Annotated in this window: 103 protein-coding genes; 68 read left to right on the top strand and 35 right to left on the bottom strand. The window is 43.6% G+C overall.

All coding sequences use genetic code 11. The annotated features are described in order from the left end of the window. Window positions 1-148 precede the first annotated feature (148 nt). From ANME2D_RS02065 to ANME2D_RS02045, 5 genes are all read right to left on the bottom strand, one after another. Window positions 149-1189: a 60S ribosomal export protein NMD3 gene (locus tag ANME2D_RS02065; RefSeq protein WP_048088742.1), complete on the bottom strand. Its 1041-nt coding sequence runs from the start codon at window positions 1187-1189 to the stop codon at window positions 149-151. Next, complete coding sequence (locus tag ANME2D_RS02060; RefSeq protein ID WP_048088740.1) at window positions 1167-2126, bottom strand: NAD-dependent epimerase/dehydratase family protein; 960 nt, start codon at window positions 2124-2126, stop codon at window positions 1167-1169. Before ANME2D_RS02060 ends, ANME2D_RS02065 begins: the two co-directional genes overlap by 23 nt. Window positions 2127-2163: 37 nt before the next feature. Further along, on the bottom strand, window positions 2164-2700 hold the full coding sequence (locus ANME2D_RS02055) for a DUF531 domain-containing protein (RefSeq protein WP_048088737.1): 537 nt from the start codon (window positions 2698-2700) through the stop codon (window positions 2164-2166). A 45-nt stretch (window positions 2701-2745) separates the two neighbouring features. Beyond that, the gene (gene speA / locus ANME2D_RS02050) at window positions 2746-4632 is read right to left on the bottom strand and encodes a biosynthetic arginine decarboxylase (RefSeq protein WP_048088736.1); all 1887 of its coding nucleotides are present in this window, start codon (window positions 4630-4632) and stop codon (window positions 2746-2748) included. A gap of 121 nt (window positions 4633-4753) precedes the next feature. Beyond that, a complete protein-coding gene (locus ANME2D_RS02045) occupies window positions 4754-5338 on the bottom strand; it encodes a hypothetical protein (protein WP_048088734.1) in 585 nt (194 codons plus the stop codon). Between the two features lie 113 nt (window positions 5339-5451). On the opposite strand from ANME2D_RS02045, the gene ANME2D_RS02040 reads away from it, so the two are divergent. From ANME2D_RS02040 to ANME2D_RS16665, 7 genes are all read left to right on the top strand, one after another. Further along, window positions 5452-5976, top strand: a complete 525-nt coding sequence (locus tag ANME2D_RS02040) for a hypothetical protein (protein WP_048088732.1) — start codon at window positions 5452-5454, stop codon at window positions 5974-5976. Beyond that, window positions 5966-6976 carry an NAD(P)/FAD-dependent oxidoreductase gene (locus tag ANME2D_RS02035; RefSeq protein ID WP_048088729.1) on the top strand — a complete coding sequence of 337 codons (1011 nt, stop codon included), beginning with the start codon at window positions 5966-5968 and terminating at the stop codon, window positions 6974-6976. Before ANME2D_RS02040 ends, ANME2D_RS02035 begins: the two co-directional genes overlap by 11 nt. Before the next feature lie 8 nt (window positions 6977-6984). Further along, on the top strand, window positions 6985-7800 hold the full coding sequence (gene artA, locus ANME2D_RS02030) for an archaeosortase A (RefSeq protein ID WP_048088727.1): 816 nt from the start codon (window positions 6985-6987) through the stop codon (window positions 7798-7800). Then, the gene (locus ANME2D_RS02025; protein ID WP_048088725.1) at window positions 7790-8422 is read left to right on the top strand and encodes a phosphatidylserine decarboxylase; all 633 of its coding nucleotides are present in this window, start codon (window positions 7790-7792) and stop codon (window positions 8420-8422) included. Before artA ends, ANME2D_RS02025 begins: the two co-directional genes overlap by 11 nt. Before the next feature lie 2 nt (window positions 8423-8424). Then, entirely contained in the window at window positions 8425-9168 is a 744-nt protein-coding gene (pssA, locus tag ANME2D_RS02020) for a CDP-diacylglycerol--serine O-phosphatidyltransferase (protein WP_048088723.1), read from the top strand. Beyond that, window positions 9131-9487 carry a dihydroneopterin aldolase family protein gene (locus ANME2D_RS02015; protein ID WP_048088721.1) on the top strand — a complete coding sequence of 119 codons (357 nt, stop codon included), beginning with the start codon at window positions 9131-9133 and terminating at the stop codon, window positions 9485-9487. Before pssA ends, ANME2D_RS02015 begins: the two co-directional genes overlap by 38 nt. 137 nt (window positions 9488-9624) lie before the next feature. Further along, window positions 9625-10314 (top strand): response regulator, encoded by a 690-nt coding sequence (locus tag ANME2D_RS16665; RefSeq protein WP_052368516.1) that lies wholly within the window; start codon window positions 9625-9627, stop codon window positions 10312-10314. Here the strand turns inward: ANME2D_RS16665 and ANME2D_RS02005 are convergent. The 3 genes from ANME2D_RS02005 to hemB form a co-directional block, all read right to left on the bottom strand. After that, window positions 10289-11398 (bottom strand): DUF2254 family protein, encoded by a 1110-nt coding sequence (locus tag ANME2D_RS02005; protein WP_157833901.1) that lies wholly within the window; start codon window positions 11396-11398, stop codon window positions 10289-10291. The two genes, ANME2D_RS16665 and ANME2D_RS02005, sit on opposite strands and share 26 nt — an antisense overlap. Before the next feature lie 252 nt (window positions 11399-11650). After that, window positions 11651-12094, bottom strand: a complete 444-nt coding sequence (locus ANME2D_RS02000; RefSeq protein ID WP_048088717.1) for a DUF2227 family putative metal-binding protein — start codon at window positions 12092-12094, stop codon at window positions 11651-11653. Between the two features lie 13 nt (window positions 12095-12107). Next, complete coding sequence (gene hemB / locus ANME2D_RS01995; RefSeq protein WP_048088715.1) at window positions 12108-13076, bottom strand: porphobilinogen synthase; 969 nt, start codon at window positions 13074-13076, stop codon at window positions 12108-12110. A gap of 105 nt (window positions 13077-13181) precedes the next feature. Here hemB and ANME2D_RS01990 point away from each other — a divergent pair, with 105 nt between their 5' ends. Genes ANME2D_RS01990 through ANME2D_RS16660 form a run of 4 tightly spaced genes read left to right on the top strand, consistent with a single transcriptional unit; the run spans window position 13182 to window position 17319 of the window. Then, window positions 13182-14168, top strand: a complete 987-nt coding sequence (locus ANME2D_RS01990; RefSeq protein ID WP_048088713.1) for a hypothetical protein — start codon at window positions 13182-13184, stop codon at window positions 14166-14168. A 24-nt stretch (window positions 14169-14192) separates the two neighbouring features. Continuing rightward, entirely contained in the window at window positions 14193-16016 is a 1824-nt protein-coding gene (locus tag ANME2D_RS01985) for an aldehyde ferredoxin oxidoreductase family protein (RefSeq protein WP_048088711.1), read from the top strand. A 46-nt stretch (window positions 16017-16062) separates the two neighbouring features. Then, the gene (locus ANME2D_RS01980) at window positions 16063-16329 is read left to right on the top strand and encodes a ubiquitin-like small modifier protein 1 (protein WP_048088709.1); all 267 of its coding nucleotides are present in this window, start codon (window positions 16063-16065) and stop codon (window positions 16327-16329) included. 3 nt (window positions 16330-16332) lie between these two features. Beyond that, window positions 16333-17319, top strand: coding sequence for a Coenzyme F420 hydrogenase/dehydrogenase, beta subunit C-terminal domain (locus ANME2D_RS16660; RefSeq protein WP_052368515.1), 987 nt, complete (start codon window positions 16333-16335; stop codon window positions 17317-17319). 23 nt (window positions 17320-17342) lie between these two features. On the opposite strand, the gene ANME2D_RS01970 is transcribed toward ANME2D_RS16660, so the two are convergent. After that, window positions 17343-17666, bottom strand: a complete 324-nt coding sequence (locus ANME2D_RS01970) for a hypothetical protein (RefSeq protein ID WP_048088707.1) — start codon at window positions 17664-17666, stop codon at window positions 17343-17345. Window positions 17667-17743: 77 nt separating this feature from the next. Beyond that, window positions 17744-17938 carry an AbrB/MazE/SpoVT family DNA-binding domain-containing protein gene (locus tag ANME2D_RS01965; RefSeq protein WP_048088706.1) on the bottom strand — a complete coding sequence of 65 codons (195 nt, stop codon included), beginning with the start codon at window positions 17936-17938 and terminating at the stop codon, window positions 17744-17746. Between the two features lie 173 nt (window positions 17939-18111). Here ANME2D_RS01965 and ANME2D_RS01960 point away from each other — a divergent pair, with 173 nt between their 5' ends. After that, a complete protein-coding gene (locus tag ANME2D_RS01960; RefSeq protein WP_048088704.1) occupies window positions 18112-18396 on the top strand; it encodes a hypothetical protein in 285 nt (94 codons plus the stop codon). Window positions 18397-18604: 208 nt separating this feature from the next. Next, window positions 18605-19873, top strand: a complete 1269-nt coding sequence (locus tag ANME2D_RS01955; RefSeq protein ID WP_048088702.1) for a Clp1/GlmU family protein — start codon at window positions 18605-18607, stop codon at window positions 19871-19873. Between the two features lie 3 nt (window positions 19874-19876). Here ANME2D_RS01955 and ANME2D_RS01950 read toward each other — a convergent pair whose 3' ends face one another. Beyond that, window positions 19877-23452, bottom strand: coding sequence for a peptidase associated/transthyretin-like domain-containing protein (locus ANME2D_RS01950; protein ID WP_048088700.1), 3576 nt, complete (start codon window positions 23450-23452; stop codon window positions 19877-19879). Between the two features lie 382 nt (window positions 23453-23834). Here ANME2D_RS01950 and ANME2D_RS01945 point away from each other — a divergent pair, with 382 nt between their 5' ends. Next, window positions 23835-24725 (top strand): cupredoxin domain-containing protein, encoded by an 891-nt coding sequence (locus ANME2D_RS01945; protein WP_048088698.1) that lies wholly within the window; start codon window positions 23835-23837, stop codon window positions 24723-24725. A gap of 51 nt (window positions 24726-24776) precedes the next feature. On the opposite strand, the gene ANME2D_RS01940 is transcribed toward ANME2D_RS01945, so the two are convergent. The 5 genes from ANME2D_RS01940 to moaA are packed head-to-tail and all read right to left on the bottom strand — an operon-like array spanning window position 24777 to window position 28997. After that, a complete protein-coding gene (locus ANME2D_RS01940) occupies window positions 24777-25064 on the bottom strand; it encodes a hypothetical protein (protein WP_048088696.1) in 288 nt (95 codons plus the stop codon). A gap of 2 nt (window positions 25065-25066) precedes the next feature. Continuing rightward, on the bottom strand, window positions 25067-26257 hold the full coding sequence (gene coaBC / locus ANME2D_RS01935; protein WP_048088695.1) for a bifunctional phosphopantothenoylcysteine decarboxylase/phosphopantothenate--cysteine ligase CoaBC: 1191 nt from the start codon (window positions 26255-26257) through the stop codon (window positions 25067-25069). A 21-nt stretch (window positions 26258-26278) separates the two neighbouring features. Continuing rightward, entirely contained in the window at window positions 26279-26851 is a 573-nt protein-coding gene (locus tag ANME2D_RS01930) for an FmdE family protein (RefSeq protein ID WP_052368514.1), read from the bottom strand. 8 nt (window positions 26852-26859) lie between these two features. Next, window positions 26860-28047 (bottom strand): molybdopterin molybdotransferase MoeA, encoded by a 1188-nt coding sequence (locus ANME2D_RS01925; protein WP_052368513.1) that lies wholly within the window; start codon window positions 28045-28047, stop codon window positions 26860-26862. After that, window positions 28044-28997: a GTP 3',8-cyclase MoaA gene (moaA, locus tag ANME2D_RS01920; protein WP_394295686.1), complete on the bottom strand. Its 954-nt coding sequence runs from the start codon at window positions 28995-28997 to the stop codon at window positions 28044-28046. The genes ANME2D_RS01925 and moaA overlap by 4 nt, the downstream gene beginning before the upstream one ends. A 199-nt stretch (window positions 28998-29196) precedes the next feature. On the opposite strand from moaA, the gene ANME2D_RS01915 reads away from it, so the two are divergent. From ANME2D_RS01915 to ANME2D_RS01830, 18 genes are all read left to right on the top strand, one after another. Then, window positions 29197-31656, top strand: coding sequence for a molybdopterin-containing oxidoreductase family protein (locus tag ANME2D_RS01915; protein ID WP_048088693.1), 2460 nt, complete (start codon window positions 29197-29199; stop codon window positions 31654-31656). Between the two features lie 8 nt (window positions 31657-31664). After that, entirely contained in the window at window positions 31665-32324 is a 660-nt protein-coding gene (gene dsrO, locus ANME2D_RS01910; protein ID WP_048088691.1) for a sulfate reduction electron transfer complex DsrMKJOP subunit DsrO, read from the top strand. A gap of 10 nt (window positions 32325-32334) precedes the next feature. After that, window positions 32335-33507, top strand: coding sequence for an NrfD/PsrC family molybdoenzyme membrane anchor subunit (gene nrfD, locus ANME2D_RS01905; RefSeq protein WP_048088689.1), 1173 nt, complete (start codon window positions 32335-32337; stop codon window positions 33505-33507). Between the two features lie 5 nt (window positions 33508-33512). Further along, window positions 33513-34055 carry a TorD/DmsD family molecular chaperone gene (locus ANME2D_RS01900; protein WP_052368512.1) on the top strand — a complete coding sequence of 181 codons (543 nt, stop codon included), beginning with the start codon at window positions 33513-33515 and terminating at the stop codon, window positions 34053-34055. 91 nt (window positions 34056-34146) lie between these two features. After that, window positions 34147-35061: a substrate-binding domain-containing protein gene (locus tag ANME2D_RS01895; protein ID WP_048088687.1), complete on the top strand. Its 915-nt coding sequence runs from the start codon at window positions 34147-34149 to the stop codon at window positions 35059-35061. Beyond that, window positions 35051-36442, top strand: a complete 1392-nt coding sequence (locus ANME2D_RS16655; RefSeq protein ID WP_052368511.1) for an ATP-binding protein — start codon at window positions 35051-35053, stop codon at window positions 36440-36442. Before ANME2D_RS01895 ends, ANME2D_RS16655 begins: the two co-directional genes overlap by 11 nt. Then, window positions 36420-37067, top strand: a complete 648-nt coding sequence (locus tag ANME2D_RS01885; protein ID WP_157833899.1) for a response regulator — start codon at window positions 36420-36422, stop codon at window positions 37065-37067. The genes ANME2D_RS16655 and ANME2D_RS01885 overlap by 23 nt, the downstream gene beginning before the upstream one ends. A 44-nt stretch (window positions 37068-37111) precedes the next feature. Then, window positions 37112-38044, top strand: a complete 933-nt coding sequence (locus ANME2D_RS01880) for a substrate-binding domain-containing protein (RefSeq protein ID WP_048088683.1) — start codon at window positions 37112-37114, stop codon at window positions 38042-38044. Next, a complete protein-coding gene (locus ANME2D_RS01875; protein ID WP_048088681.1) occupies window positions 38022-39782 on the top strand; it encodes a HAMP domain-containing histidine kinase in 1761 nt (586 codons plus the stop codon). The genes ANME2D_RS01880 and ANME2D_RS01875 overlap by 23 nt, the downstream gene beginning before the upstream one ends. Before the next feature lie 4 nt (window positions 39783-39786). Further along, a complete protein-coding gene (locus ANME2D_RS01870) occupies window positions 39787-40422 on the top strand; it encodes a response regulator (RefSeq protein ID WP_048088679.1) in 636 nt (211 codons plus the stop codon). Window positions 40423-40573: 151 nt separating this feature from the next. Next, window positions 40574-43126, top strand: a complete 2553-nt coding sequence (locus ANME2D_RS01865) for a molybdopterin-dependent oxidoreductase (protein ID WP_048088677.1) — start codon at window positions 40574-40576, stop codon at window positions 43124-43126. Between the two features lie 9 nt (window positions 43127-43135). Continuing rightward, window positions 43136-43789 carry a sulfate reduction electron transfer complex DsrMKJOP subunit DsrO gene (gene dsrO / locus ANME2D_RS01860; RefSeq protein ID WP_048088675.1) on the top strand — a complete coding sequence of 218 codons (654 nt, stop codon included), beginning with the start codon at window positions 43136-43138 and terminating at the stop codon, window positions 43787-43789. A gap of 11 nt (window positions 43790-43800) precedes the next feature. Then, window positions 43801-44973: an NrfD/PsrC family molybdoenzyme membrane anchor subunit gene (gene nrfD / locus ANME2D_RS01855; protein WP_048088673.1), complete on the top strand. Its 1173-nt coding sequence runs from the start codon at window positions 43801-43803 to the stop codon at window positions 44971-44973. A gap of 6 nt (window positions 44974-44979) precedes the next feature. Next, the gene (locus tag ANME2D_RS01850; RefSeq protein ID WP_052368510.1) at window positions 44980-45558 is read left to right on the top strand and encodes a TorD/DmsD family molecular chaperone; all 579 of its coding nucleotides are present in this window, start codon (window positions 44980-44982) and stop codon (window positions 45556-45558) included. A 71-nt stretch (window positions 45559-45629) separates the two neighbouring features. Next, window positions 45630-46400, top strand: a complete 771-nt coding sequence (locus tag ANME2D_RS01845; protein WP_048088671.1) for a hypothetical protein — start codon at window positions 45630-45632, stop codon at window positions 46398-46400. Window positions 46401-46542: 142 nt separating this feature from the next. After that, window positions 46543-47451 (top strand): aspartate carbamoyltransferase, encoded by a 909-nt coding sequence (gene pyrB / locus ANME2D_RS01840; protein WP_048088669.1) that lies wholly within the window; start codon window positions 46543-46545, stop codon window positions 47449-47451. Beyond that, complete coding sequence (pyrI, locus tag ANME2D_RS01835) at window positions 47448-47909, top strand: aspartate carbamoyltransferase regulatory subunit (protein WP_048088667.1); 462 nt, start codon at window positions 47448-47450, stop codon at window positions 47907-47909. Before pyrB ends, pyrI begins: the two co-directional genes overlap by 4 nt. Window positions 47910-47956: 47 nt before the next feature. Next, on the top strand, window positions 47957-49717 hold the full coding sequence (locus tag ANME2D_RS01830; protein WP_320408796.1) for an ATP-dependent DNA ligase: 1761 nt from the start codon (window positions 47957-47959) through the stop codon (window positions 49715-49717). Between the two features lie 107 nt (window positions 49718-49824). Here ANME2D_RS01830 and ANME2D_RS01825 read toward each other — a convergent pair whose 3' ends face one another. Continuing rightward, window positions 49825-50121 carry a hypothetical protein gene (locus ANME2D_RS01825; protein WP_048088663.1) on the bottom strand — a complete coding sequence of 99 codons (297 nt, stop codon included), beginning with the start codon at window positions 50119-50121 and terminating at the stop codon, window positions 49825-49827. Window positions 50122-50539: 418 nt separating this feature from the next. Here ANME2D_RS01825 and ANME2D_RS01820 point away from each other — a divergent pair, with 418 nt between their 5' ends. Then, window positions 50540-51694 (top strand): DEAD/DEAH box helicase, encoded by a 1155-nt coding sequence (locus tag ANME2D_RS01820; RefSeq protein ID WP_052368547.1) that lies wholly within the window; start codon window positions 50540-50542, stop codon window positions 51692-51694. A 48-nt stretch (window positions 51695-51742) separates the two neighbouring features. Here ANME2D_RS01820 and hepT read toward each other — a convergent pair whose 3' ends face one another. From hepT to ANME2D_RS01790, 6 genes are all read right to left on the bottom strand, one after another. Beyond that, window positions 51743-52159 carry a type VII toxin-antitoxin system HepT family RNase toxin gene (hepT, locus tag ANME2D_RS01815; protein ID WP_048088659.1) on the bottom strand — a complete coding sequence of 139 codons (417 nt, stop codon included), beginning with the start codon at window positions 52157-52159 and terminating at the stop codon, window positions 51743-51745. Continuing rightward, window positions 52156-52572, bottom strand: a complete 417-nt coding sequence (gene mntA, locus ANME2D_RS01810) for a type VII toxin-antitoxin system MntA family adenylyltransferase antitoxin (protein ID WP_048089239.1) — start codon at window positions 52570-52572, stop codon at window positions 52156-52158. Before mntA ends, hepT begins: the two co-directional genes overlap by 4 nt. Window positions 52573-52804: 232 nt before the next feature. Beyond that, entirely contained in the window at window positions 52805-53011 is a 207-nt protein-coding gene (locus tag ANME2D_RS01805; protein WP_048088657.1) for a hypothetical protein, read from the bottom strand. Window positions 53012-53593: 582 nt separating this feature from the next. Then, entirely contained in the window at window positions 53594-53797 is a 204-nt protein-coding gene (locus tag ANME2D_RS01800; protein WP_048088654.1) for a hypothetical protein, read from the bottom strand. Between the two features lie 89 nt (window positions 53798-53886). Further along, entirely contained in the window at window positions 53887-54138 is a 252-nt protein-coding gene (locus ANME2D_RS01795; protein WP_198527329.1) for a hypothetical protein, read from the bottom strand. A gap of 8 nt (window positions 54139-54146) precedes the next feature. Then, the gene (locus ANME2D_RS01790; protein ID WP_048088650.1) at window positions 54147-55499 is read right to left on the bottom strand and encodes an outer membrane protein assembly factor BamD; all 1353 of its coding nucleotides are present in this window, start codon (window positions 55497-55499) and stop codon (window positions 54147-54149) included. 200 nt (window positions 55500-55699) lie between these two features. Here ANME2D_RS01790 and ANME2D_RS01785 point away from each other — a divergent pair, with 200 nt between their 5' ends. After that, window positions 55700-56449 (top strand): helix-turn-helix transcriptional regulator, encoded by a 750-nt coding sequence (locus ANME2D_RS01785; RefSeq protein WP_048088648.1) that lies wholly within the window; start codon window positions 55700-55702, stop codon window positions 56447-56449. Here ANME2D_RS01785 and ANME2D_RS01780 read toward each other — a convergent pair. The 3 genes from ANME2D_RS01780 to ANME2D_RS01770 all read right to left on the bottom strand — a co-directional run bounded on the left by ANME2D_RS01780 (window position 56430) and on the right by ANME2D_RS01770 (window position 59219). Continuing rightward, a complete protein-coding gene (locus ANME2D_RS01780) occupies window positions 56430-57458 on the bottom strand; it encodes a TRM11 family SAM-dependent methyltransferase (RefSeq protein WP_048088646.1) in 1029 nt (342 codons plus the stop codon). The two genes, ANME2D_RS01785 and ANME2D_RS01780, sit on opposite strands and share 20 nt — an antisense overlap. A 9-nt stretch (window positions 57459-57467) precedes the next feature. Continuing rightward, complete coding sequence (truA, locus tag ANME2D_RS01775) at window positions 57468-58277, bottom strand: tRNA pseudouridine(38-40) synthase TruA (RefSeq protein WP_048088644.1); 810 nt, start codon at window positions 58275-58277, stop codon at window positions 57468-57470. Window positions 58278-58343: 66 nt separating this feature from the next. Continuing rightward, a complete protein-coding gene (locus tag ANME2D_RS01770; RefSeq protein ID WP_081810081.1) occupies window positions 58344-59219 on the bottom strand; it encodes a PHP-associated domain-containing protein in 876 nt (291 codons plus the stop codon). A 356-nt stretch (window positions 59220-59575) separates the two neighbouring features. On the opposite strand from ANME2D_RS01770, the gene ANME2D_RS01765 reads away from it, so the two are divergent. From ANME2D_RS01765 to secY, 24 genes are read left to right on the top strand one after another with little or no spacing between them, the layout of a single operon-like run. Next, on the top strand, window positions 59576-60583 hold the full coding sequence (locus ANME2D_RS01765; protein ID WP_048088642.1) for a 50S ribosomal protein L3: 1008 nt from the start codon (window positions 59576-59578) through the stop codon (window positions 60581-60583). A gap of 5 nt (window positions 60584-60588) precedes the next feature. After that, window positions 60589-61341: a 50S ribosomal protein L4 gene (gene rpl4p, locus ANME2D_RS01760; protein WP_048088640.1), complete on the top strand. Its 753-nt coding sequence runs from the start codon at window positions 60589-60591 to the stop codon at window positions 61339-61341. Beyond that, window positions 61338-61583: a 50S ribosomal protein L23 gene (locus ANME2D_RS01755; protein WP_048088638.1), complete on the top strand. Its 246-nt coding sequence runs from the start codon at window positions 61338-61340 to the stop codon at window positions 61581-61583. Before rpl4p ends, ANME2D_RS01755 begins: the two co-directional genes overlap by 4 nt. 9 nt (window positions 61584-61592) lie before the next feature. Next, window positions 61593-62303, top strand: a complete 711-nt coding sequence (locus ANME2D_RS01750) for a 50S ribosomal protein L2 (RefSeq protein ID WP_048088636.1) — start codon at window positions 61593-61595, stop codon at window positions 62301-62303. A gap of 7 nt (window positions 62304-62310) precedes the next feature. Beyond that, window positions 62311-62724 (top strand): 30S ribosomal protein S19, encoded by a 414-nt coding sequence (locus ANME2D_RS01745; protein ID WP_048088634.1) that lies wholly within the window; start codon window positions 62311-62313, stop codon window positions 62722-62724. A gap of 5 nt (window positions 62725-62729) precedes the next feature. Beyond that, window positions 62730-63176 (top strand): 50S ribosomal protein L22, encoded by a 447-nt coding sequence (locus ANME2D_RS01740; protein WP_048088633.1) that lies wholly within the window; start codon window positions 62730-62732, stop codon window positions 63174-63176. Next, complete coding sequence (locus ANME2D_RS01735) at window positions 63176-64060, top strand: 30S ribosomal protein S3 (RefSeq protein WP_048088629.1); 885 nt, start codon at window positions 63176-63178, stop codon at window positions 64058-64060. The genes ANME2D_RS01740 and ANME2D_RS01735 overlap by 1 nt, the downstream gene beginning before the upstream one ends. Next, entirely contained in the window at window positions 64060-64257 is a 198-nt protein-coding gene (rpmC, locus tag ANME2D_RS01730; protein WP_048088626.1) for a 50S ribosomal protein L29, read from the top strand. Before ANME2D_RS01735 ends, rpmC begins: the two co-directional genes overlap by 1 nt. 2 nt (window positions 64258-64259) lie before the next feature. After that, window positions 64260-64571 (top strand): ribonuclease P protein component 1, encoded by a 312-nt coding sequence (rnp1, locus tag ANME2D_RS01725; protein ID WP_048088624.1) that lies wholly within the window; start codon window positions 64260-64262, stop codon window positions 64569-64571. A gap of 14 nt (window positions 64572-64585) precedes the next feature. Continuing rightward, complete coding sequence (locus ANME2D_RS01720) at window positions 64586-64909, top strand: 30S ribosomal protein S17 (protein WP_048088618.1); 324 nt, start codon at window positions 64586-64588, stop codon at window positions 64907-64909. A gap of 34 nt (window positions 64910-64943) precedes the next feature. After that, window positions 64944-65342, top strand: a complete 399-nt coding sequence (locus tag ANME2D_RS01715) for a 50S ribosomal protein L14 (RefSeq protein WP_048088617.1) — start codon at window positions 64944-64946, stop codon at window positions 65340-65342. 7 nt (window positions 65343-65349) lie between these two features. Beyond that, entirely contained in the window at window positions 65350-65691 is a 342-nt protein-coding gene (rplX, locus tag ANME2D_RS01710) for a 50S ribosomal protein L24 (RefSeq protein WP_048088615.1), read from the top strand. Beyond that, window positions 65692-66384 carry a 30S ribosomal protein S4e gene (locus tag ANME2D_RS01705; protein WP_048088613.1) on the top strand — a complete coding sequence of 231 codons (693 nt, stop codon included), beginning with the start codon at window positions 65692-65694 and terminating at the stop codon, window positions 66382-66384. A 9-nt stretch (window positions 66385-66393) separates the two neighbouring features. Next, window positions 66394-66891, top strand: coding sequence for a 50S ribosomal protein L5 (locus ANME2D_RS01700; protein WP_081810114.1), 498 nt, complete (start codon window positions 66394-66396; stop codon window positions 66889-66891). Further along, on the top strand, window positions 66891-67043 hold the full coding sequence (locus ANME2D_RS01695; RefSeq protein WP_048088610.1) for a 30S ribosomal protein S14: 153 nt from the start codon (window positions 66891-66893) through the stop codon (window positions 67041-67043). Before ANME2D_RS01700 ends, ANME2D_RS01695 begins: the two co-directional genes overlap by 1 nt. Window positions 67044-67052: 9 nt before the next feature. After that, the gene (locus tag ANME2D_RS01690) at window positions 67053-67442 is read left to right on the top strand and encodes a 30S ribosomal protein S8 (RefSeq protein ID WP_048088608.1); all 390 of its coding nucleotides are present in this window, start codon (window positions 67053-67055) and stop codon (window positions 67440-67442) included. 9 nt (window positions 67443-67451) lie between these two features. Continuing rightward, window positions 67452-67982, top strand: coding sequence for a 50S ribosomal protein L6 (locus tag ANME2D_RS01685; protein WP_048088607.1), 531 nt, complete (start codon window positions 67452-67454; stop codon window positions 67980-67982). A 5-nt stretch (window positions 67983-67987) separates the two neighbouring features. Continuing rightward, window positions 67988-68437: a 50S ribosomal protein L32e gene (locus ANME2D_RS01680; protein WP_081810080.1), complete on the top strand. Its 450-nt coding sequence runs from the start codon at window positions 67988-67990 to the stop codon at window positions 68435-68437. A 4-nt stretch (window positions 68438-68441) separates the two neighbouring features. Next, window positions 68442-68894, top strand: coding sequence for a 50S ribosomal protein L19e (locus ANME2D_RS01675; RefSeq protein ID WP_048088606.1), 453 nt, complete (start codon window positions 68442-68444; stop codon window positions 68892-68894). Window positions 68895-68896: 2 nt separating this feature from the next. After that, a complete protein-coding gene (locus ANME2D_RS01670) occupies window positions 68897-69415 on the top strand; it encodes a 50S ribosomal protein L18 (RefSeq protein WP_048088605.1) in 519 nt (172 codons plus the stop codon). Window positions 69416-69420: 5 nt separating this feature from the next. Continuing rightward, window positions 69421-70044: a 30S ribosomal protein S5 gene (locus ANME2D_RS01665; protein WP_048088603.1), complete on the top strand. Its 624-nt coding sequence runs from the start codon at window positions 69421-69423 to the stop codon at window positions 70042-70044. Further along, complete coding sequence (locus ANME2D_RS01660) at window positions 70045-70506, top strand: 50S ribosomal protein L30 (protein WP_048088601.1); 462 nt, start codon at window positions 70045-70047, stop codon at window positions 70504-70506. Window positions 70507-70511: 5 nt separating this feature from the next. Further along, the gene (locus tag ANME2D_RS01655; protein WP_048088600.1) at window positions 70512-70967 is read left to right on the top strand and encodes an uL15m family ribosomal protein; all 456 of its coding nucleotides are present in this window, start codon (window positions 70512-70514) and stop codon (window positions 70965-70967) included. 5 nt (window positions 70968-70972) lie between these two features. Then, window positions 70973-72460 carry a preprotein translocase subunit SecY gene (gene secY, locus ANME2D_RS01650; protein WP_048088594.1) on the top strand — a complete coding sequence of 496 codons (1488 nt, stop codon included), beginning with the start codon at window positions 70973-70975 and terminating at the stop codon, window positions 72458-72460. 94 nt (window positions 72461-72554) lie between these two features. On the opposite strand, the gene ANME2D_RS01645 is transcribed toward secY, so the two are convergent. Then, window positions 72555-73133: a DUF447 domain-containing protein gene (locus ANME2D_RS01645; RefSeq protein ID WP_052368509.1), complete on the bottom strand. Its 579-nt coding sequence runs from the start codon at window positions 73131-73133 to the stop codon at window positions 72555-72557. Further along, window positions 73130-74023 carry a triphosphoribosyl-dephospho-CoA synthase gene (locus ANME2D_RS01640; RefSeq protein WP_048088590.1) on the bottom strand — a complete coding sequence of 298 codons (894 nt, stop codon included), beginning with the start codon at window positions 74021-74023 and terminating at the stop codon, window positions 73130-73132. The genes ANME2D_RS01645 and ANME2D_RS01640 overlap by 4 nt, the downstream gene beginning before the upstream one ends. 75 nt (window positions 74024-74098) lie before the next feature. Between ANME2D_RS01640 and ANME2D_RS17770 the strand changes: the two genes are divergently transcribed. From ANME2D_RS17770 to ANME2D_RS01620, 5 genes are all read left to right on the top strand, one after another. Beyond that, window positions 74099-74236, top strand: coding sequence for a hypothetical protein (locus ANME2D_RS17770; RefSeq protein ID WP_157833897.1), 138 nt, complete (start codon window positions 74099-74101; stop codon window positions 74234-74236). Window positions 74237-74391: 155 nt separating this feature from the next. After that, the gene (locus tag ANME2D_RS01635) at window positions 74392-74625 is read left to right on the top strand and encodes a hypothetical protein (protein ID WP_048088588.1); all 234 of its coding nucleotides are present in this window, start codon (window positions 74392-74394) and stop codon (window positions 74623-74625) included. Between the two features lie 133 nt (window positions 74626-74758). Continuing rightward, entirely contained in the window at window positions 74759-75574 is an 816-nt protein-coding gene (gene aroE, locus ANME2D_RS01630) for a shikimate dehydrogenase (RefSeq protein ID WP_048088584.1), read from the top strand. After that, window positions 75571-76872 carry a prephenate dehydrogenase gene (locus ANME2D_RS01625; RefSeq protein WP_048088583.1) on the top strand — a complete coding sequence of 434 codons (1302 nt, stop codon included), beginning with the start codon at window positions 75571-75573 and terminating at the stop codon, window positions 76870-76872. The genes aroE and ANME2D_RS01625 overlap by 4 nt, the downstream gene beginning before the upstream one ends. Window positions 76873-76884: 12 nt before the next feature. Then, on the top strand, window positions 76885-77154 hold the full coding sequence (locus ANME2D_RS01620; RefSeq protein WP_048088582.1) for a hypothetical protein: 270 nt from the start codon (window positions 76885-76887) through the stop codon (window positions 77152-77154). 28 nt (window positions 77155-77182) lie between these two features. On the opposite strand, the gene ANME2D_RS01615 is transcribed toward ANME2D_RS01620, so the two are convergent. The 4 genes from ANME2D_RS01615 to albA all read right to left on the bottom strand — a co-directional run bounded on the left by ANME2D_RS01615 (window position 77183) and on the right by albA (window position 80527). Further along, window positions 77183-78322 carry a deoxyhypusine synthase family protein gene (locus tag ANME2D_RS01615; protein WP_081810079.1) on the bottom strand — a complete coding sequence of 380 codons (1140 nt, stop codon included), beginning with the start codon at window positions 78320-78322 and terminating at the stop codon, window positions 77183-77185. Between the two features lie 91 nt (window positions 78323-78413). Next, complete coding sequence (locus ANME2D_RS01610; RefSeq protein ID WP_052368508.1) at window positions 78414-79166, bottom strand: formate dehydrogenase subunit gamma; 753 nt, start codon at window positions 79164-79166, stop codon at window positions 78414-78416. 4 nt (window positions 79167-79170) lie between these two features. After that, window positions 79171-80076, bottom strand: coding sequence for an ammonia-forming cytochrome c nitrite reductase subunit c552 (locus ANME2D_RS01605; RefSeq protein ID WP_157833896.1), 906 nt, complete (start codon window positions 80074-80076; stop codon window positions 79171-79173). Between the two features lie 181 nt (window positions 80077-80257). Further along, window positions 80258-80527 carry a DNA-binding protein Alba gene (gene albA, locus ANME2D_RS01600; protein ID WP_048088578.1) on the bottom strand — a complete coding sequence of 90 codons (270 nt, stop codon included), beginning with the start codon at window positions 80525-80527 and terminating at the stop codon, window positions 80258-80260. Window positions 80528-80668: 141 nt separating this feature from the next. Here albA and cyaB point away from each other — a divergent pair, with 141 nt between their 5' ends. From cyaB to gatD, 5 genes are all read left to right on the top strand, one after another. After that, window positions 80669-81223, top strand: coding sequence for a class IV adenylate cyclase (cyaB, locus tag ANME2D_RS01595; protein WP_048088576.1), 555 nt, complete (start codon window positions 80669-80671; stop codon window positions 81221-81223). Window positions 81224-81264: 41 nt separating this feature from the next. Next, a complete protein-coding gene (locus ANME2D_RS01590; protein WP_048088574.1) occupies window positions 81265-84087 on the top strand; it encodes a DEAD/DEAH box helicase in 2823 nt (940 codons plus the stop codon). Between the two features lie 130 nt (window positions 84088-84217). Then, window positions 84218-85711, top strand: a complete 1494-nt coding sequence (locus ANME2D_RS01585) for a PsbP-related protein (RefSeq protein WP_048088571.1) — start codon at window positions 84218-84220, stop codon at window positions 85709-85711. 61 nt (window positions 85712-85772) lie between these two features. Then, window positions 85773-86567, top strand: a complete 795-nt coding sequence (locus ANME2D_RS01580) for a S16 family serine protease (RefSeq protein ID WP_048088570.1) — start codon at window positions 85773-85775, stop codon at window positions 86565-86567. A 69-nt stretch (window positions 86568-86636) separates the two neighbouring features. After that, complete coding sequence (gene gatD, locus ANME2D_RS01575) at window positions 86637-87881, top strand: Glu-tRNA(Gln) amidotransferase subunit GatD (protein WP_048088568.1); 1245 nt, start codon at window positions 86637-86639, stop codon at window positions 87879-87881. 191 nt (window positions 87882-88072) lie between these two features. On the opposite strand, the gene moaC is transcribed toward gatD, so the two are convergent. The 3 genes from moaC to ANME2D_RS01565 are packed head-to-tail and all read right to left on the bottom strand — an operon-like array spanning window position 88073 to window position 90151. Next, a complete protein-coding gene (moaC, locus tag ANME2D_RS01570; RefSeq protein WP_048088567.1) occupies window positions 88073-88531 on the bottom strand; it encodes a cyclic pyranopterin monophosphate synthase MoaC in 459 nt (152 codons plus the stop codon). 2 nt (window positions 88532-88533) lie between these two features. Beyond that, window positions 88534-88704 (bottom strand): hypothetical protein, encoded by a 171-nt coding sequence (locus ANME2D_RS18360; RefSeq protein ID WP_198527328.1) that lies wholly within the window; start codon window positions 88702-88704, stop codon window positions 88534-88536. Further along, window positions 88685-90151, bottom strand: a complete 1467-nt coding sequence (locus tag ANME2D_RS01565; protein WP_048088566.1) for a bifunctional ADP-dependent NAD(P)H-hydrate dehydratase/NAD(P)H-hydrate epimerase — start codon at window positions 90149-90151, stop codon at window positions 88685-88687. Before ANME2D_RS01565 ends, ANME2D_RS18360 begins: the two co-directional genes overlap by 20 nt. Between the last annotated feature and the right edge of the window lie 415 nt (window positions 90152-90566).

Genomic DNA, 90566 nt, shown 5'->3' with positions numbered 1-90566 from the left:
AATACTCCCCTATTCTAATCTAACTCTGGGGTTCTTCTATTTATCGGATAGGCTCTAAATCCTATCTCTTCCTAACCAGTAAGCTGAGAACTGCGGGTTTATCCTTGGACTTTAAAGGCCACATTTGATACAGGGCATGCGAACACAGTCACGGAAGAACATAGATCCCCTTCGCCGTTTTTATGATCTTTATCTCATCTCCTGGCTTTGCACTCAGGAACTCAGGTCTTTTAACAGTAACAGTCTCATAGGTATCAGGGTCGAGTACCTGGATAATCCTCTTTTCATCTGCTACCAGAACAGCAGAGACTGCATCCTGCATCCTGCCCAGTTTTTTAACATTCGCAAGGCTATCATACTTCTCAATAAACCTTTTTCCTGTATCAAGGTCAATACCGCTTACATACTTTCCACTGCTATGTACCTCAATTACAGTATCGTCTACATTTATAATGTCCCCGCCAACAAACTCAGGAAGCCGCAGAGCAAACGTGATTCGATAAAGATCCTCGCCATCCTTCTGTCCTACAAGTTTTGGCGATTCTGTGAACCTGCCGCCAAACCTATCGATTATGGCCCTGCATATCTGTCTTCCAAGCTTTATCAGTCCCACGTATATATCGATACCTTCCCTGAGCTCTGCTGTTTTTGCAATAAAAGCAAGCCTGTCCCCCCTCTCCTGCGCGCGTGCGGCCACGTCCTCAGCTATCATGATGCACTCTTTCTGTTCCTCTTGCGCTGGAAACCGCTTATCTGCCCTGATCTGGATAATACCTTCAAAATAACCGCCCGCAATCCTGCTGCATACATCACAGGTCTCCCAGCTTATCCTGATCTCAGTATCCTGAGAAGCGTCGATCTCTACACCTTCTATCCTTGCCTTTGCCTCAATATGCACCTTGTATCTGGAATAATCAAGCTTATTCGGCGTTAATGTCAGCTCAAGATCAGTTGCATCTCTATTTATCTTCAGGTTATCCTTTACACTATCAAGAATGGTCTCAACCTCATCCTCTCCGGATGACCACTTCCCTCTCTTGAAAACAGAACCGCAGGTGGGGCATATCCTTAAGTGGATAACAGCAGGGCATTCAAGCAGTTTTTTGCCTCCGATAAAGCACTGCCTGCATACCTTACCGTAAAGGATGTCAACATCCCTGCCGCATTTAGGACAGAATATACCGGTCATTACTCAATAAACTCCTGGCAGTATCACACACGCTGTTCCTGGAATTATAGGAAGGCTTCCATCCAAGCGCCTGCAACTTATCAATTGAGAGCATCATCCTGGGGACATCCCCCTTCCAGCCACGGGCTCCACCTGTATAATTGAATTTAACATCTTTTAAGCCCATCTCTTCAACCACTATCTCACCGATCTCTCTTGCGCTTATAGTATCATTTGAGCCGATATTGAATATGTTTGCCATATCGCTGCTGTTCCCTACTGCGAACAGGATCGAATCCACACAATCAGATACATGGAGATATGATTTGCTCTGCTTTCCATCCCCCAGTATCTCAAGTGCACCTGGATCATTCCTGAGTTTGTTTATGAAATCCACTATTATTCCATGGGTTCCCCGATCACCCACGATATTAGCAAAGCGGAAGATCCATGAATTCATATCAAAAGTATGGCAGTATGAGGTTATGAGGGCTTCGCAGGCCAGTTTTGATGCGCCGTATAAGGATATGGGAACCAGAGGGCCGTAATTCTCGGGTGTGGGGATGAGCGCAGCTTCACCGTATACAGTGGATGTGGATGTAAAGACGATGTTCTTCAGTCTGTTGATACGCATTGCCTCAAGCACGTTGTATGTGGCAATCACATTCTGCTCAAGATGGATATTAGTATCTTCAGCACCCAGGCGGACATCAGGATTGGCTGCTATATGGAATATCATATCAGCATCTTTTACTGCTTTTTTAAGGTTCTCAGGTTCCAGAAGATCAAGCTTAATAAACTTAAAATTACTATTCCCGATATGGGCTCCAAGGAACTCCATCCTGCCTGAGCTTAGATTATCAAGCACTATTACCTCGTTTCCCTCTGATAACAGTCTGTCAACAATATGGCTTCCTATAAAACCTGCTCCTCCTGTCACTACGATCCTGTTTTTCATAGTATATAATTAAAAAGATTAAGGTTTATAGTTTCGCTTATTTTTTACTATTTACCTGCTCCAGGCACCCAGTAATAATAGCAGGCACGGCCCCTATCGCAGTGCATGTTTCAAGAGAGATGCCCTTTGAGGTTATATCAAGATGGTACTGTACCATATCAAATAGCTCTGAAGGAAGACCCCTGGGCCCAAGCCCGATAAGGAAAATAAAAGACCTCTTTTTACGGATATATTCTGTGATTGTGCGTATATTGATCTCTTTCTCCCTGGCAGGATGGGATGTAGTTACAACAGGTAATCCGAACTGGGGCTGAAACCCTTTATCCGGAAGCTCAAAAACGAAGAACCTGCCGGATCTGGATAGCTCTTCAAGATATTTTCCTGAGCCTCCGATCGTGGTCTTATCCTTCACGTAGCTCACAAGCTCCGGGGCGCTGAGCTTGAGTGGAAAATCGAACAGTGCGAGATTGAATCCGAAAGCGTATGCAACAGGCGCTGCCCTGGCAATACTCCGATAATGCGCTTCGTGGACTTTTATTTTATCATACGTGTTAACAATGCCGAGTGTCAGCATAAGAGGTAAGGAGAGATCAATTTATTTCCGTGAGGGAGGGGTGGTTCACAGGTTCATATACGTGTACTGGCTCATAGCAGCTTTATAATTGTCCAAAATCTCCTCAGCATCCTGTCTGGATACCCTGTTATCCCTCTGCGCCTGCATTACTTCGGATTCGAACATAGAAAAAAGGCTGTTGGAATTATATTTGGCATAGCCAAGAACATCGCAGTTTCTGTCTCCCTTGATAACCTGTTTAATATGCCACTCCCCTGTATCGGCCACTATGATATGTACCTCATTAGCCGTACCCAGCAGATTATGATAATCACCTATCGTATCCTGGTATGCACCAAGCATTAGAATCGCCAGATAATAGGAACCATTGTTCAACTCATGCACCTCAAGTAGTTCCTTAACATCCTTTAGATCAACGAACTTATCTATCTCGCCGTCTGAATCGCATGTTATATCCACTATGGTAGCGTATTCTGTGGGTCTCTCTGTAGCCCTGCTGATCGGGACAACAGGGAATAGCTGTTTTATTGCCCAGAAATCAGGAACAGATTGGAACGTTGAGAAATTACCGATATATTTTTTTGATAATAATTTGTTCAGGTCTTCAAATTCATCAGATTCGTTCTGCGTTTCCCTTGCGAATCCAGCCGCTTTTTCACAGATCTGCAGGAAAAGGATCTCTCCTTTTGATTTTTCCTCAAGCTCGATCTCACCCATATTGAATAAAGATAGAAGCTCATCGCGGTGCTGAAGGGCATCATGGTAATATTCTAAATAATTTTTAATGTTTATCTCATTCAATCCGTCGTATAATTCCTTTATTATGTGGGGCTCATTTCCACGCAGCTCAACTCGCTTTTTACGGTTGCCGTTCTTATTTCCTTTGATGTTTATAACCAGGAGTGAGTGATATGCGCTAATCGCCCTTCCGCTCTCTGATAGAACGATGGGGTGAGGAACATCCTCTTCATCGCATACCTCTTTAAGAGAATATACCACATTGTTGGCATACTCCTGGATTGTATAATTGGCACTGGCGTCGGATGATGTCTTACTTCCGTCATAATCGATGCCAAGACCGCCACCGATGTTAAAATATTTAACGTTTATATGCATCTGTTTTATTTTAGCATACACCCTGGCAGCTTCTTTGACTGCTTTCTGTATCCTTCTGATTTCAGTTATCTGTGAACCAATATGAAAATGAAGCATCTGCAATTGCTCAAGCATCTCATACTGGGCAATGATCCTGATACAATCCAGCATCTCAGTCGTTGTCAGGCCAAATTTTGATGACTCACCGCCGGATTCTGCCCATTTGCCGCTGCCTCTTGAGTATAGTTTTGCCCTTATGCCAATCAGTGGTCTGATGTCCAGTTTTCTTGAGAGTTCCAGTAATCTTCCTGTCTCGCTGTACTCATCAATGACAATAACTACCTTATTCTTTAATTTGGTTGCATATAATGCTAATTTCAGGTATTCATCATCCTTGAAACCGTTACATATCAAAAGGGCATCAGGACTCAGTTCAAAGGATAGGGCAGCCAGCAGTTCTGCTTTTGTTCCGACCTCAAGACCCATATTGTATTTCTTGCCAGATCTAACGATTTCTTCTATCACTTCTCTTCTCTGGTTTACTTTCATCGGGAATATGGCCTGGTATCTATTATTATATTTATATTCGGATATTGAATTATTAAACGCCCCGTTTAATTCCTTGATCTGTCCTTCAAGGATCTGTGGAAATCTAAATAATACAGGGAACTTTATTTTCTTAGTGCTGAGGTGGTCAATGACATTTTTTATATCAATAGTATGGACATCCTTTCTTGTAGGTCTGATAACCAGATTTCCGTTTTTATTAAAAGAAAAATATCCATTTCCCCATCGTTCTATACCATATAAATCTATAGCATCCTCAATTTTCCACATCTAGTAAATATCACGTCCTTCTAAGCTACAAGCCCGATTAAAAAGTACTTGATAAGGTTTAAAGCTTTCCTCTATGTTGAACCCATCCAATAAGAATAGATAAAAAGGATTACCCCTTTATCTATTTCTTACTTGCATTACTAAGCGCTGCCATGTGAATGTCACCGACATTAGTACCATGGCAGTTCGTACAGTATTTGGCTCTTGATAGATGTACTACTACCAGGTTACCGTCACTGGGCTTAAGTGAATCAGGCGGCGCAGCATGGCATTGCTCGCAAACGCTATAAGAGCCCGGTCCCTCTCCTTTCTGTACTGTCGGAATCTTTGGCGGGAACCCGTGACAGAGATCGCAGCTTAAACCCACAGTACCGCTTCCAATGTGGATATTATGAACCTGGCTGCCGTGGCAGTTGATACACAGCTTTCCACCATCAATATGCAGTTTCAGATCCTGAGGATTTGTGTGGCACAGTTCACATTTTATAACATCAGCCTTTACCGGCGCAGTAGTTGGAGCTGCGGATGGCGGCGCTGAATCCGCCTGTGTCTCCTTCGGTGTTGGAGCCTGAGTAGGTTTTGTGGTATCAGGTGGCGGCGTTATTGTGGATGAATCCGCAGTAACATAATAGCCCGCAGCGGCAACAAGTGCAAGGGCAACTATAATTGCGATGTAAATAGGCACCTTAGTCTCTTTATCATTCATTAGATATATCACCGGGTGTTAAGTAGGTTTTACATGTTTTAAATGTTTTGGTTATCAATCGCAAGGCTGCTTTGATAGAAACCTATTTAATTTTTAAAATCAGCATCTGACACATGCCCCTACTGACACTCGTGGCTCTGGGTTTTCTTGCAGGTTCATTGATCAAGCTGGCTGACGATATTGCAGATATAAATATATCTTTCAACCGTCTTTTTGCCATACCCGCGGGGCTTGCTTACGGGTCACTTATGGGGTACTTGATGGTTATTGATGCTGCTGCTTCTCTTCTTTTTGGAGGTATCGTTATTGGATGTCTTTTAACAGGCAAGATAAACAGTACAGGTCATTACTTCGGACTTGCTGCAATACTCATTATATTTTTTTTATATGGGGTCAGGCTCTCTCCCATGGTACTGCTGATCGCCGCGCTTGCAGCACTGGATGAATTAAGAGATATAATACATGTTCCCGTGTACCTTGATGCAGTGTTCGATTACAGGTTGATCCTTAAGCTTGGGGTGTTTGTACTTGTTATTCTTGATATGCTGGGATTGAACGCTTTAATAATCCTTATTGCATTTGATTCTGCTTATATCATTACAGAGCGAATAAATTCGAGGATATCCCATGAAGTATGATGTAGCCGTCATTGGAGCAGGGCCTGCTGGTTCTTTTGCGGCAGAGAAGCTATCTTCGTCTGGCTACAGTACCCTGATAATAGACCCGTGTGATAAAAAAAAGGCATGTGCAGGAATCCTGACCGCCCGTTATGTAAGGAGGTACGGAATAGATGAGATCTTTGTAGAAAGGATGCTTAAAGGAGTAAGGATATCATTTAGAGATACCAGGGCTGAAATAACCTACAGGAATGCGGTTGAGTACTCAATAAACCGTGAATCCTATGACTCATTTAATCTCAATCAGGCTATTGATGCTGGAAGTGAGTTAAAAAAAGATCTTGTGATATCCATAGATGAAGAAGATTCATTTGTCGGGATTAAGACAAAAAAAGAGTATATTCCTGCAGATTATGCGATTATAGCAGCAGGAGTATCAGACCTGAGCCGCATCTGCGGAGGTACAAAAGAGTATGCCTTCTGTGTGCAGCACAGGAAAGACCAAAAACCGCAGGATTATTTTGAGATCGATATGCTAAATAGCGGCTACTCCTGGACTGTACCTAAAAAGGATCATGTTATAACAGGAACATCATCACCCGCGGGTTATCCGGATATGCCTGGGGAGAGGGGACTGATACCCATCAATGGACCTGTTAAGAACACGTTCTCCAGAAGGTTCCTTCTTGCAGGTGATGCCGCCGGGTTCGTATCCCCATTTGAGGGTGAGGGAATATATTATGCCAGGCGCTCAGGTGAGATAGCAGCAGAGGTTCTATCAGGCACGATTGAAGGTAGAAACACACTTTCAGATTATGAGAGCCGCTGGAAAAAAGAATTTGATTTCTCAACACTGGCCATGATCTCCAGGATATTATCAAATGAGAGGATTATAGATTCATTCGTTAGATCAATCAGGGATAAGGAGAGATTTAATAAGCTTGTGGAAGATATTCTGACAAAAGAAAACAAAGAACTAAACATAAAAGATATACATTTCCTGATAAAAACGCTGATCTAGGTAAAAACATGATAGAAAATATTCTCTGGCTTGCTCTTGGATTGCTCATTGCGGCATCGATCATCCCCAGGGCAAGCAGTCTTAAGTTCACAGTTGCAGGCGCAGGCTGGGCTATTTTTGCGATACACTGGGCATCCCAGTGGCCGCATTATCTTGAACTGGGAGATTATTTTAACGTTGTTATAACTATACTTGCTGCTTTGATCTGTGTTTTTATAGGTTATGTTCTTATACGCCAGGATAAGAGGATTCTTGGGGACATTAACGGCATAAGCACTGCAGATTCACTCTTTATGGCCACCGCAGCCGCAGCTATAGGAGGGATTTCTTATTTTACCTTTTCAGAGATACAGGCAATGAATACATGGATTATATCAACGGTGACTGACCAGACCATATGGGTTGCCTCGCTTTTCGGAGTAACGGTTATGAAGATGGGATGGAATCTGGTCGCGGTCAACGGGTACAGGGTCGAGATAATCCTTGCATGCACGGCAATTGAAAGCATAGCACTGTTCACAGGGATAATCGCAAGTGTCAGAGCACCGTTTAAGCGAATGGCATCAGCGTTCCTTGTATCTGTTCCTGTGATCTATGGTTTGAATCTGATAAGAAATGTTTTCGTGATCAGCGCCTACGGGATGACGTGGTTTGGCGATCCTGAGACGAGTTTTTATATAGCTCATACGGTTATCGCAAAAATAGGCTCACTTGTCGCATTATTCCTGATCGCCTATGCGGTAATGAAAATACTCCCTGAGATTATAAATATGATCGATGGTATTTTAAACATGCTCGGAGGTATCTTCAAGAATGCTGGCTAAGGGATCATTCTCCTGGATCGGTGGAATGCTGCTGCTCACTGCTGTTATGTGGTATATCTCAGTTAATCTTAGCGGGCCTATCTCAATCATGTTCCGGGGTCTGTTAATTATTGGATTTGTGCTTACGCTTTTCTTCCTCGTATTTTTCCGCGACCCTGAGCGTACACCTTCAGGGGATGAGGATGATATGGTCTCACCTGCCGACGGCAGGGTTATCTCTGTAACGAACAGGAAATTATGCATTTTCATGAACATACATGATGTCCATGTGAACCGCGCTCCACTTGCAGGCACGGTTACTCAGATCGATTATAAGCCAGGCGGGTATATCCCTGCATTTAATAAAGACTCACATGTAAATGAGCGCAACCACGTTGTAATAAACACGTATTACGGGGATCTTGAGTTAACGCAGATTGCAGGCATCCTGACAAGGCGCATCGTATCATACATCAGCGAGGGATACCACATAAAGAGGGGAGAGCGCATCGGTATGATCCGCTTTGGTTCGCGTGTGGACGTGGTAATTCCAGAAGCATATGAGTTTGTGGTCGGGTTGAATGACAGGGTGAGGGCAGGGGAGACTGTAATCGCAGTGAGAAAAGAGAAAATACGGAGATAAAGATGGGAGAAAACATACTCAGGCTTATCAAACCTGCAGATCTTATTACCCTGGTTAACGCGCTCCTGGGGTTTGCATCTTTAATAATGGCTGTTCAGGGTCGGATTACTGATGCCCTTGTTCTGGTTCTTATTGCTGTAATAGCCGATGGCGCTGATGGTGCCTTTGCAAGGTATTCAGGCTCAGGTGTCCTTGGTGCCAACCTTGATTCACTTGCTGATGTGATATCTTTTGGGGTCGCGCCTGCAGTCCTGGCGTTTATTTTTCTTGGCAGTCTTGGTTTTCTTGCATGGATCTTTGCAGGATTTTTTTTAGTATGCGGCATACTGCGACTGGCCCGTTTCAATGTCGCAGGGAAAAAAGATGGTTTTGAGGGGATTCCAATAACGGCAGGCGGTTTTATTGTTGCTCTGTTCCTTCTGTGGCTCAACTCATGGATGAGCATGGCTCCAGGCACTGTTGAAGCTTATGTCCCATATCTTGAGTACATGTTTATTCTTCTCCTGACTCTCTTATCCTTGCTTATGGTCAGTACTATAGGTTATCCTAAATTGAAGAACCCCTTTTATCTGGCACCCGTACTGATCCTGCTTGTGGTGGATATTGTGTTTTTCTATCTGGATTATACAGGCATAGTAATAATCGCATCCCTACTCTTATTAGTTTTAATGTTTATCTATATACTGAGTCCAGTAACGAGGAGGTTTTATGACAGAGATAAACGAGCGGGACAGAGCGGTGTTTGAAGCCGGGATAAAGCTTGGCGCACTGTATCACCAGTTTGTTGGGACACCCATCAGCATGGATACAGCAAATGACCTTGAGAGAATGATAGAGCAGAGTGCTATTGTCCAGCCTTATGTTCGAAGCATAAGTGTCTCAATTGATCGCGGGATGGTACAGAAGAAACAGAACCCAACGTTCAGGTACTGTGAGCTGGAAGGGCGGATGCTGCATGTGAGCCTGCAGGTACTCTACAAAAATACCATAGCATATGCTGAACTTGCATACGATGAGGAGCAGGATTACCCATTAATGAGCATAAAGAAAATAGAGAGCATGTAGTTATCGAGAAGAACCATAAAGAATTTAGTCTATTCAACTCATTCTACTATTAGGGGAGAGCTAAGGTCAGGTATAAATTACCGACCACACGCAGGCAGAAGAGGAATATGAAGAAACATAGAAGGGGTATATAGAACATGGATCGCATTAAAGTCCTGCTGATCGAAGATAACCCGGGGGATGCCAGATTGATACATGAGATGCTGGCGGAAGAAAAGAAGATTCTGTTCGATCTTGAGTGGAGAGACAGGCTCTCAAGTGGACTTGAGCGGCTTGCTGAGGGTGGGATTGATGTAATCCTGTTAGATCTCATGCTACCTGACAGCCGTGGTTTTGATACTTTTACCAGGACGCAGGCACAGGCACCTGAGATACCTGTTGTGGTACTGACAGGTCTAAGCGACGAGGCACTTGCAATCAGGGCTGTAAGGAAAGGCGCTCAGGATTATCTTGTTAAGGGGAAAGTGGATAGCAACCTGCTGGTGCGGTCAATTCTCTACGCTATTGCCCGAAGGCTGGGAGAGGAAAAATACTTCGCAATAGATGATTTAAAAAGATTTGATGGGAAAGAGGGAAGACCTGCATACATAGCCTTCAAAGGAAGGGTCTACGATGTTTCAAACAGTCGTCTCTGGATAAATGGTCTTCATCTGGGAGCCCATCATGCAGGATCTGATCTGACAGAGAACATGATGGGCGCACCGCACGGGGAGGAAGTATTCATAAAGTTCCATGTTGTTGGAGAACTGAGCCATGAGGAGCCTTTCAGGGATAGACTTGTACGGAGGATAAAACACAGGGTTATAAAGAGGAAGAAGGGTTTGTAGCTTCATGTATTCTTTTAATTAAGTCTTCTGCCTTCTGTGCAGGGTTATTAAGCCTGCGCTCCATCGCCACTCTTCTAATCTCTTTTAATGCATTTACAGCCGTAATTACAATATTTTCAAGTTTTTGTTTAGCCATGGTCTCTTCAGTCGATTGTTTAGCAATGGTCTCTCCAACAGTCCCGATAAGCTGTATCGCTGTAAGTGTGGCCATCTCAAGCCTGCGCTCTGTCCCCGCAATTCCAACCTCTTCTATGGATTCTATGCCCCACTTCGTTGCCACTTCAAACCTTTGCTCTGCAGCTATCTCCACATTTGTCCACAGACTGAATAATGCTGCAACAGTAGCTTTTTCATTATCTTTGCTTGCAGCCAGTTTTCCTACACTGGTTAAGTGATCAAAAACAATTTCCGATATTTTCATCTCTTCATAAGTCCCGTGCCCCAGTCTTTTCAACATACTATTGGAGCTCCCCAATTCTTTGAATATGCCGCTGGTATGCTCTCCGATCGCCGTCAGTCCATCGATGACCGTCTCATAATCATATCTTAACAATGCGCCGTTCACAATATCGATAACAGGCATAACCGGGTCGTCTGGTGTTTTTTCTATTGAGGACAGGATATTCTGCTTTGTTATTCTCTCTGCCAGCATATTAATTACAGTAGAGGGTTTGAGCATCTCAAGGGTACTCCAGATATATGGAACTAAAGCCATGAACGCAAAAAATCCAAAAAAATATGCAAATGAGATATGTGTTTCAAGACTGGACCACCTGTTTATTGGATCACCTGGCTGCGGGTTCACGCTCTCTATCGTCTTAAGTACAGCCAGTGCATAAAAGATGGAAAAGCTGTAGATTGCTATAAGAATCCACAGATCAGGGGTTCTCCTGAATATATCAATCACCCTGGCAGAGTATGACGAAGCGGCAAGCTGTACTGCAACAAGGCTTAAGGTCACAACAATCGCCACGATCGCACCCTCACCCTGCACCATGGCGCTGAGCATGTATCTGGCGCTGTCCACATCGGTGTGTACGAGCCCAAAGTAAGAGAAAATTGATTTAAGGATTATATAGACCATGGGCAAAAGAATCAAAAAATAAAGGGTTAACCGATTCAGCCATTTCGGTTTATTTAACCAGGTGACTATATTTGATTTAGCCGGTGAGGTCTCTCTCACAAGAGATCTAAAGGATTCCCTACCCATCGCAATAATTGTTACGGTCATCTATAAATTAAATGATTATGATCATCTTCCTCAGTTATAACATTAATCAAAGAGGCAAAATATACGCTGGCTAAGCGCTTATTTAAAATATAATCAACAGGATGATCAGAACAGGGTATCCAGTATAACATGCAGCGCGTTGGCTATTATTATTCCAGCAAGAAAGATAATTATGTAAACAGGTGAGATTATTGTATCAGGCGGAAGCGACCTGAATATGAGGTAATACACACCGAGAACAATAATACCGAGATACAGCATCCTTACAACCGCACCGTACACTATATTGTGGGAACTCTGCCCGTGTTTAAATATCCACATATACGGTAACCATATAACCCTTAGAGCGCCCCACCTTCTTATCACCCTGCTTTTAATATCCAGATCAGGTGTTATGAAATCCGTGCCTATATAATAACCTGCGACCAGCGCAAGGAAGTATTTCAGGTTAATGGCAGATAAGGCGGGTCCGATCAGGATATAGAGTAAGACCGTAATTGCTACAAAAACCGCGTAATTGAAGGTTCTATGTGTGTTATAGTTCGGCATTATTCACAGATACTCATAAATTCGTTTTAGCCATGTCCTTTGCAAAGTATGTAAGAACCATATCTGCACCTGCACGCTTTATTGAAAGCAATGATTCATACACTACCCTGGGCTCATCAATCCATCCATTCCGTGCTGCAGCTTTTATCATGGCGTACTCACCGCTTACATGATAGGCAGCAGTCGGCATCCCGAATTTTTTCTTCACGCGGTAGATGATATCCAGATAAGGCAGCGCTGGTTTTATCATGATAATGTCCGCCCCCTCTTCTATATCTAATGCGACTTCACGTATCGCTTCATCCGAGTTTCCCGGATCCATCTGGTATGATGAGCGGTCACCAAAGGAATAACCTGAGCCTGCGGCTTCCCTGAATGGGCCATAGAACGCAGAGCAATATTTTGCAGCATAGGACATTATGGGTAAATCCCTGAAATCATTATCATCAAGTGCGCGGCGTATAGCTCCAACCATGCCGTCCATCATCCCTGAAGGTGCAACGATATCCGCGCCTGCCTTTGCATGACTTACCGCGGTCTTTCCAAGTATCTCAAGTGTCGGGTCGTTCAGGACCTCATGCGTGCTGCCCACAACCCCGCAGTGGCCGTGGGATGTGTACTCACAGAGACACAGATCGGTTATAATAATCGGCTCATCGGCCTCACTTTTTATGGCGCGTATAGCTTTCTGGATGATATCGTCATCCCCATGGGCATGGGTCCCTGCCTCATCTTTCTCCTGCGGTATTCCAAACAGGATGAGCGCCGGGATTCCAAGCTCAGAGATGCATACTGCTTCATCTGCAACCATATCAAGCGGAAAACGGAAGTAACCTGGCATGGAATTTATCTCAACAGGTTCTCTTATGGTCTCATCTACAAAGACAGGGCAGATAAGATCTTTAACATCAAGCTCTGTCTCCCGGACAAGCGGCTGGAACCTGGATGCGCGCAATCTTCGCATGCGTGTGATCGGGAACATACTCGGTTCTATGGGATAGAAAGTACTTAATGATTACTTAATGATTACCGACAGCATAACGCAAAGAATATTAGTTATGAATGTTTTTATGCTTGTTGTGATAAAATGCTGGCAAGGAAATTATTTATCTATTCTCTTATAATACTGCTGACCATATACCCGGCCTCTGCTAGTGAGGTATCACTTAACAAATGGGTATTGAATATAACGTTACGTGATGATGGGCTTGTTGAAGCGGTTATACAGGCTGAGATAGAGAACAGTAACTCTTTATCTCTTGATGGTTTTTCGTTTGTTGTTCCAGGATCTAAGGTCGATATAATCGATGACCAATTTATAAGTATTCCAGCTACAGGGCAGGTAATCGAGCAGCAGGTTGTTCCAGGTGGAATAAGAGTAACTATTAATTTTAATAAACCTATCAAAGCCGGGGAGAAATGGAATGGACGCTTTAGTCTTATAGTGGAAGGCTGGGCTGTAAAGCAAAACTTAGATTATTCTATCGATATTCCCATTGAAGCACCGCAGGCTATTGTATCTGGAAAGAGCACTGAGGTATCGGTTCCAGAAGATGCTGATATCAGGGGACAGGTCTTTCTCCCAAAGTCGGTTGAGTTAATATCAGTAGAGCCAGAACCATTTAGAAAATTGTTCCAGTATGACCGTATAGTTCCTACATGGTCGCCTGAGAAATTGCATGTCGGAGATACAATCCGAATTAAAGGCTCATTCTCAGATGTACTGAATAAAATAGTTGAGGTTGATGAGAGATCAAGATCGTTATCTGACCGGATTAAAGAAGCAACAGCGCAGGGTATAGATACCTCAGAGGCAGAGAAACATCTTACAAACGCAAACGATTATAATAACAATCAGGCACTTGCGTCATTCTGGAAGAAGGAGTATTCTGTTGCCCTGGAGTATGCCGGATACGCAGATGATGAATTGACGAGGGCAGAGAGCAGTCTCTCAGTTAAAGGGGAAGTGAAAGAAACACCTCAAACATCTGAAAAGACGCCAGGCTTTGAGGCGCCAGTTTTGGTTTTCATATTACTGATTATTTTTATGATCAGGACTTATGCAAAACGGTAAGAACTATGATCCGGTGGTACATTTATGAAAAAATATGATATGAAAATACTAAAGGTGGACCTCACAGCATGCGGCTATGAGACACAATTGCTTGATGAGAGAACTGCAAGAGGATATCTGGGCGGGCGCGGACTGGGTACAAAGATCCTGTATGATGAGCAGCCTGCAGGAGTAGATCCGCTCTCGCCAGAGAATATTATCGTATTTGCCACAGGCCCTCTGACAGGAACCAGGACTCCCAGCAGTGGCAGGCATTTTGTGGTATCAAAAAGCCCTGCAACAGGAGGCATAACCTTTACAAGCTCTGGCGGCACCTGGTCGGCCGAACTAAGAAAAGCTGGCTATGATGCGATTGTGGTTAAAGGAACCGCCGAAAGACCTGTATATCTCTGGATTGAAGATGGCGATGTTGAATTGAGGGATGCGGGCAGTTTCTGGGGTAAATTAGTGAGTGAGACCGATGAGGGAATAAGGAAAGAGACACATAACGAGGCAAAAGTGCTCTGCATAGGGCCTGCAGGAGAGAAAAGATTATCTATAGCAGCGATAATGAACGAAAAATACAGGGCAGCAGGCAGAACTGGACTGGGTGCCGTCATGGGGAGTAAAAATCTAAAGGCCATAGCAGTGAAGGGAGAAAAAAACATAGAAGTGGCAGATGGTATCGGGCTTAGCAGGGCTGTAAACAAAGCCATGAAAAAGATATCCGAATCCGGGGTTACAAAGGAAGATGGAGGTCTTAATGCCTACGGAACCGCTGTTCTCACGAATATAATGAATGCTTCAGGTATATACCCGACAAAGAATTTCCAGACAGGGACGTTCAGTGATGCTGAGAATATCTCTGGTGAGAGGATGGCCGAGACCATACTCAAAGAAAAGACTGCCTGCTATGAGTGCCCGATAGAATGCGGAAGATGGGTAGATGTAAAGAGCGGTAAGTACTCTGGAGTAAAAGGAGAGAGCCTTGAGTACGAGACCTCATGGGCGTTCGGGGGACAGTGCGGTGTGAATGATCTTGGTGCCCTTGCCAAGGCCAATTACCTGTGCAATGAATACGGGCTTGATACCATCAGTACAGGGAGCACGATAGGATTTGCTATGGAGCTTGTGGATAGAGGCATCATCTCAAAGGATGAAGCAGGTCTGGATCTGGTATTCGGGAACGATGAAGCGATGATTAAGATGATTGAGATGATGGGCAGGCGGGAGGGATTTGGTGCTATTCTTGCCGATGGGACAAGAGCTGCCTCAAAGAGGATAGGCAGGGGTTCTGAATACTATGCAATGCAGGTCAAAGGACTTGAGCTGCCAGCCTATGATCCAAGAGGGGCTTTCGGGCTTGGATTGAACTTTGCTACCGCAAACAGGGGAGGATGCCATGTGAGCGGGTACACTATAGCTGCTGAGATCCTTGGTGTGCCGCTCAAGGCTGATCCTTTTGATTCAACAGAGAAGAAGGTGGATTTGACGATACTCTTCCAGAATCTTACCGCCTCTGTGGATTCGAGCGTGAACTGCCTGTTCCTGACCTTTGCCCTGGGTGCAGATGATTACGCAGACATGATAAGATATGTTACTGGATGGCAGAACTACAGCAGCGAGGAATTCCTTGCGACCGGTGAGAGAATATTTGCCCTGGAGCGGCTCTTTAATAAGAGAGAGGGGTTCGGTAGAAAAGACGATACCCTGCCACAGAGATTGCTCAAAGAGCCCATGCCTGAGGGCGCACCAAAAGGTAAATCACATCCGCTGGAAGGAATGCTTGATCGATATTACGTCAGGAGGGGCTATGATACGGAGGGGCACCCTGAGCAGGAGACGCTTAAGAGGCTTGGCCTCGCATGATTGCATGATTGTATGATTGCATGATTGCATGATTGCATGACACAATATGGTAATCGTGAAATTCTTCTCAACACTAAGGAACATAACAGAGGTACGTGAGGCCATAATCGAGCAGGAGGGAAGCGTTTATGATATCCTGAATGCTCTGCTCTCCAATTACGGGGACCTAAAAGAGGCCATATTTGATGAGAAAGGGGATATTTATATAAATATATTGTTAAACGGAAGGAACATAGAGTATCTAAACGGCCCTGCAACCATGGTCAGTCAGCATGATACCCTGTACCTGTTCCCACCGATTGCAGGAGGATGAGGCATGTACAGCTACGAGGAGTTAGAATCAGGGGTAATACAGGCTGGCGTATGCACAGGATGTGGAGCATGCATATCTGCCTGTCCGCTCTATTACATCCAGTTGATCGATGGCATGCCCAGAAGACCAAAGAAGAGAGCGGCCTGCAAGAACTGCGGAACCTGCTTTAATTCCTGCTATAAGGTCAAGGGTGAGAGCTATGGTGACAATACAGGCAGATACCTGCGGGCAGTATCCGCAAAATGGGATCACGGAACGCAATGCCAGGACGGGGGAATCGTAACCGCTATCCTGAGGTATGCGTATGAGATGAAGCTTATAGACGGCGCGGTGCTTACCTGTAGAGATAACAATAGCTGGATGCCTGTGCCCTGCGTGGCAAAGAGCGCTGATGATTTCGATGCCTCATCGAAAACAAAGTTCGGCGTATCTCCTGTTCTCATGGATCTGCGCCCTGCTGTAGTCGAGCACGGGCTCAATAAGCTTTGCGTTGTCGGGACGCCATGCCATATTCAATCCTTAAGACACCTGCAGCGCTCAAACGCAGATGTTTCCTCTGCTGTAGCTCTTACCATAGGACTTTTTTGCAGCGGGAACCTTGAATACAGGCATATAGCAGAGAGAATACACACTCTGGGGATCAGGCCTGAGGATGTGGAGAAACTGGCTGTCTCAAATGGTAGATTCATAATAAAAGCAGGCGATAGAAGTGAATCAATACCTCTATCTGAGATAAAAAGCTGGGTGCCGGGTCACTGCAGCTTCTGCCGGGATTATACAGGTGAACTGGCAGATATATCCATAGGGAGCGAGGGCTCTCCTGAGGGATGGTCAACCGTAATAATAAGGACAGAAAAAGGTGAAGAGATATTCTCCGGGCTTGAGAAAAGTACAGCAGTTAGTGTCTCTGGCATCGGGAGCGCAGAGCTTGAGCGTTTGAAGAGAGCATCAGAAGCAAAAAGGAATTCACAAAATTCTTATGTGATCTAATTGCTTATGCAGGATACTATAATTCATCGTTCAGCCAGTTTTTCCAGTATTTTCTCAAGGCGTTTGTTATGCTCGTCCATGCGCTTATTGTGCTCTCTTTGCTCTACGACAAAAGAAGTTAGGATTTCTTTAATTTCTGGAAGAGCCGAAGTATCCCTTTTAATATCTATCAATAACTCGTTCTCCCTGTCCAGCTTTCTTCCAATATCAATATCCTCATCTGCAAGCACTCTTGAGAACGGATATGGGAGGTCAATATCAAAAGGTAACTCTTGCTTTTTAATATCCTGAATTACCGCACCCCTCTCTACTCCTCGTTTCCTTATTTCCTGAGAAAAATTCCCCATTCTTTGACTCCGGGTGAGATATTGTACTATATTTAATGTATTAACTTAAATTTAACCTTAAGCTAAATCTTATGTTTTTATTCGGATGGCTCTGCTTTTTGCTTACTTCTCAGAGTAAGGCGGTCGCCAGTCGGCAGGAGTTCAAAAGTAGACCCTTCTTTTAAGCCGTAAAGTTTGCATATCTCAGCAGGGATTGTTAGTACCAGGCTATTCCCAACTTTTCTTAGTGGTATCTCTAAAGGCACATCATTTTGTGGTTTTTTTATACTCATAAACACTCACATTTGTATAATATTAGAATATACAATAACATATACCAAAGATATATATGTGTTTGCCAACGTCTATATGGACGTGGTCGGAAATGTCCTTTTTAAAACCTAACCCCCCACTCCCCAATATACACTTCTGACCACATTTTATGTAAAAACCAGAGGTGAAAAATATGGCAGAATATCCGGTAATCAACGCCCCGAACATAGTAAAAGATGCAATCGTAGTAGAAAAGGATGTTATGGAAAGACTGGTTGCACACTACGACATACCCATGTTCGTTCAAAAAGAAGGAATGGAAGGTAAGACAGTGTATTTCATTTTTTTGCCACACTGCAGAACCATAATAGCATATGACGAAAAAGCCCATCCCAGGAAAAAGCAATTACGAGGTTGCAATAATGGAAGTATCAACAGGAATATAAACGAAGTATTTAGGGTATGCCTTACCTTTTGAGTAGCCGGGACGATTTACCAGCCTTCCTTTTCCTCTGATCATTCAAGCCTTCTCAATGACAATTTTACCGTTCTCTTCAAAAAAAACAATAGTATCGCCCACATCCGCATGAAGTCTATCAGCAATCTCCTTTAACAAAGAAATCTTTCTAGATTGAAAACATTGATAAATAAAGCAGACCATTTGCCTTCTGGCGGGGAAATGTACCTTGGAGACCAGATCATACAATCTAAATAAGGGCGAGGTCTTACTTGTAAGAGGCCCGGCAGCAGTCAGGGCTGAGAGCAAAGGCTCATCTGTTCTGGGTATTCGTATAGAGGCGGGCGATAAGATCGTTGTGAAGAAGAACAGAGTTCTTCCATTTGAGGCAGATGAGAGCGGTTCTCTGATACAGGTGATCCTGGGCGATATAGGGGAGAGCTGGATAACCCGTGATAGAGTGGGTATGAGAATATGGAATATTTTAGGGGAAAGTATCTTTACCAGTCTAAAACCAGGGAAAAATAAACTAATGATAATAGGGGAAACCGATTCAGGGAAATCTACCCTGACATCCTATCTCGCCAATAAAGCCTTAATGAGAGGTTTAAGAGCGGCGATCATAGATGGGGATATAGGTCAGGGCGACCTGGTACCACCTGGCTGTACAGGAGCTTCGGTTGTAAGGAACAGGATATACGACTTAAGGGATCTAAGAGCGGATATCCTGGGCTTTGTAGGATTTACATCACCTTCCTTTCTATCAGTCAGAGATCTGATAATAAAAAGAATGAAGGAGCTTATTTCTTACCTTGAAGAAAGGGAGTATGACCTGTGCATAATAAATACTGATGGCTATGTTGCCGACGGGGGCATGGATTATAAGGTCGATATGATCCGTGAGCTTAAACCTGATATTATCATTTGCTTTAAAGAGATCGATAAAGAATTGCTAGAAAGGCTCAAAGATTTTGAAAATCCCCCTGTAGTGGTCCCTGCAGACAGACCTGAAGGTATTGTTAAGAGTATTTCCCAGAGAAGTGAGAGAAGACTGAGCCAGTATTTTCGGTTTTTAAAAGACGGAAAGGATTTAAGTATTGACTTAAAGAAGCTCAGGCTGAGCTTTATGGGGAATCTTTATGATCATAATCTATCTGATCTTGAATTAAAAGATCAGGGATTTTCATTGCCTGAGGCAGGGTTTGCAAAGAGAGCTGATAATAAAATAATCGTATTTAGATCAAATATGGAGGATTTAGTAGAGGTATTTGATAGATCTATAATATTCAATCAGGGCAGTTTGAGTGGAATGTTCGCAGGATTGGGTTCTGGTGATTATGTAGCTGGCTTTGCCCGGATAGCCAGATTGCATCCGAATCAAATAATAACTCTAAATACGAATTTTAAAGGCAAATTCGATACTTTGTTTTTGAGCACCATAAGAATCTCTCAAGATCTAAAAACTGAAGCCATATTGCCTGTTGTAAGGATAGGCTGATAGCTATCTCAGGAGACCAGCAATCTTATATACCCTGCCCTTTACCACTATTTCATAATCTTTTGAGATAAATCCAGGCTTCTCAGCTCTAATCCTGTGCACACCCCTTCTTATCAGGACTTCCACCTCCCCTTCAGGATTGCTCTTAACATTGCGGCCATCAACGTATATACTGGCATCATCTACAGGGGCACCTTCACTATCCCTGACCGTTATTATGGCATTGCCCTCATATATGCCAGAGAAGTCCAGGTCGAATTCTTTCCTTGTGTAATCTGGTTCTATGGTTACCTGTTTGTGCTCATTGCCCATCAGATCAGTGCTGACATAGAGCATGCAGTCCCCATACTTCATCTCCTGCCTGGATATACGGCCGTTTACGGCATAGTATGGACAGGAATCGTTCAGGGCAGGCAGTTGCAGCCGATATGTTATCCCTGTTACATCCTCCATATTGTAGTTAGAGATATTCAGGATGGCATAGTCCACACCTCTGGTCGCTTTTGTATAAACTCTATTAAGAGATCTGAAATGAGAAGCCTCTATATCAGGAGTTGTAAAGCTCATGCCCCTGCTCTTTGAGTACTCTATTAACTCCACAACTTCATCTAAATAATCAGGGTTGCCTATGTCTGCCGCATTCCACCAGAATACAGCCATACCCCCGTCATCAGCTACGGAATCAAGAGTCTCTCTCCAGCTTGAGAACGTATCATCAATATTAGATTCAGGGCGCAAGACCGCGCTGACCGGGAGAGTAACCGGAATCAGTACAACCCCTGTTTTTTCTCCCTGGTAATAAGCAGCTTTAGGATGTCTTAACCCCTCTCTATAGAACTCCATGAATGGAGGATTGACAGTAAGCGCCTGTGTGAACAGGACATTATTATCAGATAATACTTTTATGGTATCCATATTATATTTAGATCCTCTAAATGTCATTCCATTAACGCCAAGTGCTTTTACCTTTTTAATCTCATCATCCTGGTCGCTCTGGCTTTTATATACACTCTTATCAAAGAGGTCTGCATAACCTATATGATTTATTCCATTTTGAAATGAGGTCTTATCTCCGGATCTGATTACTTCATTATAAATTAAATTATAGTCCTGTAATTTTCCATATATGTTTGATGAATACTCTGCATTACTGTACTGATTTAAATAACCGATTAAGATAACTGGAATTCTGGCATCTGAATACAGATATGGAGAAACTGATGTATAGTATAACATATTATTTGTCGCAGTCGGCTTATCTCCAACTGAAAAGTATTGTGTTATATCAGCAGACCCTGCAGGAGAAAGAGAATATCTTGAATCCATGGAAACGCTTGCATACTGGTACACCGTAGAGCCTCTATATAGCATTCTGGTGGGATACGGGTTCAGGTCACTGTACTTGATAAATAAGCCCGTACCGCTTTCGTTAAGATAGATCTGATTGATTTTTTTATCCTTTAAGACCACTGTATCCTGAGAGGGATATATCTTTTTATATACTGGATTCTCTTCCTTGTACCCGACCTGATTGAATTCAAAATCGCTTAAAGGGGCAAAAACCGTGCTGGATAATGTTACATACATACTCAGATAATCATTCAGGTTCACCCAGTCATTTGCTACTGTTATATCTCTCTGTACAGCCTTTTCATAAAAGATATATCGGACAATCAGCGTAGCCCAGTTCTCGGTATTACTCTCATCTCTTATTGCTGTTCTATACGTTATCTCATTGTTATCTACTGAAATATAAGGATATTTTAGATCGCCCAGATCATAGTATGCATACTTATCCTTGTAGGCACCTCTCCATGAGATCGCTATAGTATCATAAAGTCCACCCTCTCCCAGGAAATTTTTAGTCATGGTTCCAATATACATCATCCTGGGCGAAGCATCACTGAGTTTTACTTTATAAAATTCGTTCTCAATCAGGTAAGCTGAGCCGGAATTCTTTATCTCTGGAGCATTATCCTCAAACCTCAGCCCGGATCTCTGCGGGTTTGAATTTTTTATAGGTGCAGGAGGAGCAATGTATTTATATATACCAAAATTAGCATCAGATGCATATATTTTATCAAGCTGTTTATTTGAATCTACACTTAATGATGTATTGTATTCATTAAATCCTTTAAGTATCCTCTGTGAAGAGATTATGTAATTAATATTGAACGAACGGAGGTCTTTTATGTATCCTTCTGCCCCTTCTGAGAAATAGACATTTTTGAGGTTATTCAGGTATCTCTTCGTCTCAGAGCCTGAGCGAACACTGGGCGTAAGCTTGTTTGCGTATAGATCTATTCTCTCCCTGTATGCGAACCCCGGTACTCCTTCTGTGGAGTTGCCAACTGTGCTCAGCCACATCAAGTTATCTATCTCGCTCCTGGTACCTGTGATCGTGGGCTGGTAGTACAGGTTTCCTATTATGGGCGCGAATATAAGAGGTAGAAACAGGAGTAGAACAAATATAGCAGCAAATGATTTTTTAATTTTATTATTCGAATATTTATTGATTGCTGGGATGATATAATAAAATCCTGCTGCAGAGCTGATCGGGATTATCAGGAAGAGGAAATATATCTGCCTCAATGAACCTGTGCCTTCTTCTGATTGCAGTGCACCAGGGAAAAGAGATGTCAAAACAAGCGAGAACGCAATACACTTGCCTTTCTGGTCAAGCTTGAATACTCCAAAAATCGAAAGTAAGGTATGCACAGGCCCCAACCAGAAGGGCGTGGTTACAATACTATGAGAAACGTTATTAATACTGCCTATAACAGGTATGGCTAAAGGGTTTATATTATCTATAGATCCAATTCTTGAACGAATAAACAGAATAGATCTCCCTATAACGAATATCAGACATGACCAGAAAATTACATAGATAAAGTTATTGGCGACAAATATCCTGTCATAGAATATCTGGCCCATCTCTCTGATATATTCTAACCCAAGCTTTGAAGAAAGCGATTGACTGATAGACAGAATCATCCTTCCTTTGTCTATATACTGCGGCTGCACAAAAGGAAATAGCTGCACTGAAATGACATAGAGAACCAGAAGACTTACGATCAAAATATACATGCCTGTATCGAATTTCTTCCATATCATGGCAGACAGGATAAAATAAGATATAGAAAAAAACATCAAAAACATATAGGTGCCAGTATGCGTAAAACCCAGTGAAAATACAAGCAGACCTGCAATCAGAACATTACTGAACCTGGGTTTATTTATGGATAGATATATGCTGGCCACCAGAAACACTGCAACAAACCTGCCTGTGGAATAGTTTAACATACCCATTGTTATGACAGGCATGGAGAGCAGGAATATGCATGCCAGAATCGCCTTGTTTGTTGATAGAAGCAGGCTACGGGCATATATATAATAAACAGAGATCGATACAACCAATAGTATAAGAGGCAGGATATAGGCAAGTTCCTGAATCCCCATTCCAGTGACCTTCATCACTATGGAGCCAAAAAACCAGAGACCAAACGGGTAATCATACAGCAACTGCTCTTCTATAAATGATTTTTCATAAAATTCGAACAGGGAATTTGAGCCTACCATTCTTAGCGTGCTGTACATATGTGTATATACATCTGTGCCAGAAGGAGAACGGAATATCAGAGTGGGGATTATGTATGCAAGAATTAGAACTGCTAAAAGAAAATATATTAAATACAGAGTTTCTCTTGTTACTGTCCGACCAGAAAAAGGCAGATTAACGGGTCTATTAAATAAGCTCTTACTAACTCCCATCACCATATATAGAGCTTTAATGGATTTTAAGCTTTTCTAATATGCAATATACTTAATAAAAATATTATATTATTTTAAAATATACAGAACAATTACAGACGTCCAGAGAACACCACATACCATCAATGAGGGGAATATTCATATAGATGAAAATAGAAACAACAATAGGACTATGGTATAAGGGGGGCATATGTTTAATAAATTTCTTAGATTATTACGGGATTCTGCAGATCTGGAGAGGGCAATAATCATTACTATATTGGCAGGAATAATCATTGCTGCAGTACTTGTTATAGAGGGGAGGGAAGAAAATTTTTCCTCTCTTTACATATACCCTGATTCTTATACAAACTACCCGGTGAACGATACTATATCTTTTACATACGGGGTTAAGTCCTATGAAAAAGAAAGGACTGGTTACGATTTTGAGGTATTCATAGATGACCAGCCTGTTGATAAAAAACATTTTGAGATAAACCCGGGGGATACGCATGAAGAGAATGAGACTCTCAAAATACCGGATATAGAGCTTCCCGCAAAGGTAAACCTGGTACTGAAATCACCTTTTAACACCTATGCTGTACACTACTGGCTCTTGCGGCCGCAGGATACCCTGCTACCTGCAGAAACACCAGTAGTAGCTCCTGTGACTCCTGCAGCTCCTGCTGTGACCTCTGTAACCCCTGCTATGACCTCTGTAACTCCTGTTATGACCTCTATAACCCCTGCCGTGACTCCTGTAACCCCTGCTGTGACTTCTGTAATGACTCCAGTGATTACCCCATCATCTGCTATTACCCCTGCTGGAACTGCAGTCTATGCTCCAACCTCTGTACCTGTTCTGATCGATACCAGAAGGGGATTCATGCCAGAAGAGGTATCAATAAAGGCTGGAGATTCGGTTAAATGGGTAAATTACGACATAGGAGAGAGTGAATTCACGCTTACGAGCAAAGAGGACCTTTTTACCGTGGTTCTTAAAGAGGGTAAGAGGTTTGAATACCAGTTCAATACCCCAGGCACCTATACCTTCTCTATAAAGGAGAGACCACGTATGAAGGGAGTGGTCAGGGTGGAGTGATACCCTGCTGGTATATCAAATGTGCAAATTTTGCTGCCGCTTAAGGTGTGTTTAAGTTTTTAGCACCTTCTCCAGCATCTCAAATCTTTTCACTGCAAGTTCCTTACCTGCTATGCGCCTTATTATGGCGCGCCCTGTATCGAATACTATTATCTTCTCAACTGGCGGGTTTGTCAGTATGAGCATCTCGTTATCAGGTGTCGCCTGTACCCCATCGAAGTGTTTTTTAAGTTCTTCGATCGCCTGTGAGGTTATATTTATACTTTCAAATTCGGCCTCACCGCTAAATAAATCCTCATCATCTTTGGTGAAACATGGCTCAATAGTAATGATCTTCATTGTCAAAAGATCTCCTCGATTTTATCCATAAGCGCTATTGCTATCTCATGTTTGGTGCCGCTAACTCGCTTTACGCCTTCATCGATAATATAGACATCGTTTCCCTCTGTCCCCATCCCCCCGGAGGATACATCGTTAGCCACAACCATGTCAAGCCCTGCTGATTCCATTGATTCGCGTCCTCGTTTTATCAGTTCATCTGCTGTAACACCGGTCTCTGCTTTAAAACCGATGATCCTGAGTTCGGGATATCTCAGGCGTGCTTCCTTTATGAGTTTGGGTGCAGGCCTTAAGGTGAGGGTGATCTCTTTGTCTGACTTTATCTTACTCCTTGAAGATGTAAGCGTGAAATCAGAGATAGCGGCAGCACTGATCAGAAGCTCGTATCCTTTACTTAATTCCTCAAGCACGGTATCTGTCATTTCCTGTGCGCTCTGGATATTGAATTCACGTATTCCCCTGATACCTGTTCTGCCTCTATGCACAAGGGTTACATCAGCCCCCTTCCTGAAAGCCTCAAGCGCAAGCTCGATCCCTGTTCTACCCGATGCGCGGTTGGTAAGTATCCGTATAGGGTCTATCGCCTCTGCTGTCGCACCTCCTGTAATAAGTATGCGTTTACCTGATAATGTCTTTCCTCCGAGTATTCTCTCAACCCTAAGCACGATCTCATCCTCCCCTGCTATCTTGGCAGCGCCCTCTTCCATTACAGGCATGATGAACTCGACCCCGAGTTCTCTGAGTTTCTTGATGTTCTCGGCAACTATCGGATGGTCGTACATGGATTCGTGCATTGCAGGAACAACCATAACAGGAACACCTGAGCCAAAGGCTGTTGTGGCAAATGTCGTAACAGATGTATCATCGATACCGTGCGCAAGCTTTCCAATCGTATTTGCAGTACACGGCGCTATCAGCAGAAGATGCGCCCTGCCGTTTATGCCGCAGAACTCCACATGCTCGACATCGCCTGTTATCTCTGTGATCACGCGCTTCCCTGTGGCATAGCGCATCGCCTCAGGATGGATGATTCCCATGGCTGCATGTGTCATTACAGCATGCACATCTGCTCCATGCCTCCCCAGTTCCCTTGCAAGCTCAACGCACCGGACGGCTGCGATACTGCCTGTGATGCCAAGGACAATGGTCTTTCCTTCAAGGGACTTTGATGACCGGGTGATTCGTGAGATCATTTTCTACTACTTATCTGCTACTTAAGATAATTTATAGTATGCATCACCCGTACAGGCTCTACAGTAAACCCCACCGTTCTTCCTGACAGCCGATCTCTCAGGTATTGACTCGCTGCATCTTGAGCATCTGGTTATGGGTGAGCTCTCAAAATTCTGGTCTCTATAGATCTCAACATCCTGAACTAAAAAATATTTCTCATCCATCTCCAGCAACTGCGTACCCAGTTCATCTTCTTCTGCGTGCGAGAGTTTCCCAAGGCGCATCATCCATCTGTTCATAAGCGGGGAGAGCCTGCTCGCATCCTCCCGAAGCGCCACACGCACGCCTTTTCTGGTCCTGGTGTCTCCTATGGTAAGGGCAAGTTTACCATAGTCCTCAACACAGGCATTCCCGTGTCCAAGGGTGCAGCCTGTTGCCGCCTGCATGGCATCTGCAAGGCAGCGTGCGGTCTCGGATACCCCGATAAGATACTTATCTCCCTTTTTCGTATTCAATCTCAAAAGCGCAATCTCACTCATCCTGAGCCCGAGAGCAATGCCAGGCGCAAGATGACCGTGCAGCGCAGTAGCAAGATCAACCGTTTTTTTATCCATATTCTACCTCAACTGAAAAGATATACCTTAACCTGTTCGCCTTTTTCAATATCTCTGTCTGTTATAACATACCCATCTACGATCGTTGAGCGTGGAGAGGCAGAGATGATCGCTGTTTTGTACTCCTTATCAAACAGCTTCATCTCTGAGCCATCATATCCCATGGTGTTTGCTGTGTTTTTTGTTTTTGATATTTTAACGAACAGGATATAATTAAAGCCTCTCTCCTGCAGTACAACGTCCTCATTTATCGTAATCTCGCTCGTTGCCCTGGGTATATCCGTGAAATAACTGCGCACCACCATCTCAAGCGCAGCAAACGCTCCTGTGGGTTTTCCTGGAAGGGCAAACACAGGCGTATCATTCAATATTCCGACAGCTATTGGTTTTCCTGGTCTGATGGCTACCCTGTGGAACATAAGTTCTCCTGCCTCTGCTATGATATCCGCAACATAATCTCTCTCCCCAACCGAGACTCCGCCTGTAGTGAATACTGTATCGTATCTACCTGCTGAATCTAGCAGCAGTTCTTTTGTTCTATCATATTCATCAGGTACAGTGCCTATAAATGTGGATTCGCAGCCCAGTTCCTTCATGAATCCATGTATCAGCATAGCATTGGTATTTTTGATCATGCCGTTATGAATCTCTGTGCCTGTGGATATTATGCCGGCTCTTATTTTTTTGTATACAGGGACTTTTTCGATACCAAGGCTGTACAGGAGCGCTGCGCTCTGTGGCATGATGCGGTGGTTCTTCTCAAAAATCTTATCTCCCGCACTGTAATCCGAGCCTGCGCGGAATACGTTTTCCCATCTCTTCAGGCTTTTGCCGTAAAGTAGATCATCCTTTATCCTTGCATCCTCGATTTTTAACACGGCATCTGCACCGCGCGGAAGGAATGCACCTGTTGCTATTGAGATCGCCTCACCACGGTTCATATTTACTATTCTATCGCCTGCATATGCACTTCCTGATATTCTCAGAGGATAACCATCATCGCTGCGAACCGCAAACCCATCCATTGCAGCTATATCGAGTTCAGGCGATATGGAATTTGCAAAAATAGTTTCACTGAGTTCTCTGCCTACCGAGTCATTGAGATCTACCTGTCCAGCCTCACGCCTGAAGTAGAATATATCCTTTAACTCTTTTATTTTTTCTAACGCCTCACTCAGGGCTATCTGTGAGTTCATGGTATCGTTTTTTTGGGTGCTACGTTCTTGTAATAAGGCTCTCTTAGTTCTACTATCCTTTTAAGCTTTTCACGTATCTCCTCTACAGTGGCTTTTTCGCTGATATCTACCAGGTTATCATTCCTCATCAGGCAGGGTTTAAGCTTGCCACTTGAAGTTACACGCAGCCTGTTGCAGCTTGCGCAGAATTTTGAATTATCTATTGGTCTTACGAGTTCGACCTCAACTCCGTCTATTAGATATTTTTTCCTTCTATGCATCTGGCGTTCCTTAGTAAAAACAGATCTCGATTCCAGCATTCTCTCTACGCTGTCTATATCAACCATAAATTGACTGATGTTTTTAAAATTCATGAGTTCGATCAACTGCAGGATCACATCTCCATCAAACCTGGCTGCAAAATTTATAGCCCCATCGATCTCAGACTCGTTGATCCCTCTCAATAGCACCATATTAAGTTTTATAGGGGTTAATCCTGCATCTATTGCAGCATTGATCCCATCGATTACTTTAGGAAGTGCATGTGGATTTCCTGTTATTGTCCTGTGGTGCTCCTTATTCAGTGAGGGGAGGCTTATGTTCACACGATCAAGACCGCTATCTGCAAGAGATGCTGCCCGCTGTGAGAGTAGCACGCCGTTTGTAGTGGCCGATATATCCTTTAATTCAGGTAATGCCACTATTATATCCTCAAAATCGCTTCTCATTAACGGCTCGCCTCCCGAGAATTTTACCTTCCTTACACCGAATTCGGTTGCAGATGTTACTATTTTGACTATTGTATCGAGTGCTATCTCCCGATTAGAACTATCGCTCTCACCTTCCTGGTGACAGTAGATGCAGTTTAGATTACACTTTTTCGTTATCGAGATGCGTAGACTTGTAACAGCCCTGCCGTAATGGTCTGTAAGCATACTATTCTTAAATGTAAGCATGGTACTCATAAACATTTGTCTCACATGCGACGAGGAGGGAATGGTTGATAGACCATTCCTTTACTATCCTTTAAAAGTTTTAAGGATTGAATAAAATTTCAATAAATTCCTATAAAATTGAATTCTAGTTAAATATTTATACTCCTGACGTATAATAACAATAAAAAAATCTGAGAAATGGATAGTTGAGTTACAGGAAAAATGGAGGCTTATAATGGCTTTCGAACTAAAAATGAATAGAAGAGGTTTTTTAAAAGTTGCAGGTATAGCGGGCGCAGCGTCGCTTGGCTACCTGAGTCTTGATCAGCCGGTCATTAAGGCCCTTGCCCAGGGCACATATGCTGCCAGTGAAGAGAAATGGGTAGCTACAGGGTGCGTGGGCTGTGTGGGCTGGTGTCCACTTCAGGTAAGAGTGGCAAATGGCAGAGCAGTGAAGATAAGAGGGAATCAAAATTCTGTATGGACAAGAGGCAAGGTATGTCCCAGGGCTCATTTGAATCTACAGATGCTCTATGATCCTGACAGGATTAAAACACCACTTAAGAGAACTAATCCGAATAAAGGAAGGGATCAAGATCCAGGGTGGGAGGCGATAACCTGGGAGGAAGCGCTCAGTACAATTACGCTCAAGCTCAGGGAACTGAGGGATAAAGGTACGCCAGAGAGGTTCGTGTCCCTGCGCGGAAGATACGACTCAGCTTCTGCGGATCTATTATATTCAAGGTTTACAAAGGCATACGGAACCCCTAACAGTGTCTCCCACTCAGCTATCTGTGCTGAATCCACCAAGGCCGGAAGGTGGATGTCTATGGGTGACTACGACTACTCGGGTTATGACTGGTATAACGCTAACTACATTATCAGCTTTGGTGCTCCTCTGCTTGAGGCACACAGACCTGTCACCGGCAATATAGTCGCATTCGGCGAGGTTCGAAGAGGTGGAAAAGCAAGGGCTAATTTTGTGATGGTCGATCCCAGATACTCGGTAACAGCATCAAAGGCCGATGAGTGGATACCTGTAAATCCCGGAACAGATGCCGCTTTTGCCCTTGGAATGGCGCACGTTATACTCACAGAGGGTCTGTGGGACAGGAGCTTTGTAGGAGACTTTAATGAGAACTCACCCGTAAAGGGATTCGAGACTGGAAAAGCAATATCTGAAGACTACACGACAGAAGCGGGGGAGAAGGAGGAGACCTTTAAAGAGGCCTCCACATACGGACTTATCAAATGGTGGAATGTATATCTAAAGGATTTTACACCTGAAATAGCCGCGCAGAAGACCACAGTGCCGGCAGAGACCATAAAAAGATTGGCAAGGGAATTTGCAAAAGCTAAACCATCAATAGCAGCAAGTGGCAGGGGCAGTGATGCATGGCCGGGAAGTGGCTCATTTAACTCATATGCGGTTATGTCCCTCAACGCGCTCTCAGGCAGTATAGAGAAGGTGGTCAACCACAGACCGAGTGTGAAGTATTCAGAAGAAGCGGTCAAGCTTGAGCAGGATGAGGTCGCAGAGGAAGGAACAAAAAAGCAGAAGATAGACGAGTCCAAGACAAAGAAATTTCCCTTTGCAAGCGTGGTCACGAACAATGTAGCAGATAATATACTGAGAGATTATCCATATCCTGTAGAGGTTATACTTGCATGGTGGAGCAACTTCGCCCACTCAACTCCAGGTTCTAAACGCTGGGAAGATGTGTTCAAAAAAGTACCTTTCGTGGTGCATCATACAACGCATATAAGCGATACCAGTATATACGCAGACATACTCCTGCCTGCAAAGACCTACATAGAGAAATGGGGATACGGTCATCCTGCAGGTACAGCAGGGCTCTCAAGAGGAACAACGTTATTCCAGCCTGCGGTTGCGCCTCTGTATGATTGCAAGAGCGAACTTGAGCTCGGGCTGGAACTTGGAAAAAGGCTTGGCGAATATTACCCGAGCATAAATAAGTCCTTTGAAGGTATAGGCGGAAACTACGGCGATACTGCTGAAGGCTATGTCAGAGCAAGAACCGAGGAGCAGTGGAACGCGTTTCCTGGAGGCTGGGATGAGTTCAGGCAAAAAGGCGCAACAAACCATTCCTATAAGCCAAAGACGGAGTTTTCAACCCCGTCCAAGAAGTTCGAGTTCTATTCAAGCACCCTTAAAGCTACGTTTGAGAAGCTCAATATGACGGATGAGGATCTGGATAAGATACAGATCAAGGCCAGAGGCGATGTTGTATATGTGCCGCATTTTGAGAACCCCATATTCATAGGCGATAAGGGAACCTACCCGCTGTCATTGATAACCTACAAGCCCATGCTGAACCAGGAGGGCAGGAGCCATAATTCTCAGTGGGCACAGGAGATCTATCTGCCGCTGTATGATACCGGCTGGACAAACCTTGCAGAGATAAATCCCGAAACAGCAGAGAAATTCGGTATAAAGGACGGGGATACCATATACGTGGAGTCTGAGGTCGGGAAGATAAGAGCAAGGGCAAAGGTATTCCACGGGATACACCCTGAGGTGGTTTCCATGGCATACGGGCAGGGGCATTTCTCCTACGGCAAATTTGCAAAGAACAGAGGAGCTAATCCCAATGCGATCACGGGTGTTATGTACGACCACATCACAGGCATGGCTGCATTTTTCAACACCAGGGTTAAAATAGAGAAGGCGTGAGGTGAGTTATGGTAAGATATGCAATGGTAATTGATCTGGATAAATGTGTTGGATGCCAGGCATGCGTGATAGCATGCAAGGCAGAGAACAGCGTTGCATCCTCAACACCTGATGAATATGCAAAGAAACGACTGACAAGGTGGAACAGGGTGATAACAGTATATAAAGAGGGCAAATACCCGAATGTAAGCGCAAGCATAATGCCCATCTTATGCAACCACTGCGAGAACCCCCCATGCGTAAAAGTATGTCCTGTGGGTGCCACCTATAAAAGAGAGGATGGCGGCATGGTGCTTCAGAGATACGAGCGCTGCATAGGATGCAAATACTGCATGATCGCATGTCCATATGGACAGAGGTTCTTTAATTTCACAGAGCAGCCTGAACTTGAGTATCATAATCCTGACGTTCCAGGAAGAGATGCCGGGATCGTTGAAAAATGCACGTTCTGCGTGCACAGGCTGGATAAAGCAATCGCTGAGGGTAAGAAAATAGGCTCGCCTGACGGTGTTGTACCAGCATGCACCGAGGCATGTCCTGCCGGGACAAGAACATTCGGGGATCTTGATGATCCCGATAGTGAGGTCTCAAAACTGCTTGCAAGCAGGAGAAATTATCAACTAAGGGCTGATCTCGGCACAGAACCACATATATATTATCTTGATTAGGAGATAAAATATGGCATACAAGAATATAGAATATAATAAAATTGAAGGGAAATCCATAGTATACTACGGATTGATTATACTATTCGGGCTGTTTATAGTAACAGGTGTATTTGAATTTTTCAAAACACTGCAGACAGGACAGGTGGATCTGGGAGTAAGCGATCGTGTGCCGTGGGGGATGCCTATTGTCATGATAGAATTCCTGAAAGGAATAAGCGCAGGTCTGCTGCTGTTTTCGACGCTTGGATATGTGTTTGGTAAAAATGAATACAGGTCAATTTCAAGGATAGCAGCTTTTCTTGCTATTGTAGTGCTTATAGGTGCCATGGCTATGATATTAGGTGAGCTTGGCAAGCCTCTGAGATTTATAAACGTTTTCATATACGGACCTGCATATCTTAATTCAGTATTTGCTTTGAACTCTTTCCTGTACTCTGGCTTTATCGTGGTAGCAATAGCTTACTTATGGTCGATACTCGGTGAGAGAACACAGCTTGCCAGATACCTTGGAACAGCCTGTATTGTACTGTCGGTGGCGGTTATCGCTGCAGGAGGTTCGATATTCGGCTTTATGATTGGAAGAGAACTCTGGTACTCTCCCTTCCTTCCAGTATTGTTTATAACCGGAGCCCTGGTTTCAGGTGTCTCGATGCTAATACTGATATTGATAGCAACCACAAAGCTTGAAAGCAAACCAATCGATGAAAAAATAATAACAGGATTTGGAAAATATCTGCTGTCCTTCCTGCTTATACTGGCATTCTTTGCACTGATAGAAGCTTTCACAAGAATGTATGGGAACGAGGGAGGCGGGGAGGGCTTGAAGTTCTTCCTGACCGGACCCTATAGCTCTGTTTTCTGGGTAGTGTATGTACTGCTTGGCATAGCAATACCGATCGGAATACTGCTATCAGGGGCAGGTAAGAAACTTTATGGTGTTGTGGCTGCTTCTTTCCTTGCAATGATAGGAATCCTTGCCGAGAAATACACCCTTATAATAACAGGACAGGACCTGGTTCAGCAGCAGGTGGCGGGAAGAGCCATTATGGGGTTCGAAGGGATGCCTGCCGTCTATTCAGTCTCGGCAGCAGAGCTTTCCATTATTCTTGGAGTGATTGGAGGAATAGGGATCCTATATCTGGTAGGGTTGAGGATGTTTAAACTCCTCCCCTCCCGGACTTAATTTTTATGAACAAAGAGTTTTATAAGATTTATAGTCTCATTTTCCACAGGCCAGATAGGGAATTTGCCAGATATTTAAGAGATGGCTTCATAGAGGACATAGGGTTCCTGGACAGTGATGCAGTCACTGGATTCTCCGAATTCATGGAGGAAACAAAAGAGAAAAGCGATGAGGAATTTTATAACCTGATTGCGGTTGAATACACCAGGCTTTTTATTAATGCGATCCCGAATGTGCCCTGTCCTCCGTATGAATCAGTATATAGAGAGGGTACTGTAATGGGAGATTCTACTCTGGATGTGCTTGCCTGCTATAATAAGGCAGGATTAAAGATTACTAATAATTTTCATGATCTGCCAGACCATATAGCAGTGGAGCTTGAATTTCTTTATTATCTCGCTGATACAGGAAATACCGAGATGCATGATTCCTTCATGCAAAAGCACTTTTCAAAATGGTTTCCTGAATTCTGCAAGCGAGTTGAGGAAAATGATAGAACAGGATTTTACAGGCATGCATGCACAGTATTAGGAAATCTAATTTCGTAAACAGCATAACCTGCTGGAGAGGGCCTTTCTTAAAAACCATATTTCTTGAAGAAAAAAATTTATCTCACATGGGTTATAAGGAGGCATATAAATGATAAAAACGGTCTTAATTATCATATTATTTCTACTCGCACCTGGACTTGTAGGCTGCATAGAAAAAGAAGATGCAAAAAAGGTAAGCTTTGAGGAGAAAATAGAGTTTTCACCTGTGGCAGAAAATGAATCTATCAGGATAGGCGTAGCTGCGATAGTTTCTCCTGAGAAAACTTTTGTTAACTATCAGGAGATCTTCGATTATATCTCAGAGAAAATAGGAAGACCCGTAAAACTTGTGCAGAGAAAAACGTACTATGAGATGAACGAACTTGTGAAAACAGGCTATGTTAGCGCAGCATTTATCTGCAGTACTGCATACGTAGAAGGCCATGACAGCTCCGGGATGGAGCTTCTTGTTATTCCTGTCGTTAATGGAAAGACTGTTTATTACTCCTACACAATCGTTGCTACAGATAGCGATATAGAAAACTTTGAGCAGCTCAGAGGAAGATCTTTCGCGTTCTCCGATCCTCTCTCTAACTCAGGATATTTAGTCCCTGCCTATTATCTGGTTATGATTAACGAAACTCCTGACTCCTTCTTCAAGTCTTACATCTTTACTTACAGTCACGACAGATCAATTGAGGTTGTTGCAGAGAAGCTCGTAGATGCAGCAAACGTGGACAGCCTTATATGGGATTATGCAAACGCTACAGATCCAAAATTCACATCAAAAACAAAAATAATAAAGAAATCACAGCAGTATGGTATGTCCCCGGTAGTGGTTCCCAAAGATCTGGATCCAGAGTTGAAGAATAAACTCAGAGAGGTCCTCCTGCGCATGCACGAGGATGAGAAAGGAAGAGCAATACTCTCCAGGATCATGATAGATAAATTTATTCTGGGAGATGATGCTGATTATAATTCAATTCGAGAGATGCGTGCCAGAGTAGAAGCTTATGGAAAGTAGAATAGCTCTTAGCCTGAGAGCCAAGTTCATCATACCGATAATCGGGATAATCTTATTACTGGGCGCAGTCACCACGATATTCGTTCACTCAACTTTAACTTCGACGCTTACCCGGGAGCTTCAGGAAAGGGGCACAGTTATAAGTAAGAACCTGGCTGCGAACAGCATAGATGCCATACTTACCGACAATGTTGTTGAACTCAGGCGTCTGATATTTGATGCCAAGGAGGCTGAGAAAGACATAGCCTATGTGTATATCCTGGATTCAAAGAAGGATATTATAGTGCATACCTTTGAGGATGGATTTCCAAAGGCACTGCTTGAACTGCATAGTTCTGGCGACATACGTCTGCTCGAAACAGAAGAGGGGTTTATACGCAGCATTGCAACTCCAGTACTTGATGGAAAGGCAGGCTTTGTTTACGTCGGCATATCAGAAAGTTCAATAAGAGAAAAAATAGCAGATATTACGAAGACGCTATTCATTCTCACCTTTATTGCCATAGGCGCTGGTATCCTTCTGGCTTATTTTACAGTAAACCTGATAACAAAACCTATCTATGTACTTACTAAAGGTGCTGAGGAAATAGGCAAGGGCAACTTTGACACAAGAATAAACATTTCCACAGAAGATGAGGTTGCAATCCTTGCAGATGCCTTCAACAAGATGATCATTGAGTTAAAAAAAAGTATGGTTCGATTAATCCAGTCAGAAAAGCTTGCTTCCATAGGAATGCTTGCAGCAGGAGTAGCGCATGAGATAAATAACCCCCTGACCAATATTTTACTGAGTGCTGAATCACTGCTGCGCAAGCGAACAGATGAGAACACTTTAAAGCAGAAGCTGGAGGAGATAATTTCTGAAGTTGAGCATGCCAGAATAATAACAAGGAATCTAAGTGAGTTTTCCAGGCAGGTGGAGCCAGAGATCAAAGAGATGGATATAAAAGAAATACTGGAGAGAATCCTGGGCATAATACGCATTAAAAATATCAGGGTGGAAAGGGATATTCAGTCAGTTATCCTGGAGGGAGACCCTTCCCAGCTCCAGCAGGTATTTTTGAACATAATCATTAATGCAGTGCAGGCGATGCCAAAGGGAGGCAGACTCAGCGTTTCTGCAGGAGAGGCCAACGGCTTCGTTGAAGTAAGTATTTCAGATACAGGCGTTGGAATTCCGGAAGAAAGTCTTGGAAAGATATTCGATCCATTCTTCACAACAAAAAAAGTTGGAGAAGGCACGGGTCTGGGTCTGTCAATATGCCTGGGAATAGTGGAGAAGCACGAAGGAGAAATAAAGGTAAATAGTAAAGTAGGAGAAGGAAGTACATTTACAGTGAGGCTTCCTGTTGATAGATATGGTAAACATTCTGATAGTTGATGACGACCCACGGATTTGCAGGAATCTGTCAGAGATTTTGATAGACGAGGGTTACTCAGTTGAGACTGCCACTTCTCGAGAGGTGGCTCTTAAGCTTCTCAAAAACAAGAGATTTGATATGGCTATAGTAGACCTTATTATGCCTGATATGAACGGGATGGAGCTGCTCTATGAGCTGCGCAAAAGTGATCCGAATACACAGGTTATAATGATAACTGCCTTCGGCACGATTGAAAATGCAGTTGCAGCTATGAAAATGGGGGCAGCAGATTATATCACAAAGCCTTTCAAAACAAACGAAATACAGACTGCGGTGAAACGAACGCTTGAGGAAATCAAATTTAACATTACAGATATTGCAAAATCTGTTGAGAGTGAAAAATTGCTCAGTGCTCTCAACAGTTCGATCCGCAGAGGAATACTGCTGTATCTTAGCAAGGGAAAATTTACCTTATCCGAGATACTAAGAGCGGTGGAAATGGATGACCTGTCGAAGTTAAGCTTCCATATCCAGAAGCTAAAATCGTGTGAATTAGTAGAGCAGGACGAAAGCAAAAAGTATTTCCTGACTGGCGGTGGTAAAAAAGCACTGAATATCCTGCTGCAGATGGAATCTCAGTTATGAGAAAAATATATTAAGTTAAATAAAGAATTTAAAAACTAACCTGTATGTACCCTGAAAAAAGTATTATTCTGATGTCGATGCTCCTGTTAGTCTTAACCTTGAGCGGGTGTTTGAATACCGAAGAAGCTGCAAGGGTCGATCTCTCAAATAGAACTATTGATGCTGGTGATAATTCAGATACAGAGAGCATAAGGATTGCTGTCTCCGCAATAATTTCCCCTGAGGAGACGCTGGTCTATTATCAGGATATGCTCGATTATATCTCCGAGAAAACGGGTGTTCCGGTCAAACTTGTCCAGCGCAAGACCTATCAGGAGGTAAATGACCTTATCCGCAGGAACAGTGTGGATGCAGCTTTCGTTTGCAGTCTGGCATATGTAGAGGGGTACGATCAGTTCGGCATGGAACTCCTTGTAGTGCCCGTAATGAGAGGAGAAACTTATTATTACTCATATATAATAGTTCCAAAAGACAGCGATGTTAACAACCTGAAGGAGCTTAAAGGCAAAACTTTTGCCTTTTCAGATCCGTTATCCAATTCAGGGAAACTATCACCTGAATATATATTAGCGCAGATGGGTGAAAATTCAGAGACTTTTTTCAGGCTAACGTTTTTCACCTACAGTCACGATAAATCCATTGAGGCGGTAGCAGAGAGGATGGTTGATGGTGCTGCTGTGGATAGTCTGGTCTGGGACTATAAAGACACCACTGATCCGAAGTTCACTTCAAGAACCAGGATTATCAATAAATCCCGGCCATACGGAATTCCCCCTGTGGTAGTCTCAAAGGATATAGACCCTGAACTTAAAGAGAGGCTAAAGACGATTCTTCTTCAAATGCATGAGGATGAAAAAGGCAAAGAGATCCTGAACAATATCATGATAGACAGATTCTCAGAAGCGAACGACAGCCTCTATGACTCTATAAGGGAGATGAAAAAGGTAGTCAAAGATGTTAAAGGATACAGTAATTAAAATAAATAATTTTATAGGGGGGGGACTGGTAAGAAAATTCGTTGTCTGGATAGTCGTTATTATAATGCTCCTCGGTGCTCTGACCACGATCTTCGTGCAAATAAGCCTTACCAGTACATTATCCGAGGAACTTCATGAGAGAGGGATGGCTATATCAAGGAACCTGGCTGCAAGCAGTACTGAGCCTTTATTGATCGAGGATACGGTGAGCCTCAACCGGCTTATTGGGAATATCAAGAAGACAGAGAAGGATGTTGAGTATATATTCATAACTGATGCAAAGGGTAAAGTGCTGGTGCATACTTTTAATGCTGGCTTTCCAGGTGAACTCCTTACTGCTCATACTGAAACCAGCAGTAGCTCCAGGCTTCTTGACACCGGTGATGGCTATGTTATTGATTTTAAAGCTCCGATACTGAATGGCAGGGCGGGATTTGTCCATATTGGACTGGATGAGACATCCCTGAACGAGAAGATAACCCAGACAAGTCGTATTATAATGATGCTCACATTTATAGTAGGGGCACTGGGCGTTTTCATGGCATATATAGCTGGAGATTATTTAACAAGACCGATACGCGCTCTGGTAAAAGGAGCCGAAGAAATCGGCAGGGGGAACCTTGGATATCAGATAGAGACTGAGTCTACTGATGAGATCCATATCCTTTCAAAAGCATTCAACCAGATGTCACATAACCTGAATAACAGTATAAACGAACTTCGTACTTCAGAGGAGAGATACAAAAAACTTGTTGATGGTATAAGCGATGCAGTGATATTGATAGATTCACAAAAAAATATTCTCTCGTGGAACAGTGCAGCACAGGAGATATTCGACTATAGTTTTGAAGAAGTTGTTGGTAAGAGCATAAATATGCTGTACTCTCCCTTCAAAGGTATAGTTACTGATAACATGGGAGAGATTCTTGATGGTGAAGGCGTTTTCATTAAAAAGAATGGCATGCTCTTTCCGGGCGTTGTGAGCAGCAGACCCCTGCAGGAGGGTGCGGATGTGGGTAGAGTAGTTGTTATCAGAGATATCACACACCAGAAAGAAATGAAAAAGCTTGAGAAACAGCTCTTGCAATCCGACAGGCTTGCTACTATAGGTCAACTGGCTGCAGGCGTGGCCCACGAGATCAATAATCCCCTTGCTAATATATCCCTGTATGCACAGATGCTCCTTAAGAAAACAGAGGATGAGAATGCTAAAAGCAAGCTAAAAACCATTGATGATGAGGCAAACAGGGCGGCACATATCGTTCAGGGATTGCTTGAATTTGCGCGCCGATCAGAACTCAAATTAAATCCAATAGATATAAATATTGAGATAGATAAAGTACTGAGCATCCTGAACCATCAGTTCAATGATATCAAGGTTACAACTCTCCTTGAGCCTCTACCCCTTATCTATGCTGATAGCGGGCAGATCCGACAGGTCATCATAGATATACTGACAAATTCAATACAGGCTATTACAAAAAACGGAGAAATAATGATCAGAACTACAGCAAATCATGATCATATAGAGATCAGTATATCTGATAACGGCTACGGCATACCCAGGGAAAATATGGACAAAATATTTGACCCATTTTTTACAACCAAGGAGCCGGGTGAAGGGACAGGCCTTGGACTCTCGATCTGTTACGGGATCATAAACCGCCACAATGGCACAATCGACGTGCGAAGTGAAGTCGGGATAGGAACAACATTTACAATAAAATTACCGGTATGATATTATGGAAAGTATTTTAGTTATTGAAGATGACCCGAAAATGCGGGATGGGCTTGTCGAAATATTGAAGGATGAAGGTTATCTTGTAGATTCTGCCCAGAATGGTCAACTTGGGCTTGATATGATAAAGAAGAAGGATTATGATGTTATCCTGACCGATCTCATAATGCCAGTTATGGGGGGAATGGAGGTCTTAAGGGAAACAAGACGTATAAGACCCAAAGCTCATGTGATCCTGATAACAGCATTTGCAACCGTTGAAAATGCAGTTGAAGCGATGAAAGCCGGGGCTTCTGAGTACATAACAAAGCCATTTAAGATAGACGAGGTTCAAACAAAGATTCGAAAGGTTCTTGCAGAAGCAGAGTTTGAAAAACATTCTCAAATCATTAATTCCGATGTCATTAAGGCTATCTCAAATCCAATAAGGAAAGACGCGGTAAGACTTCTGAATCAAGCCGGGAAACTTAAGTTCACAGAAATTCAGCGTGGGCTTGGTATCGAGGATGCCACCAAGCTGAGTTTCCATCTCAGGGTACTGAAATCCCATGCAATAATAGAGCAAGATAGTGAGAAAGTGTATATGCTAACACCTCTTGGAAAAAGACTTCTTGAAGCTCTAAAGGCTGCTGAGCTTTGAATTTTTTTTCAAGTAAAAGCTATTGATTGAAATTTATTTCTAAAAAATATTTTATATGTAGCCGTTCAACTCTATCATAATTGGAATCAGGAAAGCTCATGATAGGAACTCAAGAACTGGTACTTATTATGGATAAAACGGAGGCTGTATAATGGTTTCAGAACTAAAAATCAATAGAAGAAGTTTTTTAAAAGTTGCAGGTGCTGTTGGCGCGGCAACCATGGGTTACGCTTCTTTAGGCCAACCGGTCATTAAAGCCCTAGCTCAGGGTGTAGATGCGGCCAGAGAAGAGAAATGGATCTCAAGCGTATGTATTCAATGCCCTGCAGGCTGTGGTACAAAGGTAAGGGTTGTAAATGGCAAGGCTGTAAAAATAGAGGGTAATCCCGAACATCCATACAGCAACGGCAAGCTCTGTCCCAAGGGATATGCAGGGCTTCAGTTGCTTTATGATGTGGACAGGGTGAAATCTCCTCTCAAGAGGACAAATCCAAACAAAGGTCAGAACGAAGACCCGAAATTCGTGCCTGTTACATGGGATGAGGCACTGGATGATATAGCTGATAGATTGAAGAAGATCAGGGATGAGGGAAAGTCCCATACTGTAGCCTACCTGAGCGGCAGAAACCGTGGTAGAGCTGGCACTGTCTGGGGCACATTCACAAAACTATACGGTACTCCCAATAACCTTGGCCATTCATCTATATGCGCAGATGCCAGTAAAAAAGCAAGGCTCTGCCTGGACGGTACTGATGATTACTGTGCCTATGATTGGGAAAATTGTAATTATGTACTGAACTTCGGAGGGGCTACCCTTGAGGCATGGAGACCTACGAATCTAATGCTCCAGAAATGGGCGCATATGAGAAGAGGAAGACCGGTCAGAGCCAAGCAGGTCATAGCGGATACAAGGTTCTCAACGACTGCTATAAAAGCGGATGAGTGGCTTCCAGTAAAACCAGGCACTGACGGTGGACTTGCCCTTGGAATCGCGCATGTCATACTCACAGAGGGACTGTGGGATAGAAGCTTTGTGGGCGACTTCAAGGAGATTGGAAGAAAGTTCATAACTGGAGAAACCGTAGCAAACGAAGACTTTGAAGAGGTCTGGACATCTGGATTGGTGGACTGGTGGAACAATGTGCTAATTAATTTTACACCATCCAGAGCAAGCCAGATCACAGGCATACCTGCTGGAACAATCATCAGGATAGCCAGGGAATTCGCTACAACAAAACCTGCTATCGCAGGTGGAGAGAGGGGAGCAGGCGCACATACTAACGGTGCTTATAACCACATGTCGATCCATGCGTTAAATGCACTCGTAGGAAGCATGTTCGCCTTAGGCGGTGTGATGTACCAGATAGGTGTACCATATGGCAAGCTCCCGATCGATGATACAGAGTACATGGATGATATCGCCAAGAAGGTTGAGAAGGATTTCAAGGAGCATACGCTTGATCGCATCGATAAGGCAAAGAGCGATGAATGGCCAATCGCAAGCAATGTGTATCAGAATATACCAGATAACCATGCGAATGGGAATCCCTATAAGCTGAGCGTTCTGTTCACCTACTATACAAATCCGCTGTTCTCAAATCCCAATCCGCAGAGGGCACACGAGGCTTTCAAGGACGTATTCATAGTTGAGACCTCAAGCTACCTGAGCGAGACAGCGCTGTACGCTGATTATATCCTGCCTGATGCTTATTACCTTGAGAGATGGCAGGACGATACAGTATATGCAAGCACAGGCTACCCGGTGACCGGACTCAGAGTACCTGCTGTTCAGCCTGTATACGATAACAGGAACTCCATGGAAGTCATCATCGATCTTGGTAAGAGAATGGACGGAAAGATGGGAGAATACTACAACGCTCTTGGAAGCTTCGAGAACATGCTCCACAGCATAGCAAAAGGCTTTGAAACAGCCCCCGGAGATAACGGAGTTAACAGCTTTGACTTATGGGCTGAGAAAGGAGCATGGTACAAGAAGCCTTACCTCTACCGCTACTCTAATGGAAAGTTCTATGAATGGGATGGTGTAGGATACAACAAGGAGCTTAAGAAGACTGAGGAGACTGTAAAGGAGACAAAGGACGGCAAGGAAGTTGAAACAAAGGCTATCAAAGATCCTGTTAAGGATAAGTTACTGAAAACAAAGTCAGGTAAGTTTGAATTCAGAAGCTCAAAGCTTGGGGGATTTACAGATAATCAGAAGGAAGTAATTAAGAAGAAACTGAAGATTCCTGATCTCTTTGAATATCCTCATTATGAAGAACCCACATTCGCGGGTAAAGCTGAGGGCTTTCCGCTTCATATGAGTTCTCCTAAGATGATAACCCATGCAGAGGGCAGGGGTGCGAATGCCCAGTGGCTTCAGGAGAGGTTCGGAGTAATAGTAGGAGAGGGGTGGACTAACTGGGTAGAGCTCAATCCTGATAAGGCAGATGAACTTGGGATCAAGAACGGTGATGTGGTATGGGTTGAATCACCTGTAGGAAAAGTGAAGACGATAGCCGTGATAAACCCGGGCAATCCGCCATGGATCGTGGTCTTCCCCTTCGAGCACGGACACTGGAACTATGGCAGGTACGCCAAAGGCTTAGGGGCAAATCCCAACGAGATTCTAGCCAACCTCTCAGATCCGATATCTGCACAGAGCTGTACCAATGCTACGATGGTCAGGGTGTACAGGGCGTGAGGTGATTTTATGGTAAAATATGGAATGGTCATTGATCTGGATAGATGCGTGGGATGCCAGGCATGTGCAGTAGCCTGCAAGGCAGAGAACAGCGTGACATCATCCACGCCTGAGGATTACAAGAAGAGAAGACTGATAGAATGGAACCGTGTTATCACTGTGTTCAAAGGCAAGTATCCTAATGCGAGCGCAAGCATCATGCCCATCTTATGCAATCACTGCGAGAAAGCTCCATGTGTAAAGGTGTGCCCGGTGGATGCCACATATAAGAGAGAGGATGGTCTTGTGCTCCAGAGGTATGAGCGCTGCATAGGATGCAAGTACTGTATGGTGGCATGTCCCTATGGACAGAGGTTCTTCAATTTCTATAAACAGGAAGAGAAGGACTATCATAATTCAGATGTGCCGCCCAGAATAGCAGGCATAGTGGAGAAATGTACCCTGTGCGTACACAGGATAGATAAAGCGAAAGCTGAGGGGAATAAGATAGGTTCGCCTGATGGCGTTATAACCGCCTGTGCCCAGGCATGCCCCGGTAAGGCAAGGATCTTTGGAGACCTTGATGACCCTGAGAGCGAAGTTTCAAAGCTACTTAGCAGCAGGAGGAACTACCAGCTCAGGGCTGATCTGGGTACAGAACCACAGGTATATTATATGGATTAGGAGGTTAAAATATGGAATACGCCAAACAAACTGAATATGTTAAAATTGAAGGAAAATCAATAGGGTATTACGGGCTGATAGCGGCATTTCTGGTAATGGTAGCTATTGGATTATACGAATTCATTAGCGGTATAAGATATGGACATGAGACTTTCGGTACGAATAATTTAGTTCCATGGGGTCTGCCCATAACTGCAGTGATATTTCTCATAGGTGCAAGTGCAGGAGCTCTTATGTTGTCCTCTCTTACCTATGTATTTGGAAAAGAGGAATATAAGCCTGTCTCAAAGATATCCATATTCCTGGCAATCCTCTTATTAATTGGAGCACTGGCGACTATACTGGGTGAACTGGGCCGCCCTGAGAGATTCATGAACCTTATGATCTATGGGCCTCAGAATCTGACCTCGATGTTTGCTATAAATTCATTTTTATATAGTGGATATATCGCTCTGTCGTTAGTATATCTCTGGACCACCTTTAAACCTGATCTGCTGAAAGTGACCAAGATTCTTGGTGCTGCGGCTGCCGCTCTTGCAATATTCGTCCATGCAGGTACAGGTTCTATATTCGGCTTCATAGTAGCAAAAGAACTCTGGTTCTCGCCATTGCTTCCTGTACTTTTCATCGTAGCTGCCCTGACCTCAGGAGTAGCTCTGTTGATACTGATACTGACAACTACATTCAAGCTTACAGGCAGGAGAATGGATGAGAAGCTGGTAGTTGGTCTGGGTAAATATCTAACAGTCTTCCTGCTCATCCAGTTATTCCTTGTGTTTATAGAGAACATGGTGCGAACCTACGGCGGGATCGGAGGCGGAGAGATGACAAAATTCCTGTTCTCAGGGCCATATAGCTTTGTGTTCTGGGGACTCCAGATATTCCTTGGAACCCTGATACCGATAGGTATCCTGTTCGCAAGGAAGAACATGTTCACAGTGCAGTTAGCCTCATTACTTGCTGTGATAGGAGTATTTGCAGAGAGGTTCAGCCTTGTTATACCGGGTCAGTCAGTTCCTGCACAGCAGGTGGTTGGAAGAACCATAATGGGATTCTACGGCGAGCCGGCAGTGTACTCAGTGTCAGGAGCAGAGGTTGCTATAGTCCTTGGAGTAATCGGAGCATTAGGAATTCTCTATATGGTAGGGCTGAGGATGATCAAATTCCTCCCCTCCCGGATTTAATTTTTTATGAATAAAGAGTTTTGCAGGATATTCAGCCTCATATTCCACAGGCCTGACAGAGAATTCACCAGATACCTGAGGAATGGCTTCATAAAGGACATAGAGTTTTTAGATAGTGATGCAATCGCCGGCTTCTCTAATTTCCTGGAGGAGAATAGAGATAAAGACGATGAGGAATTCTATAACCTGATCGCGGTTGAATACACAAGGCTTTTTATTACCGCAATCCCAGGGCTACCCTGTCCTCCCTATGAGTCAATATACAGGGAAGATACTGTAATGGGAAATTCTACTCTGGGAGTGATTGATAGCTATAGCAGGGCAGGATTGAAGGTCATGGAGAACTTCCATGATCTGCCTGACCATATAGCTGTTGAACTTGAATTTCTCTATTACCTTGCGAGCAATGAGAATACAGAAGCCTATGATTCCTTCATACGGGAGCATTTTTCGAAATGGGTTCCAAAATTCTGCGAAGAGGTAGAAAAAAATGATAGAGTCGGCTTCTACAGGAATGCAGCCAGAGTATTAGAAAGGTTGGAATTACTGGATGGGCTCGAAATGAGCGTAAGGCTTATAAGATAAGATTCATAAAAGCTTAATAATTAGATTCAATAGTACCTTCAGGGATATAGGGAGAGAAGGGGGGTGAGTAAGTGAACAGAAGCATAATACTGGTGTTATTACTACTAGCAGCAGCGATCTTAGCTAGTTTACCAAATGCCTTATCAGCCATACCTGTTAGGGTTGTGATTGAGGACTCTGAGTTTGCGGAAGATTATGCTATATCGAGGGAAACAGCTGTAACCCGGGTACAGGATGATAATGTTCTAACCGTAATAAATGGAAATGGCATCTCTACTACAGATATTCTAAGACAAAGAGATTCCCTTGATTACAGATATAATGAAGACGAAATATATAGAAATTATTATAGAAGTAGCCCATCCAGGGTTGAAACAGTGATCGTAACAGAAAATCCTACTCGAATATTAACAGGGACATCGGGAAGATACGCAAGAGTATCAACCGGAACATCGGGAGGATATGCAAGAGTATCAACTGGAACATCGAGAGGATACGCAAGAGTATCAACTGGAACATCGGGAGGATACGCAAGAGTATCAACCGGAATATCGGGAAGATACGCAAGAGTATCAACTGGAATATCGGGAAGATACACAGGAATAGCAACCGGAACATCGGGAAGATACACAGAAACAATAGATGATATATCAGAAACATATACAGGAATAGCAACCGGAACATCGGGAAGATACACAGAAACAATAGACGATATATCAGAAACATACGAAAGAACAGTAACAGAAACATCGGAAAGATACACAGAAACAATAGATGATATATCAGAACTGCGGATCCCGACGATAGTAGTGCCACCCATTTCAACTCTGACGGCGCGGTAGCGCAGGTTCTAACGATAATACCTGCAGAAGTGACGCGACCGAATGACGGCTGGACGCTCCACATCGATGCCAGGCTTTTGGAACTCTACAAATAGTCTGAATCATCAATAAATTTAAATTAGAATGTTACCTATAGGATGTGATGTATCATATTATTTCAATGAGGGATTTTTCACGGGACGAGATTGATCTTATCCTGAATAAGGCAAAGCAGCTTGAGCCTATAGCAAAGGGTAAAAAATCAGATCTTCTCCTGGGTAAAATCCTGGCGACACTTTTCTTTGAACCAAGCACTCGCACCAGGTTATCCTTTGAGACTGCTATGAAGCGACTGGGCGGTGAGGTAATCGACCTTGGAGCACTTGAAGTAAGCTCGGTGGCTAAAGGAGAGACCCTTGCAGATACCATAAGAGTCGTAGCAAACTATGCAGATGCGATAGTTCTGCGGCACCCAAGGGAGGGAGCGGCCCGTATGGCTGCTGAATACTCAAGAGTTCCAATAATCAATGCAGGAGATGGAGCAGGGCATCATCCCACACAGACTCTGCTTGACCTTTATACTATAATGCGAGAGAGCAGCCTATCCGGGCTCAGGATTGCACTCGTGGGCGACCTAAAATACGGCAGGACAGTCCATTCACTTGCTTACGCCCTGTCCCTGTACCATGCCGATATGACCCTTGTCTCGCCAAAACAACTTGAGATGCCTGATGTGATCAAGAAAGATCTGAAAAAGCAGGGCGCAGTCATCAGAGAGACAACGAAACTGGAGGATGTCATGGGTGATATCGATGTATTATACATTACACGGATACAGAAAGAGCGCTTCCCAGACCCGGCAGAGTATCTGAAAGTAGCAGGAAGCTACAGGGTTACAGAAGAACTTATCAAGAAAGCCAGCGACAGTCTTATAATAATGCATCCACTGCCGCGCATGGATGAGATCGCTCCTGCTGTTGATCGGACAAAATACGCACGCTACTTCGAACAGTCGTTCTACGGTGTTCCTGTCAGGATGGCGCTCCTTGTAATGGCAATGGAGACGACATGATAGAAAAAGAGATGCGTGTGCGCAGGATAGAACATGGAACTGTTATCGATCACATTACAGCAGGACAGGCACTCAATGTGCTGCGCATACTCGGGATATCAGGCACAACAAATGCTGTTGTCAGTGTTGCTATGAACGTGCCAAGTGAAGTTATGGGGTCAAAGGATATTGTTAAAGTCGAGGATAGGGAGCTTGAGGAGGAGGAAGTGGATAGGATATCACTCATCGCGCCCAATGCCACAATCAACATCATCCGCGATTTTAAGGTCATCGAGAAGTACCTCGTTGATCTGCCTGAGCGCCTCGAAGGCGTAGTGAAATGCGCCAATCCCAACTGCATCTCAAATACGAATGAGCCTGTTACCTCAAAATTCACTGTAAATAAAAAACCCATTGAGCTTCGGTGCATCTACTGCGATCTTGTGATTTCTGAAGGGATTGCCGAGCATCTGATCTAATCCCGATCTCAAGTTGGCATGGTTTTATTTATACATAATCAAGATAAATACATGGTGAGAATCTGAGATATATAGAGCTTGTTGATTTTTATGAGATGATCTCTGCAACCACAAAGCGACTTGAGATGACGGATCATCTGGTAAACCTTTTTAAAAGTACGCCCGGCGATGTGATAGATAAGGTCGTGTACCTGACGCAGGGCAAACTATACCCGGATTTTGCCGGGATAGAGATAGGCATGGCCGAGAAGATGGCGCTAAGGGCACTTGCCATGGCTTCCGGGCTATCTATGCATGAAGTGAAGCAGGAACTTAATAGAAAAGGAGACATAGGCCTTGCCGCAGAAAACCTGCTAAAGACAAAAAAGCAGACTGCACTTCATAAAAGAGAGCTTCTGGTACAGGATGTTTACTATGCTCTTGACAGGATCGCAGGAACAACAGGAGCTGGAAGCGTTGATATGAAGGTGAGGACTCTCTCAGGGCTGCTCTCAGATGCCGGGCCTGTTGAGGCAAAGTACATTATGCGTACCGTTACTGGCAAGATGAGGCTTGGCATTGCGGATATGACGATACTTGATGCCCTTGCCCGGGCATTTGCCAGTAAAGATGCAAGGAGAGCAATAGAGAGGGCGTACAACCTTACCTCTGATCTTGGGGATGTTGCCAGGGCGCTGAGCAGGGAAGGTATTGAGGGCATAAAGGAATATCATTCAAAGGTAGGGAGACCTGTCAGGATGATGCTTGCCCAGCGCCTTGAGAGGGCAGGCGAGATCGTTGAGAAGCTGGGAAAAGCGATATGTGAGTGGAAATACGACGGTGAAAGAATCCAGATTCACAAGTTCGGGGATGAGGTATCGCTGTTCTCAAGAAGGCTTGAGAATATCACAGGGCAGTATCCCGATGTAGCAGCCCTTGTAAGGCACAATCTAAAGGTAAACGAGGCCATAATAGAGGGGGAGTGCGTTGCGGTTGATCCTGATACCGGCACTATGCTCCCGTTCCAGCAGTTGATGCACAGAAGGCGAAAGTACGGGATAGAAGAGGCAGCTAAGAAATTCCCTGCCCACATGTACCTTTTTGATGCATTACTTGTTGAGGGTGAGGATTTAACCCAGAAGCCACTGATCGAGCGCAGGGTGAGATTGAGAGATATGATAGCAGAGACCAACGGGTTCAGGCTGGTATATTCCCTGATCTCTGATAATGTAGAAGAGATCGAGACTTTTTTTGAGAGCGCAATAGAGAACGGATGTGAAGGGCTTATATTAAAAGATGAGGATTCGATTTACCAGGCAGGTGCAAGGAGCTGGCTCTGGATAAAACTCAAACGCAGCTTTCAGTCAAAGATGATCGAGCCGATAGATGTTGTGATCGTGGGCGCACTTATGGGAAGGGGAAGAAGGTCAGGAAGCTACGGCGCGCTATTAGTCGCGGTCTATGACCACGAGCGGGATGTCTTCCCGACGATAACCAAGCTTGGAAGCGGCTTTACTGATGAGGATCTCAAGAATTTGCCTGAGATCCTTTCACCATACAGGTTGGAGCACAAGCACGCAAGGGTCGAGAGCAAGCTTGAGGCAGATATCTGGTTTGAGCCTGCCCTTGTGATGGAGATGATCGGGGATGAGCTTACTCTAAGTCCTGTTCACCCGTGCGCTTATAATGAGATAAGGGAGAATGCGGGCATAGCTGTGAGATTCCCCAGGTTTACGCACAGGTGGAGGAAGGATAAAGCGCCTGAGGATGCCACTACTGTTGATGAGATCGTGGATATGTATAAGGCACAATTGAAGAAGATAGGGTAGATGTGTTTCTTTATCGTTAATCCACCGAACCAGGGAGCTTCTATTATAGAAAAAAATAGAAAAAAGAGAGAGGCAATTCAGAACTCCTGAATCGCCATAGAATAATCTCAAGCCTGCGATAAAGTTTTCATAACTTCCTCTACCTGGCTTAATGAAAGTACCGGTTTCACCTTGAACCTGACATATGGCATGTACTTCGCTAATGTCAGAGCAATCTCCTGCTCAGTTCCTTCAGCTATGGCATATCCTACGTTACCGCCTACAAATTCTCCCCAGTCCAACAGGCCTTTTTTGAAATCTTCCTTAACCATATCCAGAAGCTTTGCAGAGAGTGTCATTTGCTCTTTAATATTCTCAGGTACCCTCATTGTATCCACTCTCCAAAGTATTAGAAACTTCGCCATCTAACCACCTCACTTTAGATTACAAATAAAAGAACATCATCCGGTGCATTTATAGTTATCGGCTAATGCGCCTATATGAGCATGAAAATTTCAATATTAGCAAAATCTAAATAGCCCATACCTGTAAGTTGAAGCGGTCATGGGTTTGAGGCTACTTAGCCACGTAGCATAAAGCTTATCCGTATATACCTTCTTTAAGTCTATAATGGACTACTCTTGCTTAACTATGCAAATAATTGTAGTTAAGCATTCTGTAGAGAAACTTTTAAGCAGTAAATTAATCTAAACTTTTATAAAGTGGTGCTTATAGCTCTTAATTGTTTTAAATATAAATTAATGAGGTTAATAAGAAAGAGTATTATGCTTTTTCAAAGAGATTATGGAAAGTTTTAGAAATCTGGGTATCAGTGGGCCTTTTTTGAGATCAATAAATGATGAGAAGTTTGAAAGCCCAAGCGAAATACAGGAAAAATCGATTCCTTTAATCCTTGCCGGAAGGGATGTTATTGCCGGGTCTGCAACAGGTTCTGGAAAGACACTTGCATTTGCCTCCGGTATATTACAGAGCTCTGAGCGAGGAGAAGGTATACAGGCTTTAGTCCTGACTCCAACAAGAGAACTGGCAGAGCAGGTCGCAAAGGCTTTAACGAAATTTTCAAAGTACAGACCTCTGGGAATTATTGCGGTCTACGGGGGTGTTGGAATAAATCCGCAAATCCAGGGATTACGGACTGCGGATGTTGTGGTGGGAACACCAGGCAGGATACTTGACCATATCGGAAGAAACACTATTAAATTGGGCAGTGTAAAAACCCTTGTCCTGGATGAAGCAGACCGGATGTTTGATATGGGATTTAAAGAAGATGTAGAGAGAATAATCAAAAAATGTCCTGAAGATCGGCAGACTCTTCTGTTCTCGGCAACGATCTCAAAAGATGTAGTCCGGCTTGCCCAGAGGCACATGAAAAAACCGCTTCAGGTTTCAGTTGAGTCTTACGTTGACCCGAAAAAACTGGTTCAGACTTATTATGATGTTGGCGAGGATTTAAAATTTTCTTTACTGGTGCACCTGCTGAAGCATGAGAACTCAGGGCTTGTTATGGTTTTCTGCAATACCAAAAGAAATACAGACAAGGTTGCAAAAAACTTAAGATTCTCGGGTATCGATGCCCTTGCTATTCATGGCGGATTAACCCAGGGCAAGCGGAACAATGTTATGGGGTTGTTCCATTCCGGGGATTCCTGTGTCCTTGTATGCACGGATGTGGCTGCAAGGGGGCTTGATATCCAGGGTGTTTCTCATGTTTACAATTACGATATTCCCAGGGAGAGCAAGCAGTATATCCACAGGATCGGAAGGACTGCAAGAGCAGGAGCAGAAGGAAAGGCGATAAATATACTTTCCAGCAAGGATTATGATAATTTCTCAAATGTGTTGAAAGAAAATGATGTGGTGATTGAGGAAGAGATAATGCCCGTTCTGGAGAAGGCTGCAATGAGAAAGCCGGAAAGAAGAATGAATAAGCCCATTGTTAGAAGAGGGCAGCAGCATAACAGGCACAGGCATCGTTAGAGGTTGTATTGGGTTTATTAGCTCCATACATCTTCCCCACACTACGTTTCAATATTTTATCAGATACTGTGCTATGTATTTAGCAAACTGTTCAATATCTTCAATATTATTCTGCAAGTAATAGTAGAGCCTCTCAATATCTATTTTTGCGTACATATGAACGAGTATATTTCTAAATCCTGCAGATTGTGCAAATTTTATAGCAAAATCCCCTGGCAAAATACCATGCTCTCCAAGGACCAAAAACACTTCCTTGTATGTTTCGGGTCGTTTCAGTTTTTCCCTTGATATTATCATTTCACCGATGTCGATGGTACATTCTAATGCGATCTCTAAATATCGCTCAACTGCTCCCTTAAGGGTGTGGTCTGTCTGTAGGTCTTCTAATTTAAAATGTTGATAGCCTTTTAGTATGTGAACATATTCTTCAAGTTGTTCAAGTTTAGATACAATTTCATCTTTCACGCGAAACCGACCTCGGCAATCCTTTTCAGAGTCTGTTCCGTATGCCTCTTTATGTAATATTTTTCATCCATATACATAGAAAGGATTTTTGTTTCGAACTTAACTCTCTCTATTTCATTGGATTTTAAAATAATTCCATTTTTTATAATGTTGTGTGCCAGAAGCAAGGGTGCTTCGTTTAAAACAATCAAATCTATTTTGTTTTTCTTAATTAAAGTGGCTATTTCACTTATTAATTCTAACTCCATATCGAAGCGATCTTTTTTAGATAATTTTTCATCCAGCAGAACTCCAATATCTATATCGCTCAATCTACCTGTATCGCCCCTGACTGTTGAACCAAAAAGATAAGCAAGTATTATACTATCTTTGCTGCTGAAATACTCTGTTAATTCTTTTTCATATGGTATCATGCATACTCTGTAATTTGTTTTTGCTAATATATGTTCTTCGCTTATGTACAGCATCTTCAGGCGGTAGGATGACAGGTGCAGGCGTTAGCGTTTATATTGTACTATAATTATTTAAATCTTAGTGCCATCAGTATAATGACGTTTTTCATCTGCCTCCTGCGCCTGGTTACATGTGTAACAGCCAACAGCCATGTAAAACGGAACACGAATGCGCACGGATTTACACGGATTTTCATTGATCTTCGGTCAGGGGTAAGTCAATAAAACCTTTTTTAATCTTCTCAAAATCATTGCCAAACTCATCTATGGTTTTCTTAGTACATTTTATATTATTTTCTAAAACAATATTTGCTTTACCTTTTTCATTATTGAAAAACCTCCAACCTGATTGCTCAAGGAGTTTCTTGATTTTAATACGCGCTTCTGCCTCTTTTCTCATCTTACTGCCTCTAACCATCAGATTTATTAGATTTTAACAAGGTCTATTTAATTCTTGTTGAGTATTGTATTGGATTTACTTATTTTTATTGCTCTTTACATAATATCCGTAAGCTCTCTTAATAATTCAATCATCATCTGTTAAGAGAAAAGAATCCATGTAAACCCGTGCGTATCCGTGTAAATCCGTGTTCAAGAATCTGATGAATATACTTCCTCACCGAACCCTTATGCACGGTAAACACGATATTCTCCCGCATCTCTGGCAGTTTTCCCGAAGCAGCGGGCGCCTGTATTTGAACCTTTATCTGTTCGTGAACCCATCCGCTAATTCAACATACATTAACTGTGGGTTCATAGATAACAATGAAAAAGACGATTAACAACGAACTCAAAACGAACTTAAACGAACTCATCAGCCCGAGTTCGTATCGAGTTCGTACCAGTTCGGTGTTTATATTAACTGAACCACATACGGGTCTAAGCTTTGCGTTCTTTGTGCCCTCCACGATGAAATATGAGTCTATATTTTATATCATCTGAATTGGCGGATGGTCTCCACACCATATCAATAGGATCAATATTAATCACCTCCAACAATTTGCACCGCTTCACCGGTCGAGCCACAGGCAATTGGCACTACCCACACACCATCCGATACCAGCGCCTTAATCTGGTAGTGTCGATGCCTGTATTCGATACTGGCTGTGGCAAAGACATTGTCAATCTTCCTCTCCACGCTAAGCTGTATTAATTCAGTATTTGAAATGAAATGTTGATCACTCATTTTATCCTCTCCTTTCCAGATCCATTACTGCCTCCCTCGCGACATGTTAAATAGCAGCATTCCTGATATAAAATTAAAAATTAAAAAAATCAGGTGAACGCGGATGTATCTATCTCCAGGGAAATATCCGTGTTCAATTCATTGAACATTGAATCAACCTGAGCAAGGTCACTTTCGATCCAGGCTTCATCACCCTCAGTAATACTGCTTGGAGGAACAGGTGCCTCTTTGGTAATCACTGTAGAGGGTTCAGCCATCTCTTCAGGCCCTTTACCGACACAGCCTAAAATTGATGCAGCAAGTAGAAGCAGCATCAGTATATAGATATTTCTCGTGTTCATTCTTATCATTAACCGCTCGTGCTGGGATCATCTGTACTGTCGGACTCATCTGTATTGTCGGACTCATCTGTACTGTCGGACTCATCTGTACTGTCGGACTCATCTGTATTGTCGGATTCATCTGTATTGCTGGACTCATCTGTACTGTCGGACTCATTTGTATTGTTGGACTTATCTGTAGTGCGATAGGTTCCATTACCGTTAAAAATCGCAAAGCCCGTACCTGTGGCTGTCAGATTGATGCCATTGCCTGATATCTTTATGTTGATATTATCGCCTTCAATTGTTGCCTGTCCGAATCCCTGGTATTTGACATCTCCGTTTCCAAGAACCTCTCTCGTTCCTACTCCATCGGTCGTAACATTTGCATTACCCGATACTATCAGGGTACCGTTGATTGCGGATAGTGTCACATTAAGATCTCCTTCGAGTACTGCCCTGCCGTTGCCGCTTACTTCAAGTGTTCCATTAACTATGGTTTTTTTGTCTTTTCCTTCTAATTTTTTAGTATCTTCGAAAAGACCGCGCAACTGCTTGCTGGCATCCTTCAGTTCCTTGAGGGTATTCTTCTGCAGAGAGTCAGATTCACGGACAAAGGCCTGAGCCTCCTGATTGGATGTTACTATTCCGCTTGAATCAAATCCTCTGTGGATTGCATATAAATCCAGGACTTTCTGATAGCTTTCTTTTGCTTCATCCACCTGATTATCGAATCTTGATGCATCTCTCTCAAGTTTAGTAGTATCTTCGCCCTGGTCTTTCAGTTGCTGGATTGTTTCGTTAACTCTCACTGAGACATTATCTGCATTTTCAAGGAATACGCTGACTCTGTGATTTGCCAGTATTCCAAGGTAGTAGCGGGTCTCAAGTCTTATCCTGGTCCATATGTCTCTTAGTTCGCGTATAGGCTCTTCGATCTCCTGCCTCGTATTTGCCTGCTGTATATCTGTTCTTATATTCTCAAGCTGCATTATGCGGGCATCTATATTCTCAGAAGCATTGAAGGGTATGGCTCCTGTATACTCCGGATCTTCTATTCTGGATTTTAGGGCTTCAAGATGAGCGACCATCTGGTCTATTGCTCTTTCAAGATATTCTTTGGTTCTTTCCTTCAGTTCAGCCCTTGATTTATCATTTTTTGCAGATTTGAATTTAAGTCTTGCTGCATTGTATCTTTCTTCTGCTTTATTGAATTTTTCTTTTGCGCTGTCGTATTTCTCCTTGTTTATCTGATATTGTCTCTGCGCCTTTTCGTACTGTTCCTTAGGGTTACTCGCACTTGCGATCCCTGAGAACAGGCTCAGTATAAACAACACAGCAATTAGCGATGTCAGTATATTGAGCCGATGTCTGTTTTTCATTTTAGTTCCTCCTGTATCAATCGCTTAATGTATCGTGCGATTGCTTGCCCGATACTAAAACCACTGAATAGATAAATATACTTTTATGTGGCTGAAAAATAAAGGTTTTTTAAACTTGATAATCCTTCACAAACCTTTATTAATGCCTTTTTAACTTTATAACAAACTATATATACAGTTTTTTAAGATTAATAGAGTATATGGTCAGGGTAATAGAGGGACTAATAATAATTCTAATAGCCAGCCTTACTGCTGGAGCACAGGCGGCAACTTTACACGGCACTATTTACGAATGGGCGGATTTTGAGAAACCTCTTAAGAATGCAATAATCGAGGTGAACTCCACGCCAGCGCAGTATATGGTAGCGACTACAGGGACGTACTCATTCAATCTTTCAACCGGGAGCTATTTAATCAAGGCTAAATACTACCGGAATAATATCCTTGAATATACAACCGAAGAGGAGATCCAGATAGACAGGGAGGGTGTTTTCATTCATGACCTCCTGCTTTTTCCGCCCACTGACACGGAATACGAATACCTTGGAGACATAAACCTGATCGGTGATATAGATATAAAAAGCGAGGATGATCCAGATAATTATGTAATACCTGTCCTTGTGATTTTACTTCTCTGTGCACTGGTTGTTCTTTACCGGGTTAAAAAGAAAAAAACCATATCTAAACCTGCTGCAGATGAACCAGTGGTACCCATGATGCAGCCGCCTGAAGATGTAACCAGAATTAAAGAGCTTCCTGAAGACCTTCATGGCCTGTACGATATAATACTGGGAATGGGCGGAAGAACGACTCAAAAAGAATTGAGGAAAAAGATGGCATACTCTGAGGCAAAGGTCAGTCTGATGTTAGATGACCTGGAAGAGAGGGGTCTAATAAAAAAAATAAAAAAAGGGCGCTCTAACATAATAATCACTCAAAATCAAAAGTAACTTTTTCAAGGATATAAACTCGCCTGGTGAGGCTCTTATGTACTCTCTGTATATGGATCTCGACTACTTTAAAACCCGCTTCATGTGCGAGATCCTCAATCTTGCGCTCTGAAACAAAGACAGCGCGTTTTCCATTTTTTAGAACACGGTGGATCTCTTTCAGGGAACAGGTGAGCAGGTGCTCCAGGGATTCAGCTATGATTGCAGCCGATCTGCCATAGGGCGGATCTGTGACAACGGCATCTACACTCTCATCGCACAGCGACATGCGGCATGCATCCTGGTACATAAGGGAGTAGTTGATTTTATAGAAATCAAGATTCATTTTAGCCCCGAGCAGCAGCTTTCGCTGTATATCCCCGCCTATGACCTTTATGCCAATCAACCCGGCCTCTATGAGAATCCCGCCTGTCCCGCAGAACGGGTCAAGCATGTACTCCTCCGGTTTTGATATATTCACAAGCGCGCGTGCCAGCCTGGGCATCAGGACGCCGGGATAAAAAAATGGCCTGTAATGGGGTTTTCTGGCCTCAAACGCTCCCCGATCAACCGAGCCTGCAATATACCCAAAAATGCTCTTATCCTCGGTTAGCAGGACTCTTAGCTGTATCTGAGGATTCCTCAAATCGGCATGTGCCCCTCTTCTATAGAAGATCTCACCTATGCGCCGCTCCATCAGTTCCGTGTTTACATGAGAATATTCCTTTATGCGCCTGACCCTGATACTGTACGTTCCCTCAGGCTCTATGTCGGCTTTACTCACAGTATCCAGTATATCCTCTTCACCTGCTCCGCCGATTCCTAGAACCACGATGATATTACGGGTCATCGAAAGTCTTTTTGATAGAACCTGGGCGATACGCTTGATATCATTCTTTAAATCCACTACCAGACATCCATCCAGCCTGAGGTAAACCTTAAAATCCGCATTTATTGACTCAAGACACGCCAGAGCCTCGGCTGCAGGGATAGTGTCGTGCTCGCCTGAAAGTTCAAATGCCAGTAGCATAACCTGTACTTATACTGCCATTCTCCCTTTTAATTCCATGATCATTTTTGCCATAACACCATGCCATAGAAATTGCTCATCAAGATATCCTTTTATTGTCCTCTTTGCATATGCATCCTCATCCCAGGTTATACCCCTGTATTCCACGTTCTTCAGGATGAGCCCGTAGGCCGCAGACGGCCTGAGACCCTCGCTAAACTGTGCTGGATTAAGCATCCGCTCAAGCCATGATAAGTCCCGCTCCCCGCAGCCCACCATTCTCATCGCAGTTGCGATCTTCCGTACCATATGCCAGAGAAAATAGTTTGCCCTGATATCCATAATAATGAATTCCCTTTCCATTTTAATCTCTATTTTCTCTATCCTGCATATACTGGTTCGTTCCTTATCCGGCGTGGTAAAATTAGAGAAGTCATGTATTCCTTCTAATAGCTTTGAGGCACTCATAAGCGATGATATGTCATATTCTCCATACATAATATACCTGTACTCCCGCATCAGGGCATCGCGGCGCGGGTCAAAATCAGAAGGTACATGTGCCCTGGCCCATGTCCATATTGATCGTGGTAGCCTGCTATTAATAGCCCCGGGTCTTGTAATTTCGGGATTTTCAGTATCAAACGCTATCACCTGACCGAGCGCATGAACGCCTCTATCAGTTCGACCTGCGGCTGCGTAGTTCGCATCATGCGGATTAGTGATAATGTTTAATTCGACAAGTGCCCTGAAGAGCTCACCCTCTATAGTTTCAACATCAGGCTGTATCTGGAAGCCGTGATAATCAGTGCCTATGTATGCAACTCTTAGAGCAATCCGCATGAGTTTAAATTGATAGGCGCATATATAAAATTTGAGTCGAGACCATCCAATAATTCCTACTTTTTTTTAAAAACGAAGTTGCGACTTCCTGTTTCTCCACATTCTGCGTCCCCTATTTTTTATAATCCTGTCCCCGATAAGGGCGCAGGCCAGTGGCAGCGGTGAGAATGCATATACAATAGAACCCAGCAGGTACAGCATTTTGTACGAATTGCTTATCCTGGATACCCTGGTAGATATCTGGCATTCTGTATTATTAAAATGCAGGATAATCTTTGAGGATTCAAACGCCACACGGATACTGTAATTAATCAGGTCCTTAAGAGTTGTTAATCTTCCACCATAGTATGTTCGTCTGTTCTTTATGGCAGTTCGCAGATCCTCCTGAGAGGAACCACTGAATAAAGAATAGCCGTTCCCGATCATGAAACTTGAATGTGCATCGCTTCCACCCAGTTTCGCATATCCATTACAATTTTCAAGCGCCATGGCATTTGAATATCCATCCCTGTGCAGTGCATTGAATACCTCTATTCCATCAAAACTTAACGTGTGTATTCTTTGATCTACGCATGGACATGATACACTGAATGGATGCGGTGCGATGGCTATCCCATCTTGCTCGTGTATATGCTCAATGGTCTCCTCTGCGCTCATATCCGGCTTCACAGGTTCTTGAAGGAACAAACCTATTATTTCACCTTCCTTTGATAGAATCTCCTCCCCGATTACCACGAGCTGATTATTGTATTTCTTGGCCTTAATTGCACCTTCAATTGTGTTATGATCTGTTATACAGAGAATATCAAGTCCCAGCTTTTCAGCGACCCTGACTGATTTCTCAGGACTGGTAACACAATCTGGTAATGATACATACGAATATTTAGAGAAACCTGAATACATAGTATGTGTGTGGATATCAGCGATTCCAAGCTCTTTCACTTTTCCCCCATCTTTTACTTTTCCCTATAGTAACAATCTTCCTGTTCACTTATCTAGGTTTCCTTTGATATGCCCAAAGCATTTATATACATCTACATCACTTATGAAGTAAAGTACGAAGCGTTAATATAACGCAAGTTGAAGTCGATCACAGTCGGATTTGATGAACTGCCGGGCCAATGCGGTTATCGTATGCCCACAAGAGCATGTAAGTCAAAATCTATTTGCGAAGACATATCTGCAAACCTGCTGGTTTGGTGAACTCATCTTAGATATAGTATTGGGTTCATTGGGGTTTGCAACTTGTATAAAAAACCTCTCGTATTAGTATTCATTATTGATCAAGGAGAAAGAAAATGTCACATCCTCACAGACCAAGGCGCGGGTCTATAGCATACAGCCCGCGTGTAAGAGCAAGAAGTGAAATCCCGCGTGTAAGAGCATGGCCTATGAAGAAAGAGCCGAAGCTATTAGGATTTGCTGGTTATAAAGCAGGTATGACACACATCATTATGATAGATGATGTCCCTAACAGCTTAACGGCAGGGATGGAAGTTTCAATACCAGTGACCATTCTGGAGGCTCCTCCAATGAGGGCTGCAGGTATACGGATTTATGACAGTACTGCTTATGGCGCTCATACAATCGCTGAAGCATGGACAACCGAACTTGATAAAGAACTCAACCGCACAATAACGGTTCCAAAGAAAAATGACCTTTCTGCCGCATTAGCCAGGATTGATCAGCTTATCAATGACGGAGTTGCGAAGGATTTGAGGATTATAATGTATACATTGCCAGATAAAGTGACAGGCATTCCCAAGAAAAAACCTGAGATTATGGAGAATAACATCGGCGGCACTGATTTAAAGGCGCGCTTTGAGTATGCCAAGACGCTTCTTGGTAAGACCATCAATATAAGCGATGTATTCAACAACGGGGATACGATAGATGTTCTTGCTATAACAACAGGTAAAGGGACCCAGGGACCGGTAAAGCGCTGGGGCATACAGTTACAGAAATCCAAACACTCAAGGGCAGGCAGTGTACGACAGATCGGAACACTGGGGCCGTGGCATCCATCTCATGTAAGCTGGAGAGTCCCGCAGCTCGGACAGACAGGATACCATCAGAGAACGGAATTCAATAAAAGGATAATGCAAATCGGCAAGGATGGTAAAACTGTGACGCCAGAGGGCGGATTTTTAAATTACGGTATCGTAAGAAATGATTATGTGGTTATCAAGGGAAGTGTACCCGGCCCTGTTAAAAGACTGGTGCGCATACGACCTGCTATCAGATCAAAGAGACAGCTACCTGCTCCGGAGATAACGTATTTAAGTACAGAATCAAAACAAGGGTGATTCTAATGGAAGTAAACATAATCGATTTATCTGGAAACACTACAAAAAAGATCGCATCAAGGCTCTTTGATGAGCCCCTACGTCCTGATCTTATCAAGAAAGCCGTACTTGCAGCCCAGGCAAACCGCCAGCAGCCATACGGCCCTCATACATACGCAGGCATGAGGACCTCAGCCGAAGGCTGGGGACCCGGACGCGGCGTATCAAGGGTTGCCAGACTTAGGAACAGCAGACGCGCAGCCAGAATTCCCCAGGCAGTCAAAGGAAGACAGGCACATCCTCCTAAACCTGAGACCGACAGGACAGAGAAGATAAATGATAGAGAGCGCAAAAAAGCCATCAGATCTGCAATAGCTGCGACTGGTAATGAGCAGCTTGTAAAAGAGAGAGGGCACAGGTTCCAGGCCCAATTACCATTAGTTGCAGTTGATGATCTTGCAGCCATTACAAAGACAAAGGATGTTAAATCATTCATGGAAGCAGTCCTGGTATGGGATGATATCCTCCGGGCGAAAGATAAGACAATAAGGGCAGGAAAAGGCAAGCGTCGCGGTAGAAAATATAAGCGTGCTAAGAGTATTCTAATTGTTACTTCGGAGGATAAGGGAATAGCCAAGGCGGCACGTAATCTTGCAGGAGTGGATATCGTAACCTCTGATCAGCTTAATGCCGAATTACTGGCACCCGGGACATATACTGGACGCCTGACCATTTATACAGAATCAGCTATTGCAAAACTCGAGGAGGCGATACAATGATATTACATCCATATGTTACAGAAAAAGCAACACTACAGGCTGAGAAAAATAATGTTCTCCAGTTCATAGTCGGTATTAATGATACTAAAGATACAGTGAAAAAAGAGATTGAGGCACTCTATAATGTGAAGGTGTTGTATGTTAATACAATGCTGACATCCAAAGGAAAGAAAAAAGCCATGGTAGTATTCAAAGAATCAAATACAGCGACAGAATTGGCCTCAAGGCTAGGAATATTTTGAGGTGAGAAAATGGGACATAGAATTATTGCTCAAAGCAGGGGAAAAGGTTCTCCGACATACAAGGCGCCTTCTCATAAATTTAAAGCAAACCTTGAGCATCCAAAGGTACAGGAAGGACTTATCACAGGAAAAATACTTGAGATCATCCATGATACTGCACGATCTGCTCCTATTGCCCGTGTGTCGTTCAGTAATGAAGAGGAGAGGCTTGTGCTTGTACCTGAAGGCGTGGAAGTCGATCAGATCATACAATGTGGTGTCTCTGCTCCTGTAGAGCCAGGCAATATACTGACCCTGGCAGAGATACCGGAAGGTGTACCTATATGCAATATAGAATCTCAGCCCGGCGATGGCGGGAAATTTGCGAGGGCATCGGGAATGTACGGGATCCTTATAGCGCACGACGTGAGTAAGACCGTGGTCCAGCTTCCAAGCGGAGAGATGAAATGGCTCAATCCCAGATGCAGAGCTACTATCGGTGTAGTCGCAGGAGGCGGACGTACAGAGAAGCCTTTTATTAAAGCTGGTAAAAAATTCCACAGGATGAGAGTGAGAGCAACAAAATGGCCCAGATCCAGGGGTGTGGCTATGAATGTTGTTGACCATCCCTTTGGAGGTGGCGGACAGCAGCATCCAGGCAGGCCCAAGACCGTGTCACGAGGTACACCACCAGGCCGGAAAGTCGGTTCAATAGCTTCAAGAAGGACAGGAAGGAAGTGAGCAGTATATGGCAAAGAAAACATTATCAAAATTACCCAAAAGAAAGGGCGAATTCACATATCATGGGAAGTCGTTAGAGGAGCTCAAAAGGTTAAGTCTTGAGGAGTTTGCACTGCTTGTACCTGCAAGGCAGCGCCGTACTATACAGCGGGGGTTCTCTGAACAACATAAAAAATTATTACATAAAGTTAGATCCAGCGATCCGAATATCAGGACACATCTGCGGGATATGATAGTCCTGCCTGAGATGCTGGGTATGAAGATCGCTATCCATAGTGGTAAGGAGTTTACCCCGATAGAGATGATACCTGAGATGTTAGGTCATTATTTCGGAGAGTTCGTCATGACACGTAAGAGAGTTTCCCATGGCGCGGCAGGTGTAGGAGCCACAAGATCAAGCAAATTCATTCCACTGAAGTGATACACATGAAATTAAACTACTCGATTAAACCAGATCCTGAGAAAACCTCAAAGGCGATCGGTAAAGAGCTTCATATATCAAGAAAACATGCGCATGAGATATCATCAGCAATAAGAGGTATGACAGTAGATACTGCAAGAGGATTTCTTGGGGGTGTGGCTGTGCTGAAACAGGCTGTACCTTATAAAAGATACAGAAGAAACGTTCCACATAAAAGAGGTATGTGTGCTGGAAGATACCCGCAGAAGGCAGCAAGAGAATTTCTCAGGGTATTACAGAATGCTGAGAATAATGCCAGATATAAAGGCCTTGATTCTGAGAACATGAGAATCTCGCATATTACTACAAATAAAGGCCATACCTTCAGGGGAGCATTCCCAAGAGCACAGGGCAGAGCAACACCAAAGAATCATGAAACGGTTAGTATTGAGATGATACTGGAGGGACAGTAATGGGAGTTGAGAAAAAATTCGTCAAGAGCGGGCTTGACAGAGCACAGATTGCAGAATACTTCTCCAAGCAGTTAGAGAGAGCAGGCTACGGCGGCATGAGCATTAACCGGACACCGATGGGTACTCAGATTACAATATTTGCCGAAAAACCGGGTATGATTATCGGAAAAGGTGGTAAGACGATACACAGACTTACCCACGACCTTGAATCAATTTTCCGTATTGATAATCCTCAGATCGATGTTCAGGAGGTAAAAGTTCCTGAACTGAATGCACAGATGATGGCCTCACGGCTTGCTGCGGCAATAGAACGCGGGCTTTACTTCAGGAAAGCAGGCCACAACATGCTCCGCAGAATAATGGAGGCTGGTGCGCTCGGATGTGAGATAGATATCTCTGGCAAACTAACAGGTCCAAGGAAAAGGACTGAAAAATTCGTTGCAGGGAATATACTCCATGCAGGTAACCCGGCAATGGAACTGGTAGATAAAGGGTTTGCTGTTGCAATTAAAAAATTAGGTGTAATCGGATGCCGTGTGCGAATAGTACCGCCCACTATTAAACTTCCAGGCAGGTTTAAGACTGAAAAGGTCCCTGAGGGCATAAAAGAGGCAAAAGAGGTAAAACAGGCAGGTATTGAGGAACTTGTTAAAGCTGAAGCTACTGTGCAAACAAAGCCTGAAGCTCCAGTGGCACCAGCGGAAGCGAAACCCGAAGCAATAGCATCAGAACAGGCAACGCCTGAATCCTCAGAGGTGCAGGAACCTCAGGTCCAGAATACTGATGTTGAAGAGAGGATGCATGACAATATCTTGGAACATAAACACCCGGAATATAACTACTGGCATCCTGCATCACGCATACATAAGAAGGAGGAGAGCTGATGGCTATACTGCGTAACGATGAGATCAGGAATATGAACTCTACCGAACGGCAGGAGGAGCTGGATAAACTCAAACTGGAGCTAATCCGCGAGCGTGCGGTTGCATCAGCAGGCGGTGCCCCTGAGAATCCGGGCAGAATCAGAGAGATCAGAAGAACAATCGCCAGGATAAAAACAATCCAAGAGGAGTTAAAATAATAATGAAGCTGACACCACAGAATATCATACACCATGAACTCATAGGTCTTGATACCAAGGTAGTGGACAGCACAAATAGATCCCTCATCGGATTAGGGGGACGAATAATAGATGAAACTAAAAATATACTGGTCATAGAAACTGATGCAGAGGAGAAGGAGATTCCAAAATCCTCCTCATCTTTCATATTTACGATTCCATCCTCTAACGGTAAACGTTACTTGCCGTTAAAAATTAAGGTTGATGGAAGATTATTGCTCTCGCAGCCCGAAAACAGAATTCAGACAAAATTCAAGAAGAAATTCAGGAGATAAAAGAGGTATTCATAATGGCACGTGATATTGGGCTGGATGTTCAGCCACCAAAAAAAGAATGTACGGATCCAAACTGTCCATTCCATGGAGTGCTACCTGTAAGAGGACAGGTTATCAGCGGAGTCGTTGTCAGCGACAAAATGGATAAAACAGTGGTAGTGCAGAGATCATTTGAGAAAAAGATCGCAAAATATGAGCGATATGAGAAGAGAAAGACCAAGGTACATGCCCATAATCCGCCGTGCATAAATGCTGGAGAGGGCGATACTGTGACCGTAGCCGAATGCAGGCCGCTCAGCAAGACAAAATCGTATGTTGTAGTAGAGGTGGCTTTATGAAAAACTTTATGAACATAAAGCGAGGTGTCGCTTTATGAGGGGAATGAAAGCTAAGATCCCGCGCTCGATAAATGCAGCGGCTCGAATGGAATGCGCAGATAATACGGGTGCGCGTGTGGTCGAGGTGATCTCAGTATTAAAATATCGCGGTGTCAAGAACAGACAGCCCAGAGCCGGTGTTGGAGATACCCTTATCGTAAGCGTTAAGAAAGGAACGCCTGAAATGAGAAAACAGATGTTCAAAGCTGTTATAGTACGCCAGAAGAAGGAATTCAGGCGGCCTGATGGATTGCGGGTCTCATTTGAGGATAATGCCTGCGTGATCGTTGATGACGAAGGTGTACCGAAAGGTACGGAGATAAAAGGACCGGTTGCCAGGGAAGCTGCTGAGCGGTATACAAAAATAGCATCTGCAGCCTCAATTATAGTGTAGGTGAGTTATGATATCATCACAGCCAAGAAAACAGAGAAAATCCAGATATCAGGCGCCGCTTCATACAAGGCATAAATTCATGGGCTCTATGCTAAGCAGCGAGCTTAGAGAAAAACACGGAGTAAAGAGTTTGCCGGTACGGACAGGCGATACTGTCAGGGTATTGCGTGGAGACTATAAAGGTACAGAGGGAAAGGTTGCTGCAGTTGATCTTAAGGAAATGACGGTTACTGTTGACGGTGTTACAGTAACTAAAGCAGATGGCACTGAGGTACCAAGACCGATCCATCCCTCAAAAGTAACTATAACTAAATTAGAACTCAAAGACGAGAGGCGCTTAGGTGATTAAATGGGAAAACATCAAAAAAGAATAGCATCTCCAACATTCTGGCCGATAACAAGAAAGACACACACATGGGTAGTTGGCACAAATGCTGGTGCTCATTCAAAGGAAACAGGAGTTCCATTGCTTATAGTTATCAGGGATATGCTTAAAATCGCTAATAACGCAAGGGAAGCTAAAAGAATAATCAACGAAGGTGGAATTCTCGTTGATGGCGTGGCCAGAAAGGATTATAAATATACAACCGGTCTTTTCGATATAATATCACTTCCTGCGCTTAATGAGCATTACCGTGTTCTGTTAGATGCGAATAACAGGTTTAAACTGTATAAAGAAGGCCCTGATGCAGTCAAGTTATGCAGGATCAACAATAAAACAATCATAAAAAAAGGGACAGTACAGCTTAATCTGCATGATGGAAGCAATATACTTGCATCCAACGATTATAAGACCTTTGATACAGTCATCTTATCTTTACCAGACCGGAAGATCATAAAGCATATACCATATAAATCCGGCAACCTTGCCATGATTGTTGGAGGCGAGCATTCAGGAGAAGTCGGGAAGATAAAACAAATCCGCAAGGTCAGAGGCTCAGGAACAAATACGGTGGTGTTATCCAACGAAAAGGAATTCGAGACCATTGAAGGTTATGTATTCATTATAGGTGAGTCAGCGCCTGAGATCAAGGTGATTTAGATGGATCCAATGAGAATACCCTCAATCGATAAGATCACCGTACATATTGGCACAGGAGAAAGCGGTGAGAGATTGATGAATGCAGAGAAACTGCTTGGGACGATTGTTAAACAAAGAACAGTCAGGGCTCAGGCAAAGAGGACTATACCTGCATTCTCAATAAAGAAGAGAGAGCCGATCGGGTGCAAGGTGACACTAAGGGGCGCTCGAGCCAGTGAGTTCATTAAGACTGCTTTGAAGATAGTAGATAATAGACTGAATGCATCCCAGTTCGATGATAATGGTAATTTCTCATTTGGTATTGAGGAGCACACCGATTTTCCCGGGATGAAATATGACCCATCAATAGGAATATTTGGTATGGATATTAACGTGGCGCTTAAAAGACCTGGCTACAGGATAAGCAGGAGAAAGATCGAGAGGCATAAAATACCGCAAAGTCACAGGTTGACAAAGGAAGATGCAATTTCTTTTGTAAAAGAGAAGTACGGCGTGGAGGTAATTTAATGGAGAAAAGTAAGAAAAAATTCGGAAGAGGTGAGAATACCTGTAAACGCTGCGGCAGAAAACAGGGGCTTGTTCGAAAGTACGGCATATACCTCTGCAGGCAGTGCTTCCGGGAAATGGCATATAATATGGGCTTTGAGAAATATACTTAGGTGATTTTAATGTTATTAGATCCACTAGCAGATGCATTATCAACAATAAAAAATGCAGAGACTACAGGCAAACCCGAATGTACGATTAGCCCTGCTTCAAAGCTTACAGGAAGTGTACTAAAAGTTATGAAGGATAAGGGATATATAGGGGAATTTGAATTCATCGATGATGGAAAATCTGGCCTGTTCAAAGTACAGCTTAAAGGAAAAATTAATAGATGCGGAGTAATAAGACCACGACATGCTGTTAAATATATTGAATTTGAGAAATGGGAAAAGCGGTTCTTACCTGCAAGGGGTTTTGGATCGATTATTTTAACCACACCAGATGGTGTTATGACCCACTCTGAAGCCAGAGAGCATGGTATCGGTGGGCAATTACTCGCGTACGTTTATTAGGTGAAGATCATGGAGACTAATAGAACAATAGAGATTCCGCAGGGCGTGAACGTCACTATCGATCATATAAAAGTATCGATATCAGGTCCACTTGGATCACTCCAGAGAGAACTCTGGTATCCGGGGATTATGATCCGGAAAGCTGACTCTGAAGTCATTGTGGAAGCTGATGAACAAAGAAGAGAGAAGCTTGCAATGCTGGGTACGTTTGAGTCTCACCTGAAGAATATGATCACAGGAGTAACCAAAGGATTCGAGTATAAGATGAAGATGGTTTATTCACATTTTCCAATTCAACTAAAGACACAGGGAGATAAGCTATTAATAAGTAATTTCCTTGGTGAGAAGAAACCAAGAAAAGCCAATATCCTGGGTAACACCAAGATCACAATAAATGGAGACCAGGTGATTATTAACGGTATTAACAAAGATGATGTGGGACAGACAGCAGCTAATATTCAGCAGGCTACAAAGATAAAAAGGTTTGATCCAAGAGTATTCCAGGATGGGATATATCTGATCGAATGGTCAGGGCGGTGAGAAGCATGAACGAGGAAGATGAGAAGCAGATAGAAAATAAAGAGGCTCCATTGATTACTATAACTCTGGATGATGAGACAAAGAGACTTCTTGATATCAGAAAGAAACAAAAAAGCAAAAAACCAGCCTTCAGACAGACTGATTCCCACAAGAAAAAGAAACTTGCCGATTACTGGAGAAGACCAGATGGTATTCATAATAAGATGAGGTATTCAGTGAGAGGAAAACCTGCACTCGTAGAAGCAGGATATGGAAGTCCGGCGCTTGTAAGGGGACTTCACCCATCAGGGTTTAAAGAAGTGATCGTGAATAATCCCGATGATCTTGAATCCATGGATGCGGGCAAACAGGCAGCCAGAATCGCTCATACCGTGGGATCAAGGAAGCGCATGCTAATTCAGAAGCGAGCCGATGAGTTAGGATTGAGGATTTTAAATCCTGTAAGGGAGGGATAATCATATGACAGATCTATCTAACCAGAAACGATTGGCTGCAGAGGTGATGGATATAGGAGTACACAGGGTATGGCTGGATCCTGAGGCTTCAAAGGATATAGCTGCAGCCCTGACACGCGAGGATATCCACAGATTAATAGAAGAAGATAAGATCGGCAAAAGGCCTATTATAGGAATAAGTCGTGTAAGAGCGCGCAGGCTTAATGAGGCACGTGCATACGGGCACAGGAAAGGACACGGCTCGCGAAATGGTGCAAAGGGCGCACGCAGGCCCAGGAAAGAACAGTGGATGAAGAGGATCAGGGCATTGCGCAAACAGCTTCGAGAACTAAGAGAGAATAATACTATTGATGTATCTACATACAGGAGATTATACGCCAAGGCAAAAGGTGGAGAATTTAGAAGCAGGGCACACCTGAAGTCTCATGTAGAGCAGCTCAAAGGCAAGGAGGTCTGATTATGGCTACAGGTCCAAGATACAGGGTACAATTAAGGCGTGCAAGAGAAGGAAAAACGGATTACAGGGCAAGAAAACAACTGCTCATATCAAAAAAACCCCGGCTTGTTGTTAGAAAAAGTCTAAATCATACAACTATCCAGTTGATACTGCCTGCAAAGGAAGGTGATGTGACCCTGGCTTCAGCAACTACCGTGGAGCTTAAAAAATATGATTATACAGGGGGGACTGGAAATATTCCATCAGCCTACCTGGCCGGATTATTACTTGGATACCGCGCAAAGAAAACAGGACAAACAGAAGCAATACTTGATCTGGGGTTATATCATACAACTGGTGGCGGTATATTATATGCAGCTCTAAAAGGTGCAGTAGATGCAGGGCTGGATATACCTCATAATCCAGAGGTATTCCCATCAGAAGACAGGATTATGGGTGAGCACATAGATAGATATAGAAAAACTAACATAAAAGAGCAATTTGAGGCAGCTAAGCAAAAGATTCAAGGCGAATTTAGGTGACTGACATGAGAGACAGAGGATTCGAAGAGGAAAGAGTAGAATGGGCCCCCCAGACAAGGTTGGGTAAGCTTGTCAAGGAGGGACAGGTAACAACGATAAGCGAGGCCATTGAATCAGGATTGCCGATAAGGGAGCCTCAAATAGTGGATGCATTAATTCCAGATATAAGAGATGAGGTACTGGATATAAACATGGTTCAAAGAATGACAGACTCGGGGAGAAGGGTAAAATTCAGAGCTGCTGTAATAGTAGGTAATGGAGATGGGTTTATCGGTTTAGGAGAAGGCAAGGATGTTCAGGTGGGCATAGCAATCAGAAAAGCAATAGATAATGCCAAAATGAATATCGTGGGTATTAAGAGGGGCTGCGGTTCATGGGAATGCGGCTGCGGTCTTGGACATACGGTTCCATTTGAAGTAACAGGCAGTGCAGGAAGTGTAGAGGTAGAGCTTAAACCAGCTCCGCGGGGACTTGGATTAGCCTCAGGTGGAACGGCTAAAAAAGTGCTTGAGATCGCAGGTATAAAAGATGTATGGGCAAGAGCAAATGGTGAGACGAGAACAACAATTAATTTTGCGAAGGCAACATTTAACGCACTCATTAAGACCACTACTATGAAGGTGAAATAGATGTACGCAGTAGTAAGACTTCGGGGTGGAGTAAAAACAAGACAGGATATAAAGGATACCCTCACCATGATGCATCTTGATAGAATAAACCACTGTGTAATTATTCCTGAGACACCAAATTATCAGGGTATGGTTCAGAAGGCAAAGGATTATGTTGCATGGGGTACTATTAGCCCGGAGGCCCTTGCGCAGATGCTGGAAAACAGAGGCGAACTTGAGGGTAGAAAGCCATTGACAGAAGAATACCTGAGTGAGAACACAAAATTCAAATCATTTGATGAACTGGCAAAAGCAATTTGTGAATCGAATGCATCAATAACTGATGTTCCTAGACTAAAGCCTATCTTCAGGCTGCATCCTGCAAGAAAAGGTCTCAGGGGTACCAAAAGAACATTTCTGGAAGGGGGAGACCTGGGATTCCACGGAACTGAAATAAACTCCCTGCTGAAAAAGATGAGGTAACTTAAATGAAGCAAAAGACAAAGAAATTCAGAGGATCAAGAACATGCGGCGGCGGTACGCACAAGAACCGAAGAGGCGGAGGTAGCCGCGGCGGACGTGGAAATGCAGGGATTGGTAAGCATCACACTATTAGAGCAATGCAGCGAGGTTTAAGTTTTGGAAAACACGGATTCAAGAGACCTTCAATCGTAGTTGAAGATAAGGTCATAGTCAATGTAGGTGAGATCGATGAGGCCATCGAACAGCTTGTAGCAGATGGATTTGCACAGAAGAGGGATGATGCATTTCATATCGATCTTACAAATATAGGCATTGAAAAAGTGCTTGGCAGCGGAAAGGTAACAAAAGCTCTCTTTGTTACAGCCGGCGAGTTCTCATCCACTGCTAAACAGAAGATCGAAGAAGCTGAGGGAGAAGCAATAGGATCGGCTGGGAAAATGGGGGCGTCTAAACCCGAGTAAAGAATATGGCTTTTGAAAGTCTTGCACCTTTATTGAATCGTCTGCCTGCAGTATCACGACCTGAGGGTCATGTACATTTTAAGAAAAAATTAGGGTGGACAGTAGGCATTCTCATCCTGTATTTTGTTCTGGCAAACATACCTCTATTCGGACTTGATGCAAATTCGGTTGATCTTTTTGAGCTTTACCGTGCATTCTTTGCAGGCGCTTCAGGTTCACTCATGGTTCTTGGAATAGGACCTATAGTAACGGCCTCAATAGTACTGCAGTTACTTGTGGGAGCTAATGTCATTAAAATGGACATGACCGATCCGCATCAACAGGCTATTTTCCAGGGATTGCAGAAACTTCTTGTCTTTGTGATGATAGTTCTGGAGGCACTGCCGCAGATCCTTGGCGGGTTTATTATGCCTGATGCAGGGCTTGCTGCCATGCTTGGTGTAAGTGTCAGTGTTATAACCTTACTACTGTTCATCCAGATATGCCTTGGAGGTATACTAATCCTGTATATGGATGAGGTTGTCTCCAAATGGGGCATAGGCTCTGGCGTAGGATTGTTCATTATTGCGGGTGTATCACAGCAGATAGTCACAGGCGTGTTTAACTGGAGAGATGTTGATGGCGATTCATTACCTGAAGGGCTTATCCCGAAATGGATACACATTCTAAATCCATCATCCGGTGTTCTGGATTCAATAGGGTTCGATAGTTCAGGCTTGCTTTTCATACTGGTCAAAGGCGGTATTCTGGCGCTTCTGAGTACGATAATCATCTACCTCATGGTAGTATATGTGGAAAGTACACGAATCGAGATACCGCTTGCTCATGCTGCGGTAAGAGGAGCACGCGGCCGTTTCCCTGTGAAACTGATATATGCCAGTGTCTTGCCCATGATCCTCGTGCGGGCACTCCAGGCAAATATTCAGATGATTGGACTTATCCTCTCAAGCAGAGACATTACGATATTTGGGGATTATGTAAATGCACAACCTGTAAACGGTCTTATGTATTATCTCTCCCCGATTAACAGCCCTAATGACTGGATACCTTCCCTTGTATCAGCCCAGTTCACAGGTCTTGAGGTTGCGCCGCCAGCGATCTGGCAGATCGCGCTTCATGTTGTGACCGATGCTGCTATGTTAATCATTGGCGGTATTGTATTTGCCCTTTTCTGGGTTGAAACAACAGGCATGGGTGCAAAGAGCGTAGCTGAGAAGATACAGAGATCAGGAATGCAGATACCGGGCTATAGAAGAAGTAGCGGCACGCTTGAGCGTGTGATGCAGCGGTATATCCCCAGAGTGACGATAATCGGAGGAGCATTCATTGGATTGCTAACGCTAATAGCCAGTCTTCTCGGAACGGTAGGAGGCGCAGGCGGAACAGGCTTACTGCTGACAGTAAGTATCATGTATCGACTGTATGAGGACATCGCCAGCCAGCAGATGATGGAGATGCACCCAATGATGAGAAGCTTCTTTGGAAGAGATTAGAGCAATCTTATCTCTTCTTTTTTTCTGAACTGGAAAGGGCTGGACTAATTTTCTGAACTGGAAAGGGCTGGACTAAAGATCATGGATAGGGCTATCACTTGACCTGGATTCCGATAAGCTCATAGAGCAACCTCATCGCTTCCTTCTCCCGCGTCCCACCGCATTTCTGGACAACAGTATTATAATACCTGATGTAATCGAGGTATTTCTGTTCTTTTAAAACCACATATCTTGTAGCGTGAACCGCAGCCTCTATAACTGCATTGAAGCCCCGATACACTGGCTTTATAGTTGTGCGGTTTATCTTTCCTCTTATGGGTGATAGCTCAACAACCGTTACATTCGTGCCTTTTTTATAGCTGCAATCAAACACGATCCACCCCAGGGCATCCTTCAGAACTGAAAAACCTTCCATGAGCTCAAATCTTTCAGGCTCAAGATCTGAGAGGGAAGACTGCACGAATAAAAACGGATCGTCAACGATATTCGCCGCCGCCGTGGGTCTGTTCAGTATGTTATCCAGTGTCTTTGAGTTATAGATCCTGGCAAAAAGCCTGTTCCCTCTTCTATGCAGGCCCATCGGTGCAGCATTGGGCACACCATCCTGCGAGAGGGTTGTAAGAATGATCTCAGATATCCCCTCATGTATCCCGAATTCCTCGATATCGATCAAAATCTCATCCCCTCAAAAAGTGATACAAATAATCCTGCAATGATTATATCTGCAGTTGAACCGGGGTTGATGCCTTCTTTTAATAATTCCTCATCAAAAGAATGTATCTCATCCCTTATATCCTCGATATCGCCTTTTTTCAGGATATCTTTTGCTCTCATGGAAATCTCCTCTGCTTTTTTGCTGTTAAATTTTGTCTGGATAAAGGTATCTTTATTGCTTGATAGAAGTTCCATAAACGTAAGAACCACAGTATCATTAATACCATATCGTTTGATCTTATCCTGGATCGATGCAGCGCACTTAAAGGTCTTCTGGAAGCCGTTTATCCACTCCTCTGCGATCATATCATAGCTGCTGGATATCTCCATCAGATCAAAAAGGGTCAGTCCTCGTTTCTGTATATTATCAATGGATGCAGTATCGCCAAGGTCAAGATCATCTACAGGTTTAACTTTCACCTTTGTCTCTGAGAACGCCCTATATAATTCTATGGCATCCTCAACTGTGGTCTCTCTTACAACCTTCTGAGCCTGCACTTTTAGATCTTCTTTATCCTTGCATTTTCCTGCCGCCATTACAAGCGGGATGAGCAGTATGAATGCCCCGAAGTGGGTGTTGCCGCCGTTCTGCCAGCGGCTGCTTTCGATAACTGCTTCACGTATGAGCAAGCCAACGCCAGATTTCGAACCTGCGGTCTTCTCAAGCACGGGATACACACCCACCGCGCTTACCAGAAAATGCTCAAAACGGGTATCTGTGTAGTTGTGGTCTCTATCGATATTTCCGGGCTTTGGCGTGGCTGAGACTTCAAGCAGCATTGCGAGCTGCGCGCACCGGGCGATGTGGGCTAGGGAGATTTGATACATGGCTGATATTGCGATGTACATAAAGCCTCCGAACAATATAAACTGACCGTCCGCCGCTGCAAGCGTTAGATATATTAAATAGAAGGCCTGCAAAACATGCTGAGTTTAGCAGTTCTCACGCTCACGTTACGTCTCTGCTGCTGCCAGCCTTTTCTCAAGGTCTGCGATCTTAAGCTAAAGGGCGGTTATCTTTTCGATCACAGGAATCCGCTTCTCAAGGGAATCAAGGATTGATTTTTCAGATAGACTCTTAGTGGATAATCTCGACGATAAGGCAATCTTTTTATATTATTACGACTAAGTGATAATTAGAGTGTCGGGTTAGATTAAGAGTTCCAGAACTGAATAATTTAGCCCGGTATACAATGAAAAACTTGGGGGAATAAGCTATGAGAATCCAGGAAATAATACAGGAATTCATACCCTGCGAGGTATGCGGAAACAGTGATATAGATAACTTCTATTTCCATGTCTTCGCCCACTGGGGATCTGAACCTTATGTAAAGTGTTGTGAATGCGAAGAGGAATACTATTCAAAGAGCGCAAAAGAGGCCCTGCTCAGGATCGAGAGGGAGAGGAAGGAAAAAAGATTATCAGGTCAGATGCTTTCACTTACAAGGTAATATCACAGGGGCACAGGCAACCAGTAACCAGATAGCTAACTGATTTTGAGATTTTCATTTTATTTTTTTATTTTTCAGACCCAGCCTTTGGCATATCAAAATACTTTTAACCACTACCAATAATTAAGATAGCATGAAGCTATTCGGCGTTCTTGGCGACCCTGTATCCCACAGCCTTTCACCTGTTATGCACAATGCAGCCTTCAGAGCACTTGGTATGGACTGCGAATACCATGCGTTCAGGGTGAATAAGGATAATCTGTACAATGCGATATACGGAGCGTATGCCCTTGGATTCGGAGGACTGAACCTCACGATACCGCTAAAGGAGAAAGCACTTGGAATAGTTGATCCAGCAGACCCTGCAAAACAGATAGGCGCTGTGAATACCATAGATTTCAAAAAAGGGATCACTGGCTATAATACGGATGGTGTCGGGGCCAGGATGGCACTTACAGGAAGCGGGATTGAGATCAAAGGAAAGGAGGTGTTGCTCCTGGGTGCAGGCGGCGCAGCCAGGGCGATTGCATTCCAGCTTGCAAAGGATGGTGCCAGCGTAATTATCGCCAACAGAACAGTTGAGCGGGCAGAATCACTTGCAGGTGAAGTGAGCAGGGTTGGCAGATCCACCGCCTGCGGTCTTGATGACCTGAAAAACCAGATCCAGAATTGCGATATTCTCATAAACTCAACTGCTGCTGGCATGTCTCCAAAAATATCCGAAACAATAGTAACCTCGGATATGATGCATAAGAACCTTGTTGTTTTCGATATCGTGTATAATCCCATCAATACCATGTTGCTTCAGGAGGCAAAAAAAGCCGGTGCAAGAACTATCGATGGCGTGATGATGCTTGTATATCAGGGTGCAGAAGCCTTTAAAATCTGGACTGGCTGTACACCGCCAGTTGATGTGATGGAAAAAGCTGTTCGGGAGAGACTGAGTTGAAAATACTGATAATCGGCGGGACAGGTGAGACAGGCCGCTGGTTTGCTAAATTTTATAAAAAACATGGATTTGATGTCATAATCTGGGGAATAAATCAGAAAAAAGAGATTGCGCAAGAGCTTGGCGTTAAATTTGCAGATGACCTTGATAGAGAGATAACGACAAGCGACATCGTCATGATCTCGGTTCCTATCAATATCACAGAAAAGACCATAGAGGAAATAGCCCCAAAAATGCCTCAAGAGAGCTTACTCATGGATATAACATCAATTAAAACAGGACCGATTGAGGCAATGAAGAAATATGCGCCTGCTGATGTTGAGATCCTGGGGACGCATCCCATGTTCGGGCCTTCAATACCTGATATAAGGGGCCAGATCGTGATCTTCACTCCGATTGAGGGAAGGTCTTCCAGGTGGTTCCCTTTGATCAGGGGTATGTACGAGGATAATGGCGCGCATATAGAGGTAATGGGTGCCGTGCAGCATGATAAAATGATGGCTGTTGTCCAGGGTCTTACCCATTTTGCCTATATCTCGATTGGTTCTGTTTTCAGTGAGCTTGAGTTCGATGTAGCGCAATCCAGGAGATTCATGAGCCCGATGTATGACATTATGCTGGATCTTGTTGGAAGGATACTTGCCCAGAACCCATATCTATATGCGATGATACAGATGAACCCCGAAGTAGCAGGGGTGCATAAGGCCTATATTAACCGGTGCAATCTCATGGCAGAGATTGTCAGAGATAGGGATATTGAAGGTTTTGTGGACCTCATGAAGAAAGCCTCATCTCATTTCGGTGATACAGAATCTGCACTCCGGCGATCTGAAAAATTAATAGGCACCAAGATAGCAGAGCATGAGGAACTCGTTCGCTCCATAGGATACGAGCGTGCGCTCAAGCATATATATTCAGGTGTGGTTCACTTCGGGATCATTAAAAAAGTAACTCCCAGGACTGTTATTTTAGAGCGAGTGGGAAAGACTGCAGAGCTTCTAATAGAGAATGTAAGGCTTTTGGATGAGAAAGAACTGCTGGCATGGAAAGCCACTGCCCTGAGAAGCGTGATACGGGACATTTCAGTCTTCATTCCGCATGGCTCTGATCCGCAGATTATAAGAGACGTGGTCAGCAGGTCAGATGGAGTGATATCTGCTGATATAATCGATGTTTATAACAAACAAAACGCTATAAGCATTACATACCGTATAACGATATATGGGGATTGTGATGCAGCAGGCATACAGCAGAACGTTGAGACGCTTCTGCGGGGGATTGGATGTACTATAAGGTAAGGTTTATTATTTATGAACGCCCGCAAACAGGGCAGTGATACGATGGTAGAAAAAACAACCAAAAGACCGGATCTCAGGAAATTAAAAATAGGAGACATCCTGCACGTAGGGACAGAGGATAAGGGTGAGATTTTTAAAATAACCAAACTTGGCGAGAATACGTATATATTAGACCAGGGAGGAGAACTCAGGGAATACGGCAGGGCTGTGATGGCTAAGAATATCTATACTTTTGCAGAGAAGTATAAAGCCATTTACTGGATAACGCATGATGAGAAGTGACCGCTGCGGAATTCATGTCCTGTCATACTCATTTTTCAACCTGTGCTACCGCAGCCTCAATGAGCTCCTGTGTTATGTCAGGTAGTACGCTGCCAAACCTCTTGGGCTTCCTTGGCTTGCAGTTCTCAAGGGCATAAGCGAATATTATTGGCGCCCCTACAGTGGCATCAAGATATGGTATAACATTTCCCTCACCTGCCTTCGGGATTTTCCCCCATGATTTGCCCTCATTGATCGTAGCGCCTGAGAGCCCTCCAACATCGGGGCGGTCAACAGTTACCTGAATAACATAGTTCTCACCCGGACATTCTATGCCCAGGATCTGGGAAAGCGTAGGTGCTGTCTGCTGCAGGAAGTTCTTTGGTACGCCTCCGCCCACCTCAAGTGCGCCACGGGCAATATTATTTATCATGCTGTGGTACACGATGGCCGCGCTCTCAAGAACATCCATTGTCGGGCTTGGGTCTACGAAATCCCCGGGATTGAGCTCCTTTGACTTCGATCCTGCACAGGCTATGATGGGAAGATAGCTTGTGCTCATCCCGACAGATGAGTCCGCAAATGCCGGAACAAAGACAGGGACATCGTGTTTTGAGGCAGATGCAAGGAATGAGTGTTCAGGATTTCTCGCGGTCTCCAGCACTCCTTCACCAAGGGTTCTATAATAGTACGCGGTCGAGAATCTTTCCGGGAATTTATTTCTTTCAATAGCCTTCCGGGTAAGTGCCAGGATAATCCTGTCCTGGGCTATAAGCGTACGCTTCATATCGATAAATACGTCATAGATCCGGACAACATCATGCTCAGCCAGTTCATTGTCGTCTGCTGTGTAATTCCCCTGGTGCACAGGTAACCCGTATGCAAAATGCAAATCGTGATAGGTGTTTGAGCCGGTGGTAACAATCCAATCGATAAAACCGCTCTCTATCATTTTGATGATACTGCCCCCCATGCCCACAGGGGTCATAGCTCCTGCAAGCGTCAGGCATACAGTCGAGTTCTCATCGATCATTGTCTTGAACAAATGACATGCCTCAGCCAGTCTTCTCGCATTATACCCCATGCCGTCGAACACATCGTCGACTAATTCTGTTATGGTCATGCCTCTGTCAAGGGGTATGGGAGAAATCGGTTTACCTGCCCAGTAATTATGTTTCATGTGATGCATACTCGTTTAAAATACTCGGTAAGATATCTAATAATTTTCTATACTGCTCTCGTGCCAGATTTTTTTTTAAAAATTAAGGTATCGTGCATTCCTAGGGCTTTTCGCTCGTTTGCATCTGCCTCATAGCTTCTTCGTACTCAAGCGGGTGTTCATGCTTCATCTGCTGCTCTGACAGGTTTCCTGTGATCCAGGCTTTCGACATTGGAAACACCTCAGGACTGAAATGTACATTCCACCAGTGGACTATGAAAATAAACAATGTTGCCAGTAATGCCTCATCTGTATGGACAATGGTCGCAAGATGAACATATGCATAGGGTATATAGTTCATTGCAACGAAAGGATACAGCATTATAAGCCCGGTAACGCAAAGCATAACCATTCCCCAGAAAGCTCCCCAATAATCGAACTTCTCTTTCCAGCTATACCTGCCGTATTTAGGATGCTCTGCCCTCCCGAAATAAAAGAGAATCGTTTGCCAGAAATCCCCTGCATCTTTTAAGGTCGGCCACACTTTCCTCTCAAGAAGTGGCTCCTTATCAATAAAAACATGGTAGACAACATGGTATATCCCGAGAAGAACCATCCCGATGCCTGCAAAATGGTGTATATGCGTTCGCATCTCAAATCCCCCTACAAGATTGATAATCACAGGCGACCACCAGGCATCCGGGAATTTAACAGGCATACCGGTGACTACCAGGAGCATGAAGGTCGCGATCATTACCCAGTGCTCAACAAGCTGATTGAACGTAAACCGCTTAAAGAGTACTTCACCCGCTATACCTTCTGTAAGTTCTGAACCTTCAGGTTCTGTGACTTCCAGCAATCTGGGTTTTTGCATATATCTACCATCTCCTGTAAATCCTCAGTCGTGAGAGAAAATCCAGAATCACCATGCCTGCAAAGAGACCTATGACCCCTGCTGTCAGTATCTTGAAAAATATAGCTATCCAGTAAGCAAGATCGAATGGACCCAGATAGTATGACTTCATCTGCACATCCATACCTGTTTTATTGAATACCAGTCTGCCTGTGTGCAGGGATTCCTTGTCATGTATAAGGCCTGCAGCTATCTTGGCATCGAATTTGGTTCCAGGATGGCAGTTCGCCTTGCCGCATGTCTGTGGCAGGTTATCCGGATATGTGCTTGAAGTGGGATCTGTATGCGACTTTGTATCGTGGTTGTTGTGGCAATCGGCACATGTTGCAACTACAACATACCCGCTCTTCAATGCCTTCCAGTGAAAAGATTCTTTATATGTATCAAAACGATCTGTCTTGATTCCATAGTACCATGCGCTCATGATTTCCGGGTTAGAATGGCATTTTGCACATGTTGTCGGGCTGTTTTGATGGTTTGATAATGACTTCGGATCGTTTATCGCACGTATCTCATGTATTCCATGACAATCTGTGCAAGTTGCTGCCTCTGGATGGCCTTTCTCAATCTCTTCCCAGTGTATGCTCTGCTTATAATCTGTAGCTTCCTGGACATGACAGTTTGAGCAGGTATTTGTTATATTGTTTCTTGTTGGCCCACCGATGAAGTCCCCTGACATCACACCGATCGATATGGAGGTAGTATTGGATTGTGTGCTCCCTCCATGGCAGTCGGTACAGGTAAAACCTTTATGATAATGGATATTGTTCCTGAATTCATTGACTACTTTAGTATGACAGTGATAACAGGGGAGATCATCGTCTGCAGAAACGATCGTAATTAATACAAAGAATGATATTATTAAGATCAAAACACATCGCTTTCTCAATAAAGAGCATAAATTCATGCCGATGAATAGCATTATCCACTACCTCATTAATTATCTTAGGTTCTTCCTATCCTGTATTGAACCCCGCTTCCACTGTGTGGGTTATAAATAATCTTTATCTTGATGCCTTAAATAATTTGTGATTCTATCTCTAAAAATCCTATTATTTTATCATCACGATTTCCATTGTAGAGATATTAGAATCCCCTTTATCTGAGGCAATCCTTTCAGTAGCGATTCTTATATCCTTTACTTTAGATTCTGCCACGAATCTATTCCTTGTGACTTCTGCTACATCCACCGCTCTTGATATTGCCCTTCCTCTTGCCTTGATAGTAACTTCTGACGCACCATTGTTAAATTGCGTAACCACTGCGAGAACATAATTCATCACAGGTTTGCTTCCAATATATACAACATTGTCTTCTGTCATGTCCTCATCCCTGAACTTATAGAAGATGAATTACAACCATGCTACATATATTTAACTGAATTATTGCCATAATCAATGTATCAGTCCTTCTGGAGGTAAAAATAAACAATTTCATATATTGGTAAGACAAACAGATAATAAATGATAGAAGTTGAAGTAAAAGCACGTGTAGAAGATCCAAAGAGAATCGAGAGATCAATAATCGAGCTTGGGGCAGTTCCTATCGGGATAGAGAATCAGGCGGATACTTATTACAATGCACCATTTCGTGACTTCTGGGTGACAGATGAAGCATTAAGAATAAGATCCCAGGGCAGCAAATATTTTTTAACATATAAAGGTCCAAAGATGGACAGTGTATCTAAAACAAGAAAAGAATTCGAAGTCGAGGTAAACGATGCCGGTAACATGGGAAACATATTATCGTCCCTGGGTTTCTCTCCTGTTACGACTATAGTTAAAAAAAGAAAGATATACAGGCTCGGGAATTATTTTATAGCCCTTGATAATGTGCGAAATCTCGGTGATTTTATAGAGGTTGAAGCATCCATTAATGATTCCAGGAACTATGAAGAAGAAGTTGAGACCATTTTTAAATTGATTGAGAAACTGGGTATAAGCAGGGTATCGACAGTCCGTGAGTCTTATCTTGAGATGCTACTTAAGAAGAATAAAAAAGGGATTGTTGGTCTATAGACGAACAAATATATATAACATCACCACCTTCTTTAGTGTTTATGGGCGTGTTCAGCTTACTTAATCCCGGACTTCAGGGTGCATTAGTAAAGCAGGGTTTTATTGCTCCCACCCAGCCTCAGGTGGAAACTATCCCGGCTGTGCTGAGCAAAGAGCATGTACTGCTGATTGCACCGACTGGCTCAGGTAAGACAGAATCAGCAGTGCTTCCGGTATTTGATAGCATTATGCAGAAAAAAGAGGAGGAAAGACGCGGTATCTCCGTTCTGTATATTACCCCGCTTCGCGCCTTAAACAGGGATATGCTCTCACGTCTTGAGTGGTGGGAGAATGAGCTTGATATCAGAGTTGCGGTCAGGCATGGAGATACGACTGCATATGAGCGGCAAAAACAATCATTAAAACCACCTGATTTTCTTGTCACAACACCTGAGACCCTGCAGGTAATGCTTACAGGAAAGAGGCTCAGGGAGAACCTGAGGACAGTTTCACACGTGATTATTGATGAGGTGCATGAGCTTGCCTCTTCAAAGCGCGGGGCGCAGTTGTCCATTGCTCTTGAGCGGCTTGTTGAGGTATGCGGTGAGTTCCAGAGGATCGGGCTCTCTGCAACAGTTGGAAGGCCACAGGAGATCGCACGTTTTCTTGCAGGAACTAATAGAATTGCCCGCGTGATCGAGGTCTCTCTTATCAAACAGCTTGATTTTAATGTGGTATGCCCGGGACCGACGCCAGAGGATATGCAGTCTTCAAAAAAACTGATGTGCACACCCGATGTGGCCTCACATATCCGTGTTATAGCAGATATCGCCGGGAAACATAAATCCACGCTCATATTCGTAAATACAAGGGAAGCAGCAGAGATGCTTGGCTCCAGGTTCAGGATGCTCAATATCCCTATCGGAGTACATCACGGCAGTCTCTCAAGAGAGGCACGCATAGAGGCTGAAAGTAATTTTAAAAGAGGCATACTTTCAGGACTGATCTGCACATCATCAATGGAGCTCGGGATCGATATAGGAGATGTGGATCATGTAATCCAGTATATGTCACCCAGGGAGGTTACCCGCCTGATACAGAGGGTAGGAAGGGCAGGACACTGGGTGGGTGAGATCTCAAGTGGAACAATAATTACAACCAGTGCTGATGATGCGGCTGAGTCCTCTGCGATCACACGGAGGGCAAAGGCGGGGGAGATCGAGACTGTCGATATCCATGAGAACAGCACAGATACACTTGCAAACCAGATATGCGGGCTAGCACTTGATTTAAGTGAGATTCAGCTCAAAAGAGCATATTCAATTGTAAAAAGGGCATACCCTTATCGGAATCTCAAGATCGAGCTTTTATCTGGAGTAATCAAACAATTAAACGATAACAGGCTTATACGATTCGAAAATGATACGATCAGCAGGAAAAAGAAGACCTGGCAGTATTTCTATGAGAACCTCTCCATGATCCCTGATGAAAAACGTTTTGAGATATTTGATATAGTGAGCGGGAGGACGATTGGGGCACTCGATGAGGCGTTCGTGGTAAATTTTGCGAAAGCTGGCGCTGTGTTCATAGCAAAGGGTGAGATGTGGCGCGTAATCGAAATGATAGGTGAAAAAAGCAGGATAAAGGTGGAGCCAATCAGTGACCCGCAGGGCGAGATCCCGAACTGGGTTGGTGAGGAGATACCTGTGCCGTATGAGGTGGCACAGGAAGTGGGGGTTATAAGAAAGCGCATCTTGGAAAAGATCATAAGCGGTAATAGCACTGAAAAAATCATAGAAGACTATAGAGAGAATTATCCAGCAGACAGCGAGGCAGCAACTGGGATACTGGAGTTGATCAGGAACCAGGTAAAAGCCAATCGTACTGTGCCAACAGATGATATCGTGGTGATTGAACAGGATGAGAAAACAATCGTGATCAACATCTGCGGCGGGCATAAAGTGAACGAGACCCTGGGGCGCGTGGTGACGTCTTTACTTGCAGCCAGGTTCGGCGCAAGTGTTGCAATGGAGATAGACCCGTACAGGATTAAACTTGAGCTCCCAAAGATGTTTGGCGCATATAGGGTAAAAGAATTGCTTCTTGAAACAAGCCCTGATTACATAGAGCCGATTATAGAGATGATGCTGAAGAACACCATACTGCTTAAATGGAAGATGGTTCATGTTGCCAGGAAATTCGGCGCTCTGAGCAGGGATATTGATTATGACCGCATAAGTATGAGGAAGTTGCTTGATGTGTTTGAGCATACGCCCATGTATGATGAGGCAGTGCGCGAGATATTCCATAACAAGCTTGATATAGAGGGCGCAAAAACAGTACTGGGCAAAATCCACAGCGGCAGTATAAAGCTTGTGATCCAGCCACCAAGTCCGATAGGCGAGGCGGGTTTCCTGGGCGGCAGGGAGCTGATGGCGCCTGAGAGGGCTGACAGCTCTATAATAATGGCGCTGAAGAACAGGATAATGGAAGACCGTGTTATCCTGTTCTGCGTGAACTGCAAGAAATGGAAATCCAGTAAGATGGTAAAGAGCGTGCCAGAGACCCCTGAATGCCCATTATGCAGCAGCAGGCTGATAGCCGCGCTAAAACCCTGGGAGGAAGAGGAGATCAAGATAGTAAAAAAGCCTGAGAAAGAAAAGACAGAAGAAGAGAAGAAAAGGACGATGCGGGTTTACAGGAATGCGAACCTTGTGCTCTCGCAGGGAAAGACCGCGGCGATTGCGCTTGCATCAAGAGGCATAGGGCCTGAGACTGCTTCACGGGTTATCAGGAAGATGAGGGAGGACGAGGAGGAGTTTTACAGGGATATCCTGATCGCTGAGAGAAATTATGCTAAGACGAAGAGGTTCTGGGATGGGTGAATGCAAAAAGCCTGAAAGCTTTCAGGGCTTTTATCAGGGGAATATATGTAATATCTTTAGTATGGGCTCTATTACTTTGATATAGCAAAAACTATTTTTATAACTACCAAGTAATCTGACTGGGATGTAGATGAATGGATATACAAGATCAGATAGGATTTTAGAGCAGCCTGGAACCAGAAAATTATGCCCTGGTATGAGCATACTAATTATCTTTTTTTTAGTGATTCTATCATCCGGTTGCATTGGCTCTCAAACGTATAATCTGACAATTTTTATGCCTGAGAGCATTGAAGTCCTGATTGGCGAACAGGATGTACTTGAAGTAGGGGTTATGTCACCGGAGGTTGATGCTACGGATATTGTAGTTAGCCTCTCAGTGCCACCAGAAATATCGCTTGTAGACCAGCAATATAGCAAGGAAGTTAAAATATTACCTAAAGATCAAAAAGTTATTATTCCCTTCAATTATAGTGCTTTATCAGACGGGACTTTTAATCTTACCCTTGAGGTCAAAACCAATATCAACACTACAAATTATACTATCACGGTCAATTCTTATGTTCCGGCACCTAAATTGGAGATAGGCGAATTCTGGATTTATAATCAAACAAAAGGAAAAGCTTCAGGGTTACAGGCCAGGGAAGTGACTCATAAGGATACTATAGAAGACAGGGAATATTATGTGATAAAGGAAACATGGGAAGGTGATCTTAATGGAACATATGCCCTATCATATTATTCAGTAGATGATTTCTCATTAAGAATGACAGAATACTATGAAGATGGCTCACTATTGAGAGGTAAGACTATAGAAATGGATCCTCCAGGTTCTAACTTCCCCTTCAAAATCGGAATGAAAGAGACCTGGAGTGGATCGATTACCGGGATAGGTAAGACTGAGATTAATGGTGAGGTAGTTAAAAAAGAAAAAATCACTGTTCCTGGCGGTACTTATACAGGTTATTACCTGCGGAAAAAAATGAGTTACTCAATGGCAACAGGTGTTGGGGAGGGATGGTATGTTCCAGAATTAAATGGATTTGCAAAATACCGGATGTCAACAAATGCGCTGGGAACAACCACTGAAGATGAGCTTGAACTGCTTGAATATGGTAAACTGCCAGCAAAACCCCGCCAGATCCAACCAGATATAAAATTACCTGAAGGGTATAAGTTATATAAAAACGATGAACTAAACTTCCGTATTGCATACCCTAAAAATTGGGACTTTAGTTCTACAGAGGATAGATACGGCTCATCTTTTGAATTTAGTGATGGTTCTATTTATACCGTTCAAGTGGTTGTTGAATCTGTGGGTAAGCTTAACTTAGCGGAGTATCGTGAAACTCGCCTGGAGTATCTTAAAAAACTCGTACCTGGATTAAAAATCTCAGAGGAAAAAAATGTGACAATAAACGGAAGGGATGGGTTAGAATGGGTATACGAATATCCTCCTATAGGCTTTAAAGCAAAACAGGTCATTTTTGTAGTGGATGGAAAAGGTTACACTATCAGCGGATATTCTCTTGGCACAGTTTATAACTCATATAAGCCCATGTTTGATAATATAGTAAATTCGTTTTTTATAAAAGGAAGTCCTAATAAGTATATTCTATCATGATCGATAATTCAATTATTATCAATGAACTCCCTGTTTACACCCTTATTGAGAGAAAGTGAGCATGAATATAAGAAAATTATTATTAATACTTCTTTTGATATTGGTTTTGTTTAGCTTTGTTTCAGTCTACGAAAAATTTGAGCAAAAGAATAGGATTATACAAGAATTCACTGAGCGCTCAGATGAGCAACAAAAACAGATACTGGATTTGAAAAATAGCCTTATAGATTTAGAATCAAAGCTAAATCTCTCTGAAGCAAAATTGAGCGAGGAGAGAGCGCAGAAAGAGACATTTGTTCAAGAACTCTTTGAACTGAAAAAAACCGCAAAAAGCAACTATGCTATCATAGGGGTAGATTCACAGGGCAAGGGCGCAGTTATTCCATTAGAGGTCATAATTAAAAGTGGCAACGGCAGTCTATTTGTGGATGTGGCCAATGTTCTTTTCGATGAGACCCTGCAATCCTCTGTCCAGACTGCGGTCAAAGTTGCCAGTAAAATAACTAAAATCAACCCTAAAGAAAAGGATATTCTAATCGTCATACATGCCCCTGTGAGCAGTGAGAGATCTGAGATTGGCGGGGGCAGCGGCGGTGCAGCAATGACTATTGCAATCATAGCCGCAATAGAAGGACGTAACATCAGCAAAGATGTACTAATTACAGGAACTATTGAGGAATATCATACTATAGGAAAAGTGGGCGCTGTAAAAGAAAAAGGGATGGCTGCAAAAGAATTTGGGGCAAAAAAGTTTATTGTTCCTATCGGGCAGAACGTGAGCATTCAAGATCTGGAGGTTAAAGAAGTGTTTCTGATCGATGATGCACTGAAATATATTATTCCTGATAGCTCGTAAATATCCCTGGCATATATAAACCCGGATGGAAGATAGTTTTTTATCTTTAACAGATATGAATAACGAGTTATGCAAGCCGAAGAATACGATAAAGTCAGAATAGAGAGCGAAGGTGTCAGTTATGAAGGAACCCTGATGCCTTCACAGACGGATAAAGTCGTTTTAAAGTTAAAAAATGGCTATAATATCGGGATAAAGCGTGAATCCGCATCTATAACTCTGCTTGAGAAGAAAGAAGAAAAAATCCCTAAACCCGTTTTAATACCCGTTAAAAAGCAAAAAGATCTGCCCAGTATCTCCATACTCTCAACAGGCGGCACGATTGCCAGCAGGATAGATTACCGCACAGGGGCAGTCACATCACAGTTCTCAGCAGAGGACATCCTGAGCGCAATACCCCAACTTGAGGGAATAGCAAATTACAACTGCCGTATGATCTACAATATCTTGAGTGAGAATATGCGCCCCTCCTACTGGGTTGAGCTTGCACGCGCCGTACACGAGGAAATAAAGAACGGCGCAGACGGTATCATCATCACACACGGCACTGATACTATGACATATACGGCTGCTGCGCTGTCGTTCATGATCAAAACCCCGGTTCCTATCGTCCTTGTCGGTTCCCAGAGAAGCGCGGACAGGCCCAGCAGCGATAATGCCATGAACGCGGTCTGTGCTGCTGCTGTTGCAACAAGCGATATCGCCGAGATTTGCGTGGTGATGCACGGCTCAACAAGTGACGATTTCTGCTATATACACAGGGGAACCAGAGTTCGGAAGATGCATACCTCAAGGCGCGACGCCTTCCAGTCGATAAACTCAGGACCAATTGGACACGTTGAGTATCCCTCCCGCGAGATAAAAACAATATCTACATACGCAAGGCAGGGAGAGAATAAGCTTGCTCTTCATGATAAGCTTGAACCAAAGTGCGCATTGATAAAATACGCCGCAGGAGCAAGTGGCGAATCCCTATTATTCCATTCAGGCTCAGGATATAAAGGTATCGTGATAGAAGGCACAGGTCTTGGCCATGTATCAACTGAATGGGTTCCTCTTATCAGGAATGCCACAGATGCCGGGATACCTGTTGTCATGACATCGCAGTGCATCAACGGCAGGGTATGCGACCGTGTGTATGACACGGGAAGGGATATATTAAAAGCAGGTGCAATCGAAGGTGAGGATATGCTGCCTGAAGTAGCTCTTGTGAAACTGATGTGGGTACTGGGTCAGACATCCGATCTTGAAAAAGTGAGAGAGCTGATGCACACCAGTATAGCAGGTGAGATCATGCAGAGCATATCCCTATGATAATTAACATAATTATGGTGATAATGATAATAATTATAAACATCAAATAATATATGCGTAAATATTAAATACTTGTAAAACCATCATTATCAATGTAGTAGGATCAGGTATCTAACGCCTTTAGTACCCTCAGTCTCCTTCGACCCATCGTTTTAATTAGATACCTGATCACTACTCCTATTTTCCAGGGCTTATTGTTTAGATTTCTCTAAAACTCTAATATTATCTATCCTGGTGAACGGATAATTGCCTGTCTCATCCTTCTCAGCAGATTTAACCATATCCCAGACTGTCAGCAGTGCTACACTGACACCATGAAGCGCTTCCATCTCAACCCCGGTTTGTCCTGTTGATTTGACTTCAACTGTTGCTTTGATGATATCAATGCCGACATCAAATCTAACATCAATACTTGTTATCGGTATCGTATGGCACATGGGGATAACGAACGATGTATGCTTGACTGCCATAATAGCAGCGATACGTGCAGTCTCAAGTACCTCACCTTTCTCAATCTGCCTGTTCTTTATAGCCTCCAGGGTCCTTGGTTTTAACTGTATCTCTCCCATAGCGACCGCTCGTCTTACAGAATCGGGCTTACTGCTGATATCAACCATCCTTGCCCTGTCATCCTGGATATGCGAAAACATATTCAATCTATCCTTATCTTTTTTCTTTCTTCAAAATCCAGGAGTAGCTCATTCAGTTTCTCTGATAACTCCCTTGCTTCATTTAGTTTTAGTCTTACAACCATCTCATCTTCATCGTATCTAATTACGATTCGTATTCTATTGCGTTCTATATCAGCCAGAATCTCTCTCATACATTACCTCCGTTATATAATCAATAACGTCCGTAGCCAGAAGACCGTATCCGAATTCTTCAAAAGCCATATCACCTGCTGCCCCGTTAATAAAAGCCGCTGCGCTCGCTGCCTCAAGGGCATCGTGCTTTGCAAATAGAGCGCCTGTCAAACCTGCAAGCACATCTCCAGTCCCGCCCACGGTCATACCTGCGTTTCCTGTTCTGCTGGCGCGAACTTCGCTACCGTCCGAGATAATATCAATAACGCCTTTTAATAAGACTGTGACGTTATTATCCCGGGCAAAATTTTTGATAAAACTAATCTTTTCTTTTTCATCTTCTGGCACATCAGCGCCGGATAAGCGCTTCATTTCACCTGCATGAGGGGTAATGATGATATTCTTATGCAGCAGAGGACGCAGGAAAGGCCCGAGCGCATCAGCATCTATCACAGCCTTCCTGCACAGTGGAACTATCTTTGTGACAGCACGGATAGTATCCTCTGCTGTTCCAAGACCCATGCCAATGACCACAACATCATGTCTTCTGATCAGATCTGAGATAAGCGGGATATCGTTCTCTACAAGCCTATCGCCTGAAAGCTGGCGAACAATAAGATTGGGTGAGAACGAGGCAATTATGCCAGAGACGTTTTCTGGCGTAGCCACCGTGACAATATCCGCACCCGCACGCAGCGCTCCCATGGCGCACAGCGCAGGCGCGCCTGAGTATGCCCCGCCGCCTATGATCAGTACCCTGCCTGCGTCGCCTTTATGGCTTGAGGGGGCCCGCCTCAGGAACGGCTGTATATCCCCTGGCCCGACAAAGAGCTCTGCTTCTCGGGGAATACCAATATCAACGACCTGGATCTCACCTGTGTATTTACCAGCACCGCCTGCAAGCAGGCCCACTTTCATCCTATGGAATGTCAGGGTCAGATCCGCCCTGACAGATTTCTCAAACTCTCCTCCATCAGGATCAAAACCTGAGGGTACATCAACTGATACAATCTGGGAGCCTGATTCGTTAATAATGTCTATTGCAGTTGATTCAGGTTCAGATATTTTTCCTTTTATACCTGTTCCAAAGATCCCGTCTATGATGATATCTGCGTTCTTTACCAGCGATGTATCTAACATTGTTGAATCTGTGATCTGGATCAGGGGTATTGATGTCTTCTCAAGTATATTCCAGTTATGCCTTGCCTCCTGTGTTTTAATGCCCTCTTTTCTGCCAATAAGTATGACCGTGGTATCATAATCACACAGGTGCCGCGCAGCTACGAAGGCATCTCCCCCGTTATTCCCGCGGCCTGCTATGATCACGATCCTGCCTGATGTTATCCTTTTTTTTATGGCATGGGCGACAGCAGCCCCGGCATTTTCCATGAGCTGAAGCCTTTTTATACCAAGATATTCACAATTAGCATCAATTGCCGCCATCCGTGATGAGGTAATTGCTTCCATAATCAAATATAATATCCGTATGCACTTATAATTTATTCAGGGGCCGTTACATTATGTGTTGGTATGATTTTATTTCTTTGCGTACTTTGCGTTCTTCGCGGTTTAATGTGTAGATCGCTCACCGCAAAGTCAGCTATGAACTGTGGTTCATAGATAACAATGAAAAAGACGATTAACAACGAACTCAAAACGAACTTAAACGAACTCATCAGCTCGAGTTCGTATCGAGTTCGGTGCGACAAGAAAGCTATGCTATGAATTGCCAACGAGCTACCCCTTCCATTTGGGGTAATCTTACCGGGATGTGCTTTTGCAGTAATACAGAGGTGCAAAGCTCCTGGGACAATGTGAATACATCTAAAAATCCAATTTAGACAATTTGCTAAGATAAGGATGTCATGGAGAAGTTAAAATG

It is taken from the genome of Candidatus Methanoperedens nitratireducens, from assembly GCF_000685155.1.
Taxonomy (GTDB): Archaea; Halobacteriota; Methanosarcinia; order Methanosarcinales; family Methanoperedenaceae; genus Methanoperedens; species Methanoperedens nitratireducens.
The sequence above is the reverse complement of the archived record's forward strand: the minus strand, read 5'-3'. Positions and strand labels throughout refer to the sequence as shown.

Excerpts from the sequence above, each read along its gene's own strand:
- ANME2D_RS02065 (WP_048088742.1), bottom strand. The coding sequence starts at position 1,189 with ATGACCGGTATATTCTGTCCTAAATGCGGCAGGGATGTTGACATCCTT.
- ANME2D_RS02060 (WP_048088740.1), bottom strand. The coding sequence starts at position 2,126 with ATGAAAAACAGGATCGTAGTGACAGGAGGAGCAGGTTTTATAGGAAGC.
- ANME2D_RS02055 (WP_048088737.1), bottom strand. The coding sequence starts at position 2,700 with ATGCTGACACTCGGCATTGTTAACACGTATGATAAAATAAAAGTCCAC.
- speA (WP_048088736.1), bottom strand. The coding sequence starts at position 4,632 with ATGTGGAAAATTGAGGATGCTATAGATTTATATGGTATAGAACGATGG.
- ANME2D_RS02045 (WP_048088734.1), bottom strand. The coding sequence starts at position 5,338 with ATGAATGATAAAGAGACTAAGGTGCCTATTTACATCGCAATTATAGTT.
- ANME2D_RS02040 (WP_048088732.1), top strand. The coding sequence starts at position 5,452 with ATGCCCCTACTGACACTCGTGGCTCTGGGTTTTCTTGCAGGTTCATTG.
- ANME2D_RS02035 (WP_048088729.1), top strand. The coding sequence starts at position 5,966 with ATGAAGTATGATGTAGCCGTCATTGGAGCAGGGCCTGCTGGTTCTTTT.
- artA (WP_048088727.1), top strand. The coding sequence starts at position 6,985 with ATGATAGAAAATATTCTCTGGCTTGCTCTTGGATTGCTCATTGCGGCA.
- ANME2D_RS02025 (WP_048088725.1), top strand. The coding sequence starts at position 7,790 with ATGCTGGCTAAGGGATCATTCTCCTGGATCGGTGGAATGCTGCTGCTC.
- pssA (WP_048088723.1), top strand. The coding sequence starts at position 8,425 with ATGGGAGAAAACATACTCAGGCTTATCAAACCTGCAGATCTTATTACC.
- ANME2D_RS02015 (WP_048088721.1), top strand. The coding sequence starts at position 9,131 with ATGACAGAGATAAACGAGCGGGACAGAGCGGTGTTTGAAGCCGGGATA.
- ANME2D_RS16665 (WP_052368516.1), top strand. The coding sequence starts at position 9,625 with ATGGATCGCATTAAAGTCCTGCTGATCGAAGATAACCCGGGGGATGCC.
- ANME2D_RS02005 (WP_157833901.1), bottom strand. The coding sequence starts at position 11,398 with ATGGTCTATATAATCCTTAAATCAATTTTCTCTTACTTTGGGCTCGTA.
- ANME2D_RS02000 (WP_048088717.1), bottom strand. The coding sequence starts at position 12,094 with ATGCCGAACTATAACACACATAGAACCTTCAATTACGCGGTTTTTGTA.
- hemB (WP_048088715.1), bottom strand. The coding sequence starts at position 13,076 with ATGTTCCCGATCACACGCATGCGAAGATTGCGCGCATCCAGGTTCCAG.
- ANME2D_RS01990 (WP_048088713.1), top strand. The coding sequence starts at position 13,182 with ATGCTGGCAAGGAAATTATTTATCTATTCTCTTATAATACTGCTGACC.
- ANME2D_RS01985 (WP_048088711.1), top strand. The coding sequence starts at position 14,193 with ATGAAAAAATATGATATGAAAATACTAAAGGTGGACCTCACAGCATGC.
- ANME2D_RS01980 (WP_048088709.1), top strand. The coding sequence starts at position 16,063 with ATGGTAATCGTGAAATTCTTCTCAACACTAAGGAACATAACAGAGGTA.
- ANME2D_RS16660 (WP_052368515.1), top strand. The coding sequence starts at position 16,333 with ATGTACAGCTACGAGGAGTTAGAATCAGGGGTAATACAGGCTGGCGTA.
- ANME2D_RS01970 (WP_048088707.1), bottom strand. The coding sequence starts at position 17,666 with ATGGGGAATTTTTCTCAGGAAATAAGGAAACGAGGAGTAGAGAGGGGT.
- ANME2D_RS01965 (WP_048088706.1), bottom strand. The coding sequence starts at position 17,938 with ATGAGTATAAAAAAACCACAAAATGATGTGCCTTTAGAGATACCACTA.
- ANME2D_RS01960 (WP_048088704.1), top strand. The coding sequence starts at position 18,112 with ATGGCAGAATATCCGGTAATCAACGCCCCGAACATAGTAAAAGATGCA.
- ANME2D_RS01950 (WP_048088700.1), bottom strand. The coding sequence starts at position 23,452 with ATGGTAGGCTCAAATTCCCTGTTCGAATTTTATGAAAAATCATTTATA.
- ANME2D_RS01945 (WP_048088698.1), top strand. The coding sequence starts at position 23,835 with ATGTTTAATAAATTTCTTAGATTATTACGGGATTCTGCAGATCTGGAG.
- ANME2D_RS01940 (WP_048088696.1), bottom strand. The coding sequence starts at position 25,064 with ATGAAGATCATTACTATTGAGCCATGTTTCACCAAAGATGATGAGGAT.
- coaBC (WP_048088695.1), bottom strand. The coding sequence starts at position 26,257 with ATGATCTCACGAATCACCCGGTCATCAAAGTCCCTTGAAGGAAAGACC.
- ANME2D_RS01930 (WP_052368514.1), bottom strand. The coding sequence starts at position 26,851 with ATGGATAAAAAAACGGTTGATCTTGCTACTGCGCTGCACGGTCATCTT.
- ANME2D_RS01925 (WP_052368513.1), bottom strand. The coding sequence starts at position 28,047 with ATGAACTCACAGATAGCCCTGAGTGAGGCGTTAGAAAAAATAAAAGAG.
- moaA (WP_394295686.1), bottom strand. The coding sequence starts at position 28,997 with ATGTTTATGAGTACCATGCTTACATTTAAGAATAGTATGCTTACAGAC.
- ANME2D_RS01915 (WP_048088693.1), top strand. The coding sequence starts at position 29,197 with ATGGCTTTCGAACTAAAAATGAATAGAAGAGGTTTTTTAAAAGTTGCA.
- dsrO (WP_048088691.1), top strand. The coding sequence starts at position 31,665 with ATGGTAAGATATGCAATGGTAATTGATCTGGATAAATGTGTTGGATGC.
- nrfD (WP_048088689.1), top strand. The coding sequence starts at position 32,335 with ATGGCATACAAGAATATAGAATATAATAAAATTGAAGGGAAATCCATA.
- ANME2D_RS01900 (WP_052368512.1), top strand. The coding sequence starts at position 33,513 with ATGAACAAAGAGTTTTATAAGATTTATAGTCTCATTTTCCACAGGCCA.
- ANME2D_RS01895 (WP_048088687.1), top strand. The coding sequence starts at position 34,147 with ATGATAAAAACGGTCTTAATTATCATATTATTTCTACTCGCACCTGGA.
- ANME2D_RS16655 (WP_052368511.1), top strand. The coding sequence starts at position 35,051 with ATGGAAAGTAGAATAGCTCTTAGCCTGAGAGCCAAGTTCATCATACCG.
- ANME2D_RS01885 (WP_157833899.1), top strand. The coding sequence starts at position 36,420 with ATGGTAAACATTCTGATAGTTGATGACGACCCACGGATTTGCAGGAAT.
- ANME2D_RS01880 (WP_048088683.1), top strand. The coding sequence starts at position 37,112 with ATGTACCCTGAAAAAAGTATTATTCTGATGTCGATGCTCCTGTTAGTC.
- ANME2D_RS01875 (WP_048088681.1), top strand. The coding sequence starts at position 38,022 with ATGTTAAAGGATACAGTAATTAAAATAAATAATTTTATAGGGGGGGGA.
- ANME2D_RS01870 (WP_048088679.1), top strand. The coding sequence starts at position 39,787 with ATGGAAAGTATTTTAGTTATTGAAGATGACCCGAAAATGCGGGATGGG.
- ANME2D_RS01865 (WP_048088677.1), top strand. The coding sequence starts at position 40,574 with ATGGTTTCAGAACTAAAAATCAATAGAAGAAGTTTTTTAAAAGTTGCA.
- dsrO (WP_048088675.1), top strand. The coding sequence starts at position 43,136 with ATGGTAAAATATGGAATGGTCATTGATCTGGATAGATGCGTGGGATGC.
- nrfD (WP_048088673.1), top strand. The coding sequence starts at position 43,801 with ATGGAATACGCCAAACAAACTGAATATGTTAAAATTGAAGGAAAATCA.
- ANME2D_RS01850 (WP_052368510.1), top strand. The coding sequence starts at position 44,980 with ATGAATAAAGAGTTTTGCAGGATATTCAGCCTCATATTCCACAGGCCT.
- pyrB (WP_048088669.1), top strand. The coding sequence starts at position 46,543 with ATGTATCATATTATTTCAATGAGGGATTTTTCACGGGACGAGATTGAT.
- pyrI (WP_048088667.1), top strand. The coding sequence starts at position 47,448 with ATGATAGAAAAAGAGATGCGTGTGCGCAGGATAGAACATGGAACTGTT.
- ANME2D_RS01825 (WP_048088663.1), bottom strand. The coding sequence starts at position 50,121 with ATGGCGAAGTTTCTAATACTTTGGAGAGTGGATACAATGAGGGTACCT.
- mntA (WP_048089239.1), bottom strand. The coding sequence starts at position 52,572 with ATGATACCATATGAAAAAGAATTAACAGAGTATTTCAGCAGCAAAGAT.
- ANME2D_RS01805 (WP_048088657.1), bottom strand. The coding sequence starts at position 53,011 with ATGAGAAAAGAGGCAGAAGCGCGTATTAAAATCAAGAAACTCCTTGAG.
- ANME2D_RS01800 (WP_048088654.1), bottom strand. The coding sequence starts at position 53,797 with ATGAGTGATCAACATTTCATTTCAAATACTGAATTAATACAGCTTAGC.
- ANME2D_RS01795 (WP_198527329.1), bottom strand. The coding sequence starts at position 54,138 with ATGAACACGAGAAATATCTATATACTGATGCTGCTTCTACTTGCTGCA.
- ANME2D_RS01790 (WP_048088650.1), bottom strand. The coding sequence starts at position 55,499 with ATGAAAAACAGACATCGGCTCAATATACTGACATCGCTAATTGCTGTG.
- ANME2D_RS01785 (WP_048088648.1), top strand. The coding sequence starts at position 55,700 with ATGGTCAGGGTAATAGAGGGACTAATAATAATTCTAATAGCCAGCCTT.
- ANME2D_RS01780 (WP_048088646.1), bottom strand. The coding sequence starts at position 57,458 with ATGCTACTGGCATTTGAACTTTCAGGCGAGCACGACACTATCCCTGCA.
- truA (WP_048088644.1), bottom strand. The coding sequence starts at position 58,277 with ATGCGGATTGCTCTAAGAGTTGCATACATAGGCACTGATTATCACGGC.
- ANME2D_RS01765 (WP_048088642.1), top strand. The coding sequence starts at position 59,576 with ATGTCACATCCTCACAGACCAAGGCGCGGGTCTATAGCATACAGCCCG.
- rpl4p (WP_048088640.1), top strand. The coding sequence starts at position 60,589 with ATGGAAGTAAACATAATCGATTTATCTGGAAACACTACAAAAAAGATC.
- ANME2D_RS01755 (WP_048088638.1), top strand. The coding sequence starts at position 61,338 with ATGATATTACATCCATATGTTACAGAAAAAGCAACACTACAGGCTGAG.
- ANME2D_RS01750 (WP_048088636.1), top strand. The coding sequence starts at position 61,593 with ATGGGACATAGAATTATTGCTCAAAGCAGGGGAAAAGGTTCTCCGACA.
- ANME2D_RS01745 (WP_048088634.1), top strand. The coding sequence starts at position 62,311 with ATGGCAAAGAAAACATTATCAAAATTACCCAAAAGAAAGGGCGAATTC.
- ANME2D_RS01740 (WP_048088633.1), top strand. The coding sequence starts at position 62,730 with ATGAAATTAAACTACTCGATTAAACCAGATCCTGAGAAAACCTCAAAG.
- ANME2D_RS01735 (WP_048088629.1), top strand. The coding sequence starts at position 63,176 with ATGGGAGTTGAGAAAAAATTCGTCAAGAGCGGGCTTGACAGAGCACAG.
- rpmC (WP_048088626.1), top strand. The coding sequence starts at position 64,060 with ATGGCTATACTGCGTAACGATGAGATCAGGAATATGAACTCTACCGAA.
- rnp1 (WP_048088624.1), top strand. The coding sequence starts at position 64,260 with ATGAAGCTGACACCACAGAATATCATACACCATGAACTCATAGGTCTT.
- ANME2D_RS01720 (WP_048088618.1), top strand. The coding sequence starts at position 64,586 with ATGGCACGTGATATTGGGCTGGATGTTCAGCCACCAAAAAAAGAATGT.
- ANME2D_RS01715 (WP_048088617.1), top strand. The coding sequence starts at position 64,944 with ATGAGGGGAATGAAAGCTAAGATCCCGCGCTCGATAAATGCAGCGGCT.
- rplX (WP_048088615.1), top strand. The coding sequence starts at position 65,350 with ATGATATCATCACAGCCAAGAAAACAGAGAAAATCCAGATATCAGGCG.
- ANME2D_RS01705 (WP_048088613.1), top strand. The coding sequence starts at position 65,692 with ATGGGAAAACATCAAAAAAGAATAGCATCTCCAACATTCTGGCCGATA.
- ANME2D_RS01700 (WP_081810114.1), top strand. The coding sequence starts at position 66,394 with ATGAGAATACCCTCAATCGATAAGATCACCGTACATATTGGCACAGGA.
- ANME2D_RS01695 (WP_048088610.1), top strand. The coding sequence starts at position 66,891 with ATGGAGAAAAGTAAGAAAAAATTCGGAAGAGGTGAGAATACCTGTAAA.
- ANME2D_RS01690 (WP_048088608.1), top strand. The coding sequence starts at position 67,053 with ATGTTATTAGATCCACTAGCAGATGCATTATCAACAATAAAAAATGCA.
- ANME2D_RS01685 (WP_048088607.1), top strand. The coding sequence starts at position 67,452 with ATGGAGACTAATAGAACAATAGAGATTCCGCAGGGCGTGAACGTCACT.
- ANME2D_RS01680 (WP_081810080.1), top strand. The coding sequence starts at position 67,988 with ATGAACGAGGAAGATGAGAAGCAGATAGAAAATAAAGAGGCTCCATTG.
- ANME2D_RS01675 (WP_048088606.1), top strand. The coding sequence starts at position 68,442 with ATGACAGATCTATCTAACCAGAAACGATTGGCTGCAGAGGTGATGGAT.
- ANME2D_RS01670 (WP_048088605.1), top strand. The coding sequence starts at position 68,897 with ATGGCTACAGGTCCAAGATACAGGGTACAATTAAGGCGTGCAAGAGAA.
- ANME2D_RS01665 (WP_048088603.1), top strand. The coding sequence starts at position 69,421 with ATGAGAGACAGAGGATTCGAAGAGGAAAGAGTAGAATGGGCCCCCCAG.
- ANME2D_RS01660 (WP_048088601.1), top strand. The coding sequence starts at position 70,045 with ATGTACGCAGTAGTAAGACTTCGGGGTGGAGTAAAAACAAGACAGGAT.
- ANME2D_RS01655 (WP_048088600.1), top strand. The coding sequence starts at position 70,512 with ATGAAGCAAAAGACAAAGAAATTCAGAGGATCAAGAACATGCGGCGGC.
- secY (WP_048088594.1), top strand. The coding sequence starts at position 70,973 with ATGGCTTTTGAAAGTCTTGCACCTTTATTGAATCGTCTGCCTGCAGTA.
- ANME2D_RS01640 (WP_048088590.1), bottom strand. The coding sequence starts at position 74,023 with ATGTACATCGCAATATCAGCCATGTATCAAATCTCCCTAGCCCACATC.
- ANME2D_RS17770 (WP_157833897.1), top strand. The coding sequence starts at position 74,099 with ATGCTGAGTTTAGCAGTTCTCACGCTCACGTTACGTCTCTGCTGCTGC.
- ANME2D_RS01635 (WP_048088588.1), top strand. The coding sequence starts at position 74,392 with ATGAGAATCCAGGAAATAATACAGGAATTCATACCCTGCGAGGTATGC.
- aroE (WP_048088584.1), top strand. The coding sequence starts at position 74,759 with ATGAAGCTATTCGGCGTTCTTGGCGACCCTGTATCCCACAGCCTTTCA.
- ANME2D_RS01620 (WP_048088582.1), top strand. The coding sequence starts at position 76,885 with ATGAACGCCCGCAAACAGGGCAGTGATACGATGGTAGAAAAAACAACC.
- ANME2D_RS01615 (WP_081810079.1), bottom strand. The coding sequence starts at position 78,322 with ATGCATCACATGAAACATAATTACTGGGCAGGTAAACCGATTTCTCCC.
- ANME2D_RS01610 (WP_052368508.1), bottom strand. The coding sequence starts at position 79,166 with ATGCAAAAACCCAGATTGCTGGAAGTCACAGAACCTGAAGGTTCAGAA.
- albA (WP_048088578.1), bottom strand. The coding sequence starts at position 80,527 with ATGACAGAAGACAATGTTGTATATATTGGAAGCAAACCTGTGATGAAT.
- cyaB (WP_048088576.1), top strand. The coding sequence starts at position 80,669 with ATGATAGAAGTTGAAGTAAAAGCACGTGTAGAAGATCCAAAGAGAATC.
- ANME2D_RS01590 (WP_048088574.1), top strand. The coding sequence starts at position 81,265 with ATGGGCGTGTTCAGCTTACTTAATCCCGGACTTCAGGGTGCATTAGTA.
- ANME2D_RS01585 (WP_048088571.1), top strand. The coding sequence starts at position 84,218 with ATGAATGGATATACAAGATCAGATAGGATTTTAGAGCAGCCTGGAACC.
- ANME2D_RS01580 (WP_048088570.1), top strand. The coding sequence starts at position 85,773 with ATGAATATAAGAAAATTATTATTAATACTTCTTTTGATATTGGTTTTG.
- gatD (WP_048088568.1), top strand. The coding sequence starts at position 86,637 with ATGCAAGCCGAAGAATACGATAAAGTCAGAATAGAGAGCGAAGGTGTC.
- moaC (WP_048088567.1), bottom strand. The coding sequence starts at position 88,531 with ATGTTTTCGCATATCCAGGATGACAGGGCAAGGATGGTTGATATCAGC.
- ANME2D_RS18360 (WP_198527328.1), bottom strand. The coding sequence starts at position 88,704 with ATGAGAGAGATTCTGGCTGATATAGAACGCAATAGAATACGAATCGTA.
- ANME2D_RS01565 (WP_048088566.1), bottom strand. The coding sequence starts at position 90,151 with ATGGAAGCAATTACCTCATCACGGATGGCGGCAATTGATGCTAATTGT.